The sequence below is a fragment of the Phycicoccus sp. Soil748 genome (assembly GCF_001428025.1).
In the GTDB taxonomy this organism is placed as follows: Bacteria; Actinomycetota; Actinomycetes; order Actinomycetales; family Dermatophilaceae; genus Pedococcus.
The window spans coordinates 680,968-796,310 of sequence record NZ_LMSC01000007.1; the positions used below are offsets into that span (position 1 = coordinate 680,968).

Sequence of the window (115,343 nt, forward strand, 5' to 3'; positions counted from 1 at the left end):
CCACTGAACGCGCGGCTGGAGCACCGAGCCATACCCTGCACCACCCCCGTACGACGAAGGGGCACCTCCCGGCCCGGAGGTGCCCCTTCGTGCGCTCCGGGTGGGTGGGGTCCGGAGGCGGGGCGGGGAGGTGCGAGGTCGTCCGCCTGACGTAGGGGAGGACTCCCGCTTTTTACGACTTTGGGCGGAAGTTCAGGCGCCGCGCCGGTGCGAATCTGGAAGGCACAGCGAGTGGTTCATCGCCCGCCCCACCCAGGCGGGGGTGAAGGGGGACCATCATGGGACGCGGTGACGACGAAGCCATCCTGGTGACCGGCGCGGCCGGCTTCATCGGGAGCCACCTCTGCGAGGCGCTCCTCAGGCGGGGGTACCGGGTCCGCGGCCTGGACGCCCTCACCGACTTCTACGACCCGGCGCGCAAGCGCCTCAACCTGGTCCCCCTGCTGGCCTGCCCCGGGTTCGACCTCGTCGAGGAGGACCTGCTCACCGCCGACCTGGCGCCGGCGCTCGAGGGAGTGGGCGCGATCGTCCACCTGGCCGGCGAACCGGGGGTGTCCGCGTCCTGGGGGCCGTCCTTCGCCCGGTACGTCGACCGCAACCTCCTGGCCACACAGCGGCTCCTGGAGGTGGCGTGCGGCCACCCGGTGCGGCGCTTCGTCTACGCCTCCAGCTCCTCGGTGTACGGGGCCGATGCCGGTGCCCCGCAGGGCCGGTCCGAGCCCCGGCCCTTCAGCCCGTACGGCGTGAGCAAGCTGGCCGCCGAGGCGCTCGTCGGTGCGTACGCGGTGGCGTACGGGGTGCCCACGGTGTCGCTGCGGTACTTCTCGGTCTACGGCCCCCGCCAACGGCCCGACATGGCAGCCCACCGGTTCATCGAGGCGCTGCTCGACGGCGTGCCGCTCACCGTCTTCGGCGACGGCAGCCAGGCGCGGGACTTCACCTACGTCGGGGACATCGTGGCCGCGACGGTGCGAGCGCTGACGGCGGACCTGCCGCCGGCCACCGTCCTGGACGTGGCCAACGGCAACCCGGTCACGGTGGCCGGCCTCATCGAGTGCCTCCACGAGCTGCTCGGTGTCGCGGGCGCGTCCCTGCACCACCGTGAGGAGCGGCGCGGTGACGTCCCACGCACCATGGGCGACACCGCCACCACGCGTTCCCTCCTGGGCTGGGGCGCGACCACCGACCTGCCCACGGGCCTGCGCCGACAGCTCCAGTGGCACCTCGCCCTCCGACAGCAACCCACGGCGTCCACCTCCGGGCTGCGCCCCAGCGTCAGTGCCTGACCATGGGACACGACGACGGGCCCAGGCTGCTGATCTACTCCCAGGACGGGCTCGGCCTCGGTCACCAGCGCCGGACCACGCTCCTGGCCCGGCAGTTCCTCGCCGCCGAACCCGACGCGAGCGTCCTCACCATCTGTGACTCCCCACTGGGGCACTTCTTCGTCACCGGGGCCGGCCACGAGCACCTGAAGCTGCCGTCGGTCGTGAAGGTGGGGCCCGGGAGCTGGCGGCCCGTGTCGCTGACGATGTCGTTCGCCGAGGTGCTGGCCCTGCGCAAGGAGGTCATCAAGAGCACGGCCATCGGCTTCTCGCCCGACGTCCTGCTCGTCGACCACATGCCCCACGGCGCCATGGGAGAGCTGGTGCCGGCCCTCGAGGCGGTCGAGCGTCGAGACGTGCGGACGGTCCTGGGCCTGCGGGACATCCTCGACGCGCCGGCCACCACCCGGCAGCGGTGGCACCTGGAGGGCGCCTTCGACGCCGTGGAGCGCTTCTACGACGACGTGCTGGTGTACGGGTCGAACGACGTCTTCGACGTCGCGGCGCAGTACGACTGGCCGGCGGAGCTGGAGCCGCGACTGCGCTACTGCGGCTACGTCTGCGCGCCTGCGCCGAGGGCAGTCGGCCGGACCGTGCGCAACCGGCTGCTCCGCGACCGCCCGGGTGCAGCGCTCGTCGTGGCGATGGCGGGCGGCGGGGCGGACGGCTACCCGCTCTTCGAGACGGTCCTGCGAGCCCTGCCGCGCCTCGACGCCGGGCGCGAGTGCGTGGTGGTGGTCATCACGGGACCCTTCCTGCGGGCGGCGCAGCGCAACCGGCTGAAGGCACTGGCGGCGGGCCTGCCGGTGGTGCTGCGCGCGAGCGTGGGGAACTCCCTCGACTACCTCGGTGCGGCGGACCTGGTCGTGGCGATGGCGGGGTACAACACCTCCGCCGAGATCCTGAGCCTGCGCGCGAAGGCGCTGCTCGTCCCGAGGTCGGGTCCGAGCGCGGAGCAGCGGCTTCGCGCCAAGGCGTTCGCCGAGCGGGGGTGGGTCCACTGGCTGGAGCCCGAGCACCTCGAGCCCCGCCGGCTCGCCGAGGCGATGGAACGCGCCCTGGCCGCCCCCGCGCCCGGGGGCGTGTGCCCCCCGGACCTGGGGGGCAGGGAGCGAGCCGTCGCGCACATCCTCGCGGGCCGGGCCACGACGGCGACCCCCGCCGAGGAGGTGCAGGCGGGCCCCGAGGAGGCGCTCCCCGCACCCGTACCCCTCGCGAGCGAGGCCTAGCCGTGCTGGCCGTACACCCAACCCAACCAGCGCCGTCCCACCTGGACGAGGTGCTGTCGGGCGCGCGAGGTGAGGAGCCGGTACGGCGCCTGGTCCTGGACCCCTGGCGGCACGGGTTCGCCGACGCCCTGGGGGACGTGACGCCCGGTCGTCCGTCCGGGAGGCTCGAGGTGCTGCGCAGCACGTTCAAGCCGGGACGCAGGCTGAGCGCCTACTACCTCCTCGGCACGGACCGGGGGCCGATCCACGTGGCGGCGACGTGGCGCCCCACGACGGCCGACGGACATGACGGGCCCCCGGTCTCCGTGCTCGTGTCCCCGGCCGACCCCGCCATGCCGCAGCTGGCGAGGCTGGCGGACGCCGACCACCTGGCCCGCGCGGTCGCCGAGGTGGGCGGACCCCTCCACGAACCGCGCAGGGACGGGCTGCGCCTCCACACCATCCGCTACCGCCCGGGGGAGCGGCACGTCCTGGGCCTGACCTCCGTCGGCGGCAGGCCCGGGGTCGTCGTCAAGACCGACCGGGACCACTCCGGCGAGCGCGCCGTGGTGGTGGCACGCGCAGCGGGGGCGCTGCTGCGGTTCAGGTGCCCGCGCGTCGGCGCCGCGGTGCCTCTCGGCTGGGTCCCCTCGGACGCCGCTTCGCTGTGGGCGCTGGCGCCCGGCTCGCTCCTGTCGCGGGGCCTGGCGCGGCGCAGTCCGGAGAGCACCGCGCAGGTCTCCCTGCTGGGGCAGGCGCTACGGCTGCTGCACGACGACACGGCGACGGCCGAGCACCTCCAGGCATGCGGCGCCCTCCTGTCCTCACCGGACGTCGCCGCCGAGGTCGCTGCGACCCGGCGCGCGGCCCAGCACGTCAGCGTGCTGCTCCCCGCGGTCGGGCAGCTCGTGGACGCGCTGCTGTCGGCCGTCGCCACCGCCCTCACGAGCGCACCACCGGGCACCCCGACCCTGGTGCACGGCGACCTCAAGGCGGACAACGTCCTCACCGGCGACGTCCTGCGCGTCCTCGACCTGGACCGTGCCGGACTCGGCGACCCGGCAGCCGACCTGGCGAAGCTCGTCGCCGACCTGCACTGGTGGTGCCCGGGCCGGTTGGGCGGCGCGGCGGGCCTGCTCACCGCCTTCCGCGACGGCTACGGGCCGGGCGCCGAGGACCGCTGGTCGCGCGCAGCCGCCCTGGTCCCGCTCTACCAGCTGAGGTTCGCGGCTCGCCGGTGCGTGCTGCACGAGCGCGACTGGTCCGCGCGGGTGGAGGCCCAGGTGGCCTCTGCCGCGGCCTCGGCCGGGACGGTGCCGTGGTGACCTCCGTCGTGACCGTGGGCGACCTCCCCGTGCGCCGGCTGGTGGGCCTCGACCCCGCTCTCCGGCACCTGGAGACGGCGCTGGACCACGTCGCCCGGGCCCGCGGCGAGCTCGACGACGCCTCTTGGACCCCCGGTGTGGGCGCTCGGCTCGCCTACCGGGCACAGGAGTCGCAGGGCACGTACACCTACAGGGACGTGACCGTCTCCACCGAGGGCTGGTCCGAGCGGGACTTCCGTGAGGACCCGTCGATGCCGGGGCTGGCCGGAGCGAGCGACCCGTCGGTGGTTGCCGAGCGGCTGGCGGACGTCCTGGGTCCGGCGACCTGGTCGGTCGACCCGGTGCGCTACCGGGCCGGCTCTCGGTGCGTGCTGCGCTACGGCGCCGAGACGCGGAGCGGTCCGGTACGCGTGTACGCCAAGGTGTTCTCGTCCCGGGACTTCTCGAGGGCGGCCAGGACGACGGTCACCGTCTCGCGGGCACGGGAGCTGGCGGGGGCGGTGCCCCACGTGATGGGGGTGTGGTCCGACCTCGGGGCGGTCCTGGTGACCGCAGCCCCCGGCAGGTCGGCCTCGGCGGTGCTGGGTGACCCGGACCTCGACGCCGCCGTGGCGGCAGCCCTGGGCCGCGAGCTCGGCGTGCTGCTGGCCCGGTTCCACCGCCAGGGCCACCCCATGGCCCCGAGCGCGACGCCGACCGACCGGCTCGGGCTGGTGGAGGAGGAGCTGACGGCCATGCGCTGCGCGGCTCCCGGCCTCGCCGAGCGGTGCGACGTCGTCGTGCAGGGGCTGCGCCACCACCTCCCCTCGAGCCCCGTGAGGAGACTGGCCCACGGCGCCTTCCGCGCGGGACAGGTCGTCGTCGGCGACGACGGCCGCCTCACCCTCCTGGACGTGGAGGGGGCCTGCTGCTGCGACCCTGCACGGGACCTCGGCACCATGCTGGCGCACCTCACGTGGGCGGGCCTGCATGGCCCTGGACGCCGTCCGGCCCTGGTCGAGGCGAGCGCCTCCTTCCTGGCGGGGTACGAGGACGCGGCAGGCCCGGTCGACCCCGAGTCCCTGCGCTGGTGGTGTGCCCTCGCGCTGCTCCAGTGCGCAGCCCGCCGGTTCCGCCGGCTCGAGACCTCGTGGTGGCCGTCGACCGCCGGGCTGGTCGAGGCGGCCGAGGGCCTGCGACGTGTCCCCTCCGGACCTGCGCCCGCCGATGGTGCCCCCGGCGCCGATGGTGCCCCCGGCGCCGACGGTGTCCGCGGTGCCGATGGTGTCCGCGGCGCTGGAGGTCTCCTCGGTGCCACCGACCTCCTCGACGCACCTGGGATGGCCCGTCTGCTGGAGGAGGTCGTCCTGCGCCGTGGCTCCTCCGCCGGTGCGCGGCTGTCGGTCGAGTCCGCCGAGCAGCTGTCCGTCGTGGCCGGTCGTCGTGCCGTCGCCCGCTACACCGTCCGTGGGCTCGAGCGGTCGCGGCCCACCACGGTCGTGGCCAAGGCGTTCGCCGAACCCCACCGGGCGCGGCTGCTCCACGAGCACCTGAGCATCCTGTCCCAAGGGCCCTTCGCCACTGACGGCCTCAGGGTGCCGGAGCCACTCGGCCTGGTGCCCGAGCGGGGGCTCGTGGTGTACCGGGCGGCACCGGGCACACCCCTGGACCGGCTGCGGGACCGGGCGGAGGTGCTGCGCGGCCTGCGCGGCGCCGCGCTCTGGCTCGCCCGCCTGCACACCTGCGACGTGGTGCTGCCCCGGGGCTGGTCGCTGTCCCGGGAGCGGGCGAACAGCCGTGTGTGGTCGGACGTCGTCGGAGCGGCGTACCCACCGCTGGCCGAGGCGGCGGCCCGTGTCGCCAGGGGGTGGTCGGAAGTGGCGCCCACCACCGGTCCGGATGCCCCGCTGCACAAGGACTTCCACCCCGGGCACGTCCTCGTCGAGGACGCCACCACCACGGTCATCGACCTCGACGAGGCGCGCCAGGGCGACCCGGCCATGGACGTCGCGCACTTCTGCGCCTACCTCGAGGCCTTCGGGCCGGACCGTCGTGACGTGCGGCTGCCACAGGCCTTCGTCGCGGAGTACGCGCAGGCCTCCGGCTGGTCCCCGGGTGAGTCGCTGGCCGGCTACGCGGCGTACGCCTGGTTGAAGATCGCACGGCAGTGGGCGCTCGGCAGCGGGCCGTGCCGCGGTGCCACTGAGGACGAGCGTCGAGCCGGCGCGGCCCGGGCCGTGACGCGGGGGCTGGCATGGCTGGGCGAGTGATCTACATCGTGCGCAGCTGGCCGAGGCTCTCGCAGACCTTCGTGGTCAACGAGGTCCTGGCCCTGGAGCGGCTGGGGGTGGGCCTCAGCGTCTACAGCCTGGCGCGCTCGGGGGAGTCGCTGGTGCAGCCGGAGGTCGCGAAGGTGCGCGCGGACGTCGTCCACCTGCGCGGCACGGGCCGACGCCACGCAGCTGCCAACGCGCGAGATGCGTTGTCGCTGTTGAGGCGTCACCCGCGCACGTACCTCGGCACCGCGTGGTTCGCGCTTCGTCACCCGGGGCTCGCCGCGGGGTACGGCGACTGCTCAACGCTCGCGTGCTTCGCCCACGCGAGCGAGGTCGCCGCCCACGTCGTGCGGGCCCAGGGCCCCCAAGGACGGGCGTCGCACGTGCACGCGCACTTCGCCCACGACCCCGCGCTCGTCGGGCTGCTGGTCGCCCGCCTCACCGGCCTCGGGTTCACCTTCACCGCGCACGCCAGGGACCTCTACCAGATCCCGCCGAGCAGCCTGGCCACCCGCGCCCGGGCGGCCCGTGCCGTGGTGACCTGCTGCGAGGCGAACGCTCGCCACATCCGGCACTCGGTCGCGGCGTCGGACCTGCCACCGCTGCTGGTGGTGCACCACGGCGTGGAGCTCGACCGGTTCAGGGCAGGCCCGCCGCGACCCCCCGCACCCGAGGTGCCGACCGTCGTGTCCGTCGGACGGCTGGTGGAGAAGAAGGGGTTCGAGGACCTGCTGCGGGCGATCGCCCTGCTCGGTCACCGAGGGGTGCGCCTGTGCCTGCGCCTTTATGGCGACGGGCCGCTGCGTGCACGGCTCCTGGAGCTGCGGGAGTCACTCGGGCTGGCCGGCGTCGTCACCCTGATGGGTGCGCGCACCAGCGACGAGGTGGCCGCCGCGCTGGCAGCCGCGGACGCGTTCGTCCTCACCCCGCGGGTGACCGACGACGGCGACCGGGACGGCATACCCAACGTCCTCGTGGAGGCGATGGCCTGCGGGCTGCCCGTCGTCACCACTGCCGTGGGCGGGATCCCCGAGCTGGTGACGGACGGCGCCAACGGCCTGCTCGTCGGGGCGAAAGATGTTGCGGGAGTGGCTGACTCGCTCGAACGACTGGTGGTGGAACCTTCGCTCCGTGCCCGGCTGGGGTGCGCTGCACGGATCACCGTCGAGGAGTCGTACGACGTGGATGAGGCGGCCCTCCGGCTGCGCGAGGTCTTCGCCGGGGACGTCGGGTGGCAGGGGGAGGCGGGTCCATGAGCGCCACGGACCTTGGCCGGCCACGCCAGGACCGGGCTGCCACCCTTGACCGGTTCGCCACCCTCGACGGGCCAGTCCCCGACCGGTCGGCTCTCGAACGCCCACTGCTCGACCGGTTCTCGGAGGCGCTGTCCGCCACGACCATGGGCCCACGGCTGGCGACGGTCGGCCTCGGTGGTCCGTGCCACGTCCTCGACGCCAAGCTCGAGCCCGGGGTGCGAGCGGTCGTCCTGTACGAGTGCGGTGGGCGGCTGGTCCGTGGCGACCTGCTCGGCGTGGGTGCTGCCACGCCGTCGGCCGGGCTCGTCGTCGAGCCCGGCGTCAGCCTCTCGCCCTTCCCCCTCGACCCGGACCTGCCGTCCCTTCCCCGCGTCACCGACCCCCGCCACCTCGGCCCGGAGCTCGCCTCGGTGCTCGGCGGGACCGGCCGGCCCCGGCTGGGCCATCCGGAGCGGCTGGCCATCGACATCCTGCGCTACCGCCCGGGGAAGCGGCTGACGGCGCGTCTTCGCCACCCCGGCCTCGACGGCCCGCTCGTCGCCAAGGCGTACCACGACGACGCCAAGGCGACGGCCGTGGCGACGGAGGCGGTGCAGGTCACGGCTGCCAGCCAGGCGTCGTGCCGGGGCGGCCGCGGCGCAGGACTCCTGGCGTTCGCCCCGCCCGTCGGGTCAGCACCCTGCCTCGGCGTGGTGTTCCAGGAGGCGGTGAGGGGGCTCGCCCTCGACGACCTGCTGGGAAGCCGGCACCCCGTCACCGCGACGACCGTCACGGGGGCCGCGCGCGCCGGGGCCGCCCTCGCCGAGCTGCACGACCTGTCCCTGCCCACGGGCCGGCAGCGGCCCGTCGAGGCGGAGCTCCTGCGCTTCGCGCAGCGGTCGGAGCGGGTCGCCGCGGTGCGGCCGCAGCTGGGGGAGTCGATGGGCGCGCTGGCCGACCGGCTCGTCGAGGTGCTCCGCACACTGGCTCCACCGCGTACGGGTCCGGTCCACGGTGACTTCAAGCCCGGCCAGCTCCTGCTCCGGGGCGACCGTGTGGTCCTCCTCGACCTCGACCACCTCGGGACCGCCGACCAGGCGGTGGACGCCGGCACCTTCATCGCGTCGCTCCGGCAGCAGGCGGTCAGGTCACGCCTGGCGGGTCGTCCGCCCCAGGACGAGGAGATGGAGGCCCTCTCGAGGGCGTTGCTCGAGGGCTACCTGCGGGCCGGCGGTCCCGTGGACCAGCTGCCCCGGATCCGGTGGCACGTCGCGGTCGCCCTCGAGCGCAAGGCGCTGCGGGCCTTTGCCCGGTCTCCCCGGTCGCCGTTCCCCGCGCTCCTGGTCGACGAGGCCCAGCGTTGCCTGCGAGCCCTGGACGGGGAACGGCCGTGAGGGCCGTCGACAGGGGAGCCGGCGCGAACCCCACGGCGGCGCGCAGGCAACGCTCGCAGGCCAGCGACCTCCGGCGCACGGTGCGGCTCTTCCGGCGCTTCAGTGGCAGCCGCCGGGTCTACGTGCTCGGCTTCGTGCTGCTCGCCCTCGAGGCCGGCACCGCCGTCGTCGAGCCGTACCCCATCGCCTACCTCATCGACTTCCTCCAGGGCGCGCGCCCGGAGCTGCACTACCTGGGGGCACAGGCGGTGCTGGGGTCGGTCCGCAACGACACCATCTTCCTGCTGACCTCCGCCGTCATCCTCATCGCGGCCGTCAACAGCGCCGCCGACTCCTTCACCGAGATCTGCATGGCCCGCGGCGGCCGTTCGCTGGGCTACAGCCTGCGCGTGACGATGTACGCGCACCTGCAGCGGCTGCCCCTCGGCTACCACGACAAGCGGCGCACCGGCGACGTCATCACCCGCGTGACCGGCGACGTCCTCGTCATCGAGGACTTCGTCGTGAAGTCCCTGAGCAACATCCTCGGCAGCCTCATGGTCCTGGTCGGGAGCTTCGTGTTCCTGCTCCTGCAGTCGTGGAGCGTCGCGCTGGTCGCCCTGGTCGTCGTCCCGTTCCTCGTCCTCGCGTCCAACCACTACTCGCGGCGGATCAAGTCCGCCGCCCGGACCCAGCGCGACCGCGAGGGCGACCTCGCGTCGACCGCCCAGGAGATGCTGTCGTCCATCCGCCTCGTGCAGAGCCACGGCCGCGGCACCGTCGACCTCGACACGTTCTCCGCGCAGACCGGGCAGAGCATGTTCGCCTCGCTCAGGGCAGCGAACATCCAGGCGGAGTTCAGCTTCGTCATCGCACTCATCGAGGCCGTCGCGATCGTCAGCGTCATCTGGATGGGCCTGTGGCTGGTGGACAACGGCCTCATCACGATCGGCACGCTGGTGCTCTTCATCCTGTTGCTGCAGAACATGTTCAAGCCCGCCCGCAAGATCGTCAGCGAGTGGTACAAGATCGGCAACGTCTTCGCCAGCGTGGAACGCGTCGACGACCTGCTCGACCGCGAGGTCACCGTCACCGACCGGCCGGACGCCGTCGCCGCGCCGCCGCTGCAGGGCAGGCTGAGCCTGCGGCACGTCAGCTTCACGTACCCCGCGGAGCACTCCGACGGGTCGGCCGCCACCGCGCGACCCCCGGTCCTGCGCGACGTGGACGTCGACGTCGAGCCGGGCGAGGTGGTCGCCCTGGTCGGCTCCAGCGGGGCCGGCAAGAGCACCATCGCCCAGCTCGTGCCGCGCCTCTACGACCCCGACTCCGGGGCCGTGCTCGTCGACGGGCTCGACGTGCGCAGCCTCACCCTCGCCTCCCTGCGCCAGCAGGTGAGCCTCGTGCTCCAGGACACGATCCTGCTCAGCGGGACCGTGGCGGAGAACATCGGGTACGGCGTGGACTCACCCAGCCGGGAGGACGTCGAGGCAGCCGCGCGCATGGCCAACGCCCACGACTTCATCATGGCGCTGCCGGACGGCTACGAGACGGCGCTGGGCGAGCGGGGCTCGACCCTGTCCGGCGGGCAGCGCCAGCGCATCGCCATCGCCAGGGCCTTCATGCGACGGGCCCCGATCCTCATCCTCGACGAGCCGACCACCGGGCTCGACACGGAGTCCGCGCAGACCGTCATCGACGCCCTGCGCCACCTCATTCGGGGCACGACCACCATCGTGATCTCCCACGACCCCGACCTGGTCAGGTGCGCCGACCGCGTCCTGGTCGTGTCCGACGGCCGGCTGGTGGAGTCGGGCGCCGCGGGGGCACCGGCGACGACGACCTCGGTCCGCCCTCCCGCCCGTCGTCCTGCGCTGCCCCCTGGCCCTGCCAACAGCGAGCTGGGGGAGGAGCTCGCGTCTCGGCTGCCGGGGCTGCACCTCGCGCTCGACGAGGACCTGGTGGCGCAGCGGGTCGGCGAGTCGCTGGTCGGCAGCACCCACCGCACGTGCAGCGTCTCCGCCGGGTCGTTCTGGCTGCGCGAGGACGGCAGCTGCTCCCTGAGGTACGCCGTCCGGGTCGCCGACGCCGCCGGCGTGGTGTCCGACCACGTGCTCCTCGCCCGCGTGCACGACGACGCGGCGGCGTCGCGGGCCTACCTCGACGGGCAGGTGCGTCCCCTGCTGGGGCGACGTGCCGCGGACTCCCCGTGGTCCGTCCCTGCAGCGGTGCTCCCCGAGGCGGCGCTCACGCTGCACGGCTTCCCCAGCGACCCCGACCTGCCAACGCTCCGGCAGGCGATGAGCCCGCGGACGGTCGCCACGCTCGCGGGGAGCCACCCCGGTGAGGCGGCGCCGAGCGTCGAGGTGGTGCACCACCCCCGCACCGGACCGTGCGTCCTGCGCTACGGCATCCCGGGCGGCACGAACGGCCGGGACTGCACGGACGCCGCGGACCGCAGGGAGGTCGTGGACGGCACGGGCCGGACCCTCTACGGCAAGGTCTACCCGGACCCGCGCCGCGGCGAGGCGGTCGAGGGCCTCCTGCGAGCGCTCGGCGAGAGCCCGGCGGGCCGGGACGGACGCTTCCCCCGGCCGACCCTGTACGCGCCCCGGCTGAGGCTGCTGGTCACGCAGGCGCTCGGGGGTGAGCCCGCCATCCCGGCTCTGCTCGCCTCGGTCCTGTCCACCCCCCTGACGGCCGACCACTGGCGGGACACCGAGGCGCTGCGCACAGCGGTACGGGCTGCGGGGGAGGCCCTCGCGGTGCTGCACGGCAGTGACGTCGCCACCGCGCCCGTGCACACGGCCCGCGCCGAGCAGGAGGTGCTGCGCCGCGACCTCGAGCTCGTGGCCGGCTGCTGGCCCGGGACCGCGCACCGGGTCCTGGCGAGCAGCGCGGCACTGCTGGTGGAACCACCGGAGTCCCCTGCCGTGGTGCTGTCGCACGGTGACTTCACCCCCGCGCAGGTGCTGCTCGACGGAGGCGCCGCCGCCCTGGTCGACCTGGACACGGTGTGCTGGGCCGACGCTGCGCTGGACCTGGGTCGGTTCACCGCGCACCTCGAGCTCCTCGCGTCACGGTACGGCGGTCAGGCCGGCCGTGCGCTGGTGCGCGACCTGGTTCGTTCCTTCCTCGACGCGTACGGTGCCGTGGACCGCCGGACCGCGACGGCTGCCGCGGCGTCGGAGCGAATCGCCTTCTACCGCAGCGCTTCGCTGACACGCAGCGCCCTCAATGCCTGCCGTCAGCTCAAGGAGCACCGCCTCGCGCTGGCCCTGTCGCTGCTCGAGTCGAGCCCTGGTGGGAGGGCGGACCTGTGACCGTCGTCCCCGACCGCGAGCGCGTCGTCGCACCACTGGAGGCGTTCTCCACGCTGCCCGACTGGCTGGCTGCCGCGATGGACGGCGAGCGCGTGGCCGCGAGCCTGCAGCACCACGCCCCGGTGCTGCGCGCCGACCACGGCGTGGTGCTCGCGTGGGTGACCGCGTGTCGCCCGGAGCGGTTGCGCGCCAAGGACGGCACCTGGGTCGCGCGGTACCGGGTGACGGTCCGGGCGGGGGAGGCCGAGCGGGACGTCGTGCTCGTCGGTGAGCTCGTCCCGCCGCCGCACCAGCCCACCGGGCCGGAAGTCGGCGACGGTGCCTTCGTCTCTGACGGTGACCGTCACACGCACACCGACGTCGACCGTGACAGGCACACCGACGGCGACCCTGACGGCGCGGCCGGGGAGTGGTCGTGCTGGTTGCCCGACCTGCGACTGCGGCTGCGCAGCGAGGCCGGCGACCCCGCGCTGCCCGCGCTGCCCGTGCTCACCCACGCGCCGGACACCACTCGTCTGCTCCAACTCGTCCTGCGCCGGGCCGGCCACCCGGACGCCGTCATCGCCTCGTGCGACCCCGTGGTGGTGCGGTACAAGCCCGGCAGCCGCTGCACCGTGGTCGTCGGTGTGACGTACGCGGACACCGTGGCCTCGGCGCCCCCGACCACGGTGGTCCTCAAGACCCACCAGGGCGACAAGGGACAGACCGCCTGGGCGGCCATGACCGCGCTGTGGGCGCGGCAGGAGGCGTGGAGGGGAGTCGTCGAGATGGCCGAGCCGCTGGCGTTCCTGCCCGAGGAGCGGATCCTCGTGCAGGGTCCGGTGCCCGAGGACCTCACCCTCAAGGAGCTGGCCCGCCGCGCCTTCGCCGGCGGGGACCAGGACACGCTGGCGAGCCTGCGCGTGGCGCTCGCCGCGACCGGGCGCGGCCTGGCCGCCCTGCACCGGTCCGGCGCGGAGTACGGGCGCACGGCCACGCTGGCCGACGAGGTCGCGGAGATCCGGGAGGTGGTGGGCAGGCTGTCCGTCACGGTGCCCGGGCTCGGCGGTGCGGCCGAGCCGCTGCTGTCGCGCGTGGAGCAGCTCGCCGGTGACCCGCAGCCCGGCCCGGCCGTGGTGCCGTCCCACCACGACTTCAGGCCGGCGCAGGTGCTCTTGCACGAGGGCTCGGTGGGGTTCATCGACTTCGACGGCGCCGCGATGGCCGAACCCGCCCTCGACCTCGGCCGGTTCACCGCCAAGCTGAGGGACATCGGGATCAGCTCGATGGCGTTCACGGGTCAGCGGCTGTCGGGTCCGGTGCTGCGGTCGCACCTCGCCCTCGTCGACAGCCTGTGCGAGGACTTCGTGGGTGGCTACGCAGCCGAGTCGGGGGTGTCGCGGGAGCGGGTCCTGCTCTGGGAGACCTGTGACCTGCTCACCGGGCTGCTGCACGCGTGGACCAAGGTGCGGCTCGCGCGCGTGGGGCCGCGGCTCACCCTGCTGCAGCACCGGGTCCGCGCCCTGACCGACGGGGCGCCGTCCACCGGCTGAGGCGGTGGCACCCGCACTGCGATGACCCGGACTCAGCGGGGCTCGACCCCGGTCGACGAGCTGGTGGTCGTCACGTCGTGGTCGTGGGGTCTGGCGTGGTCGTCGTGGGATCCGACGTCGTGGTGGTCGGGTCAGGTGTGGTGGTGGTCGGGTCCGACGTCGTGGTGGTCGGGTCCGGTGTCGTCGTCGTGGGATCCGGCGTGGTCGTCGTCGGGTCCGGCGTCGTCGTCGTGGGATCCGGTGTGGTGGTGGTCGGATCGGGCGTCGTGGTCGTGGGATCGGGCGTCGTGGTCGTGGGGTCCGGAGTAGTGGTGGTCGGGTCCGGCGTGGTCGTCGTGGGGTCCGGAGTGGTCGTGGTCGGGTCAGGTGTGGTCGTCGTGGGATCGGGCGTCGTGGTGGTCGGGTCCGGTGTCGTGGTGGTCGGCTGGGGGGACGTCGAGGGGCTGGTCGTCGGCCCGGGCGGCCTGCTGGTGCTCGGGCGCGGAGCAGGCGTCCTCGTCCCCGGCAGGATCGCCGGCGGCGGTGGTGGCGGGGCCACCGGGAGGGTCGCGGCCTTGGCGACGGCCCGCGTGACGACCTCCGGGGTCACCGTCGCCGGCTCGGACTTCGTCGGGGCCGTAGGGCCGTGGCTGAGGACGGGGGCCGAGACCGGGCCGATGGCGACCAGGCCGTGCTTGTCGAAGTAGTCGATCCAGTCGAGCACCGCCAGCAGGTAGGGCCCGGAGTGGTTGTAGGACACGATCGCGGCGGCGAGCTCGGTCGGCTGTGCCAGGTCGCGCCCACCGGCACAGAGGTAGAGCGAGGCCGACACGACCGAGTCGTAGACGTTCTGCGGGTCGGCCTTGCCGTCGCCGTCGCCGTCGGTCCCGAAGTCGGCCCAGGCGCTGGGGACGAACTGCATCGGCCCCACGGCGCGGTCCCACTGCGTGTTGCCGTCGAGGAGCCCACCGTCGGTGTCAGGCACCCGGGCGAGCCGCCCACCCGACAGCAGCGGCCCGTACACGCCCGGGACGACGCGGTGGCCGCTCAGGGACTGCCCACCCGCGGACCCGGACTCGACCTGGGCGATGGCCGCCAGGACCTCGGCACGCAGCCGGCACGCCGGCGGTGCGCCACGGACGGCACCGAGGTACGCGTCGACGAGGGCGACCTGGACCGGCCCCGGCCCCGGTGCGCCGAGGGTGGCGCCGAGCGCCGGCGGGTGGGCGATCTGGCCGGCCACGGACACGTTGACGCTGCGTCCCTCGGTGCTCAGCGCGCCCGAGCTGAGGTCGTCGAACGCCGCCCGGCCGTCGTCGACCGACGTCCCCAGCGGGTGCACGGGCTGCGGGGAGCCCTGCGGCTCGTCCGGACCGGACGCGCCGCAGGCCGCCACCACAGCCGTGGCCGCGGCGATGACGAGGAAGGTGGGAAGTCGCATGGCCCGTCCAGCCTCGCCCCCGAGGACAGCCAGACCTACCGCCGAAAGACGTAGGCGCCGGGGTCCGCGTGACGTAGCCGCGTCCAGAGGACGGTCAGGTCCGGGTGCCCGCGGTCATCCCTTGTCGGCGCGGCGCTCCTGCCAGCGGTCCCACGGGCCCCGTACGGTGCGCACGAGCTGCTCACGCCGCTCACGCCACTCGAGCAGGCCCTCGCTGGGCCACCACGCAGCCCTGAGCCGGTCCTTGCGGCGACGCACGCCGGCGACCGCCCTGACCACGCGGTGGGTGTCCGGCCGGACGTCGGTCACCGTGGTGCCGGGGGGTGCGTAGCGCGACCGCTCCACGCCGTCGACGACCCGGATCAAGGCCTGGGACTCCTCGCCCTCGAGGTAGGCCTCGCGCTGGAAGAAGCGGCCGGCCTGGCGGGGCGTGCTGCCGCGGGGTGGGATGACACCGAGGTCGCCGAGCCGTTCGACCATCGACTGCCACTCCACCTCCACGCGGGTCGCCTCGTCCGGGGCGTCGCGCAGCCGGCGGCGCAACCGGGTCCTGGCCGCCAGCGGCACGGCCAGCGAACCCAGCACGCCGGCGACGAGGCCGATGAGCACCCAGAGCAGCGCGGTACGGGCCTGGGGGCCGAGGAACGACGAGTCGCCCGCCGAGGTGCCGGACGTGGTCGTCGGGTCGTTGGCGCCCGGGTCGTTGGCGCCGTCGGGCCGGGTGTTGGTCGGGCGCGCGGTCGCGGAGGGAGCGCTCGTGGACGGGTCGGAGGAGTCGGGCGTCGTCGGGGCGAGGGAGTAGGGCGGCGCCACCGTGTTCTGCGCCCCGGACGGCGTGGGCTCGAAGCGCAGCCACCCGACCCCGTCGAAGTAGAGCTCGGGCCACGCGTGCGCGTCGGAGGCGTGCACGGTGTAGGTGCCGCGGTCGGCGCTGCCGGGCAGGAAGCCGATGGCCATGCGGGCGGGGATGCCGCTCTCGCGCGCCATCATCACCATGGCCGTCGCGAACTGGACGCAGTAGCCGACCTTGGACCGCAGGAACAGCGAGATGGCGTCGGGCCGCTCGGACTGCCCGAAGTCGTTGGTCACCGTCTCGGGGAGCTGCAGCGAGTAGGAGAAGCCGCCGGTCTGCCGCAGGTAGTTCTGGATGGCCCTGGCGGCCTCGATGCGGCTGGCGCCCTCAGGGACGACCTCGGCGACGAGCTGGCGCACCAACGGCTCGGAGGCGGGGTCGACCTGCAGCTCAGGGGGGAGCAGGGCGCCCGTGGCCTGCTCGACCGGCTGGTCCAGCGCGCCGGACGGCGGGTTGAGCGCGAGGTAGTTGAAGCTGTAGGACCGCGCCGACCGGTTGACCGAGGCCACCGACGTCTGGCGGTCCAGGCCCCAGGCCACGCCGTCGAGGTCGCCGGAGACGAGCGGGGTGGGGGCGGCGATCTGTGGCGCCTCGATCCGCGACTCGTCCACGGACAGCCGGTAGGTCTCGCGGGGGATGCTGTCGTCGAGCTCGCGCGGCAGGTCGACCTGGGGCCGCTTGCTGTACCTCACGTCGGGGTTGTCCGGCCGCCACTGGTCGTTGGCGTAGCTCTCCAGCACCCCGACCCGCAGCGGCGTGAGCACCGGCGCGTTCGTCGTGTAGGTGAGCACCGGTGCCTTGGACGGGTTGTTGAGGCTGCGGGTGAGGTCGAGGGTCGACTTGAGGCCGATCTGCCCGTCGCTGAACCCGGTGGCGTCGGCCGAGCGGCCGAGCCCGTCGATGAGGTAGCGGGTCGGCAGGTGGGGGATGACGATGGGCAGCGCCACCGCCGTGACCAGGCCGGCGACCGCGAGCGTGCGGCCCACCGCGGCATACCCGTAGGCGCCGTCACGGTCCTCGGACGAGCGGCGGCCGCTGGTGCTCAGGGGGACCGTGGTGCTCCAGCGGCGCAGCGAGGAGATGCCCTGGCGTCCGAGCATGAGCAGCCACACGCCGCCGGCCGCCACGAAGTACATGGGGTTGAGGGCGTCACCGGAGTTGGAGGCGGAGATGAGGAACGCGGTGAGCAGCGGCAGTCCCGCCATGGCCGGGGAGCGGCGCATCACGGCGAGGTGGTCGACGATGATCGCGGCGATGGCGATGGCCAGCCCGATGCCGAGGATGATCCCGCGGTTGGTGGGCGCCGGTGCCGCGTAGTTCTGGACGGTCAGCCGTGCGTCGACCAGCAGCCGGTTGAACGTCAGCACCATGTCGAGGGTGGGCAGGCCGTGCCACAGGTGGCCGCGGCCGTAGAGCCAGCCGGAGACGAGGACCACCCCGGCGAGCTGGCCGAGCATGACGAGCACCCACGAGGTGGTGGCCATGCGCACGAGGATGCCGACCACGACGACGACGGCGATGACGGCCAGCGTCGGCCGGATCCAGGTGTTCGGGGTGAACAGGGTCGACAGCGGCCAGGCGACCACGGCCGACGCGGCGCCGGCGAGCAGCGACTCGGGGACGCGACCGCGGCTCATGCCACACCCACCCGGGCGGTGCCACCGGACAGGACGCCCCACACGGAGGCGAGCTCGTCACCCGACCCGACGACGGCCACGCTCCACCCGGCTCCGCGCAGGACCGGTACGCAGGCCATCTCCGACGGCGCGCCGGTGCGCCGTCGGCGGGCGGCGCCGAACCCGTCCGGGTCGAGCACGACCGCGAGCGCGGTGCCCCCGGGCTGGCGCAGTGACGCGACCCGGCGGGCCAGCTCCTCGTCGAGCTCGGTGACGACGGCCAGGACCAGGCCGCCCGAGGCCGTGACGGGGTGGGCGGCCTGCAGGACGTCGGCGAACTGGTCGTCGGAGCCGGGCTCGGCCATGGCGAGCACGTCGAGCAGCGGGTCGACCTCGATCGAGGCGGAGGCGCGGCTGTCCTCCGCGGTCTCGTCGGTGACCAGGTGCACGGCATACCCCTGGTCGAGCAGGTGCACCCCCACCGAGGCGCACGCGGTCACGGCCCACTCGAACGAGCCGGAGCTCCCCGAGCCGTGGTGGCCGCGCGCCCGGGAGTCCAGGACGATCGCTGCACGGCGGCGGGCGGGGCGGTCCTCCTGGCGGACCATGAGCTCACCGGTCTTCGCCGTGGCGGGCCAGTGGATCCGGCGCAGGTCGTCGCCGTCGCGGTAGGACCGGATGGAGACGTCGTCCTCGCCGTGCAGGGCGACCATGTGCGGGATGACCCCCTCGGCGCCGACGCCGCTGCCCGGCGGCTGCCCGCCGCCCAGCGGCAGGATGCGGGGGAGCACGAGGATGTCGCTGGACCCTGAGATGGCCGCGACCCGGGTGCTCAGCCCGAACGGGTCACGCAGGCGCACCCCGAGGGGGCCGAGGCGGTGGCGGCCACGCACGTGGGAGCGCACCGTGTAGTGGACCTCCTGCCGCTCGCCGCGCCGCAGCCGGGGCACGACGAACCGGGGACGGTCACCGAGTGCGTAGTCGAGCTGCTCCTCGGCCATGAGCAGCGGGCTCGCCGCGCCGCCGGCGTTCTCGATGGCCAGCGTGACCACCGACTGCTCGTCGACCTGGATGCGGCCGGGCACGGCAGTGCGCTCGAGGGCGAACCGCAGGTCGTGCCGTCGCATGAGCAGGCCGCTGAGCAGGGGGAGGGCCACCAGGAGGACGCCGATGCGGGTGAGGTCGGTGAACCCCAGCCCGACACCGCACAGCACCAGGGTGGTCCCGGCGGCGACGAACGCCCGGCCGCGGGTGGTGAGGAGGTCGCGGAGCCTGCGCACGGCGCCTCAGCGCCCGGCGGCCGGGACCGGCACCCGCCGCATGAGGTCCTGCAGGACCTCGGCGGTGCTGCGCCGGGCGAGCTGGGTCTCCCCGGTGGGGATGACGCGGTGGGCGAGGACGTTGACGACGATGGCCTGGACGTCGTCGGGCAGCACGTGGTCGCGGCCCTCGAGCGCTGCGTGGGCCCGGGACGCCCGCAGCATGTGGAGGGTCGCGCGCGGTGACGCCCCGAGCCGCAGTGCGGAGCTGGACCGGGTGGCCGCCGAGAGGTCGACGACGTACTGCTTGATGGCGTCGCTGGTGAACACCGAACGCACCGCGCGCACCATGGCCGAGACGGTCGCCGCGTCGGTGACGGCGGTCAGGGTCTCCAGCGGCGACACCTGTCCGTGCGTGTCGAGCATGGCGACCTCGGCGCGCGAGGAGGGGTAACCGAGGGAGATGCGGGCCATGAACCGGTCGCGCTGGGCCTCGGGCAGCGGGTAGGTGCCCTCCATCTCGATGGGGTTCTGGGTCGCCATGACGATGAACGGCTTGGGCAGGTCGTAGGTCTGTCCGTCGACCGTGACCTGGCCCTCCTCCATCGACTCCAGCAGCGCGGACTGCGTCTTGGGCGAGGCGCGGTTGATCTCGTCGCCGACCACCACGTTGGCGAAGATCGCGCCCGGGCGGAACTCGAAGTCGCGCACGTCCTGGTTGAAGACGCTGACACCGGTGATGTCGCTGGGCAGCAGGTCGGGGGTGAACTGGACCCGGCGGACCGAGCAGTCGATCGACCTGGCCAGGGTCTTGGCGAGCATCGTCTTGCCCACGCCGGGGACGTCCTCGAGCAGCAGGTGGCCCTCGGCGAGCAGCACGGTGATGGCGGTGTGCACCACGTCGGGCTTGCCCTCGATCACCGAGTTCATGGCCCGGGCGAGGCGTCCGGCGACCTCGGTCACCTGGCTCAGCGAGGCGGGGGAGCCGGCAGGGAGCGAGAGCAGGCTCTCGGGTCCGGCCGGTGCGCCCGGCGCCGTGCTCGCTGCGCCCACCGGGCCGTTGGTCTGGTCCTCGTACCTACCTTGCACCGGCTGTCCCTTCGTCGGGTCCCCTGCGGCGGGTCCCATCGTCGGGGGTGCCTCGCTGCGCCCCCGCGGATGTTCCTGATCTTTCCCCACAACGCCCCACCGGGACAGCAGGTATGCCGTCTCGTGACCTGGGATCGCTGCTCCGGGCAACGGCCGAGCCCCTCCAGAGGTGCCCGCGAGCGTGGTGGGAGCGCCCGCGCGGTGGGCGCGACCGGGTCGTCGGCCGTCGAGGCGCCGACCGAGCTCAGCGATCCACCACTTTGCACCACCACTGTGACCTGCAAAAACAGCCAAACAGATGACCTCAAACGCCGGAATGGGGTGCCTGTGGGGGTCGTGGTGGAGTAAAGTGGTGGAATCCAGAGGGCCGTGGGGCCCGAGCACCGGCGGCAGGGGAGGTGGGCACCGTGTTCCTCGGGACGCACAGCCCCCGACTCGACGACAAGGGCCGCCTGTTCCTCCCCGCCAAGTTCCGCGAGCGCATGGCCGGCGGCCTGGTGGTCACCCGTGGCCAGGAGCGCTGCCTCTACGTCTTCCCGATGCAGGAGTTCGTCCGCGTGACCGAGCAGATGCAGTCGGCGCCCACGACGAGCAAGGCCGTCCGCGACTTCACCCGTGTCTTCCTCTCCGGCGCCTCCGACGAGGTCCCCGACAAGCAGGGCCGCGTGACCATCCCGGCCAACCTGCGCGCCTACGCCGGGCTGACCCGCGACTGCACCGTCATCGGCGCCGGCTCGCGCGTCGAGGTCTGGGACACCGACGCCTGGAACGCCTACCTCGAGAGCACCGAGCAGGGCTTCGCCGACCAGTCCGAGGAGGTCATCCCCGGACTGCTCTGAACCACCGGACCGGAGACGCCCCTGTGGCCAGGTCTCCAGCCGCTTCGCTTCCCGGGACGACTTCCCCCGTCCCGGGCCGCACACCAGGAGCGGATGGGGACCTGACCGCAGGGTCACCCGGACCGCACGACCCCGTAGCACCCCGCAGCGCAGCACCACCGCACAGCAGCACTCGAAGCACCCGCACCACTACTTCGCACCACCCAGCACCGAGCACCACAGGAGTACGTCGATGAACTCACGAGGAATGGCCGCCGACCGGCACGTTCCCGTGCTCCGCGACCGCATCGTCGAGCTGCTGGCGCCCGCCCTCACCGAGCCCGGCGCGGTCTACCTCGACGGCACGCTCGGCATGGGCGGCCACGCCGAGGCCGTCCTCGAGGCCTGCCCGCAGGCGCGCGTCGTCGGCATCGACCGCGACCAGGAGGCCCTCGCGCTCGCGGCCGAGCGGCTCGCCCCGTACGCGGCCCGCACCACCTTCGTCCACGCCGTCTACGACGAGGTGCCCCGGGCGCTCGCCGAGGCCGGTGTCGACCACGTCGACGCCAGCCTCTACGACCTCGGCGTCTCCTCCCTGCAGCTCGACGAGGCCGACCGCGGCTTCTCCTACAGCCAGGACGCACCGCTGGACATGCGCATGGACCAGACCACCGGGGTCACGGCCGCCGACGTGCTCAACACCTACGGTGCGGCCGAGCTCGAGACGATCCTGCGCGAGTACGGCGAGGAGCGGTTCGCCCGCAAGATCGCCGCTGCCGTCGTGCGCGAGCGGGAGAGCGAGCCGTTCACCACCTCGGCCCGGCTCGTGGAGCTGCTCAAGAAGGTCGTCCCGGCCGCCTCGCAGAAGAGCGGCGGCCACCCCGGCAAGCGGACGTTCCAGGCGCTGCGCATCGAGGTCAACTCCGAGCTGTCCGTCTGGGCGCAGGCGCTGCCGCGCGTCATCGACGCGCTCGGCGTCGGTGGCCGCGTCGCCGTCCTGTCCTACCACTCGCTCGAGGACCGCATCACCAAGCGCGTCTTCGCCCAGGGCGCCAAGGGCAGCAGCCCCGAGGGCCTGCCCGTGGAGCTGCCCGAGCACGCGCCGTACCTGCGCCTGCTCACCCGCGGGGCCGAGGAGGCCTCCGCGCAGGAGCAGTCCGCCAACCCCCGATCTGCCTCGGTGCGCCTGCGCGCCGCCGAGCGCACCCGACTTTCCACAGCAACGAAGGGACAGCACCGATGAGCCAGCAGACTGCGACGGCGAGGGTCGCATCTCGGGCCCCCCTCCGGCGGCAGGCACCGCCCCAGCCCCTGCGCGTCGTGCCGGCCGCTCTCGGCCAGCCGGGCAACGGCCTGTTCGCCGCCCTGTGCATGACCATGCTCGTGGCGGGGCTCGTCGGCCTGCTCATGCTGAACACCGCGATGGCGGAGGGCTCGTTCACGCTCCACCGGCTCCAGGCCACCTCGGGCGAGCTCACCGACACCCAGCAGGCCCTGACCCAGGCCATCGACGCCCAGCGCAGCCCGGCCAACCTCGCTGCCCGCGCCGCCAAGATGGGGATGGTGCCGGCCGACTCGGCGGCGTTCCTGCGGCTGTCCGACGGCAAGGTCCTCGGCGTGGCGAGCCCGGCGAAGAAGCAGCCCGGCTTTACCGTGGTGACCGCTCCGCAGGCCTCGTCCTCGAAGGCTGCGAAGGCCAAGGACACCGCGCCGAAGGCGTCGGTCACCACCAAGGGGGACGTGACGACCACCACCGAGAAGGTCACCAAGCCCGACGGCTCGGTCGTCACCACGGTGACCAGCGTCGACGCCCGCACCAAGGCCACCACCAGCACGACCACGACCACCCCGGCAACGACGTCGGGGGCCGGGGCGGCCCAGCCGTCGGCCGGGACGCCGGCGGACGCCGCCACGCCCAAGCCCTGACGCACGACAGCACGCAGCACCACCCGACCCAGACACGAGGTACCCAGTGACGCAGACCCGAGGCACCGGCCCGGGAGCCCCACGCCCTCGTGCCGGCACGGGGGCGCCCACGGGTACGGCGCCGCGTCGCCGCCCGGCGCCGGGTGCAGCCAGGGGCGCGACGCAGCGTGCGGCCCAGGGCAAGGAGCGGGCCGCGGCGGCCAGGGCCGGTCGCCCCTCGGGTCGACCCGCCCCCGCAGGCGCCCGTCCCACGGGTGCCGGGGCACCGCGACGCACCGGACCCAGGCCACCGGCGGCACCGCCGCGTCGCCCGGTCGGGCGCAAGGTCAGCCTCGACGGCTCCAACCCGCGTCGCCGCATGCGGACGATGACCGTGGCCGTGCTCTTCGTGTTCAGCATCTTCGGCGCGCAGCTGCTGCGGCTGCAGGGCTTCGACGCCTCGGCGGTCTCCAAGGACGCCCAGACCAACCGCACCACCACGGTGCCGCTGCTGGCCATGCGCGGCTCCATCCTCGACCGCAACGGCACGATCCTCGCCTCCAGCATCGAGCGGCGCACGGTGACCGTCGACCAGACGGCCGTGCCGGAGTACGTCAAGAGCGTCGACGGGGTCCGCACCAAGGTGGGCGTCGCCGGGGCCGCCGAGGACCTCTCGCCGCTGCTGAACATCCCCGTCGACCAGCTCACGCAGGACCTCACCGGGACGGCCAAGTACCGCGTCCTCGCGCGGAACATCACCCCGCTCAACTGGCGCAAGATCTCCGAGCTCGGCGTCAACGGCGTCTACTCCGAGGCCACGTCCGACCGCAACTACCCGACCTCCACGGCCGCCGCCTCGCTCGTCGGGTTCCTGCGCTCGGACGGCACGGCCGGCGGTGGCCTCGAGGTCCTCGAGGACGGCGTCCTCAAGGGCAGGGCCGGAAAGACGATCTTCGAGCACTCCCAGGACGGCCGGGCCATCCCCAACGCGCGTCAGGAGACGATCCCGCCGGTCGAGGGCAAGGACGTCAAGCTGACCCTCGACTCCGACCTGCAGTGGTTCGCCCAGAACGCCGTGGCGCAGAAGGTCAACGAGACCAAGGCGTTGTCGGGCACGGTGGTCGTCACGAACGTCAAGACCGGTGAGCTGCTCGCCGTCGCGTCGTACCCGACGTTCGACCCCAACCAGCCGGGGCAGGCCAGCGAGAACTGGACCAACAAGGCGTTCAACGACGTCTACGAGCCGGGCTCGACGGGCAAGGTCATCACGGCGTCGGCGGCCATCGAGGAGGGCGCCGTCACGCCGTCCACCGTGGTCGAGGTGCCCAACCGCATCCACCGCTCGGGCACCGAGTTCAAGGACAGCCACGACCACGCCACCGAGTACCTCACCTTCGCGGGCGTCCTCGCGCAGTCCAGCAACATCGGCACGATCCTGGCCGGCGAGAAGGTCAAGGCGTCGACGATGTACAGCTACTTCAAGAAGTTCGGCCTCGGCGCCACGTCGGGGATGGGCTTCCCGGGTGAGGGCCCGGGCCTGCTGACCAACGTCAAGGACTGGAACGGCTCGCAGCGCTACACCGTGCTCTTCGGGCAGGGCCTGTCGGTCAACGCCCTGCAGGCGGCCGGGGTCTTCCAGACGATCGCCAACGACGGCGTGCGGATCCCGCCGCGCATCGTGGCCGCCACCAGCGACGGCCACGGCGGGTTCACCCCGGCGCCCAAGGCCCAGGGCATCCGGGTGGTCTCGGCCACGACCGCCAAGAAGGTCCGCGACATGCTCGAGGGAGTCGTCGGCAAGGAGGGCACCGCGCCCGAGGCCAAGATCCCGGGCTACCGCGTGGCCGGCAAGACCGGCACCGCCGACCGCTACGACGCCAAGGTGGGCGGCTACTCCGGCAAGACCGCGAGCTTCATCGGGTTCGCCCCCGCCGACGACCCCGAGATCGTCGTCGCGGTGACGCTCCAGCGCCCCATCAAGGGCTACTTCGGTGGCGCCGTCGCCGGGCCTGTCTTCAAGGACGTCATGACCTACGCCCTGCAGGAGCTGCAGGTCCCGCCGACCGGCACGAAGTCCCCGGTGGTCCAGGTGAAGGCAGCTGAGACCCCGGCCAAGGACGACCCGTCGGTGCTGCGCGACCACCAGTCGGGCACGTCCGGCCTGCGGCGCTGACGGTAGGCTCGCTGTCCGTGCCTTCCCCCCGACCGGCGTCCCCGCACGCCATCGCGCTCTCCGCCGTGGCGTCCCTCGTGGACGGCACCGGCTCGGGTGCAGACGTCGAGGTGACGGGGGTCACCCTCAGCTCCCAGGACGTCGTCCCGGGTGACCTCTACGCCGCCCTTCCCGGTGCGAACACCCACGGCGCCCGGTATGCCGCCGGCGCCCTCGCCGCCGGCGCGGTCGCGGTCCTCACCGACCACGCAGGGGAGCAGGTGCTCGCCGAGGAGGGTGTCGACGTCCCGCGGGTCGTGGTCCAGGACCCGCGCGGTGTCGTGGGCGCCGTCGCGCGGGAGGTCTACGGCACCGCCGACCCCGCCCTGCGCCTCGTGGGGGTGACCGGCACGAACGGCAAGACCACCACGGCCTACCTCGTGAACTCCGCCCTGACCGCGCTGGGGCACACCACCGGCCTCATCGGCACAGTCGAGACACGCATCGGGGACGAGCGGGTCAAGAGCATGCGCACCACCCCCGAGGCGACCGTCCTGCACGCGCTGCTGGCCGTCATGGTCGAGCGGAGTGTCGACTTCTGCGTGATGGAGGTCTCGAGCCACGCCCTCAGCCAGCACCGTGTCGACGGGGTCGTCTACGACGTCGCGCTCTTCACGAACCTGTCGCAGGACCACCTCGACTTCCACCCCACGATGCGCGACTACTTCGAGGCCAAGGCGTCGCTGTTCACGCCGGAGCGGTCGCGCCGCGGCATCGTCTGCGTCGACGACGAGTGGGGCCGCGAGCTCGCCGGCACCGCCGGCGTGCCGGTCACGAGGCTGACGTCGCGCGCCGACGTCGACGCCGACTGGCGGCTCGTGGCGGGGGAGGACCCGGCCGGCTTCACGCTGTCCGACGGCACGACCACCCTACGACTGCGATCGGCCCTGCCCGGCGACTTCAACCGGGTCAACACCGCGATGGCAGCCCTGGCGCTCATGGCCTCCGGCATCACCGCCGAGGACACCGAGCGGGCGTTGCTCGTCGACCCGCACGTCCCGGGGCGCATGGAGCGGGTGGCGCCGACCCGCGTGGCCGCCGACCCCTCCCTGCCGTTGGTCGTCGTCGACTACGCCCACACACCCGACGCCGTCGCCGCTGCCCTCGCGGCGCTCCGACCGGCCACCACCGGGGCGCTGGTCGTCGTCCTCGGTGCCGGCGGTGACCGCGACCGGGGCAAGCGTGCCGCCATGGGCCGCGCCGCTGCGTCCGGGGCCGACGTCGTCGTCGTGACCGACGACAACCCCCGGTCCGAGGACCCCGCGGCGATCCGCCGTGCAGTCCTTCAGGGGGCCCGGGACGCGGGCACGGACGCCGAGCTGCACGACGTGCAGGGGCGCGCCGCCGCCATCGCCGCCGCCGTGCGTGCCGCCCACCGTCACGGTCCGGGGAGCGTGGTCGCCGTGGTCGGCAAGGGTCACGAGACCGGCCAGGAGGTCGCCGGCACGGTGCACCCCTTCGACGACCGCGTCGAGGCCGCCAAGGCCTTGGACGCCATCAGCCTCGAGCGCGGAGGAGTCGCGTGATCCCGTTGTCCCTGCAGGAGATTGCCACCATCACCGGTGGGAGGCTGCACGGCATACCGGAGGACGCGGCCGACCGGCTCGTCGTCGACGGCCCCGTCGTCACCGACTCCCGTGAGGCCGGCCCCGGCGGTCTCTACATCGCCCGCGTGGGCGAGCAGCAGGACGGCCACCGGTTCGTCCCCGCCGCAGCAGGGCTCGGCGCGGTCGCAGCGCTGACCACCCGCGAGGTCGACGACCTCCCGTGCGTCGTCGTCGACGACGTGCAGGCCGGTATGGCGTCCCTCGCCAGGGCGGTCGTCGACCGCCACCCTCAGCTCACCGTCATCGGCATCACCGGCTCCTCCGGCAAGACCTCCACCAAGGACCTGCTCGCGGCGGTCCTGTCGACCGACGCACCGACGGTGGCCCCGGTCGGCTCGCTCAACTCCGAGGTCGGGGTGCCGCTGACCGTCTTCCGCGTCACGCCGCAGACCCGCTACCTCGTCGTGGAGATGGGTGCGCGCGGCATCGGGCACATCCACTACCTCACGACCATCGCCCCCCCGCGGATCGGGATCGAGCTCAACGTCGGCTCCGCCCACGTCGGCGAGTTCGGGTCGCGCGAGGCGATCGCCGTCGCCAAGGCCGAGCTCGTGGCCGCCCTGCCCGAGGACGGCCTCGCGGTCCTCAACGCCGACGACCCCGCCGTGCGGGCCATGGCCACCCGGACCCCCGCCCGCGTCCAGCTGGTCGGCACCGCCACGGACGCGGTGGTCCGGGCCACCGACATCACGCTCGACGCCGCCGGCCGGCCGTCCTTCACCGTGCTCACCCCCGTGGGGGAGGCGGCCGCCACGCTGCCCCTGCACGGCGAGCACCACGTGGGCAACGCCCTCGCCGTCGTCGCCACGGCGCTGGAGTGCGGGCTCGACCTCGACCCCGTCGTCGCGGCGCTCGCCACGGCGACGCCGGCCTCCCGGTGGCGCATGGAGGTCGTCGAGCGGGCCGACGGGGTCACCGTCGTCAACGACGCCTACAACGCCAACCCCGACTCGATGCGCGCCGCCCTCAAGGCGCTCGCCGCCATGGGTGGGGAGGGGCGCCGCACCTGGGCGGTCCTGGGCTCCATGCTCGAGCTCGGTGACGAGTCGACCGCCGAGCACGACGCCATCGGGCGGCTCGCCGTGCGGCTCAACATCTCCCGGCTCGTCGTGGTCGGCGACCTCGCGCGGCCCATGGCCAGCGGGGCCCAGCACGAGGGGTCGTGGGGCGAGGAGGCCGTCTGGGTGCCCGACGCCGACGCCGCACACGACCTGCTCGTCGAGAATCTGCGTCCCGGTGACGTCGTGTTGTTCAAGTCCAGCCGCGACGCCGGGCTACGGTGGCTCGGAGACCGGGTGGCCGCGCAAGCCGGTCCCGACAGCGAGGAGGACGCGACGTGAAGGCGGTCCTGATCGCTGCCGTCGTCTCCCTGGTGGGCGCGCTGTTCGGCACCCCGATGTTCATCAAGTTCCTGGTCAAGCAGGGCTACGGGCAGTTCATCCGCGACGACGGCCCCACGTCGCACCACACCAAGCGCGGCACGCCCACCATGGGTGGCGCGGTCATCATCGGCAGCAGCCTCGCCGCCTACGCGCTCGCGCACGTCGTCACCGGCACACCGCTCACGTGGAGCGGTGTCCTGGTGCTGTTCCTCATGACCGGCCTCGGCCTGGTGGGGTTCCTCGACGACTACATCAAGATCTCCAAGCAGCGCAGCCTCGGCCTGCGGTCGGGGGAGAAGCTCGCCGGGCAGACCCTGGTCGCGGTGGTGTTCGCGGTGCTCGCGCTGCAGTTCCCCAACGCCAAGCACCGCACCCCGGCGTCGACCTACGTCTCGTTCGTCCGCGACACCCCGGTCAACCTCGCCTTCGCGGGCAGCCTGGTGGGGCTGATCCTGTTCGTCATCTGGGCCAACATCATGATCGCGGGAACGTCCAACGGCGTGAACCTCACCGACGGCCTCGACGGCCTGGCCACCGGCGCCTCGGTGATGGTGTTCGCCGCCTACGTCCTCATCGGCATCTGGCAGGGCAACCAGAACTGCCAGATCACGCCGGGCCTGAAGTGCTACGAGGTCAGGGACTCCCGCGACCTCGCGGTCGTCGCGGCCGCGGCCATGGGCGCCTGCTTCGGTTTCCTGTGGTGGAACGCCTCGCCGGCCAAGATCTTCATGGGGGACACCGGTTCCCTCGCCCTCGGCGGCGCGCTGGCGGGCCTGGCGATCACCACCCGGACCGAGCTCCTCGTGGTCATCCTCGGTGGCTTGTTCGTCACCATCACCCTCTCGGTCATCATCCAGGTCGGCTCGTTCAAGATGACCGGCAAACGGGTGTTCAGGATGGCGCCGCTGCAGCACCACTTCGAGCTGCTGGGGTGGAACGAGGTCACCATCGTCATCAGGTTCTGGATCATCGCGGGGCTGTTCGTCGCGCTGGGGCTGGGACTCTTCTACGCCGAGTGGGTCGTCGGGGCGCAGTAGCCCCGGACAACCGGTCCCACCCGGACACGCAGTGGCACGAGCAGTGAGGAAGCAGCAGCAGTGAGCAGCACACCGGTCGGCGGACGGCTCGACGGGCTGACGGACGGCGGCGCGGACTGGAGCGGCCTGCGGGTCGTCGTCGCGGGCCTCGGCGTCAGCGGGTTCGCCGCCGCCGACGCCCTCCACGAGCGCGGCGCCCACGTCGTGGCGGTGGACGGGGGCGACCCCGAGGCCAACACCGGCCTGGGGGAGCGCGCCCGCATCCTCGACATCCTCGGGGTCGACGTGCGCCTCGGGCCCGACCACGTCGCCGCCCTCCCGGCCGACGTCGTCCCCGACCTCGTCGTGACCTCCCCGGGCTGGCGCCCCACCCAGCCCCTGCTCGCGCAGGCCGCTGCTGCGGGCATCCCGGTGTGGGGGGAGGTGGAGCTCGCCTGGCGCATGCGGGCCGCCGTCGGCCCGGCCCCCTGGCTGACCATCACCGGCACCAACGGCAAGACCACGACCGTCACCATGCTCGCGGAGATGCTGCGCGCCGCGGGCCTGCGCGCGACCGCGGCCGGCAACGTCGGCACCCCGATCCTCGAGGCGGTCCTGCACCCCGACCCCTACGACGTCATCGCCGTGGAGCTGTCCAGCTACCAGCTGCACTGGTCCGACAGCCTGGCGCCGCACGCCTCGGCCTGCCTCAACGTCGCCCCCGACCACCTCGACTGGCACGGCTCGTTCGAGGAGTACGCCGCGGCCAAGGGCAAGGTCTACGCCAACACCAAGGTCGCGTGCGTCTACAACGTGCAGGACGCCACGACCGAGCGGCTCGTCATGGAGGCCGAGGTGCAGGAGGGTTGCCGGGCGATCGGCTTCACCCTCGGCACGCCCGGCCCGTCGATGGTGGGCGTCGTCGACGACATCCTCGCCGACCGCGCGTTCGTCGAGCAGCGCAAGACCTCGGCGGCCGAGCTGGCCACCCTCGACGACGTGCGCGGCTCGGCCGCCACGCTCGCGCCGCACAACCTCGCCAACGCCCTCGCCGCCGCGGCCCTCGCACGTGCCTACGGCGTCCCGCCGGTGGCCGTCCGCGACGGCCTGCGCGCGTTCCGCCCCGAGCCGCACCGCATCGCCGACTGCGGCGAGGTCGACGAGGTCCGCTACGTCGACGACTCCAAGGCCACCAACCCGCACGCCGCGCTGGCGTCGCTGCAGTCGTTCGAGCACATCGTCTGGGTCGCGGGCGGGCTGCTCAAGGGCGCGGAGGTGGACGACCTCGTCCGCGAGGCGGCCCCGCGCCTGCGGGCCGTGGTGCTGCTCGGCGCCGACCGGGAGCGCCTCGCCGAGGCACTCGCCCGACACGCGCCGGATGTGCCGGTCGTCGACGTGCCCAGCACGGACACTGGTGCCATGGATGTCGTCGTCGCGCAGGCCGCCGGGCTGGCCCAGCCCGGCGACACGGTGCTCCTCGCCCCGGCCGCCGCGTCGATGGACATGTTCACCGACTACGGCGCCCGTGGCGACGCGTTCGCCGCCGCGGTGGACCGTCGCCGCACGTCCGGCGGCCGGTCGACCGGGCCGCAGGGGGAGTAGCCGTGAGCGCCACCGCCACGTCGTCCGGGGCCAGGCCCGCGGCGCGTCGCGAGGAGTCCGGCCGCGTCGGCAGCTGGCTCCAGCGGCTCGACTCGCCCGTGACCAGCTACTACGTCCTGCTCTCGGTCGCGGTCGTCCTCGTCGTCATCGGGCTGATCATGGTGCTGTCCGCGTCCTCGGTGATGTCGTTGGTCCAGACCAACAACGGCACGCCATACCTCTACTTCCGCAAGCAGCTGCAGTTCGCCCTCATGGGGGCCGTGGCCATGGGCATCGCGGCCCACGTCCCGGTCCGGACCTGGAAGGCGCTGTCCGTCCCGATCCTGCTCGTGGCCCTGTTCATGCAGCTCCTCGTCTTCACCCCCCTCGGCATCTCGGTCAACGGCAACCGCAACTGGCTCGCTGCCGGGCCGGTCACCGTGCAGCCGTCGGAGTTCGCCAAGGTCGGCCTCGTCCTCGTGGGCGCTGCCGTCCTGTCCGCCAAGCGCCGCTCGCTCGGCAAGCTCGGCCACGTCGTGGTGCCGTTCCTGTTCCCCGCGTCGGTGGCCACGATCGGGCTGGTTCTCGCCGGCCACGACCTCGGGACGGTCATGGTCATGGGCGGTGTCGTCGCCGCCGTGCTGTTCGCCGCCGGGGTGCCGCGCCGGCTGTTCGTCTGGGGTGCCGCGTCCTTCACCACGCTCGCGGTCCTCATGGTCGTCACCAGCCCCAACCGGCTGGCCCGCTTCGACGTGTGGCTGGGCAAGGACACCGACCCGTACGGCGCCGCGCGCCAGCCGCTGCACGGCCGCTACGCCCTCGCTGACGGAGGGTGGTGGGGCGTCGGCCTCGGCGCCTCGCGCGAGAAGTGGTCCTGGCTGCCGGAGGCCCACAACGACTTCATCTTCGCCATCCTCGGCGAGGAGCTCGGGCTCCCGGGCACCCTGGTCATGCTCGGCCTGTTCTGCGCGCTGGCCCTGGTCTGCTACCGCATCGTGCTGCGCACCAAGGACACCTTCGTCCGCATCGCCACCGCCGGGGTCATGGCGTGGATCGTGTGCCAGGCGATCATCAACATCGGCGCGGTGATCGGCCTGCTCCCGGTCATCGGCGTGCCGCTGCCCCTGGTCTCCTACGGCGGGTCGTCCCTCATGACCTCGATGTTCGCCCTGGGCATGCTCCTGTCGTTCGCACGCCAGGAACCCGGCTGCCAGGAAGCCCTCTCGGCCAAGCCCTCGGTGGTGCGCCGGTCGCTGGCCGTGCTGCCCGGACGACGGGGACGCTGATGACGACGACGACACCCGCCTCGGTCCTGCTGGCCGGTGGGGGGACGGCGGGGCACGTCTCACCGCTGCTCGCCCTGGCCGACTGCCTGCGCCGGCGCGACCCCGACATCCGGGTCACCGCCCTCGGCACCGAGACCGGCCTCGAGAGCCGGCTCGTCCCCGAGCGCGGCTACCCCCTCGTGGTGGTGCCCAAGGTGCCGCTGCCCCGCAAGCCCTCGGCCGACCTGCTGCGCCTGCCGCACAGCCTCCGTGCGGCGGTCGACGCGGCCGCGCGTGCCATCGACGAGGCGGGAGCCGAGGTCGTCGTGGGCTTCGGCGGCTACGTCTCGACGCCGGCCTACCTCGCCGCCCGGCGGCGCGGCATACCCATCGTGGTCCACGAGCAGAACGCCCGCCCGGGCCTGGCCAACCGGGTCGGGGCGCGGCTGACCCACCACGTCGCCACGACGTTCGCCAGCACCTCGCTGCCCCACGCGACCGTGGTCGGCATGCCCCTGCGCCAGGAGATCAGCCGGCTCGACCGGGCCGCCAGCCGCGCGGAGGGCCTGGCCCACTTCGGCCTCGAGGAGCACTGGCCGACCGTCCTCGTCACCGGTGGTTCGCTCGGCGCACAGCGGCTCAACACCGCGTTCGAGAGCCGGGCCGCGTCGCTCAGCGGCGCCGGTGTGCAGGTCCTGCACCTCACCGGCGCGGGCAAGGAGTTCACGCCGCAGCGGGCCGAGACCGGGCCGCCGTACGTCGCCCTGCCCTACACCGACCGGATGGACCTCGCGTACGCCGCCGCCGACCTCGTCGTCGCGCGCGCGGGGGCCAACACGGTGTGCGAGCTCACCGCCGTCGGCCTGCCCGCCGTCTACGTCCCGCTGCCCATCGGCAACGGCGAGCAGCGCTACAACGCCGCCGACGTCGTGGCCGCGGGCGGTGGCATCCTCGTCGCCGACGCCGACCTCACCCCCGGGTGGGTCGACCTCACCCTCGCCCCGCTCGTGGTGGACCACCCGCGGCTGGAGACCATGGCGGCCGCCGCCGCCGGCGTCGGCACCCGCGGTGCCGACGAGGCGCTGGCCGACCTGGTCGTCCGGGCCTGGTCCGAAGGCACGTCCGGGGGCTCGTCGGGGTGCTCGTCAGGGGGCTCGTCAGGGGCCGGCCGACGATGAACGGCGAGAACCAGCGGTTCACGTTCACCGACCCCGTGCCACCCCTCGGCGAGCTCGGGGCGGTGCACTTCATCGCGATCGGCGGTGCCGGGATGTCCGGTGTCGCCCGCGTCATGCTGGCCCGCGGGTGCCGCGTCTCCGGGTCCGACGCCAAGGAGTCGCCCGTGCTCGCCGCGCTGGCGGCCGAGGGTGCCACCGTGCACGTCGGTCACGACGTCTCCCACCTCGACGGCGTCGACACGGTGGTCATCTCCTCCGCCATCCGCGAGTCCAACGTCGAGCTGGCCGAGGCCCGCCGTCGGGGGCTGCGGGTGCTGCACCGCTCCCAGGCCCTCGCCAGCACGATGGCCGGCTCCCGCCGGGTCGCGGTCGCAGGGGCCAACGGCAAGACCACGACCACCTCGATGCTCACCGTCGCCCTGCAGCACTGCGGCGTCGACCCCTCCTTCGCGGCGGGCGGCGAGCTGGCCAAGCACGGCACCAACGCCCACTGGGGCACCGGCGACGTCTTCGTCGCCGAGGCCGACGAGAGCGACGGCTCGTTCCTCGTCTACCGCCCCGACGTCGCGGTCGTCACCAACGTGCAGGCCGACCACCTCGACTTCTACGGCACGTTCGCCAACGTCCAGCAGGCCTACGCGCAGTTCGTCGCGTCAGTGAAGCCGGGCGGCCTCCTCGTGGCCTGCCACGACGACGCCGGCTCGCTGGAGCTGGCCACCGCTGCCCGGGCCGCGGGCACCCGGGTGCTGACCTATGGGTGGTCACCCGAGGCCGACGTCGTCCTGCGCGACGAGGTGTCGCGCGGCCTGATGAGCCGGGTCACCGTGGCCGGTCCGGACGGCGAGGACCGCGCGCTGCGCATCAACATCCCCGGACGCCACAACCTGCTCAACGCCGCCGCGGCCTACACCGTCGCCGTCGAGGGCCTGGAGCAGGAGCCGACCCGGGTGCTCGACGGGCTGTTCGGGTTCACCGGCACCCGGCGCCGGTTCGAGCCCAAGGGCACGGCCGCCGGCGTCACGGTCGTCGACGACTACGCGCACAACCCCGGCAAGGTGTCGGCCGTCGTGTCGACCGCGGCCGAGCTGGTGGGAGAGCAGGGCCGGCTGCTCGTCGTGTTCCAGCCCCACCTCTACTCGCGCACCCGCGACTTCGCCGCCGAGTTCGCGCGGGCCCTGGCGCCTGCGGACGTCGTCCTGCTCATGGAGGTCTACGGCGCGCGCGAGGACCCGGTCCCCGGTGTCTCCTCCGAGCTCGTCGCCGACGCGCTGCGCGAGGTCCGTGCCAACGCCGACGTCACGGTGGTGCCGTCCTGGTCCGCCGTGGCCGGCGAGGTCGCGAGCCGAGCCAGGGCGGGCGACCTCGTCCTCACCGTCGGCGCCGGTGACGTCACCATGGTGGGGCCGGAGATCCTGCGGGCCCTGGGGGAGTCGTGAGCCGCCCGCCCTCGTCCACCCGTGCCACCTCGTCGGCCCGGGTCGCCGCCTCCTCCTCCTCCTCCCGATCGACCACCTCCAGCCGACCCACCTCCTCGACCCGACCCACCGCCGGCCGTCCGCAGGAGCGGCCGTCCGGCCGGACGACCGGCCTGGCCTCCTCCGCGGCCCGCTTCCAGCGCCGCGCCCAGGAGGTGCGGCGCCGCCCCGTGCGGCTCGGGGCGTACGCCGCGGGCCTGCTCGTCGTCATCGGCTTCCTGGTGTGGGTGGTGGCGTTCAGCCCGGTCCTGGCGGTGCGCACGGTCGACGTCGTCGGCGTCCCTGCCTCCGAGGTGGGACCGATCAGGGACCTCGCCGCGGTGCGGCTGGGGGAGCCCCTCGCCCGGGTCGACCAGGACCTCGTCGCGGCGCGGGTCGCCGAGCGGGCCACCGTCGCCGACGTCTCGATCGAGCGCTCGTGGCCGAGCACCCTGGTCATCCACGCCAGCCCGCGGGTGCCCTTCCTCGTGGTCAAAAACCCTCAAGGTCAACTAAAGGTTGTGGATGAGGAGGGCGTCGCGTACGCCCAGGTGAGCACGGCGCCCAAGGGCGTCCCGGTCGTCGACGCCGCCAGCGACTCCGCCCTGTCGAAGGACGCCCTGGCCGCCGCCGTCAGCGTCGTGCGGGTGCTGCCGGCGAGCATGCAGCACCGCGTCGGCAAGGTCACCGTGAGCAGCGCCAACCTCGTGACGCTGACCATCGGGCGCACCACCGTGGTGTGGGGCGGCGTGCAGGAGCCGGAGCGCAAGCTGGCCATCATGACGGCACTGCTCAAGGGGTCTCCCAAGGTGGTCGACGTGAGCGCGCCGGACACCCCGGTCACCCGCTGACGGACCCTCGTCGCACCGTGCGGGCCGGCTCTGCGAGAGTGGTGCCAGTGGGGCTGTTGTGACCGGTGTTGCGACAGTCCTGGCAGCCCCGTCGAGAAACCCGGAAATCGGGCCAATCCGTGCTGCGACACGCGGCATGCCTCGTTGCCTGCCTCCCACCCAACGCATAGCGTCGGCGGCACCGGAAAGTTGACATAAGTCTAACCCTCGACTTGACGTCTAGACCCCAGCACCGCATTCAGGAGAGGCCCACCGCCGTGGCAGCACCGCAGAACTACTTGGCCGTCATCAAGGTCGTCGGCATCGGCGGAGGTGGCGTCAACGCCATCAACCGCATGATCGAGGTCGGCCTCAAGGGCGTGGAGTTCATCGCCATCAACACCGACGCGCAGGCGTTGCTCATGAGCGACGCCGACGTGAAGCTCGACGTCGGTCGCGAGCTGACCCGCGGGCTGGGCGCCGGAGCCGACCCCGAGGTCGGCAAGAAGGCTGCCGAGGACCACGCCGAGGAGATCGAGGAGGTCCTCAAGGGGGCCGACATGGTCTTCGTCACCGCCGGCGAGGGTGGCGGCACCGGCACCGGTGGCGCCCCGGTCGTCGCCAAGATCGCTAAGGGCCTCGGCGCCCTGACCATCGGTGTCGTGACGCGCCCGTTCACCTTCGAGGGCCGTCGCCGCGCCAACCAGGCCGAGACCGGCATCGGCAACCTCCGCGAGGAGGTCGACACCCTCATCGTCATCCCCAACGACCGGCTGCTGTCGATCAGCGACCGCGCCGTGTCGATGCTCGACGCGTTCCGGTCCGCCGACCAGGTGCTGCTCTCCGGTGTCCAGGGCATCACCGACCTCATCACCACCCCCGGCCTGATCAACCTCGACTTCGCCGACGTGAAGTCGGTGATGCAGGGTGCGGGCTCGGCCCTGATGGGTATCGGGTCCTCCCGCGGCGACGACCGCGCGGTCCAGGCCGCCGAGCTCGCCATCTCCAGCCCACTGCTCGAGGCCAGCATCGACGGCGCCCACGGTGTGCTGCTGTCCATCCAGGGTGGCAGCGACCTCGGCCTGTTCGAGATCAACGAGGCGGCCCGCCTCGTCCAGGAGGCCGCCCACCCCGAGGCCAACATCATCTTCGGTGCCGTCATCGACGACGCCCTCGGTGACGAGGTGCGGGTGACCGTGATCGCCGCCGGGTTCGACGGAGGGGCGCCCCTCAAGCGCGACAACGACCGGGCCATCGGGCAGATCCAGGGCTCGTCCCGTCCGGCGCAGCAGCAGCCCGCTGCCGCTCCCGCCGGCCAGGCCCAGCCACAGCAGGTCCGCCAGCAGCCCAACCCGATGTTCCAGCCGTCGCAGCCGGCGCCCGCCCAGGCACCGGCGCAGGCACCGGCCCAGACGCAGGCTCCTGCCCAGGCGCCTGCACAGGAGCCGACTGCTCCGCGCGAGCCGGCCGGCCGCCCGCCGCGGACGGTGACGTTCGACGAGGGCGACGACCTCGACGTGCCGGACTTCCTCAAGTAGCCAGCACCGACTCGTGCCGAAGGGCGCCGGATCCCCCTGGGGTCCGGCGCCCTTCGCCTGCCCGGGCGCAACCGTCCTCGGGGGCGGACTAGGTTGGGTCCGTGTTCTTCGCGCGTGGTCAGTCGGGACCGGTCCACTGGGGGTTCACCGACCGTGAGGGTGGTGTGAGCGCTGGGGAGTTCGGGTCGCTCAACCTCGGTGGCCACGTGGGTGACGACCCGCAGGCGGTGGAGACCAACCGCACCCGGGTCGCCGGGGCCATGGGAGTCGACCGGGACCACCTGCTGTTCCTCCAGCAGTGCCACGGCAACGAGGTCGTCGTCGTGGACGGGCCGTGGGACGGCGCCGGCGCGCCGTCTGCCGACGGGGTCGTCACGGCGACCCCGGGGGTCGCGCTGGCGGCGCTGGTGGCCGACTGCACCCCGGTGCTCCTCGCCGACCCCGCTGCAGGTGTGGTCGGCGCCGTGCACGCAGGCAGGCCGGGCATGACCTCGCACATCGTCGACATCGCGGTCGCGCGCATGCGGGAGCTGGGCGCCCAGGAGATCGCTGCCGTGGTGGGCCCCTCGGTGTGCGGTCGCTGCTACGAGGTCCCGCCGCAGATGCGTGACGCGGCTGCGGCGGTCTCGCCCGAGTCGGCGGCGGTGTCGTGGACGGGCACGGCGGCGGTGGACGTCGCCTCCGGGGTGGTGGCACAGCTGCACGCGAACGACGTTGCGGTGCAATGGGTCCCGGGCTGTGCACGCGAGGACGAGCGCCTGTACTCCTACCGTCGCGACGGCCGCACCGGCAGGTTCGCCGGTGTCGTGGTCCTGGCGGCCTCGTGAGCGACCAGGAGCGGCGTACCGAGCTCGAGCGCAACCTGGCGGCAGTCCGTGACCGCATCGCCCGGGCCTGCGAGGGGGCCGGTCGCGACCCCGGCGAGCTGACCCTCGTCGCGGTGACGAAGTTCTTCCCGGCCGCCGACGTCGACCTCCTGGCAGACCTCGGCATCACCGACATCGGCGAGAACCGCGACCAGGAGGTGTCGGCCAAGCTGCGCGACGTCGCCCGGCGGGACGACCTGCGGGTCCACTTCATCGGCCAGCTGCAGTCGAAGAAGGCCGCGTCGGTCGTGCGCTACGCCGACGTCGTGCAGTCCGTCGACCGCCCGAAGCTCGTGCACGCCCTGGAGTCGGCCGCGGCCTCGGCAGGACGAGCCCTCGACGTGCTGGTGCAGGTCAACCTCGACGAGGCGAGGGGGCGCGGGGGAGTGGCGCCCGAGGGTGCGGTCGAGCTCGCCGGCCTGGTCGCTGACAGCGGGCACCTGCGCCTGCGGGGGGTCATGGCCGTCGCGCCGCTGGGGGCCGACCCGGCACCCGCCTTCGCGCAGCTGCGCGAGGTGGCCGGCGCCGTACGTGACAGGCAGCCGGACGCCACGTGGGTCTCGGCCGGGATGAGCGGCGACCTCGAGGCGGCCATCACCCACGGAGCGACACACCTGCGTGTCGGGAGCGCAATCCTCGGAACTCGACAGCCACACCGGTAACTTCGGTCCCGAGCACGGACACGGCAGGACCCGCACGTGTCACCACACACTTTCTGGACACCAAGGGAGCTCTCAATGGCTGGGGCGCTGCGCAAGACGATGGTCTACCTCGGGCTTGCCGAGGAGGACGAGCGCTACGAGGGGTACGACGAGTACGACTACGACGAGCCCCAGCAGCGCCAGGAGCGCCACGAGGCCCCCGTCGAGCGTTCCGCCGCCGTGACGCCCCTGCCGCAGCGGACCCCGGTCGCCCGTGTCGTCCGCGACGTCGAGGTCGGCGCCCTCAACCGGATCACCACGATCCACCCGCGCACCTACAACGAGGCCAAGAACATCGGCGAGAGCTTCCGTGACGGCACCCCCGTCATCATGAACCTCTCCGACATGGACGACGCCGACGCCAAGCGGCTCGTGGACTTCGCCGCTGGACTGGTCTTCGGCCTGCACGGCCAGATCGAGCGCGTCACCTCCAAGGTGTTCCTGCTCTCGCCCGCCCACGTCGAGGTCTCGGCCGAGGAGGGCGCCCCGGCGCCTTCCACGCGCGGCCTGTTCAACCAGAGCTGACCCCGTCAGGGTCGGGCCGAGCCCCCCGGCCCGCCCTCATCCGGCCCCTGGTCCCGCTCCGCGTCCCCGTCATGGCAGGGTGACCCCATGATCCTGGGGACCAGCATCGTCGCCGACGTCATCCGCTTCGTGGTGTTCGTCTTCTTCGTCGTGCTCATCGGGCGGCTGGTGCTCGACTGGGTCCAGGTGTTCGCCCGCGACTGGCGGCCCAAGGGCGTCATCCTCGTCATCGCCGAGGCGATCTACACGGTCACCGACCCGCCGCTCAAGGCCCTGCGCCGGCTCATCCCGCCGCTCCAGCTGGGCGCGCTGAGGCTCGACCTGGCCTTCCTGATCCTCTTCTTCGGCACCAGCATCCTGATGGGCATCCTGTAGCCCGCTCCCCATCCTGCGGGCCCGGCGCCATCCTCTAGGCTGGCACCGACCCAGTCTCTGGGATGCTTGACCTGCTCTGCTCATGCCTGCCAACCGAGGTGACTACATGACGCTCACGCCTGAGGACGTCCTCAACAAGAACTTCACTCCCACGCAGTTCCGTCGTGGCTACGACGAGCGCGAGGTGGACGACTTCCTCGACGAGGTCGTCGCCGAGATGCGCCGTATCGTCAAGGAGTCCGACGACCTGCGGGACCAGCTCAACGAGTGCCGTCAGAGCAAGGGCATGCCGGTCGTCGCCAAGAGCGACGCGGACGCCAAGTCGTCCCAGGAGGCCGAGGCCAAGGCGCTCGAGGACGCGCAGGCCAAGGTGCAGGAGCGCATCAAGGCGATCGAGGCGAAGGCAGCCGAGGCCGAGCAGGCGGCCGAGGCCAGGATCGCCGAGGCGAACGCCAAGGCCGAGGAGGCCGAGCAGGTCGCCCAGGCCCGGGCCGCGGAGGCGGAGCAGGCCGCGCAGGCGCGCATCGGCGACGCCCAGCAGCAGGTCGAGACCCACGCCGGTGCGGAGCAGGCCCGAGCGCAGGAGGTCGAGCAGGCCCTCGCCGAGGCGCAGCGGCAGGCCGACGAGGCTCGCGCCCGCGCCGAGGAGGCCGAGGCCCGCGCCCTTGAGGTGCAGGAGCAGGCCCAGCGGGAGGTGGAGGAGGCGCGGCGCCAGGCGCAGGAGCAGGCGACCGTCGTCCGCGGCGAGGCCCAGCAGGGCGAGCCGGCGCAGGGCGCTGCGGTCCCCGTGGCCGCCGCAGCCGTCGGTGGTGGCGGCAGCGCCGCGGCCCTGCTCGAGATGGCGCAGCGACTGCACGACGAGCACGTCGGCCAGGGCGAGTCCACCCGCGACCGGCTCATCTCCGAGGCCCAGAGCCGGCACGACGACCTCGTCACCGAAGGCCAGAGCCGCCACGACGAGCTGGTCTCCACCGGCCAGAGCCGCCACGACGAGCTGCTGTCCACCGGCCAGACCCGCCACGACGACCTCATCGCCGAGGCCACCTCGCGGCACGAGCAGCTCATCACCGAGGCGCGCGAGCGCTCGACCGGCATGGTCCACGAGGCGCAGCAGAAGAAGGCGCAGATCCTCGAGGAGCTCGGCCGCGAGCGCAGCCTGCTGGAGAAGAAGATCGACGAGCTGCGGACCTTCGAGCGCGACTACCGTGCGCGCCTGAAGAACTACATCGAGGAGCAGCTCGCCGACCTCGACCAGACCGGCCTGGCGCCGGAGGGCTCCACCCTCGAGGACGCCGACGGTGCCGAAGGTGACCGGGGTGACCAGGGCGAGCAGGAGCAGCACGGCGAGCAGGAGCAGGAGCAGGGCGAGCAGTAGGCAGCTCGGTCCCACCGTCCGGAGGGCGCCCACCGCATCGCGGTGGGCGCCCTCCGGCGTTCCCCCTGCGCCCGCGGCGGGGGGGCCGTGGTGTGTTGGCGTTGAGTAGTCGCCGTCCAGCGCTTATCCTCGCGGCACCTGACCGCGCCCCCCCGGGGCGCCCTGCGACCGAGGGGCCTGGCACACCATGGTTCAAAAGGCGAGAGCCACCGCGTCGAAGTCCGCCACGACCAAGGCCACCACCAAAGCCACGACCAAGGCCGCCCCTGCCACGAAGGCCGCGTCGGCGAAGAAGGCTGCGCCCGCTGCCAAGTCCTCTGTCACGAAGGCTGCGCCCGCGAAGAAGGCTGCGCCTGCCGCCAAGCCTTCTGCCACCAAGGCCGCCCCGGCGAAGAAGGCTGCGCCCGCGAAGGCTGCGCCCACTAAGGCTGCGCCCGCGAAGAAGGCCGCGCCTGCCGCCAAGCCTTCTGCCACCAAGGCCGCCCCAGCGAAGGCTGCTGCGGTGAAGAAGGCCGCGCCCGCGAAGAAGGCCACTGCCACGAAGACGGCTCCGGCGACCAAGGCCGCGCCCGCGAAGAAGGCCACTGCCACGAAGACGGCTCCGGCGACCAAGGCCGCGCCGGCCAGGAAGACCGCTGCGACGAAGAAGGCGAGCCCCGCCTCGCTGGTCGTGCGCGACGACGAGTCGCCGTGGACCGCCAAGGAGCTGCGCGAGGTGCGGTCGGAGATCCAGGCCGACATCGCCCACCTGCGCCAGGAGATCACCGTCGCCGAGGCCGACCTCGTGGGCCTGATGCGCGATGCGGGTGACGGCGCAGGCGACGACCAGGCCGACGCCGGGGCCAAGACCTACGAGCGTGAGCAGGAGATCTCGCTGGCCAACAACGCCCGCGACATGCTCGACCAGAACCTGCACGCCCTCGAGCGCCTCGACAACGGCACCTACGGCATCTGCGAGTCGTGCGGCAACCCCATCGGCAAACTTCGCCTTCAGGCCGCTCCTCGTGCGACCCTATGCGTGACATGCAAGACGAAGCAGGAGCGCCGCTGACCGCGGCCGACGCGTCCACCCCCACTCACGACACCACTCCCGGTACGGCCACGGGGACCACAACCGACGACGGAGCCGGCGCCCCGCGCGACCGGCGCGCGCTGTTCCTCCTCCTGGCCACGGTCGCCGTGGTCGCCTACGTGGCCGACCAGGTCACCAAGGTGCTGGCCCTGGACCGGCTCACACCGGGGGAGCCGGTCAACGTCGTCGGTGAGTTCATCCGCCTCAACCTCATCCGCAACGCCGGCGCCGCGTTCTCCATCGCCGACGGCGCCACGTGGGTGCTGACGCTCATCGCGTTCGGCGTGCTGGTGTTCATCATCCGCACCGCGCGGCGGATCGGCAGCCGAGGCTGGGCCTGGGCGCTGGGCATGCTGCTCGGCGGCTCGCTCGGCAACCTCACCGACCGCATGCTGCGCGAGCCGGCCCCCGGCCGCGGGCACGTCGTCGACTTCATCGACTACTTCGGCCTGTTCATCGGCAACGTCGCCGACATCGCCATCGTGTCGGCGGCCGTCCTCATCGGCCTGCTGGCCCTGCGCGGCGTGGGCGTCGACGGCAAGCGGGCCGCCCACCACGGCCGCCACGAGGGTGGAGCCTCCACCACGGGCGGTGGGACCCGTGGCTGACGCCCGCACCCTGTACGTGCCCGACGGCCTCGAGGGCGAGCGCGTCGACGCGGCGCTGGCGCGCCTCTTCGGCGTCTCGCGCACGAAGGCGGCCGACCTCGCGAAGGCCGGCGACGTCCAGCTCAACCACGCCTCCGTCGGCAAGTCCGACCGGGTCAGCGCGGGCGACCTGCTCGAGGTGCTGCTGCCCGGCGTCGAGGACAGCCCCACCCTCAAGGTCATCGCCGAGCCCGTCCCGGGCATGGGGATCATCCACGACGACGACGACATCGTCGTGGTCGACAAGCCGGTCGGCGTGGCCGCCCACCCGAGCGTCGGCTGGACCGGGCCGACGGTGGTCGGTGGCCTCGCCGCGGCCGGGTACCGCATCGCCACGAGTGGGGCGAGCGAGCGCCAGGGCATCGTGTCCCGTCTCGACGTGGGCACCAGCGGGCTCATGGTCGTCGCCAAGTCCGAGTACGCCTACAGCGTCCTCAAGCAGGCCTTCCGCAGCCGCACCGTCGACAAGACCTACCACGCCCTCGTGCAGGGTCTGCCGGACCCGGTCGTCGGCACGATCGACGCCCCCATCGGCCGGCACCCCGGTCACGACTACAAGTTCGCGGTCATGGACAAGGGCAAGCCGAGCGTGACCCACTACGAGGTGATCGAGGCGTTCCGGGCGGCGTCCCTGCTCGACATCCACCTCGAGACCGGCCGCACCCACCAGATCCGGGTGCACTTCGCGGCGATGCGCCACCCGTGCGCGGGCGACCTGACCTACGGCGCCGACCCCACCCTGGCCGCCCGGCTGGGGCTGGAGCGGCAGTGGCTGCACGCGGTGGGCCTGGGCTTCGAGCACCCCGGTACGGGGAAGTACGTCACCTTCGAGAGCCCGTACCCCGAGGACCTCCAGCGGGCGCTCGACCGGCTCTGAGGCCCACCCCACCGGTCGTCGGGGAACCGTTGCGGCGGCCCCGCGCGACACGGCTCGGCGACACGCCGAAGGGCGTCGGTGGGCGGGCTTAGGATCATCTCGATGTCCCCGCAGCCCGCCCCCCAGAGCCCCTCGAACAGCACCGACTCGTTCGTCCACCTCCACGTCCACACCGAGTACTCCATGCTCGACGGGGCAGCGAGGATCGGTGACCTGTTCACCCGGGCCGCGGAGATGGGGATGCCCGCGCTGGCGACCACGGACCACGGCTACGTCTTCGGGGCCTACGAGTTCTGGAAGAAGGCGCAGGGCACGGGCGTCAAGCCCATCATCGGCGTCGAGGCCTACGTCACACCGGGCACCCACCGCACCGACAAGACCCGCGTGAAGTGGGGCGACGAGTCCCAGTCGGGCGACGACGTGTCGGGCTCGGGCGCCTACACGCACATGACGCTGCTGGCCAAGAACAACAACGGCCTGCACAACCTCTTCCGGCTCGACTCCCTCGCCAGCCTCGACCAGGTCTACGCCAAGTGGCCCCGGATGGACCGCGAGCTGCTCAGCACCTACGGCCAGGGGCTCATCGCCACCACCGGCTGCCCGTCCGGGGAGATCCAGACCCGCCTGCGCCTGGGCCAGTACCGCGAGGCGATGCAGGCGGCCAGCGACTTCCGCGACATCTTCGGCGCCGAGAACTACTTCTGCGAGCTCATGGACCACGGCCTCGACATCGAGCGCCGCGTCCAGAAGGACCTCCTGCGCCTCGCCCGCGAGCTCGGGCTGCCGCTGGTCGCCACCAACGACCTGCACTACTCCAGCCCGGAGGACGCCAAGGCCCACTCGGCGCTGCTGTGCGTGCAGTCCGGCTCGACGATGATGGACCCGGGTCGCTTCAAGTTCGACGCCGACGACTTCTACCTCAAGAGCCCGGCCGAGATGCGCCACACCTGGCGCGAGCTGCCCGAGGCCTGCGACAACACCCTGCTCATCGCCGAGATGTGCGACATCTCCTTCACCGAGGGCGAGGGGCGCTTCATGCCCCGCTTCCCCTGCCCGCCGGGGGAGAACGAGGAGAGCTGGTTCGTCAAGGAGGTCCAGAGCGGCCTGATGGAGCGGTTCCCGGGTGGGGTGCCCGACTACGCCACCAAGCAGGCCGCGTTCGAGACCGACGTCATCGTCTCCAAGGGCTACGCCGGCTACTTCCTCGTCGTCGCCGACTTCATCAACTGGGCCAAGAAGAACGGCATCCGCGTGGGCCCGGGCCGTGGCTCGGGTGCGGGGTCCATGTGCGCCTACGCCATGAAGATCACCGACCTCGACCCGGTCCCGCACGGCCTGATCTTCGAGCGGTTCCTCAACCCCGAGCGCATGTCGATGCCCGACTTCGACGTCGACTTCGACGAGCGCCGGCGCGGTGAGGTCATCAAGTACGTCACCGAGAAGTACGGCGCCGACCGCGTCGCGCAGATCGTCACCTACGGCACCATCAAGGCCAAGCAGGCAGTCAAGGACGCCGCCCGCGTCATGGGCCACCCCTTCGTCGTCGGCGAGCAGCTCACCAAGGCGATGCCGCCGGACGTCATGGGCAAGGGCGTGCCCCTGTCCGAGATCTACAACAAGGAGCACAAGCGCTACAACGAGGGCGTCGACTTCCGGGCCCTCGTCGAGTCCGAGCCGCACCTGCAGGAGATCGTCGAGACGGCCAAGGGCCTCGAGGGGCTCAAGCGGCAGTGGGGCGTCCACGCGGCCGGCGTCATCATGTCGAGCGAGCCGCTGATCGACGTCATCCCGATCATGCGGCGGCTGCAGGACGGCCAGGTCATCACCCAGTTCGACTACCCGAGCTGCGAGTCGCTCGGCCTGGTCAAGATGGACTTCCTCGGCCTGCGCAACCTCACGATCCTCGACGACGCCATCGAGAACATCAAGGCCAACCGCGACGAGGACATCGACCTCGACGCGCTGTCCAAGGACATGACCGACAAGGCGACGTTCGACCTGCTCTCGCGCGGTGACACCCTCGGCGTCTTCCAGCTCGACGGCGGCGGCATGCGCACGCTGCTCAAGCTGATGCAGCCCGACAACTTCGAGGACATCTCGGCGGCGCTGGCGCTCTACCGGCCCGGTCCGATGGGCGTCAACGCCCACACCAACTTCGCGCTGCGCAAGAACGGCAAGCAGGCGCTCACGCCCCTCGACCCCCAGCTCGAGGGCAAGCTGCAGCAGGAGATGATCGACGCCCTCGGCCCGATCCTCGGCACGACCTACGGCCTGGTGATCTACCAGGAGCAGGTCATGGAGATCGCCCAGAAGCTCGCGGGCTACACCCTCGGCAACGCCGACCTGCTGCGCCGAGCGATGGGCAAGAAGAAGAAGGAGGTGCTCGACGCCGAGTACGTCCCCTTCTCCGAGGGCATGAAGGCCAAGGGGTTCAACGAGGCCTCCATCGCCGCCCTGTGGGGCGTCCTGGTCCCGTTCTCCGACTACGCGTTCAACAAGGCGCACACCGCCGCCTACGGCCTGGTGTCGTACTGGACGGGCTACCTCAAGGCCAACTACCCGGCCGAGTACATGGCCGCGCTGCTCACCAGCGTCGGCGACGACAAGGACAAGTCGGCCCTCTACCTCGGCGAGTGCCGGCGCATGGGCATCAAGGTCCTGCCGCCGGACGTCAACGACTCGGTGGGCCGGTTCGCCGCCGTCGGCACGGACATCCGCTTCGGCCTCCAGGCGATCCGCAACGTCGGCCACAACGTCGTCGAGGCGATCATCGCCGCCCGTGAGGAGAAGGGCCGGTTCACGTCCTTCAAGGACTTCCTGTCCAAGTGCCCGATCGTCGTGTGCAACAAGCGCACCATCGAGTCGCTCATCAAGGCCGGGGCGTTCGACGGCCTGCAGGAGTCGCGCCAGGGCCTCCTGCGCGTCCACGAGGACTACGTCGACAACTTCGTCGACATCAAGCGCCAGGAGGCCATCGGCCAGGACTCGCTCTTCGGGTCCTTCGGTGGCGACGCGGGCGCGGGGGAGTCGGTCGACTTCTCGGTGCTGCCACCCATCCCGGGCGTGGAGTGGGACAAGAAGACGCTGCTGCAGTTCGAGCGCGAGATGCTCGGCCTCTACGTCTCCGACCACCCGCTGTTCGGCATCGAGCACGTGCTGGCCTCGCACGCCGACACCTCGATCGCGAGCCTCACCGGTGAGGACGGCAAGCCCGAGGGCGCCAACGTCACCATCGCCGGCCTCATCACCGGCCTGCAGGTCAAGCGCACCAAGAAGGGCGACCTCTGGGCCATCGTGACCGTCGAGGACCTCGAGGGCGCCATCGAGTGCCTGTTCTTCCCCTCGGCCTACCTCACCGTCCAGCACGCCCTGACCCACGACGCCGTCGTCGTGGTCAAGGGCCGGGTCAACCGGCGCGACGACACCCCGTCGATCTACGCCTCCGACCTGACCCTGCCGGACATCTCCGAGGGGCCGCGCGGCCCGGTTGTCGTGACCATGGACACCAACCGGGCGACCCAGGCCAAGGTCGAGGAGCTGAAGTCGGTGCTGTCGTCCCACCCGGGCCAGACCGAGGTGCACGTCCGCCTCAGTCAGCCGGGGCGGTCGGTGCTCATGAAGCTCGAGGACGCCTACCGGGTCAACGCCACGGAGGCGCTGTTCGGCGACCTCAAGGTCATCCTCGGCCCGCGCTGCCTCGCCGGCTGAGCGCACCGCATAGGGTGCCAGCGTGAGCACGCCTGCAGTGACGCCGCCGACTCCTCCGACCCCGCCGTCCGGCACGTCGCCGACGCCACCGCGTGCGGCGCGGCGCGACACCTCGCGCGAGCACCACGGCGACGTGGTGGTCGACCCCTACGAGTGGCTGCGCGACAAGGCTGACCCGGCGGTCGTCAGCCACCTCGAGGCCGAGAACGCCTACGCCGAGGCGGTCACGGCCGACCTCCAGCCGCTGCGCGACGCGATCTTCGAGGAGATCCGCTCGCGCACGCAGGAGACCGACCTGTCGGTGCCGGTGGCGAGCGGGCCGTGGTGGTACTACTCGCGCAGCTACGAGGGCTCGCAGTACTCCGTGGAGTGCCGGTGCCCGCGCGTGGAGGGCGCACCCCGCCCGATGCCCGAGGCGCAGGCTCAGGTCGAGGGCGAGCAGGTGCTGCTCGACGGCAACCTCGAGGCCCGCGGCCACGACTTCTTCGCCCTCGGCGCCCTGTCCGTCAGCCCCGACCACCGCCTGCTCGCGTATGCCGTGGACACCGAGGGCGACGAGCGCTTCGCCCTGCGCGTCAAGGACCTCACCACCGGGGACGTCGTCGACACCGCGGTGCGCGAGGTCGGGTACGGCTGCGTGTTCTCCCTCGACGGCCGCTACCTGTTCTACACGCGGGTCGACGAGACCTGGCGCCCGCACCAGGTGTGGCGGCACGAGGTCGGCGGCCCCACGGAGGCCGACGTGCTGGTGCACCAGGAGGACGACGAGCGCTTCTGGATGGGCCTGGGGTCCTCCCGCGACGACCGCTGGATCATGGTCGGCCTGGGGTCCAAGACGACCTCGGAGGTCATGCTGCTCGACGCCGCCGACCCCACGGGCACACCGAGGGTGGTGGCGCCGCGCCGGGAGGGCGTCGAGTACGACGTCGAGCCGGGCCCGGACCGCCTGCTCATCGTCCACAACGCCGACCACGTCGACTCCGACCTCGCCTGGGCCCCGCTGGACGCCACGTCCGCCGACCAGTGGCAGCCGCTCATGGCCTCGGCGCCGGGGGAGCGGTTCCAGGGCGTGGAGGCGTTCGACGACGTCGCCGTCCTGTCGCTGCGCCGCGACGGCCTGACCGCCCTGCGCGTGCTCGACCGCGACCCCTCGAGCGGGTCCGGCTACGGCGCGAGCCACGACCTGTTCTTCGACGAGCCGGTCTACTCGGTCGGCCTCGGCGAGAACCCCGAGAGCGCCACCACCGCCCTGCAGGTCGTCTTCGAGTCGATGGTCACCCCGCGCACCGTCATGGACTACGACGTCCGCACCCGCGAGTACACCGTGCTCAAGCGGCAACCCGTCCTCGGGGGCTACGACCCGTCGCAGTACGAGCAGCGGCGCGAGTGGGCCACGGCGGCCGACGGCACCCGCGTGCCGGTCTCCATCGTCCACCCCGCCGGCGCGACCCCCGACGGCACCCGGCCGGGCATGCTGGCGGCGTACGGGTCCTACGAGCTCTCCTCGGACCCCTACTTCTCCGTCGCCCGGCTGTCGCTGCTGCAGCGCGGCTTCGTCTACGCCATCGCGCACGTGCGCGGCGGCGGGGAGCTCGGGCGCCGCTGGTACGACGACGGCAAGCTGCTGCAGAAGAAGAACACCTTCACCGACTTCGTCGACTGCGCGAACCACCTGGTCGAGGCCGGCTGGGTCCACCCGAACCGGCTGGTCGCCGAGGGCGGCTCGGCCGGTGGCCTGCTCATCGGGGCCGCCGTCAACCTCGCCCCCGAGCGGTTCCGCGCGGTCCACGCGGCCGTGCCGTTCGTCGACGCGCTGACGACCATCCTCGACCCGAGCCTGCCGCTGACCGTCGTGGAGTGGGAGGAGTGGGGCGACCCCCTGCACGACCCCGACGTCTACGCGTACATGAAGTCCTACTCGCCCTACGAGAACGTGCGGGACGCGGCCTACCCGGCGGTGCTGGCGACCACGTCGCTCAACGACACGCGTGTCTACTTCACCGAGCCGGCCAAGTGGGTGGCCCGGCTGCGCGAGCACACCACGAGCGACCCGGTGGAGCGCCCGGTGCTGCTGCGCACCGAGATGGTCGCGGGCCACGGCGGCAAGAGCGGCCGCTACGACTCCTGGCGGCAGGTGGCGTGGGAGTGGGCGTTCCTCATCAGCCAGGTCGGGGCAACCGAGGTGGAAGCCGCACCGGTGCAGGACTCCACCCAAATTGCCCGCTGACCAGCGGTCACCTCGCGGGTACCGGGCCCTACCCTGTGTGGTGGCGGAAGGCGGAGTGCGTTGAGTGAGGGCAAGGCGCGTGGTGCGCGTCGTTTCGCTGCCCTCCTGGACTGGTCCGGCACCACCATCGGGGCTCCCGACCAGTGGCCGACGGCGCTGCAGGTGACGTGGGACCTCGCCCTGGCGTGCCCACTGCCCATGGCGCTGTTCGTCGGTGACGACCACGTCCTGCTCTACAACGACGCCTTCGCCGAGCAGCTCGGCGACCGGCACCCCCACGCGTTCGGCCGGCCGGCGTCGGAGGTGGTCCCCGAGGTGTGGGGCGGCTCGCACCTGGGCGCCCTGTTCGACGCGACGATGGCTGACGACCGCTCGTTCCTCGACGAGGGCACCGAGCTCCGGGCGTCGGGTGACCTCGCCGACGACACCCCGATCCTCGGGCACTTCCTGCGCACCGGCTCACCGGTGCACGACGAGGACGGGCGCGTCATCGCCCTGCTGCACATCGCGGTCGAGACGTCCTCCTCGCTCGACCGGGCCCGCACCGTCACGGGGCTGGCCACGGCGCTGGCAGTGGCGGTCACCGTCGACGACGTGTGCAAGGTGGTGCTGCGCGAGTCGGTCTCGGCGTTCGGTGCCCTGTCGGTGGGCATCTGCCTGCCGTCGCCCGGACCGGGCGGTTGGCGGATGGCGCGCCGGCACCGCATCGAGGACCTGTCGCCGGACGAGGAGAGGCTGCCGCTGATCTGGTCCGAGGTGCCCGAGGACCTCGCCGACGTCGTCTCCCGCTCCCTGGACCACGGGGAGCCGTACGTGTCCGACGGCGCCGAGCTCGTCGCCGTACCGCTGCGTGCGCGCAGCACGGACGCGGCAGTCGTCGTCTTCAGGGAGTCCACGCCGCTGCCACGGGACGTCGTGGCGGTCCTGTCGGCGTTCACCGACCTCGTCGGCGAGGCGCTCGGCCGCGCGGTGGCCTACGACGCCGAGCGCTCGACCGCAGAGCTGCTCCAGCGCACCCTCCTGCCGCCGAGCCTGCCGCAGTCCGACGAGATCTCGATCGCCGCACGCTACGAGCCGGTGTCGGAGGGCACGGTCGCCGGCGGCGACTTCTACGACTCGTTCTTCCTGCCCGACGGGCGGCTCGCCCTGGTGATCGGCGACGTCGTCGGCCGGGGGGTCATGGCCGCCACGGTCATGGGCCAGGTGCGCGCCGCCGTCCGCGGTGCCGCCATGACCGACCCGCGGCCCGAGTCGGTCATGACCTCGCTCGACCGCGTCGTGTGGGACCTCGACGCCCTGTGGCCGGCGTCGATGCCGCTCGGGTCCACCCGTGCGCGCCCCGGGATGGCGTTCGGGGGCGAGCTGTTCGTGACCATGCTCTACGGCACGGTGTCGCCGGAGACGGGCGTCGTCGAGGTCGCGAGCGCCGGTCACCCGGTGCCGGTCCTGCTCTCCGGACGCGCGGCGCGCGACGACGGCCACCCCCGGGTCCGCCTGGTCGACATGGCGGTCGGGCCGCCGCTGGGCCTCTCGGGGCACCGGCCCACCCACCGCCAGCTCCTCGAGGTGGGGGACATGCTGGTGATCTACACCGACGGGCTCATCGAGCGTCGCGACGAGACCCTCGACGCGGGGGAGGAGCGGCTGCTCGCTGCGCTCGCCGACGTGCCGCCGAGCAGCCCCCGCAGCGTCGCCCAGCTGGTCATGGAGGCGATGGTCCCCGAATCCGGCCAGGAGGACGACTGCGCCGTCCTCACCGTCGGCCGGTCACCGGTGGGGCACCGCCGGGCCGCCATCGTGGTCCCGCCCATGCCGGAGTCGGTCAAGGCGGCCCGGGACTGGGCCCGGGAGCAGCTCGACCTCTGGACCGTCGACGAGGCCGACCAGTACACCATCGTCACCGGCATCTCCGAGCTCATCACCAACGCCGTCCTGCACGCCGGCACCGAGTCGCACCTGACCCTCGACCTCGACACCGGGGTCGTCGCGGTCACGGTGGCCGACAGCGGCAACCGCGGTGAGCCGTTGCTGACCGGGGGCGAGACGATGGCGGTGCGCGGGCGCGGGCTGTCCCTCGTGCGCGCCGTCAGCGACGCCTTCGGGGCCCATCGCACGTCGGCGGGGACGACGGTGTGGTTCGAGGTGGAGGTGGCCCTCGCCGACGCGGGGGTCGACGCGGGGATCGGCGTCGGCGACCGCCACTGACGCCCGCCGGCGACCGTCACCGACCCCGGCGTGCGCCGAGGTCAGCGGGCCCCGACGTAGGCGGTGTCAAGCGGCCAGCCGCTGCGCCCGACCTGGGTGCCGGAGCCCGAGAGCCAACCCCCCTTGCCGTTGCCGTAGTAGGCCGTCCACGTGCCGGAGGTGGTCAGGGCGAGCACGTCGGAGAACCCGTCACGGTTGAGGTCGCCGGCGCCGGTGAGGGTGACGAACGGCTGCCAGCCGGTGCCGACCTGCCTGCTGTAGACCGACCAGCCGCCCTTGCCGTTGCCGGCGTACAGCCACAGGGTGCCGTCGCTGCGGCGGCGGGCAAGGAGGTCCGGCCGGCCGTCGCCGGTGAGGTCGCCGGGTGAGAACACCTGGTCGAAAACCTGCCAGCCGGTGGCGACGCGGGTCTCCGTGGCGGCGAGCCCCGACGAGGTGCCGCGGTAGAGCCAGAGCGTGCCGTCGCTGCGGCGGCGGGCCAGGACGTCGGGTCTGCCGTCGCCGGTGAAGTCGCCGGGGGAGACCACGGCGTCGAAGATGCCCCAGCCGGAGCCGATGCGCGTGGGGGCGCCGAAGGTGGCGTTGCCGGTGCCGCGCAGGAGGTAGAGGTCGCCTCCCGCGGTGCGGGTGACGACGTCGGCGACGGCGTCGCCGGTGAAGTCACCGGGGGTGACGACGTCCGCCACGCTGGCCCAGCTCCCGGCCAGGCTGCGCCCGGTGACGTCGGCCGGGCTGTCGTGGAGCACGACCCCCTGCGTCGCCGACAGGGAGACCAGGTCGGAGTCGATGGTGGCGTCGAGCCCGAGGGCGACCGGCGGCGCGGCATACGAGCGGATGAGGGCTCGCCACGTCGCGGCATCGGTGACCCCGCTCCCGGTGACGCCCTGACGCTTCTGCCAGGCGACGAGAGCTGCCTGCATGGTCGAGGTGAAGGACCCGGACGCCGTCGTGCCGATGGCGCTCTGCACGGCCTGGACCGCGGGGCCCGTGCTGCCCGAGCGCAGGTACATGCCCGAGAACGACACCAGCTGCTTGCCGAGGCTGCTCGCCGAGGGCACCGCCTTGACCGCCGGGGGCACCTGGCAGCGCGTCAGGTTGGCGCTGCTGCGCGGCGAGGCCCAGCTGAGGGCCCACGAGCGGCACGGGCCCCACTCCGGCGGCGCGACCTGCTTGGACCAGTAGGAGCTGCGCTGCATGGCGCCCGACCAGGACAGGGAGATGTGCACGTGGTTGCGGTGGCAGGCGGTGTCGTAGGACGTGGCCGCCTTTGCCGTGGACAGGCACCCCTGGTACTCCACCCAGCCGTCTGCCGGACGGTAGGCCGACCAGGTCCTGTTGTTCCAGATCAGGTACATGACGCCGAGCCGGCGCGCCATGGCGTAGGTGTTGCCGGCCCGGTCGGTCGCGAGCATCCAGCCGAGGGCGGCGTTGGCCTGCGCCTTCTGGGTGGTGTTGCGGACACTGGCGATCCAGTCGACCGCGCGCCCGTCGTAGTGCTCGGAGGTGGCCAGGGAGTCCGAGCCGCAGGCCCGTGCCGACCCGTACGTCGTGCCCGGGTAGGTGCGAACCAGCAACGCCCCCAGGGCGGCGGTGCCCGGCTTCGCCCTGGCGTCGCAGGAGTTCGCCCCGACGTAGGAGGACAGGGCCTCGATCCCGGTGGGCAGCCCCGTCGGCGTGGGTGGCACCGATGTCGCGGCGGAGGCGCTCGGGCCCGTGGCCGCCACCGTGGCGACGAGGGCCAGCACGAGCATGGCGGTGCTCGCGACCCTGCGCGGCAGGAGGGTGCGGAGGCGGCGGGAGGTGGTCATGGGGCAGCTCCGGGACGGCTCAGGCGGCTGGTCGCGCTGTTCCTCGCGGGGAGGACCTGGGGAGGACCTCGGGAGGACCCGGAGAGGACCTCTGGAGGACCCGGGGAGGATCGCGGTCGCAGCAGTGTGGGGGAGTGTCCAGTTTGTGGCATCTGTACCCGGATGGGCCCACGCGTTCCCGGATGCCACCCGTTTGCGGTTGCGAGGCATCATACGAATGGGTGACGATGTCAGCAGAATGGATGAGTGGACGCGTCACAGCGTGCGTCCCGGACGCCGAGCCGCCCATCCTCGACTCTGTGCCCCTGGTTGGGCACGCGTCCGGAGGTGGGTCACGTGAGAAAGGTCGGTGCGGCGATGTGGCAGCTGTTCCTGGAGCGCTTCGTTCCCCTCGTGGACGACGACGTGTCGGCTCTCGACCGGCTCGACGGTGTCGGGGCCTCGGCCTCCCGTCGCACCCCCGCCCGTGACGTCGCCGGCCCGGCGGTCGCCCAGGGCGGTGACTCCTCGCTGCTCCCGCTCCCCTGAGCGGCGCGGCCGCTGACCGCGACGGCCGCGGCACCGCCACCACGTCGTAGGGCCCCCGACCACTGGTCGGGGGCCCTACGACGTCCTCAGTCGGTGCAGAGGCAGAACGGGTGCCCGGCGGGGTCGAGGAACACCCGGAAGGAGGTGCCGGGCTGGTGCTCGTGCCGGGTCGCGCCGAGCCTGACGACCTCGGCCTCCGCCTCGTCGAGGTCGTCGACCACCACGTCGAGGTGCATCTGCTGGGGCGCCTCCTGGGAGGGCCACCGAGGAGGCGTGTAGTCGTCCACCTGCTGGAAGCAGATGCACTGGCCGTAGTCGGCGCGCACCTCCCCCCAGCCGGGGGAGATGTCGACCTTCCAGTCGAGCATCGCGCCGTAGAACGTCGCGAGGGCGCCGGCGTCGGGGCAGTCGAGGACGATGCTGGGGAACCGTGCGATGGCCATGGCGGCACGGTACGCCCGGTTGCGGACGCTCGGCGTCCGCAACGTCCCGGGGTCACGTCCGGCTCACGTCGCGGACCACGTGGAGGCGCTCGCGTGGCCGAAACTACACTCTCGCACCGTGTCGTGGTCGCTCTGGTTCACCCTGCTGGCTGCCGCGGTCCTCATCTCGCTGACCCCCGGCGCCGGTGCCATCAACACGATGTCCAACTCCATCGGCTGGGGCTGGGCCCGCTCGATCTGGGGCATCCTCGGGCAGCAGCTCGCCCTCCTCGTGCACATCGCGGTCGTGGCGGCCGGGGTGGGGGTCCTGGTCGCCGGATCTCCGTTGCTGTTCAACGTGATCCGCTATGCCGGCGCCGCCTACCTCGTGCTCCTCGGGGTGCGGCAGCTGCGCGGGAGACCGGCGCCCGTCGACGACGAGGCGCCGGCAGGCGGCGGCTCACGGTGGTCGATGATGCGCCAGGGCGTGCTGGTCAACCTGACCAACCCCAAGGCCGTCGTGTTCTTCCTCGCCTTCACGCCGCAGTTCATCCGGCCCGACCGGCCGCTGGCCACGCAGTACGCGGTGCTCGCGGCGACGGTCGTGCTCGTCGACGTCCTCGTCATGTGGTTCGTCTTCGCGGTGGCGGCCCGGGGGCTGCGCCGGCTGACGCGCAGCGAGGGCGGCCAGCGGCGCCTCAACAAGATCTTCGGAGGACTCTTCGTCGGGGTCGGTGCACTCCTCGCGACCATCCACTGACGGTCGGGGTCCCGCTCAGCCGGAGCCGCCCCCGGGGCGCGTCGGCAGGACGACGACGGTCCGCGGCTGGGCGACGTCCGGACCGTCGAGGTAGACCTCCCACGCGTCGCCGGCCGGGACCAGGCCGTGCTGCGCGGCATATCCGTGCAGCGCCTCGTGGGCGTCGCGGCTGCGCGCGTAGTCGCCGCGGTGGGTCGTGCGCAGGGCCGGGCCACCGGGCAGGTGCGACGCCTTGACGTCGCCCTGCCCCAGCACCATCCCGCTGACGGGGAAGCCCGCCTCGAGCTCGAAGGCGCCGTCCGCGTCGGGCCGCAGGCGGACGAAGGGCGGCCCTGACACGTGCATGCCGTCCTGCCCCGCCACCTCGGCGACGCGTGCGAACGCCGCACCGACGAACGGCCCGATCCCCGCCTCGTCGACGGTGTCACGGACCACGAGCGTGGGCTGGTCGTGCAGTGTGACCTGCTCGACCTCGTACGCCACGCCGCTCCCGCGGTCCTGCGCGGTGTCCATGGACGTCACCAGGGTGGCCGCGGCCACGCCGCCGAGCGGCGACGCTCCTCGCCGTGCGGGTGCAGCCGCCGCAGGTGACGGCGCCGCCTGAGCTCCTGGGTGATGCGCGCCTGGTCGTGCAGGACGGCCTCGCGCTCGGGCGAGCCGGCGCGGACCGACCCGGCCGCGCCGGGGGACCGCAAGGCCTCCTCGCAGGCGGCGAGCCGCTGCAGGAGGTCGCGCAGGGTGAGGTGGGTGAGGTGCTCCGTCAGGGCGCTCTGCTCGGTGCGGGGCGCTTCAGACGTCGTCGGCTGCATGCCTTCTCCCTTGTTCCGGTGTGGACGTTCACACACCTGGTCAGTCCAGTGAACGCCGCGAGGCCACGTCCACGTCAGGGACCTAGGTCCCGGGTCGGCCGGCGGTGACGTCGGAACCTCAGGAGGAGGAGGGCGCGGATGAGGGCGTGGGAGGTCACGGGCGAGGCGGGCACCCTCGGGCGCGTGCGGCTGGGCGAACGGCCGGTCCCGGTCGCCGGGCCGGGAGAGGTGCTGGTCAGGGTCGAGGCCTGCGGGGTGTGCCGCACCGACCTGCACGTCGCCGACGGGGACCTGCCGATGCGTCGCCGGCGGGTCGTGCCGGGCCACGAGGTCGTCGGCACCGTGGTCGAGGGTGTGGCCCAGGGAAGGTTCGCGGTGGGCGACCGCGTGGGCGTCGCCTGGCTGCGCCACACGTGCGGGGAGTGCCGCTGGTGCCGCCGCGGCGCCGAGAACCTCTGCACCCGTGCGCAGTTCACGGGGTGGGACCACGACGGTGGCTACGCGGAGCACGTCGTGGTGCCCTCCGCCTACGCCTACCGGGTGCCCGGCGACCTCTCTCCCGAGCAGGCGGCCCCGCTGCTGTGCGCCGGCATCATCGGGTACCGGGCGCTGCGGCGGACCGGGCTGCCACCGGGCGGCCGGCTCGGCCTGTACGGCTTCGGGGCGAGTGCGCACCTCACGGCCCAGCTCGCCATCGCCCAGGGCAGCGAGGTGCACGTCCTGACCCGCGGCGCGGGTGCACGCGAGCTCGCCCTCGAGCTGGGCGCGGCGTCGGCCGGTGACGCGTACGACGCGCCGCCGGTGCCGCTGGACGCGGCGATCGTCTTCGCGCCGGTCGGCGACCTGGTGCCGGTGGCCCTCGAGGCCCTGGACCGCAGCGGGACGCTGGTGCTCGCCGGGATCCACCTCAGCGACGTGCCGCCCCTGGACTACCAGCGGCACCTGTTCCTGGAGAAGCGGCTGACCTCGGTGACAGCGAACACCCGCGCCGACGGGGAGGAGCTGCTGCGCCTGGCGTCCGCCCTGTCGGTGCGCGCAGCCGTGACGACGTACCCGTTCGAGGCGGCCGACGTCGCTCTGGAGGACCTGTCCAGCGGCCGGCTGACCGGGGTGGCGGTCCTGTCGGGGTGGTCCGCGGGCGGCTGAGCCGACAGGCGCTGAGCCGGCAGGCTCAGTCGGGCTCGGGCCGGACCACCATCACCGGGCAGTGCGCGTGGTGCAGGACGCCCTGGCTGACCGACCCCAGCAGCAGCCCGCGGAACCCGCCGCGGCCGCGGCTGCCGACGACGACCAGCTCCGCCTCGCGCGACAGCTCGGCGAGCGCCTCCACGGGGTGGGCGTTGAGCACGCGCACCCGCACGTCGACGTCCGGGAACTTCTGGGACCAGTCGGCCACCGCCTGGGCGGTGAGGTCGCTGGCCTGACGAACCATCCTGTCCTGCAACGCTTCTGCGTCCACGAGTGGGAAGTTGCTGTCGTCGTAGTCGAGCAGCCACGTGTGCACCACGGTGGGGGGTGCCTGCCGGGCGTGGGCCTCGTCGAAGGCCTCACCGATCGCGGTGGTGCTCAGCGGCGAGCCGTCCGACCCGACCACCACCCCCGACGCCGGCGACGACGTCGTGGGGAGCTCGCGGACCACGACCACCGGGCAGTGGGCCCGGGCCGCCACGTCGACCGAGGAGGACCCCAGGAAGGCGCTCGACACCGTACCCCGCCCGCGCGCCCCGACGACGACGAGGCCGGCCCCGGTGGAGGCGTCGACGAGCAGGGCGCCGGGGCTGCCGATGCCGGTGGCCGTGCTCACGGGGGTCGACGGCGAGACGCTGTGGATGCGTTGCTCCGCCTCGTGCAGCACCCGCTTGGCTACCTCGTCGGAGGCGGCCATCAGGGGCTCGATGTGGGGGCCCTGGACGGGGACGCTACGGCCGTGGACGAGCTTGATGGCGCAACGACGCCGGACGGCCTCGTCGATGGCCCAGTCGAGGGCGTTGCGGGTGTGGGGGCGGCCGTCGACGCCGACGACGACCGGTCGGGTGGTGGCTCGCAGGTCGGTGGTGCTCACGGGTGCTCCTCGCGGTGGTCGGTGCGGTTGCTGGGTGGGGTGCTGCGGGAGTCAGGCGTGCCGGTTGTGGCGGCGCAGGCGCTCCATCTCGGCCTCGACCTGGTCCGGGCGCGGCTCGGGCCGCAGGACGTCCCAGGCGTGGAAGACCAGCCCAATGCCCCAGCCGAAGAGGGGGAAGAGCGGCCAGAAGAAGTGGTGACCGGTCGCATACCAGACCGCCACCAGCAGGAGGTTGACCATCACGTAGGACAGCACGTGGGCCATCAGGCCGCGCTTGTCCTTCAACCGCTTGAGGGCCTGCTCGCGCAGCTCGCCCAAGTCCTCGGTGGGGCCGGCGCCAGTGGGGGTGCGTACGTCGTCTGACATCCGGACCATCTCCCTTCCCGTCCCAGCATCGGTCTGCTGGGCGCACGGACGGCGGGTCGTTGGTCCCGCATCCGGCCTGACCGCAGCGAGGGCGACCGGCACCGAGGGGGACCATGGACCCGAGGAGGGCGGGGCAGCCGGTGCGAGTCTGGCTCCATGGCTGAGGTCATGGAGGCCGCAGGCTGGGGCGCCGAGGTCCGGGAGACCCACTCGGCCGTCGTCCTGCTCATGGGGGACCGGGCCTACAAGGTGAAGAAGCCGGTCGACCTCGGGTTCCTCGACTTCACCACCCGCGCCGCGCGCGAGGCGGCCATCCGTCGCGAGCTCGTCCTCAACCGGCGGCTGACACCGGACGTCTACCTGGGGGTGCTCGAGGTCCGCGACCCGGACGGAGGGCCGTGCGAGCACCTGCTGGCGATGCGCCGCATGCCGGAGGACCGCCGGTTGTCCACGCTGGTCCGCGCGGGGGCGGACGTCGGGCACGACCTGCGCCGGCTGGCCAAGGACCTGGCCGCCTTCCATGCCACGGCGCGCACGGGCGACGACATCGCACGCTGCGGCTCCGCCGAGGCGCTGCGGAAGCGGTGGGAGGACAACGTGCAGGGGCTGCGCGACCACCCGGTGACGACGGTCGGCGCCGAGCTGGCGGACCGGGTGGAGGAACTGGCCCTCGAGTTCGTCGACGGGCGCACGCCGCTGCTGCAGAGCCGGGTGGAGGCGGGGCTGGTGCGGGACGGCCACGGCGACCTGCTCGCCGACGACATCTTCTGCGTGCCCGAGGGCCCGCGGGCGCTGGACTGCCTCGACTTCTCCGACGAGCTGCGCTGGATGGACGTGCTCGACGACGCCGCCAGCCTCGCCACCGACCTGGAACGGCTCGGCAGCCCGCGATTGGGCGAGCAGTTCCTGCACGACTACGCGGAGTTCTCCGGGACCCGCCAGCCGCCGTCGCTGCGGCACCACTACGCCGCCTACCGCGCGGTGATGCGCGCCAAGGTCGCCGCCATCCGGGCGGCCGGGCACCACACGCGCACCGGTGCCGACGCCGACGAGGCGGGGCTGCTCTGTGACATCGGGCTGTCCCACCTGCGTCGGGGGCGGGTGCGGCTGGTGCTCGTCGGCGGTCCGCCTGGGTCCGGCAAGACGACCCTGTCGGCTGCTCTCGCCGACCGGCTGGGGGCGGTGCTGCTGGCCAGCGACGTGGAGCGCAAGAGCCTCGCCGGTATGGCGCCGTCGGTGCACGCGCCCGCGGCCCTGGGGGAGGGCATCTACACCGCAGGCATGACGGTGCGGACCTACACCTCGCTCGCCGCTCGCGCCGCGCTGCTGCTCGGCATGGGGGAGACGGTCGTCGTCGACGCGTCCTTCTCGGCAGCCGACCTGCGCGAGCAGTTCCGGTCGCTGGCCAGGACCGCCAGCACCCCCGTGGTCGAGCTCGTCTGCTCCGCACCCGGACGGGTCGTCGAGGACCGGCTGCGCTCGCGGGCGAGCCGACCCGACGCGCTGAGCGACGCCGACTGGTCGGTCGGCCGCCGGGTGGCGGCCCTGGCCGAACCCTGGCCCGAGGCGTCGGTGGTGCACACCGGCACGTCCCGCGAGGCGGCCCTCACCCACGCCCTGCACCACCTCGGGACAGGGGCGGCGGACCCCTCGTGAGGGTGGGTGAGGATGCGGCAGGGTGCATGCCACCCGGGACCGACGCCTGCTGCGACGTCACTAGGGACCATGGTCCCTAGTGGGGTGGCCCGGTCCCGGCGACGCTGTCGAGCGGGGCCGGTGCCGCGGTGTGGGGCCGTAGGCGTCGTGGCCGCCCGCTCTCCCGCGAGGGGCGCCGGGGAGAGCGAGGCGGTCAGGGGGTGGCCGGCGCCTCCTGTGGCCCGAGCCACGCGAGGGCCGCCACCACGAGCGCTGCGGTCCCGGTGTCGAGCGTCGGCTGCATCACGGGTGCGAAGGCAGCGGAGTGGTTGACAGGGATGTCCTGTGCGACGCGGCCCGCCTGTTCGGCCGCGCGGTACGCGTCAGGGGCGCTTCCACCGATACCCCAGTAGGAGTAGGGGATCCCCAGTGCCTTCGGGATGTCGCTGAAGTCCTCGCTCGCGCTCTGCAGGGGCAGGGTCCCCGCGCGCGAGCCGAAGTACGCGCTGAACGCGTCGCGCACCCGCGCCGTCGTGTCCTCGTCGTTGGTCGTGGCCGGGAAGCGGTCGAACAGCTCGAAGTCCGGTTCGCGTGGGCTGGCGGAGGCCTGGCACTCGGCGACCACGATGCGGCGGATGGCGTCGAGCACCGTCGTGCGGGTCTGCTCGTCGTAGGTGCGGACGTTCAGCTCCAGGACCGCGCTGTCGCCGATCACGTTGCTCTTGGTGCCGGCATGGATGCTGCCGACGGTCACCACCGCGGTCTCGGTGGGGGCCACCTCGCGGGAGACGACCGTCTGCAGGCGCACGACGACCATGGCTGCCAGCACCACCGGGTCGACGGACGCCTGGGGCATCGACCCGTGGGCGCCGCGCCCGTACACGGTGACCCGCAGGCTGTCGGCTGCGGAGAGCACCGGCCCCGTCCGCGTGCCGACGGTCCCCGCCGGCATCGGGAGGACGTGCTGGGCGAGGGCGACGTCCACGTCGCCGACCTTCGTCGCGAGGGAGTCCTCGACCATCCGGCGGGCACCGTCACCGAGCTCCTCAGCCGGCTGGAAGAGGGCGACCAGCGTCCCGGCCCACTCGTCGCGGTGCAACGCGAGCAGGGTGGCAGCGCCGAGCAGGCACGTCACGTGGACGTCGTGGCCACAGGCGTGCATCACCGGGACGTGGGTTCCGGTGGCGTCCGTGGCGCTGTCGGTGCTGGCGTAGGGGAGCCCGGTCGCCTCCAGGACGGGGAGCGCGTCCATGTCGGCACGCAGGAGGACCGTCTTCCCTTCGCCGTTGCGCAAGGTCGCGACCACCCCGGTGCCGCCCACGTGCTCGACCACCTCGTACCCGGAGTCGCGCAGCCGGGCAGCCACGGCGCCGGCCGCGCGGTGCTCCTGGTGGGAGAGCTCGGGGTGCTGGTGCAGGTCCCGGTAGAAGTCCTCCTGCCACGGGCGCACCGTGGGCAGGTCGGCGAGCACTGCACCGGCAGGGCGGGTGTCGTTCATGGTGCCTCCGGGGTGTTGGGCGACGGGGTGTGGTCCTCGACCGGGGAGCGGCGGGGGCCTCAGGCGTCGGGGGCCGGCTTCGGGGGGTGGCCGGAACGACGGCGCCGGCCGTCCTTGGACCGCAGGCGTGGATGGCGTCGTACGACGCGCGCCGGCGACCAGGCGTCGGCGGACGGCAGGATCCAGCCGCGCCACCGGGCGGCGAGGCACAACCCCGCGCCGGAGAGCAGGCCCACCACCGAGCCGGCCGTGGGGTGGCCGGTCTCGCTCAGCCAGGCGAGGGCGCCGGCTCCCACCAGGGCGGCGGTGGCGTAGAGGGTGTTGCCGCCCAGGATGCCGGGGACCCTGCGGAGCACGAGGTCCCGCACCGCACCTCCACCGACGGCGGTGACCGTGCCGAGCAGGATCGCGGGCAGCCAGCCCAGCCCCGCCCCGAGCGTCTTCTGGGCTCCTGCCGTCGCCCAGCAGCCGAGGGCCACGGCGTCGACCACCGGCCACAGCCGGTCCCAGGCCCGGCCGCGGACCCGGAGCAGGAAGGTCACCGCCGCGCCGAGAAGGGCGGTGAGGAGGTAGGCGTAGTCGGTCAGGGCCACGGGCGGCCCGTGCTGGAGCAGGACGTCGCGGATGATCCCGCCGCCCAGCCCCGAGAGGACCGCCAGGGTCGCGAAGCCGATCGGGTCCAGCCGCTCCTGCCGGGCGATCAGCCCGCCGAGGAGGGCGTTGCCGAGGACGCCGGTGAGGTCGAGGACACGGAAGACCTCACCCACACCAGCACTCTGCACCCACCCAGCATCCACGCCGAGGCCCACCGGCGCGACCGCGGTCACCTGGTCGGTCAGGACTGGAGGGTCGTGGAGGGTGACTGGCCGAACCGGTGCCGGTAGTCGGCGGCGAACCTGCCCGTGTGGCTCAGACCCCACCGGACGGCCACCTCGGTCACCGTGGTGGCGTCCTGTGCGTGCACGAGGTCGTGGTGGGCCCGGTCCAGGCGCACCTCGTGCAGGTACTGGAAGGGGCTGCGCCCCACGTACTCCCGGAACCCCTGCTGCAGCCGGCGCACGCTGACACCGGCGAGCTCAGCCAGCTCGGACGGGGTCCACGGTCGGGCGGGGTCGTCCTCGATCGCGGCGACGACGCGGCGCACGATCCGGGGTCGGGTGCCCCGGGCTTCCGCGGGCTCCTCCGGCGCGCCGGTGAGCAGCAGCCCCGTCACCAGCAGCTCTCCGAGCTGTCGCTGCATCCGAGGGTCGGCCAACAGCCCCGGTGAACCGGACGTCACCCGGTCGAGGGCGCTCGTGAGCCATGCCAGCCAGTCGCGGCCCGCCGCGGAGCGCAGGTCGAGCTGCAGGGGGAGGGGACGTGGCCGGCGGGCGAGGACCCGCTCGTACTCGCGCCGCAGGAACTCCTCGTCGACCCGGAAACCCACCAGCGTGCAGGACGGGTCCCACGACGGGAGCTGCATCGCCGTGTCCGGGGGGCAGACGGTGGCTCGCTCGGAGTCGGACACCAGGGCCACGCCGGCGACGCGGTGCTCGAGCCGACCGGACGCGGCGATGTTCACCGCCCACGCCCCCGGGTGGTCGGTGTGCACGCGGACGGTCGCCCCGAGGGTCATGCGCGTGACCCGGCACGGCCCGAGGTCGACGACGCCCACCTCGGACAGGCCGGCCGGGCCCCGCGACAGGGGGCGCATGGAGTGCGGGAAGTACGCCTGGGCAACGGCGTCGTGGACGCCCTCCCAGTCGTCGAACGTGGGAGCCGAGGTGAAGACGTGGCTCAACGGGGACCTCCTCGTCCCATGGTCGTGCGCCATTGTCGCCGAGCGGGGGGACCGGGCTCAACAGCCGTCCGCGACGGCGTCCCCCGACCGCACCGGGCCGCTGCGCCCAGCGGATGGGGGCTGCGTCCAGCGGATCGTGCCGTGGCGTGGACGCGGCTAGCGTCCGCAGCCTCGACGGCGAGAGGAGGTCAGCGTGGGCGCATCAGCCCAGGAAGTCGCCCACCAGGCGCGTGAACTCCTCGGCGTGCTCGATCTGCACCCAGTGGCCGCAGCGGCCGAAGACGTGCAGCTGGGCGTCGTCGATGAGCTCGAGCAGCCGCAGCGAGTTCGACAGGGGGATCACCTGGTCGTCCCGGCCGTGCACGACGAGGGTGGGCACCGCGATCGAGCGAATGAGGTCCTCGTCGACGGTCATGGCGTCGACGCTGTGCTGGCGCGGCGCGGGGAACATCGAGCTGAAAGCCTCCTGGACCCCGGGCCGGGTGGCGGCCTCCAGGCGCGAGCGGGCCAGGTCGTCGGTCAGCAGCGACCGGTCGTGGGCGAACACACCCATGAGGTCGCGCATGGCCTCCAGGGACGGCTCGAAACCCCACACTGCGTCCAGCCCCGGGGTGATCTCGAACGGCACACCGACACTCCCCATGAGCACCAGCCTGTCGACGCGCTCCGGTGCCCGGGTGGCCATGCTCAGGGCGAGCGCACCCCCGAAGCTGTTGCCCACCAACGAGACCCGCTCGAGGCCGAGGGCGTCGAGGAAGCCGAGCAGGTGGTCGGTCCAGGCCTGCATGCCGTACGCGACGCCGTCGGGGCGCTCGGTGTAGCCGAAGCCGAGGACGTCCGGGGCGAGGACCCGGTGCTGCCTGGCCAGCTCGGGCAGCGTGAGGCGCCAGTTCGCCCAGGCGGTCACCCCGGGCCCGGAGCCGTGGATGAGGACGACCGGCGAGCCCTCGCCGACGTCGTGGTAGTTGGTCGCGATGCCGTCGACGTCGACGGTCAGGGCGATCTCGGGGCTGGTCCGGGTGGTCACGGCGCTCACGGTGTCTCCTCCAGGGCGGGTCGCGGTCGGCGGGCGAGGTTCGGTCGGCACGCGGGGTTCGCGACCAGTGAGCCACGACCTCGCGCCGGACGGCCGGCGCGTTCCGGCGTGAGGAACGACGGTGGTCGCAGCCGTGGACCGGCGCGACTCTCGTTGACGAGCGGCACCCGCCTCTCACCACTGAACGCAAGGGAGCGGCAGTGCCGACCGTGACGATCCACCCCACGGGCGAGGTGATCTACCTCCAGCCCGGCCAGACGGTGCTCAGCGGCCTCTACCAGGCGGGGTTCGCCTACACCGTGGGGTGCCGCCGCGGAGGGTGCGCGATCTGCAAGGTCGACTGCCGGGCGGGCGACTTCACCTACTGCCGTCCCGTGGCCGACACCGTCATCTCCGACGCCGAGCAGGCAGACGGCACCTGCCTGACCTGCCGAGCCGTCCCCGAGGGCGACATCACCATCGAGCTGCGCGGCGAGGACGTCCGTCTCGTCAACCGGTTCCTCCACCAGATCAACGACAAGGCCCGGCAGCGCGCCGAGGCGCACGCCGCCGCGAACAGCGCGGCCGGCACCCCCGAGAAGGAGCAGTCATGGGAGTCATGAGGTTGGGCTACGCCCACATCCGCGTCACGGACCTGGCCGAGGCCAAGGACCACTACGCCAACACGATGGGCCTGTACGAGACCCACGCCGAGGGCAACAAGGTCTACTACAAGGCCTGGGACGAGTGGGACCACCACTCGGTCGTCCTCGAGGAGGGCGGCGTCGGCGTCGTCAAGTACGGCTGGAAGGTCCAGCACTCCACCGACCTCGACGACATCGAGGCGAAGGCGACCGCGTTCGGTGTCACGGTCGACCGGATGAGCAAGGGCGACAACCCGGAGATCGGTGACGGCATCCGGTTCACGACCCCCTCGGACCACGTCTTCGAGGTCTACCACGAGGCCACCCTGGTGGGCACCGAGGTCGGCGTGCACAACCCCGACGCGTTCCCCCGCCACCTGGTGGGCGTGGGCGTGCCTGCCCTGGACCACTCGCTCATCACCGCCGAGGACCCGGGCCAGATGGACCGCTTTCTCTCGGAGGTGTTCGGGTTCTACGCGACCGAGCGGGTGCAGACCAGCCTCGACGACGACGCCGACATCATCGCCACGTGGATGACGAGCAGCAACCAGATCCACCAGCTCGCGGTCCTCTCCGGACCGCAGGGCAAGCTGCACCACTTCGCGTTTCGCCTGAACGACTGGAACGAGGTCGGCCGTGCCGCCGACCTGTTCTCGATGGATGACGTCCCGATCGACGTCGGCCCGACCCGCCACGGCATCACGCGCGGGCAGACCGTCTACTTCTTCGACCCCTCGGGCAACCGCAACGAGGTCTTCTCCGGCGGCTACCTCGCCTACCCGGACCGGCCGACGAACGTGTGGACCCCCGAGGCACTCGGCAAGGGTGTGTTCTACCACTCGCGCGAGCTCAACGACGCCTTCACGTCGGTCCTGACCTGACGAGCCGGGGAGCCGAACCATGTTGCTGCGCAACGAGCTCACCCTCACCTACGACGGTGCGCGCCTCGCTCTCGACGCCGCGGTGCGCCGGGCCCAGGCCCTGGGCGTCGCGGTGAACGTGGCCGTCGCCGACACGGGTGGTGGGCTGCTGGCCTTTGCCCGGATGGACGGGGCGTTCGCCGTGTCCGGGGCCATCGCCCAGGACAAGGCGTGGACCGTGGCCGGCTTCGGCGGGGTCGCCACCGACGACTTCTACGACGCCATCGCGGGTGAGGACCCCGTCCGCGAGGGCATCGGCCAGCGCGGGCGGGTCGCGGCCTTCGGCGGGGGGGTCCCGATCGTGCTCGGCGGGGGTGCCGTCGGTGCCGTCGGCGTCTCGGGCGGGTCCGCCGCCCAGGACAAGGACATCGCCTCCACCGGCGCCGCTGCGGTGGTCGCCGGCGTCACCGGGGTGAGCCCCACCTTCTTCTGCCACCGCGACGTCACCGAGAGGACGCACCATGACCCCGTTCATGCAGCGAGTAGCTGAGCTCGTCGGCACCCCCGAGGACGACCTCGTGGCCCTGGGCGCGATGTCGCCCCCACCGGTGACCCGGCTCAGCCGGCGCATCGCCACGGGCACCGGCGCCGACCGGCAGGTGATGATCCGCTCGCTCGCCGAGCAGCTCGTCAGCGAGGCCAACGCGGTCCTCGGCGCGGCCGACGACCGGCTGGAGCTCGTCGACGAGACCCTGCCGACCGAGCTCGCCTTCCGGGTCGTCCACCGCGGCCGCGCGGCCCGCGTCTCGACGACGTTCGAGGACGGCACGGCGTACGGCCGGCTGGTCGGCGACGGCATCGAGTCCGAGGAGCCCGTCGAGCTCGAGGACGCCGACGCCCTGCCCGACCTGCTGGTCCGCCTGCTCGTCGAGTCGGGTGTCACCCACCACCACGTCGCCTGAGGAGGCACGCCATGCAGTATGAGCTCCGCACGCAGGTCATCGAACCGCAACGCAAGACCTTCACCCACCTGGTGAAGCGCTACGGCGACCGCCCCGCCTCCCGCTACGAGGAGGGGACGATCGACGTCCAGGCCAAGGAGAACTTCCACTACCGACCGCTGTGGGACCCGCAGCACGAGCTCTACGACGAGACGCTCAGTGCCTTCCGGCTCACCGACCCGTACTCGTTCACCGACCCACGGCAGTACTACTACGCGCCGTACGTCAGCTCGCGGGCCGCCATGGCGGAGGCGATGGCGGCGACGCTGGACTACCTCGACTCCCGCGACCTGCTGTCGCGGCTCCCCGAGGGGTGGGCCACGCTCGTCGGCGAGCTGCTCGTGCCGTTGCGGCACTACGAGTCGGGCGCGCAGATGGTGTGCAGCGACGTCACGCGTTTCGGGTTCGGCACGACGATCACCCAGTGCGCCGGCTACGCCGCGTTCGACCGCATCGGCAACGCCCAGTCGTTGAGCCGCCTGGGCATCGCCCTGGGCGGTGGGACGGCAGAGCTGCTCACCCAGGCGAAGACCCGGTGGGTCGAGGACGCACCACTGCAGGGCCTGCGCCGCTTCGTCGAGGAGCTCTTCCTCGAGAAGGACTGGGGCCGTGCGCTCGTCCGACTCGACGTCACCGACCGCCTCGTCTACGCGCTCTTCCACGGCCACCTCGACGACGCCGCCATCGAGTCCGGGGCCGGGGCGTACAGCCTCGTGGCTCAGCACTTCGCCACGTGGTTCAAGGACCAGCGCAAGTGGCTCGACGGCCTCTACAAGGCGTGGGCTGCGGACCCGTCGACCGGGTCGGCCAACGCCGCCCTGCTCGCGAGCACCACGACCGAGGCCCTCGAGGAGGCGCTGCGCGCTGTCCGCCCGGTCGCCCTGCGCGTCGACGAGCTCGTCGCCTCCGGTGCGGTCGCCGCGCTCGAGGCCACCGCCGACGGCATCCGCGAAGCCGTCCGCGCCGCCGGCCCCGACACGGCCGCGGCCCCCGCGGCCCCCACGGCCTGACCAGGAGGAGACGACATGACTGCCACACCCGCCGCCACCCGCACCGTGGGCGTCGACATCCAGGAGAGCGAGGCGAACCGCTCCGTCGTCGAGGCCATCGAGGCGACGAACGACGGCTGCACCGTCAAGCACATGCCCGGCCTCGTCCGGATCTCCGCCCCGGGCCGACTGGTCGTCACCCGGGAGGCGGTCGAGGAGCGCCTCGGCCGCGAGTGGGAGACGCACGAGTTCCAGCTGGCCATCGTCAGCTACTTCGGGCACATCAAGGAATGGGATGACGACGAGATCGTCATCGCCTGGGACCACTGAGAAAGGTTGCGAGACATGACCATCGCCCCCAAGGGCCCCCGCAAGCTGACCATGAAGCAGCGCTACGAGGCGCTGACCCGGGACCTCGACTGGGAGCCGAGCTACGTCGACAAGCGCGACGTGTTCCCCCACACCGAGTTCGAGGGCATCAAGATCCACGACTGGGGCAAGTGGGAGGACCCCTTCCGCCTCACCGTCGACGCCTACGCGAAGTACCAGGCCGAGAAGGACAAGCGCCTCTACGCCGTGCTCGACGGGTTCGCCCAGAGCCAGGGGCACCTCAGCCTCACCGACGCGTCGTACCTCAACGCGATGAAGGTGTTCCTCCAGGGCGTCACGCCGCTGGAGTACACGGCGCACCGGAACTTCGCCTACCTGGCCCGGCACCTCAACGGCCCGGGACCGCGCTTCGCCGCCCTCTGCCAGTCGATCGACGAGCTGCGCCACACGCAGACCGAGATCCACACGCTCAGCAACTACAACAAGTACTACGGCGGCTTCCACAACTACCTCGAGCAGCACGACCGGGTCTGGTACCTCTCGGTGCCGAAGTCGTTCTTCGACGACGCGCTGTCCGCCGGGCCGTTCGAGTTCCTCATCGCCATCGGGTTCTCCTTCGAGTACCTCCTGACCAACCTGCTGTTCGTGCCGTTCATGTCAGGCGCGTCGTTCAACGGCGACCTGCCGACGATGACCTTCGGCTTCTCGGCGCAGTCCGACGAGTCGCGCCACATGACCCTCGGGCTCGAGGCGATCAAGTTCATCCTCGAGCAGGACGAGGGCAACGTCCCGATCGTCCAGGCGTGGATCGACAAGTGGTTCTGGCGCGGGTACCGCGTCACGGCGCTGGTCGCGCAGATGCTCGACTACATGTTGCCGCGCAAGGTGATGAGCTGGAAGGAGTCCTTCGAGCTGTACTTCGAGGAGCAGATGCTCGGGGGCCTGTTCGCCGACCTCGCCTTCTACGGCATCACGCCGCCGAAGCACGTCGACGACGCCATCGCCGAGAAGGAGACCCTGTCACACCAGGTGTACTGGACCCTCTACCAGTTCTCGCACGCGGCGGCCTTCACGACCTCGGTCCCCGACGCCGAGCACCAGCAGTGGCTGCGGGACAACTACCCCGACACCTTCGAGCAGCTCTACCAGCCGCTGTGGGCCAAGGAGGAGAAGAACATCGAGGCCGGTGGCCGGCACTTCTGGCGCGGCCTGCCCCAGCTCTGCCAGGTCTGCCAGGTGCCGATGCTCTTCACCGAGCCGGGCGACCCGACGACGATCTGCCAGCGCGAGTCGGTGTACGACGGCGAGACGTTCCAGACCTGCTCGAACGGCTGCCAGTGGATCTTCGAGCGCGAGCCGGAGAAGTACGTCCAGGCGTGGCTGCCCGTGCACCAGATCTACCAGGGGAGCTGCGGCGGGCCGACCCTGCCGGACGTCCTGCAGTGGTACGGCCTCGAGGAGGGTGACAGCGGCGAGTACAAGGGCTCCGTCGACGAGAAGAACTGGAACACCTGGCACGACGACCACGCACCGACCGGAACGGAGGGCTGAAGGATGACCGTCAAGAGCATCGGCGCGTACGAGTTCCCGTCGCGCTCACGCCAGGAGCTGTACGGGGACGACCAGCTCGTCCACGTGTGGTTCACCGACACCCTGTGGTTCGCCGCCGCTGCCTGCTTCCGGGCGCCGAGGGCGATGACCTGGGCCGACTTCTGGAACGGCGTCGTGGTCCCCTTCGCCGAGGAGGACCCCGACTTCGACGCGGCCGCACCGCGGGTGTGGACCCTGCACGGCGCGCAGTTCCAGCCGCGCGACGACCAGACGCTCGCCGAGCTGGGCGTGGGGCACAAGGACGTCATCGGCACGCGTGTGGCGGCCTGAAGCGGACCACCCGGAGGAGAGACATGGACACCCACACCATCACCGTCGAGCCCCTCGGCCGCGAGGTCGAGTGCCGCGAGGACCAGACGATCCTCGACGCCTGCCTGCGCAGCGGGGTCTGGCTCCCGCACAGCTGCACCCACGGCACCTGCGCGACCTGCAAGGCCGAGGTGCTCGACGGTGAGGTGGACCACGGGGCGGCCAGCTCGTTCGCGCTGATGGACTACGAGCGCGACGAGGGCAAGGTCCTCCCGTGCGTCGCCTGCCCGCGGTCGGACGTCGTGATCGAGGCCGACGTCGACGTCGACGACTCCGTGGAGGTCTTCCCGGTCGAGGACTACACGGGCACCGTCGTCGAGCTCGAGGAGATCGCGCTCCAGACGCGACGGCTCGTCATCGAGCTCGACCGTGAGATCGGTTTCAACGCAGGGCAGTACCTCAAGTTCCAGGTGCCGGCGCGGGACGGGATGCCGGCGGTGGACCGCACCTGGTCCATCGCCTCGCCACCCAGCGAGTCGCGGAGGCTGGAGTTCCACATCCGCAACGTCGAGGGCGGCCGGGGGACCGACGGCTGGGTCTTCGGCGGCCTCATGGTGGGCGACCGCGTCTCGGTGTCGGGACCCTACGGCCGCTTCGTGCTCCGCACGGGGGACGACCGGCACGCCATCCTGGTGGGTGGCGGGACAGGGCTCGCGCCCTTGAAGTCGATGCTGCGCCACGCGCTCGAGGACGACGCGTACGAGGGGCGGCTGACCCTGTACCAGGGAGCCCGCACGCGGGAGTGGCTCTACGACGTGGAGTACTTCCGTGGGCTCGCCGCGCGGTACCCCGACCGGTTCACCTACCGGCCGTGCCTCTCTGACGAGGCTCCCGAGGACTGCGGCGCCGACGCCGCTGACTACGGCTTCGGCCTCGTCACCGACGTGATCGCCGCCGACCACGCCAGCCTCAGCGGGAGCGCCGGCTACCTGTGCGGCCCACCGCCGATGGTCGACGCGGCCCTGAAGACCCTCATGGGCAGACGGCTCTTCCCGCGGGACATCCACCGGGAGGACTTCTTCAACGAGGGCGACAAGGCGACGGGGGGTGTGCGGTCGCCGCTCATCAAGCGCTAGAGGCCCGAGGCGCGCAGGGTCCGGCTGAGGGTGAAGGCGGCGGTCCGCACGGCGGGCCCGAGGGTGACCGGGTCGATCGACCCGGTCACGCCGGTCACCGACAGCCCTGCGCGGATCTTGTGGTCGGCGCCGAAGACCGGTGCCGCCACGCAGGAGATGCCCAGGTGCGACTCCTCGAGGTCGAGCGCCATCCCCACCGAGCGGATCTTGCGCAGCTCACGGGTGAGGCCTCCGGGCGTCGCGATGGTCCGCGGCGTCATCCGGGGGAGCCCGGCGTCCACCCGGGCGCGGACCGTGGCGGCAGGGCTGTAGGCCAGCAGGACCTTGCCGACACCGGTGGCGTGCGCCGGCAACCGGCCACCGGTGCGGGAGGCGATGTCGTGCCGCCCCGTGCCGAGGATCTCGACGTAGACGACGTCCACCCCGTCGAGGACCGCGAGGTGGATGCGCTGGCGGGTGGCTTCACGCAGGTCCTCCATCACCGGGAGGGCCGCGTCGGACAGCGACCGGTGCACCGGGACGAGCTCGCCCCGTTCGAAGAACCACATGCCGAGCCGGTAGCCGTCCACCGTGGCGTCGTCTGGGCGCTCGAGGACGCGCAGCGACACCAGCTCGCTCGCGATGCGGTGCACGGTCGACTTCGGCAGTCCCGTACGGCGCGCGAGGTCGGCGAGCCCCAGGACGGGGTGGCTGTCGTCGAACGCCTCGAGGACCGCGGTCGCGCGGGAGAGGAGGCTGACCGGCGGACCGTTCCGCTCAGTGGAACGCATTCGTTGATCGAAGCACGCGGCGGCAGGCATTGTCAGCCCATCACCGGAAGGGCAAAGGAGCCAGGCCATGACAACCCTCGCGCAGGAGCAGGTGTGGTGCTCCAGCACCCCGAAGCGGAGCCACGGCGACGACACGGCAGGGGTCAAGTCGGTCGGCAGCGCCCTCGACGTGCTCGAGTGCTTCGCCACGGACGGCGAGCTGGGGGTCTCCGACATCGCACGACGGCTCGGGGTCGCGAAGTCCACGGCCCACCGGTTGCTCCAGACGCTGACGAGCCGCGGGTTCGTCGAGCAGCGCCCGGACACCGGCCTGTACCGCCTGGGCATCCACCTCTACGAGCTGGGCGAGCTGGCCCTGGCCCGCAACGCCCTTCGCCACCACGCCCTCCCGCACCTGCGCCAGGTCGTCGCAACCACCGGCCTCACGACGAACCTGTCGGTCAGCGACGGCCCGGACATCGTCTTCATCGAGCGCATCGAGAACAGTGACGGCGTGCGGATGCTCGGCAACTTCGGGCGCCGGCTGCCCGCGCACACCACGAGCAGCGGCAAGGCGATCGCGGCCTTCGACCCCGCAGCCGACCTGGCGCGCCGTCGTGCCGGCTTCCCGCCCCGCGTGAGCCGGACCGTCCGGACTGAGGCGGACTGGGTGCGCTGTCTCGAGGGCGTGCGACGGGTCGGCTTCGCCTCGTCGACGAGCGAGTCGTTCGACGGTGCGTCCTCGGTGGCGGTGCCCGTCGTCGTCCACCGGCGCGCCGTCGCCGCCATCTCGGTGTTCGGGCCCACCGAGGTCATCGCCCCCCGCGTCGACCGCCTGGTGCCGGTGCTCACCGCCGCCGCCCGGCGGATCTCCCTCGCCCACGCAGGCTGACCAGCGGGTCCCGTTCCCGGGAGCGGAACGGGGGCGGCGCGCGGGGCCGCGGGTCCGTACCGTCGACAGTGTCGGCGGGACGAGCCGCCCGACCGCAGCACCGCACCGAGGAAGGTCAGCCACGTGGACGATCTCACCCGCGCCGCCGCCGCCGAGCAGCTCCTCGCTGCCTACGCCACGCGCACGCCCGTCGAGCCGCTGACGGCCACGTACGAGGACATGACCCTCGAGGACGCCTACGCCATCCAGCTGCTGCAGGTCGAGCGCCGTCGGGACGAGGGCCGGGTCGTCCGGGGTCACAAGGTGGGCCTGACGAGCGTCGCGATGCAGAAGCTCCTCGGGGTGACCGAGCCCGACTACGGCCACCTGCTCGACGACTTCTTCCACCTCGAGCACGCTCCGGTCCCGGTCAGCTCCTTCCTCCAGCCACGGGTGGAGCCGGAGGTCGCCTTCGTCCTCAAGCGACCGCTCAAGGGCCCGGGCGTCACGGTCCACGAGGCGTTGCGGGCTGTCGACTTCGTCCTGCCCGCCCTGGAGATCGTCGACAGCCGCATCCGCGACTGGAGGATCGGGCTCCTGGACACCATCGCCGACAACGCGAGCAGCGGGGCGGTCGTCCTGGGCTCGACACCGACCGACGTGGGCGCGGTCGACCTGCGCCTCGCCGGCGCGACCTTCCACCGCAACGGCCAGGTCGTGGGCACCGGCGCCGGTGGCGCCGTCCTCGGCTCGCCCGTCAACTCCCTCGTCTGGCTCGCCAACACCGTCGGAGCCCGCGGGATCACGCTCGAGGAGGGCGACGTCGTCCTGCCGGGTGCCGTGTGCGCCATGGTGCCGGTCGCCGCCGGCGACACCTTCACCGCGACGTTCGCCGGGCTCGGCAGCGTCACCGCCCGATTCGCCTGACCCACACCCAGAACCCCCGATCAACCGAGGAGCGACATGTCCACCCCGACGTCCACCCCGACCCGGACCACGGGCACCGCCGCCATCGTCGGCCCGGGCAACATCGGCACCGACCTGATGTTCAAGCTCCTGCGGCGCAGCGACGTGCTCGAGCCGCGCTACATGGTCGGGGTCGACCCGGCCTCAGACGGCCTCAGGCGCGCCCGATCGGTCGGACTCCGGGCGAGCCACGAGGGCGTCGACTGGCTGCTGGCCCAGGACGACCTGCCCGACGTCGTCTTCGAGTGCACGTCCGCGAAGGCCCACGAGGCCAACGCTCCCCGGTACGCGGAGGCCGGCATCCTCGCCGTCGACCTCACGCCCGCTGCCGTCGGGCCGTACCTCTGCCCGCCGGTCAACCTCGACTTCAACCTCGACGCGATGAACGTCAACATGATCACCTGCGGGGGACAGGCCACGACCCCGATGGTCAAGGCGGTCTCCTCCGTCGTGTCCGTGCCCTACGCGGAGATCGTCGCGTCGATCTCCAGCCGGTCGGCCGGTCCGGGGACGCGTGCCAACATCGACGAGTTCACCGAGACCACGTCCGAGGCGCTCCAGGTGGTCGGCGGTGCCGAGCGAGGCAAGGCCATCATCATCCTCAACCCCGTCGAGCCGCCCCTCATGATGCGCAACTCGGTCTTCTGCGCCATACCCGCGGAGGCGGGGGAGCCCGGCGCGCTGCAGGACCGCATCCTCGAGTCCATCCACGAGATGGTCGCCCGGGTGCAGGACTACGTGCCCGGCTACCACCTCCGCGCCGACCCGCAGTTCGACCCGGCCCGCGACCTGTGGCGGGGTATGGCGCAGGTGTTCGTCCCCATCGAGGTCAAGGGACGCGGCGACTACCTGCCCGACTACGCCGGCAACCTCGACATCATCACGGCGGCCGCAGCCCGCGTGGGCGACATCATGGTCGCCCACCGCCTGGGGGTCGCCTCCACCTGGAAGTCCTCGAGCGAGCTCGGCGACGTCCCCGACCCGCTGGTCGGCGCAGGCGCCGGCGCACAGCAGGCAGGAGCCTGATCCCCATGGGAGACATGACCATCCGCCCCGAGGACGCGCCCGTCGTCACGAGCGAGGTGACCGAGTCCGAGGTCCTCGCCCACACCCCCAGCGGTGGCGGTCAGCGTGACCTGCGCATCACCGACTCGACCCTGCGCGACGGCTCCCACGCCATGCAGCACCAGTTCACCGAGGAGCAGGTGCGTGGCGTCGTGCACGCCCTCGACCGCGCCGGCGTGGAGGTCATCGAGGTCTCGCACGGTGACGGGCTCGGGGGCTCGAGCTTCAACTACGGCTTCTCCGCGGTCGACGAGATGAAGCTGATCGCCGCGGCCGTCGACGAGGCCACCCGGGCGAAGATCGCGGTGCTGATGCTCCCGGGGCTGGGTACGGTGCACCACCTCAAGCAGGCGCACGCGGCCGGGGCCTCGGTCGCCCGGATCGCCACGCACTGCACCGAGGCCGACGTCTCGGTCCAGCACTTCGGCGCGGCCCGGGCCCTCGGCATGGAGACGGTCGGCTTCCTCATGCTGAGCCACAAGGCCACGCCCGAGAAGCTCGCCCAGCAGGCGCGGACCATGGTCGATGCCGGTGCCCAGTGCGTCTACGTCGTCGACTCCGCGGGCGCCCTCGTGCTCTCGGACGCGCAGCAGCGGATCGCCGCCGTCATCGACGAGATCGGCGCCGAGGCGCAGGTGGGCTTCCACGGCCACCAGAACCTCAGCCTCGGCATCGCCAACTCCGTCCTCGCCCACCAGGCAGGGGCCCTGCAGATCGACGGGGCGCTGTGCGCGCTCGGCGCCGGCGCGGGCAACAGCCCCACGGAGGTGCTGGCGGCGACGTTCGAGCGCCTCGGGGTCCGCACCGGCATCGATCTGGGGGAGGTGCTCTCGGCGGCCGAGGACGTCGTCCGGCCGTTCATCCCGCGCCTGCCGTGGATGGACCGGGCGTCCATCACCCAGGGCTACGCGGGGGTCTACAGCTCGTTCCTGCTGCACGCCGAGCGTGCCGCCGAGCGGTACGACGTGCCGGCGCACGCCATCCTGCAGAAGGTGGGGGAGCACGGGTACGTCGGCGGCCAGGAGGACATGATCATCGACATCGCCCTCCAGCTCGCCGAGGAGCGGGCCCAGCTCGTCGAGCTCGGGGACCTCGCCGGGGCGGGGGTCCGCTGATGTCCGCGCAGCCCGGCACCGCACCGGCAGGCGGCTGGGACGTCGACTCCGTCGCCGCCGAGCTCCTGCGGTGCGAGGACGAGCGTCGCAAGCGGCCCCCCTTCACCGACGAGTGGCCGGGGCTCGACCTCGACACCGGCTACGAGGTCCAGGACCTGAACCTCGCCAAGCGGCTCGCGCGCGGGGAGAAGCTCGTGGGCGTCAAGCTCGGCCTGACCAGCCGCGCCAAGCAGCAGCGGATGGGGGTCCACTTCCCGTTCGTGGCCTGGCTCACCGACGCGATGGTGCTTCCGGTCGGCGACCCGGTCCCGCAGTCGCGCCTGATCCACCCGCGGATAGAGCCCGAGATCGTCTTCGTCATGGGGGAGCGCCTCGAGGGCCCCGGCGTCACCTGCGCGCAGGCCATGTCCGCGGTCGAGTCGGTGTGGGGCGGCGCCGAGGTCATCGACAGCCGCTACCAGGACTTCCGGTTCACCGCCGGTGACGTCGCCGCCGACAACGCCTCGTCGGGGGCCTTCGTCACGGGACCGGTCGGGCTGCCCCCGGCCGAGCTGGACCTCGCCCTGGAGGCCGTCCTCGTCGAGGTCGGCGGCGTGGTCGTCGACTCGGCCACGGGTGCGGCCGTGCAGGGACACCCCGGGGAGGCGCTCGCCCTCGCCGCCAACGACCTCGCCCGACGGGGCCACGCCATCGAGGCGGGGTGGATCGTCCTCACCGGCGGCATGACCGATGCGGTCTTCGCGCCACCCGGGTCGAGCACCGCGTGCCACTTCACCCACCTCGGGTCGGTCTTCCTCAACGGTGGGGAGGGCTGAGGACCGTGCCACTCGTCGAGGTGACCATGGTGGAGGGCCGCACGCCCGAGCAGGTGCGCGCCCTCGTCTCCGCACTGACCCGGGCCGTCGTCGAGACCGTCGACGCGCCCCTCGAGAACGTCAGGGTCGTCGTCCGCGAGGTGCCGGCGACCCACTGGGCGGCAGGCGACGTCACCATCGCCGAGCGCCGTGCCGCCTCGGCCCATGACACCTCACCGGACCTCGGGAAGGAGGCGCCATGAGTGACATCCAGTTCTTCGGCCACATCATCGACGGCGAGGAGGTGGAGTCCCTCGACGGGGCTCGCTTCGACGTCTGGAACCCGTGGACTCAGGAGGTCTTCGCGCAGGCGGCGGAGGCGGGTGCCGCCGACGCGGCACGCGCGGTGGAGAGCTCGCGCCGGGCGTTCGAGGAGGGCCCGTGGCCGCGGATGGGCCGCGCCGAGCGCGCCGCCGCGATCCACCGGCTCGCCGACCTGATGGAGGAGCGCGCCGACGACCTGGCGCGCCTCGACTCCACCAACATGGGCAAGCCGTTCGCCCAGGCGAAGCACGACGTCGGTCGGTCCGTGTGGAACTTCCGCTTCTTCGCCGACCACCAGCGCGACCACGTCGGGGAGGTGTACCCGATGGACTCGGGCCACCACTCGTACAGCGAGTTCGGCCCCGCGGGTGTCGTGGCAGCCATCTCGCCGTGGAACTTCCCGCTCATGATGGCCACGTGGAAGATCGCCCCCGCGATCGCCTGGGGCAACACCTGCATCATCAAGCCGAGCGAGGACACCCCCGCGTCGGTCACGCTGTTGGGTCGCCTCGCCATCGAGGCAGGCTTCCCCCCGGGCGTCCTCAACGTCCTCAACGGCCACGGCGCGCCTGCTGGTGCAGCACTCACCGCCGACGAGCGCGTCGACCGGGTGACCTTCACGGGGTCGTCGACCACCGGCAAGGCGGTCATGGCCTCCGCCGCGACCCACCTCGCGCCGGTCTCGCTGGAGCTCGGCGGGAAGGGCGCGAACCTCGTCTTCGACGACGCCGACCTCGACAACGCCGTGCACTGGGCCGTGGAGGCGATCTTCCGCAACTCCGGCCAGATCTGCCTCGCGGGGTCGCGGCTGTTCGTGCAGTCCGGTGTGCACGACGAGTTCATGGACCGCTTCAGGGCAGCAGCCGAGGCCCTCGTCATCGGCGATCCCTTCGACCCCGCCACGAGGTTCTCGGTCCTCGCCAGCAGGCGCCACTTCGAGAAGGTGCGCGGCTACGTCGAGTCCGTGGAGGAGCAGGGCGGCAAGGTCCTCACCGGCGGGGTCGACGAGGACGGCGCCTGGCTCGTGCGGCCGACCATCGTCACCGACCTGCCGCTGACGGCCCCTCAGTACTGCGAGGAGATCTTCGGCCCGGTGTGCGTGGTCAACCGCTTCGAGACCGAGGACGACGTCGTCGCCCTGGCCAACGACACGCGTTACGGCCTCAACGCGATGGTCTTCACCGAGAACCTGTCCCGGGCGCACCGCGTCTCGTCGAGGCTTCGGGCCGGCACGGTCTGGGTCAACTGCTTCTTCATCCGCGACCTGCGCACGCCCTTCGGCGGCGTCGGTGACTCGGGGGTCGGGCGCGAGGGGGGCAACTTCTCGCGCGAGTTCTTCACCGAGCCCAAGGCCGTCGTCATGCAGATCGACCGCGGCTGAGAGCCCTCGACCGCACACACGCGAAGACCCCCTCCGGAACCCGGAGGGGGTCTTCGCGTGTGTCCGCGGTCAGGCCGTCCTGCTCCCGGAGGCGAAGGAGTGGGCCTCGGTGACGACCGCGGTCACGGTCTCGAGCTCGTCCTCGGTCCGGGGGCCGAACAGCATGACGAACCCGGCCGCCAGGCGGGTGCCCGCCCACGGGTGCGGGACGCCCCAGCCGTGGGCGACGAGGTCCGCGGCGTACGCCGCCGGGAGGGCCAGGTGGAGCGAGCCGTCGTGGGCCGGGTGGAGGTGGGCGAACTCGCGCACGCCCGGTACGAGGTAGCACTCGTCGGGACCGGCGCCGCCCGGCAGGGTGAAGGCGCGCGCGCCGGGGACGGAGATATGCGACGGGCCGCCCTGCACGCCGGTGAGGGCGCTGACGCGCTCGAAGAGCCTCTCCTGCAACGGTTGCGGGGCGTTCTGCGACTGTTGCTGCTGCGGGATGTCCCAGTGGACCTCGGGCGACGGGCCGGCCCGGTGGGGGAGCCGGCCGCCCTCGATGCTGTGCCAGACCACGTCCCGCTGCGGACCCACCGGAGCGGCTCCCTCGACGGAGACGTGGGTGAGGCGTTCGGCGGCCCACGCCGCCAGCCGGCGCACGGTGGCCTGCGTGAGTCCGTGGCCGCTGGCGTCGCGTCGTCCGACGGTGGGTGCCCCGGACTCGGTGTGCAGCCAGGCCCAGGTGCGGTCGAGGAGCTCGCGCGGGATGACGTGGTCGGACTCGCCCTGGGCCACGAACACCGGCAGGTTGGCCAGCCGGCTGCGGTCGAGCGGGACGCCGGCGTCGAAGGGCAGCGTGCCGTAGAGGATCGCGGCGCCCGCGAACCGCGACGGGTCCGCGAGCACGAGCCCGCCGGCGAAGGCGGCGCCGCCGCTGAAGCCGATGAGCACGACGGGTCGGCCGGCGGGGGCGACCGAGTCCAGCCACGCCCGGAACCAGGCCATGGTGGCCTCGAGGGAGGAGGCCACGGGACGGCCGATGCCGCGGTTGGCGAACCACGCGAACCCGCCACCCTCCGCGATCGGCGCCCGCACGGCGGCGTACTCGACGCCCTGCGGCAGGTGGGAGGCGAGTCCGAGGATCTCCTGCTCGGTGGACCCACGTCCGTGGAGCAGGACGACCAGGGGAGCATTCGGGTCACCGGCGCCGTGGGTCGCGACGACCGGGGCGGCGAAGGTGGCCGTGCCCGTGGCGGTGGTCATCGTGCGTCCAGCGGTACGAGCTCGGCGGCGGTGCGGACACCCGACCAGCGCGTCGTCTCGGCGGCGAGGTCGAGTCGCTCGACCGGTGCGGAGTGCTCGAACTCGCCCCACGACTCGCGCGGCAGCATCCACATGACCTCGAACTCGTTGCCGTCGGGGTCCTGGCCGTAGATGCTCTTGGTGGCGCCGTGGCTCGACTCGCCCCCGAGGGCGCCGAGGCGCAGCAGGGTGCTGCGGGCCTCGACCAGCTCGTCGATGGTGTCGACCTGCCAGGCGAGGTGGTAGAGCCCGAGGGCGCCTCGCGGGCGTGGCGGCTGGGCGCCGACCCCGAAGAGGCCGAGGTCGTGGTGGTTGGCCGAGCGGGGCAGTCGCAGGAACGCGGCCTGGGCACGGGGCTCCTGCGCCACGACCTCCATCCCGAAGGCCTGCTGGTAGAACTCCAGGCTGCGGTCGAGGTCGCTGACGAAGAGCACGGCGTGGTTGAGGCGCACGGCGTTGACGGTCATGGTGCGGAATCCGTTCTGCTGATGGGGATCTGGGTCAGGCGATGACGCCGAAGCCGCCGGTCCACGAGATCTTCTCGCCGGCGGCGAGGGTGATCTGGAGGAAGCCGAGGGCCTCGAGCTCCCGGGCTCGGCGCAGGGACCCGGCATCGATGGCCTTGAGACCGCCGGCCGCGACGATGCCGGCCAGGGTGGTCTTCGCGTCGGCGTCGTCGCCGGCGATGAGGACGGTCGTGGTGAGGGCACCGACGGTCCCGGCGGCCAGGGTGCCCGCGAAGTTGGTGTTGAACGCCTTGAGGACGCGGGACTCGGGGAGCGCAGCGGCCAGCTCGGCGGCAGCGGAGCCGTCGGCGGCGACGGTGAGGGAGTCGAACGTCGCGAAGTCGACCGGGTTGGTGATGTCGACGACGATCCGGCCCGCGAGCTCGGCACCACGGCTGGCGACGATGTCGGCGAGGGCCGGGTAGGGGACGGCCAGGACCACCACGTCGCCGAGACGGGCGTCGGCGTCGTCCTTGCCGATGAGGGTGACGGTGTGGCCGCCGCGGCCGGCGACGGCAGCGATCGCCTGGCCCATGTTGCCGGTTCCGATGATCGAGATGTGCGCCATGGTGTGCCTCCGAGTGGTGAGTGCTTGGTTGTTGATACAAGTAACACCGTACACCCAAAAGTTGTTCCTTCAACCAATGTCCTATGCTGTGGAGCATGAGCACGAGATGGTTGGACCCCGAGGAGCGCGCGGCGTGGCTGCGGTTCGCCGCCGTGATGGAGCTCCTGCCCGGGGCCCTCGACGCCCAGCTGCGCCGCGACGCCGGGCTCAGCCACTTCGACTACTTCGTCCTGGCGATGCTGTCCGAGGCGCCGGAGCACACGTTGCGGATGACCGCGCTGGCACAGAAGACCAACGCCACGCTGCCCCGGCTGTCGCACGTGGTGAACAAGCTCGAGGGCCGCGGCCTCGTCGAGCGGTTCCCGTGCCCCGAGGACGGCCGCGCCACCAACGCGCGCCTGACCGACCGTGGCTGGGACCTCGTCGTCGAGACCGCCCCGGGGCACGTCGAGACCGTGCGGCACCTCGTCCTCGACGGACTCTCCCGCACGCAGGTGCGCCAGCTGGCACGGATCAGTGATGCCATGCTCGCGCGCCTCGACCCCGAGGGCCGGATGCAGGCCCTGATCAACCCCGACGCCTCGCCCTCGGTGGACTGAGCTCGGCCCCTCAAGAGGGCGCCTGCGGAGGGCGCGTGCCTGCGTGGCCCCTCACCCGTTCGGGTCAGGTCGTCCGGATCGCCGCGCGCGTCGGTGCGCGCGGCGGCTACGTTGCGGGCGACCCGGATCGACGCAGGAGGACGTGTGCAGCGGTTCACCGTGACCTTCGACCAGACCGGCGTCGGGGCGTCCCCCTCCCAGGCGACGGTCGGCGACCCCGACGCCTTCGTCCTCGAGATGCCCCGTGGCAGCGCGGCAGTCGGGGTCGTGGTCCCCCTCCTGGGCGCCGCCTTCGGCGCCTTCGTCGCCGTCGTCGCCCTCGTCCACCTGTCCGTCGTCGGCTTCCTCATCGGCGGCCCGGTAGCCGGTGGAGCAGGGCTTGCGGCACGGCAGGGCCTGCGCGCAGCGTCGGTCCCGTTGCTGGCAGCCGGACCTGGCGGCCTCTACCTCAGCGGCCTCGGCCTGGCGCCCGGCGACCAGCGCGCCCAGGTCCTTCCCTGGGCGCAGCTGCGTCGCCTGGTGGTGTGCTGTGCGCTGGAGCCGTCGGCTCAGGTGGGCCGGCCCGCCTTCGGGCAGCCGGCGCTGGCCGTGGTGACGGTGGACCCGGCGCCGGGCACCGCTGCGCCCGGGGCCGCACAGCTGCCGCAGGTCCAGGGCATGGTCCCCTACGAGCCGGGCGCCGTGGACGTGTCGTCGGTGGACCCGGTTGCCCTGGCCGAGCTGCGGAAGTCGCGCCCCGACCTGTCGGCGATGCTCGAGCGCGACCGCACCGGGAGCGCGTCGCCCAGGTTGCCCTACCAGTCCCTGGCCAACGGGCTCGATGCAGCGCAGCGCGCCGCGCTCACGGAGGCGGTCCACCGGTACGCCCCGCACGTGCAGGTCGTGGACGGCCCGGACCTCGACACCCGCGGCCCGACGGTCTGGCTCGGGCCCCCCGCCGGTACCCACTGACCGAGCCCGGCTCCGTACGGGGCACAGCGAAGCCCCCGACGGGGGGTCGGGGGCTTGCTGTGTCCGCGGGTGCTGGCCTGTGTCAACCGACAGCGGGAGCAGGAGCGGCGGCACGGCCGGCTCCGATGCGGACCTCCTCCTCGACCGGCACGGTGCGACGGTGCCAGATCCCGAGGAAGCTGAGCAGGAACATCAGGCCCGAGCCGATGAAGGCTGCGATCGCGCCCCACCAGGCGATGACGCCCATGGTGCCGAAGGCGTACGCGTTGAGGAGCAGCCCGCGAAGGGTGTTGCCCATGAACAGGGTCTGGCGCAGCTGGCCGAGCTCGGCAACGGCGGCGGGGTCGGCGGTCTTGTCCTGCGACATCGCGATGAACTGGCCGCTGACCTCTTCGTAGGTCTTGCCACCGCTGGCCTTGTTCATGTGGACGAGGATGTAGTGGTCGGCGTACGCCTTGGCCTGCGCGCCGGTGGTCAGCTCCTGGCCGGCGTACTGCGACAGGTAGGGCTTGATCGCCGGGTCCTCGATCGCCTTGCCGGACGGCATCGTGATCTTCTGGTCGGCGAGCTGGCTGTGCACGTTGTCCGTCACGAAGTTGTTGGCCCAGGTCAGCAGTCCGCCTGCGACCAGGAGGACCGTGGCCACGATGAAGCCGGCGGCCGTGAGGAGGGTGTCGAGGGTTCTGCGTCGCATGGTTCTCATCTCCCGCTGTTCGGGGTTCGCGGCCCCGGTGGTGTTGCCCTGGTTGGGCATTCCCAGCATCGAGCCCGCGCGCACCTGCGTGGTGGGACCATCGTCCCCACCGCGCTGTGGTCAGTGTCACAGCGGCCCGCGCATGCGGACCCGGTGGTCGGCACCCGCCTCCGATCAGCGGAATTCGTTGCGGCGCAACGGGGTTCGTATCGCGGGCGCCCACTCGGGTGCCGTGAGGGCGTACCCGTAGGTGTCCAGCCACCGGCCGGTCCGGTGCAGGGCGTCGGCCCGGGCATGCAGCTCGCGCCGGAGTCCCACCCTGTCCATGAGGCGCCAGGAGGGCTCGTTGTCGGCGAAGCAGGTGGCGACCACCCGGTGGAGGCGCAGGTCCTCGAAGGACACGCGCAGCAGCTCTCGCACGGCCTCGGTGGCGTAGCCCCGCCCGCTGTGGGCAGGGTCGAGGACCCAGGCAAGCTCTGCCTGCAGCCCCCGGCCGTGCGGTGCGGCCTCCGCCTGCGTCCAGGCGTCCTCGACGCGGAGCATGAGGTCGCCGACGACCCGGTCGCCATGCTCGATGACGAGGGTCGTGGCGAGGCGCTGCGGGTCCGCGAAGGTCCTGCGGTACCGAGCGGGGTCCGACGGCAGCTCGGTCAGCCAGCGCCCGACCTCCTCCCGGCGCCGGAAGGCGAACGTCGCGTCGGCATCTGCGCGAACCGCTCGCCGGATGGTGAGGCGGTCCGTGGCGCGCGGCCAGGCCACACGGCCCAGAGGGTCGGGTGGGGCGGTGGCTGCCGCGCCGCGGCTCTCGACGGAGAGAGTGCCGCGGCTCTCGACGGAGCGAGTGCCGGGGCTGTCGACCGAGAGGAGGGGCGCGGCCAGGTCCCTGAGGCCGTTGAGGACACCATGGAGCTGCGACTGGTCGGCGATGGGTCCGGTCAGGGTGGTGGTGCCGTCCGGGTGGTGCCTGATGACGAGGCCCGCCAGCCGGGCTGACCAGTGGGCGTCGAGGTGCCCGTCGACGCGGACCTCGTAGGTGGGGCTCATGGCTGGGTCCCGAGGAGGGCCGGGGCCGGCGTGCGACGGCTGGTCTGGGCGGGGCTGCGCCGGATGGACCACTCGGCGATGGTGAGGTTGATGACCCAGGCCGCCCCTCGGGAGGCGTCGAGGGCCAGGGCGCCGTGGCCGAGGAGGGCTCCCCCCACCCCTTCGGTGAACGCCTGGGTCCCTGCCGCGAGGGCGATGGCATAGCTGCGCGTCATCCACGCGCGGTGCGCGGCGACGTCACCCCGCCGGATGGCGGCGACGCCGAGGGCGAGGCCGGTGACCATGGCGGGGGCGAACGCCAGCCGGAGCACGAACAGCAGCGGTCCTGAACCCGGCTGGGGCGGGAGGAACACGGCCAGCCAGAGTGCCGAGCCCGCCACCGCGGCACCGGCGACGACCGCGACCCGTCCTGCGCTGCGGTGCCAGCGGGGGTGTCGCCGGCGGACGGCGGGCGCGAACTGGACGGCGCCGAGGAGGGCGTACACGGCTGCGCCGCAGATGTGGACGACGACGGGCAGCGGGGAGGCGGTGAACCTCGCGTCGGCCGGGATCAGCTGTGGGCCACCGGCGAGCTCGACCAGCCTCGCCGTGCCTGCGAGGAGCGGTATGGCCGACAGTGCCACGAGTGCGACCGGGACGCGCCACCCCGGCTGCCGGCTCGTCATCGCACCGGCACCGCAGGCCGTGCCGGCGCCGTACGGGTGGTGCTGGCCGGGTGGGCGGCTGCACCGCGCTGGTCGCGCCACAGGGACAGGCCGAGGCCGATCAGGGCGAGGCCGGTGGGGACGGCCAGGGGACGGTTGAAGGACTGGGGGAGGAAGGCGAGGGCGGCGGTGGCGACGTTGCCCACGGCGAGGAGCGCGGCGGCCCAGCGGTTGAGGACGCCGGCACGGAAGGTCGCGACACCGAACAGCAGGCCGCCGAGCACGTAGAAGGCGCCGGTGACGGCGAAGACGGTGGTGAGGGCGCCGATGTCGCCGCCGGCGCTGCCCTTGAAGGCGGCCGCGATGACGTCGCCGGTCCAGGCCGGGTCGGTGCGGGCGGTGGTGGGGAGGGCGAACGCAGCCATGAAGGTGGCGGCGAACATCATCAGGAAGCCGGCGGAGAGGGCGAGGTACCCGACGAGGGCGACGATGCCTGCCTTGGCCTGCTGGCGCAGGTACATGCCGGTGAGGCCGACCAGGACGAGGGCGGACATGACGGTCTTGGCGGTGTTGCGGACGACCCAGTCGGCGGTCGTGGCCGACTCGACGGTCATGGCGGGGTGCTTCACCTGGACGGCGATGTAGATGGCTCCAGCGGCGGCGGCGGCGATGCCGGCGCCCTGGCCGAGACGGGCGGTCGAGACGTTCATGGCGGGTTCCTTCGGTCAGGTGGTCGGCGGTGGTGCCGACTGGTCCGAAGGTAGGAACAGCAGGGGTGAGGGCGAATCACCATCGGTGGTGACCCGGGTGGTGATCCGCGGACGGGCGGCGACCCGGATTCTGGTCCCCGGCTGGTCAGAGGTGGCCGAGCTCGCGGGCGCGTTCGACCGCGGCGCGGCGGGTGTTGACGTCGAGCTTGGTGAAGATGTGCTTGGTGTGCGTACGGAGCGTGTTCACCGACACGTAGAGCTCACGGGCGATGTCCGGCCCGGTGAGGGTCGTGGCGAGCAGGCGCAGGACGTCGAGCTCTCGTTCGCTCAGCGCGTCCGCGACGCCGGTGTCGGCGGTGGCCGCGCCCGGGAGGTACGTGGCGTGCCTCAGCGTGCGGGCGTGTGCGGCGGCTGCCGGGTGCCGTTCCGCCGCGGCCAGGAGCTGCTCGAGTGGCTCGCCCTCGTCGAGGAACAGCCGGACGAACCCGTGCGGGACACCCAGGTCGAGGGCCCTGGCGAGCTCGCCCAGTGCGGCTGCGTGCTGGCCGCGAGCATCGTGCAGGAGGGAGCGCAGCAGGTGGACCTCGACCACGGTGGCCCCCCGACCGCCCGCCCCGGCGCCCGCAGCGATGGCGGTGAGGCGCGACTCGGCCTCGCCGAGACGGTCGGCCGCGGCCCCGGGGTCGGGGTCGGCGCGCTGCTCGGCGATGAGCAGTCGGACGTACGTGAGCTGGTTGAACTCCTCCAGGTAGCCGCCCGCGACCTGCTGGTCGACACCGGCCGTGGTGGCCCACTCGCGGGCGTCGTCCAGGAGTCCTCGAGCGATGTGGAGGCGGGCCCGCTGCGCGGCGAGGGGGCGGATGTCGGGGAAGAAGCCGGGGACATACCGGTCAGCGGAGTGCTGCAGCAGGCGCAGGGCTGCGTCGAGGTCTCCCTGCGCGCGGTGCAGGCGAGCGGCGGTCATGGTCAGCCGGTACCGGTTCTCCAGCAGGGACGCGGTGTCACCGAGCGCCGAGGCGGCCCTCAGGTGCTCGCCGGCGAGGTCGAGGTGCCCCTGCTCGACCAGGACGTCCGCCAGGCCGACGTGGAGGTCGCCGAGGGTGGCGAGTGCGGCACCGGGGTGGTCCTGGGCGCCTGCGAGGGCGCGCTCGAACAGGCGTCGTGCCTCGTCCGGGCGCCCGCGGGCGACCCACATGCTGCCCAGCGGGACGGTGCCCCCGAACTCGTCGGCGACGTCCCCGGCCGCCGCGAGGCTGCGCACCGCCGTGGTGAACGTCGTCACCGCCTCACCGAGGTCTCCTTCGGCCCAGGCGGCCATCCCGAGGAACCCGGCCGCGCCACCCCGGGCCATGTGGTCGTCCGGGCCGGCCAGGTCCAGCGCGCGGTGGGCGTGCCGCTTCGAGGCGTCCGTGTCGCCCCGTGCCTGGGCGGCGGAGGCGCGGAAGATGGCGATCGTCGCCGGCAGGGTGCGCAGCTCCTCGCGCGTTGCCGCTGAGGCCTGCGGAGCCGGGACGGGCGGGTGTGCCTCGTAGGCACTCTCCGCGTCCGCCAACCAGGCGTCGACGCCGTCGAGGTCGCCCTCCACGAGGCGGGTCCACGCGCGGTACGTCGCCAGCAGGGCCCGGTCCCGGACGGCGTCGTCGGGCAGCGCGGTCAACCACTGGCGCAGCAGGCCGTCCCGACGTTCGCGCCGCAGGTCCGGCAACGCCCACTCGACGAGGCCAGCCGCGTGGGCCGGCTCGGCCGCAGCGAAGGCGTGGCGCACCGCGTCCAGCGGGCGGTCGCGCGCGGCGTACCAGACGCTCGCAGCGTGGTGGAGCAGTGGGACCCGGTCGGGGTGGTCGGAGAGGAGGCGGGCCCGGAGCGCTTCGACGAACAGGTGGTGGTACCGGTACCAGGTGCGTTGGTCGTCGAGCGGGACGACGAACAGGTTGCCCCGGTCCAGCGCCTCCAGGACGGCTCCGCCGTCGCTGCGGCCGGTCAGTGCGTCGGTGAGGGAGCCCGTGAGCTCGTGCAGGACGGAGGTGTCGAGGAGGAACCGGCGGACGTCGGCGGGCTGGTGCGCGAGCACCTCGTCGACGAGGTAGTCGAGGACGAAGCGGTTGGTCCCGGTGAAGTCGTGCACGAAGCCGGTGCTGTCCTGCACCCCTTGCAGTGAGAGGCCGGCGAGCTGGAGCCCGGCGACCCACCCCTCGGTCCGGTCGGCGAGCGCTCTGACGTCGGCCGGTGGGAGCTCCAGCCCCATGACCCGGTCGAGGAACGAGGAGGTCTCGTCCTGGGTGAACCGGAGGTCGGCGGCCCGCAGCTCGAGCAGCTCTCCTCGGGCCCGGAGGCGGGGGAGTGGCAGCATCGGGTCCGCCCGGGTGGCGATGGCGAGGGTCAGCTGCGGTGGCGCGTGCTCGAGCAGGAACGCCGTGACGGCCTGGGCCTCCGGCGACTCGACGACGTGGTAGTCGTCCAGGGCCAGGACCGTGCTGCCGGCGTGGAGGTCGAGGTCGTTGACGACGCTGGTCAGGACGGCCAGTGCGGGTGGGTCAGCGTCGTCGGCCATGAGGCGCGAGGCGTCCGGCAGGTCACGCACGGATGCCAGGGCGGCCACCACGTGCTCCAGGAGCCGGGCCGGGTCGTTGTCCGCCTCGTCGAGCGACACCCAGGCGACACGGCGGTCCGGGTCGTCCGAGTCGCGCAGCCACTGGGCGAGCAGCGTCGTCTTGCCGAACCCGGCGGGTGCGGAGACCAGCACGACCCGGGGCAGCGCGGTGGCGAGGCGGTCGGTGAGCCGACGGCGCGGGACCAGGTTCGGGCGCGCGACAGGCAGGCGCAGTTTCGTCCCGAGCACGGCCACTCGTTGAGTCTAGGAGCCGGGATGCGGCACCCGGTGCGGAGACTTACCTGGTCGCGGCGAACCGTGGCGGTGGCCCGCGTCGCTACTTCACCTCCGAGCGCAGCACCGTGACCACGCCGACCACCAGCGGGGCCACCAGCCACGCGGCTGAGGTCACGGCGAGCTGGGTCCACTGCTGTGCGCCGAACCCGCCGTGGAACAAGGCGCCCTGGCTGTAGGTGGGGTCGACCCACGGTTGCGCCTTCCGGAACCAGTCCTGGCCCATGGCCAGGAGCGTGAGCAGGGTCGGCGCGACGAAGGCGTAGACGAAGTAGGCGACGATGGCGCCGGCGGACGCGCGGACGAGGACACCGAGCATGAAGCCGACGGCCACCAGGAGCGTGTTCGCGAGGGCGTAGTAGGCGAGGTCGGCCGCGGTCTGGTCCCAGACGGGGTCCACGCCGTGGATGGTGGTGCCGGCGAGGTTTCCGATGGCGCCGAGCGGGAACGCGAGCACCATGGCGACGACGCCGACCAGGAGCATGGCGATGCCCTTGGCGACGATGACGCGGCCGCGGTGCGGGACGAGGGTGAACGTGGTCAGCCCGCTGCGCTGGGTCCACTCCGCGGTGACGGACAGGAGCGCGATGAGCGGCAGCAGGATGCTCATGGGCTTGCCGATGGCCAGGGTGAAGGTGCCGTAGCTGAGCTGGTCGGCCGGGGCGAAGGCGATGACGAGGACGGTTGCCGCGACAGCAGCCAGTCCGGTGCCGACGAGCAGCCAGAACCCGGAGCGGGTGTCGAAGGACTTGCGCAGCTCGACGGCGACGAGTCGGCGCACCGGGATGCGTGTCGGTGCGCTGGCTGCGGTCGGTGTGGGGGTCGGCGTGCTGGTCGACGTGGTGGTCGACGCGGTGGTCGACGCGGCCGGTTCGGACTGGACGGTGGTGGTCATGCCACGTCTCCTTCGCGTTGGGTCTGGGCGGTGATCTCGAGGAACATCTCCTCCAGGCCGGCGCCCTCGGCGGGGCGCAGGTCCAGGAGGGCGAGGCCGGCACGCGCGGCATGCTGGCCGACGTGTTCGGGGTCGGCATCGACGCGCAGCGTGGTGATCCCGGCGGCGCTGCGGACCCCGTGGTCGGTGTAGCTGGTGCCGACGGCAGCCAGGGCCTCGGCCAGCGCCTTCCCGTTGCGGGTCTGCACGAGGGTGCCGGTGGTGGCGAGCAGGTCGGCCTTGGTGCCCTGGGCGGCGATGCGGCCGTGGCCGATGACGACGAGGTCGTCGGCGATGACCTCGATCTCGTGCAGCAGGTGGGAGGACAGCAGGACGGTGCCGCCGCGGTCGGCATGGCCGCGAAGGAGGTCGCGCATCCAGCGGATGCCGGCCGGGTCGAGCCCGTTGGCGGGTTCGTCGAGGATGAGGACCTGTGGGTCGCCGATGAGTGCGGTGGCGATGCCGAGGCGTTGGCGCATGCCCAGGGAGTAGTCCCGCACCCGCCTCCGGGCCTCGGTGTCGGTGAGGCTGACCCGGGCGAGCATCTCCTGGACCCGGCTCCCCGGCAGTCCCATGGTCTGGGCGGCGAGGGTGAGGACCTCGCGCCCGGTGCGTCCGGCGTGCTGGGCGGACGCGTCGAGCAGGACGCCGACCTCCCTGCCCGGGTTGGGCAGGTCGGTGAACCGGCGCCCGAGGACGGTGGCGGTGCCGGCTGTCGGCTTGGTCAGGCCGACCATCATCCGCATGGTCGTGGACTTGCCTGCGCCGTTGGGACCGAGGAACCCGGTGACCCGTCCTGGGCGGGCGGTGAAGGTGATGTCGTCGACGGCGACGGCGGAGCCGTAGCGTTTGGTGAGTCGTTCCACGGTGAGCATGAGCGGGTCCTCTCGGAGGCAAGGGCGGCAGGGTGCTGCCTACGACTGGGGTGGGGTGGTGGTCAGGGCGTTGTACTTGAAGCCCTTGACGACGAGGTAGATGCCGAAGCCGAGCTCCCAGAAGAACTCCGGGGCAGCGGACAGGCTCTGGACCGCGCCGCCGGGCTCGATGAGGTGCAGTACGGCGGCGGAGCCAGAGGCGACGATGAGAGGCCCGCCGATGAGGCCGAGGACGGCGAGCCGGCGCGGCACCAGGCCGGTCCGGAACATCATCCAGCCGAGGATGCAGCCGTTGCCGACACCGACGACGAACTGCGGGCCGAGGTTGAAGGTCCAGTGCTGCATGGCGAGGAACGCGTCCCCGACGGTGGCCAGGCCGGCGGTGGCCTGCTCGTTCGCGGCCGCGTAGTCCTGACGCAGGGTGACGACCGTGAGGACGGCGAGGATGCCTACACCGATGAAGACGCTCTCCATGATGCGGGCGGCGATGAAGCTGAGGCCGAGGTTGGGGTAACGGTGCTTGACGACCGTGTAGAGCGCGGTCGCGCTGCCGATGTTGGCGATGATGAGGATCGCCTCAGCGAACGCGCCCCAGAGGACGCGGGAGTCCGCTCCGGGCCCGGTGACGTAGTTCCCGTCGAACAGCGGCGGGTAGAACCAGACCTTGGCCGAGATCGAGGTCACGTAGGTGAGGACGAACATCCAGCCGACGATGGTGGCGGAGCGGCGCCCCGGGTCCGCAACGGGCTGGTGGTCGACGGTGAAGGCCTGCTGGGTGGTGGCCATGTCAGTCTCCTTGTTCGGTTGCTGGGGTGGTTGAGGTGGCGGGGTCGTGCTGGTGTACGGAAAGCAGGGTGATGCCGATGTCGCCGAGCTGACGGAGCAGCCCGTGCAGGGCCGCCTGGTCGGCGACGGGGCCGTGCAGGACGGTGGTGCCGTCCTCGAGGGCGGTCAGGGTCATGCCGTCGAAGCGGGTGGCCCAGTGGGTGCCGAGCTGTCCCTGGAGGCGTATCTCGTACCAGGCTCGGTCGCGCCCGGTGGGGGCTGGCTGGTGCGTCATGGCTCTCCCTGGGGACTGGCGCCTGGTGGGCGCTGGCGGCGGTGGTTCGGTTCGGTACGCCGCAAGCTAGGAGCGCATGTGGTGAGCAGCCATCACCGCTTCTGGTGAACATGGAGGGGACCCTGATGGGTCTGGTGCCGGGCGCGGCCGCTGCCTACCGTGGAACGGCGGTCCCGCCCCGGCTGGCCGCCTTCGCCCGGGGAGGCCGCACATGCAGGACCCGTCCACCGCAACGGCTCCCGGGTCCGTTCCGAGGGACCACGTCGGCTGGGGCTTCGTGGTCCTGTACACGCTGTCCTACCTGGGCACGTGCCTGCTGTTCATCGCACCGCTCGCGGTGACCCTGGCCCTGAAGGTGAACGACCTGGTGGGCAAGGATGCCGCTCCAGCCAGCCTTGCGCTGGTCGCCGGCGCCGGGTCCGCGGTGTCGCTGGTCGGCAACCCGTTGTTCGGCCGCCTGAGCGACCGGACGGCGTCGCGGTGGGGCATGCGCCGCCCGTGGATGGTCGGCGGCCTGGTGGTGGGCACGGCCGGCATCGTGGTCGTCGCGACCGCGACGAGCGTCGCCACGGTGGTGCTCGGGTGGTGCGTCGCCCAGCTGTTCTTCAACGCCGTCCTCGCGGTCCATGTGGCCGTCCTGCCCGACCAGGTCCCCACGTCGCAGCGCGGCATGGTCTCGGGTGTCCTCGGCGTGTGCCTGCCCGTCGCCTCCATCGGTGCGACCTTCGTCGTGAAGCTCTTCTCCGGACACGAGCTGGCCATGTTCCTGCTGCCGTGCGCAGTCGGCGGCGTGCTCATCCTGGTGTTCGCCGCGAACCTGGACGACCGACGGCTCGCGGCCGAGGTCAGGCCGGCATGGACGCTGCGGGACGTCGTGGACACGTTCATCGTCAACCCGCGCCGCCACCCGGACTTCGCCTGGGCGTTCCTCAGCCGGTTCCTGCTCGTCATGGCGTACGCGTTCCTCACGACGTACCAGGTGTACTTCCTGCTGGACCGCCTGCACCGCGCCGAGGCGGACATCCCCGGCCTGGTGTTCCTCGGGACGCTTGCGCAGTCGTCCGCGGTCGTCCTGGCGTCGCTGGTCGGCGGGCGCATCTCCGACTGGGTCGGGCGGCGGAAGGTGTTCGTGTGCGCTGCCGCGCTCGTGTACGCCGTCGCGATGGTCCTGCTCAGCCTCGCCACCACGTTCGCCATGTACATGGTGGCGGTCGCCGTCAGCGGGGTGGGGTTCGGGCTGTACTTCGCCGTCGACCTCGCGCTGGTCACCGAGGTCCTGCCCGACCCGGACAACGCCGCCAAGGACCTCGGCGTCTTCAACTACGCCGGCGCGCTCCCGTTCACGATCGCGCCCGCGTTGGCGCCGGGCATCCTCTCCCTGGGGGCGGGCAGCTACAGCGTCCTGTTCGCAGCAGCAGCGGCGTGTGCTGCTGCGGGAGCGTTCGCCGTGCTCCCGGTGAAGGCGCTGCGCTGAGGGTCCGCGGCCTCCGGCGACCATGCACCGGTCGTCACGGTCAGTCGCGGTCAGTTCGCGGTCAGCTCGGCGTCAGATCTCGTTGCGGTTGAGCAGGTCCAGCTCCCGGGCGCGGCTGACGGCGGCGCGCCGGCCGCTCACGCCGAGCTTGGTGTACACGTTCCGCGTGTGGGTCCGGACCGTGTTGAGGGACACGACGAGGTGGCGTGCCAGCTCGGGCCCGCTGAGGTCGCTGGCCAGCAGGCGCAGGACCTCCAGCTCGCGTTCGCTGAGTGGGTCGACGAGGGGCTGGCGTGGTCGGCGGCCCTCGGCCCGTGCGGGTGGGGCTCCTGCGGGCACGCAGGCCGCGAGCAGCGTGCTCACCCATGGCGTCCGCTGCTCCTGCTCGCTGAGCAGGCCGACGAGATGGGGCACGTCGACGGCGTGGTCGGTGAACGGGCGGACGAGACCTTCCGGACTGCCCACCCTGACGGCGGACCGCAGGTGGTGCGCGGCTTCGTCGTGGTCACCGGCGGCGCGGGCGGCGCAGGCCTGGAGCACCGCGATCTCGAGGAGGCTCCCGTGACGACCGGCCGCCTCAGCCGCGGTGCGCAGCCGCGACAGGAGTGAACGCACCTCCTCGAGACCCGCTCGCCCCCTCGCGCGGTTCTCGGCCAGCAGGAGCGTGGCCAAGGTGATGTGCTCGTACTCGCGCAGGTAGGTCGGCTCGTCGTCCGGCTGCACCTGGTGGATGGCCGACCACATGCGGGCGTCGGCGAGGCGCCCTTGTGCGATGAGCAGTCGTGCACGGGTGGCGTGCACGGGACGGAAGTCCGGTTTGAAGTCGGGCACGTAGAGCCGTTCGGCCTCGTCCAGCAGGGAAAGTGCCTCGTCCACGTCACCTCGAGCCGCGCGTGTGCGGGCCATGGTGACCCGGACCTGCGAGGCGTGTTGCGGCAGGCCGGCGCCTTCGCCCAGCTGCTGGGCTCGGCGCAGGTGGGTCTCGGCCTCGTCGAGCTGACCGCGCTCGAGGGCGACGCCCGCCAGGCCGGTGTGCATGTCTGCTGTGCCTCGGGGCACCCCTGAGGTCTTCGTGGTCAGGGCCAGGGCCTCCTGGAGGGTGCGTTCGGCGTCGCTGAGGCGGCCCTGGGTGATGCGGACGTCGGCGAGCGTCGTGGTGCAGCCCAGCACGTCCGAGAGGTGACCTGCCTCGAGCAGCTCGTCGACGCACCTGGAGTAGCAGAGGTGGGTGGCTTCGATGTCGCCGGTGCGCCAGTGGGCGAGCCCGGACAGGCCCCAGGCTCCCGCGCGGGTGGGGTGGTCGTCGGGGTCTGCGAGGCTCGTGGCGAGGGCAACGTGTCGATGGGTGCCCTCGAGGTCCTCGGTGACCAGGGCATGGGCCGCCCGGTAGAGGTGGATCTTTCCGGGCAGCCGGCCCAGCTCCGTGGGGTCCTCCACCACCACGTCGGGCTCGGAGGCCGAGGTGTGGACCAGCCCGGCGATGACGTCCTCGAGGTCGTCGAGACGTCGCGGGACCGAGCTGGTCTCGGTGTTGGACATGAGCCCGGCGATGAAGCCCATGGCGAGAGCAGGCCGTGAGGTGACGACGTGCTCGGGCAGGGCGTCGACCCAGCCGACGATGGTGCCTTCTTCGCGATGTCGCAGGAGGTCGGGGATGGCCGCCTCCATGAGCGCGGCTGCGCGTGCGTGGTCTCCGGCTGCCAGGGCGTGCCTGACCGCCGGGACGGGCTGTCCCTCGAGGTGGTACCAGGAACTGGCTCGCGCGTGCAGCTCTGCCAGCGGAGCACCCGACTGGTCCGAGGCGGCGTGGGCGCGCAGGACGTCCGCGAACAGGTGGTGGTAGCGGTACCACCGGCGTCGTGCGTCGAGCGGGATGACGAACAGGTTCTGCCGTTCGAGCTGTTGGAGGGTGTCGTCACCGCCGGTGTGGCCGGTCACGGCGTCGCAGAGCGGACCGGTGAGGCGCTCGAGGACGGACGTGCGGAGCAGGAACTCGCGAACGTGCGGCGGTTGGCGGCCGAGGACCTCCTCGACGAGGTAGTCGACGATGAACCGGTCGTCGCCGGCGAAGTCGGCGAGGAAGGTGCTGGTGTCTGCTCGGCCCTGCAGGGACAGGACGGCCAGCTGGAGGGCGGCCGCCCAACCCTCGGTCCGGTTCTCGACGATGGCGGCCCCGGAGGGGTCGAGGTCCACCCCGGCGCCGTGCAGGTAGCTCGAGGTCTCCGCGTCGGTGAACCGCAGGTCGGCGGCGCGGACCTCGACGAGCTCCCCCTGGGAGCGCAGACGGCTCAGCGGCAGGCTCGGGTCGGTGCGGGTGCTGAGGATGAGGTGTGCTCGGGGCGGCAGGTGGCTGACGAGGAACGCGACCCCGTCGGCGATGGCGGGGCTGTCGACCAGGTGGTAGTCGTCCAGGACGAGGACGACGTCGTGGTCCAGCTCCGCGAGCCGGTTCAGAAGCTCGGTGAGCGCAGCCTGTGCGGTCGTTCCCGGGCCGTCGAGCAACGGCAGGACGCCGGCGCCGAGGTCGGGGTCGGCGGTGGACAGTGCCGTGACGGCGTAGGTCCAGAACGTCGACGGGTGGGCGTCGCCCGGGTCGAGGGAGACCCAGGCGACGACGCCGGGACCGGTCCGTTGGTGGATCCAGCTGGCGATGGCCGTCGTCTTGCCGAACCCTGCCTGGGCGGAGACGAGGGTCAGCCTGGTCGCGGCCCCTTGGTCGAGCAGGTCGCTGACCCGGGTGCGGACGAGGGTGCCGGCCTTGGGGCGCGGGATGAACAGCTTGGTGGTGAGCAGGGGACGTGACATGCCTGCTCCGTTCGCGACACCCAGCCGGCTGCCTGCAGCGTAGAACACCCAGGACCGGCGCCCAAGGGCCTCGGACGCGCTAGCGGTGGTCGCCTCGCAGGACCAGTCGGGCGCGGGCCTTGTGCAGCTGCGGCATGAGCCCGTAGATGACGACGGGCACGGCGATCGTGGCCAGGACGAAGGTGCGCAACACGGGGTTCATCGGGCGCAGCCAGCCGCCGAGGGTGAGGTTGATGACGGTCAGCGTGGGGAACACGCAGAGCCAGATCATGAGGGCCAATTGGTGCTTCGTGGGGGGTGCCGTGCGCGGCGGTGCGGCGGTCGTGGTGGGCGCGGGCGTGCTGGGGTTGGGCATGGTGGATCTCCTGGGGTGGTGGGTGGGGTCGTGGGTGAGGTGGGTGCGACGCGTGCCGTGGTGGCGCGGGTCCGGGTCAGGGAACGAAGCCCCGGGTCAGGGAACGAAGCCCCGGTTGAAGAGGTCGACGGCGGTGCGGATGTCTGCGTCGACGAGGTCGTTGTTGATGGCGATGGCGGCGGCGGACCCTTCGCCGGCGGCGGTGATGACCTGGGCGCGCGGGTTGGCGACGTTGCCGGCGACCCACAGGCCGGGGACGGTGGTGGCGCCGTTGGCGCCGGTCGTCACCCAGCCGTGGTCGTCGAGCTCGCAGCCCACGCCGGCCAGGAGGTCGCAGTGCGGGACGAACCGCGGCGGGACGAACAGCGCGCGACGCGGGATGACACGCCCGCCGGCCAGGGCGACGCCGTGCAGTGCGTCGTCCTCGATGACGAGGCGGTCGATGTCGCCCTCCACCACACCGATCGCGCGCGCGACGAGCTGTGCCCGGTCCTGCGCGGTGAGGACGCCGTCGGGGGCGAAGAGGACGAGGTCGTGGGTCCACTGCCGCACGATGTGGGCGTACCGGACGGTGTCGGGCCCGTGCCACAGGACACCCAGTGGCTGGTCACGGACCTCCCACCCGTGGCAGTAGGGGCAGTGCAGGACGTCCTTGGCCCAGCGGTCGGTGAGTCCGGGGACGTCGGGCAGCTCGTCGTGCAGCCCGGTGGTGACGAGGACGCGTCGTGCCCTGAGGCGCTGACCGTCGTCCAGCAGCGCCTGGAAGCCCGACCCGTTGCAGCGGACCAGCTCGCGCACGGTGCCGTCCACGATGGTGGCGCCGTACCCGGTCACCTCGCGTCGGCCGGTCGCGAGGAGGTCGGCCGGCGGCATGCCGTCGCGGGACAGGAACCCCTGCATGTGCGCGGCGGGGGCGTTGCGCGGGTTGCCGGCGTCGACGACGACGACGTCGCGGCGGGCGCGGCCGAGGACGAGGGCGGCGGAGAGACCGGCGGCCCCGCCACCGACAACCAGGACGTCATAGCTGTTCATGCGGATCACTGTGGAGCTGCCGCATCGAGCCGCGCCAGCTTCGTTGCCGTTTCCGGGAACGGTGTCCGCTTTCTCCCCTGCGGGGTTGGCAACGGCCGTTGCCAGCACCGCAACGGATGGCCACGATGTGCAGATGGAGGACTCGTCGGCAGCCATCGCGAAGGCCCTCGAACAGGTCGGCCCCCGGCTCAAGCAGCTGCGGGCCCAGCGTGGTGTGACGTTGACGGCACTGGCCGAGTCGACCGGCATCTCCAAGAGCACCCTGTCGCGGTTGGAGACCGGTCAGCGCAGGGCCAGCCTGGAGCTCCTGCTTCCGTTGGCGCAGGCGTATCGCGTGCCCCTTGACGACCTGGTGGGCGCGCCCGAGGTCGGTGACCCGCGGGTGCGCCTCAAGGCGAGCAGGCGAAGCGGGCGCACGGTGATACCGCTGACCCGCCAACCGGGTGGCGTGCAGGCGTGGAAGATCATCGTGCCGACCGGCAACAGCACCCCACAGCCGCGAACCCACGAAGGGTTCGAGTGGCTCTACGTCCTGTCCGGTCGCATGCGCCTCGTCCTCGGTGACGGGGACCTCGTCCTCGAGCCGGGGGAGGTGGCCGAGTTCGACACCCACGTCCCGCACTGGTTCGGCAGCGACGGCACACGGCCGGCTGAGGTGCTGAGCCTCTTCGGTCCGCAAGGGGAGCGCATCCACGCACGCGCTCGCACGTCGGCGGGCCAGCCGTACTGACCGGGCAGTCGGCACGAAGCTCCCTTGGTGCACCGCCCCGCACCGGGCGGAGGCTCGCATCCACGATTCACCACATGTGGTGACGACAGGCACGGCTCTCGCTTCCTACCTTCGTCCTTGTCCCCATCGACAACAGGACTCGTGTGGAGGAGGGAACGTGAAGGGCACCAGAGCATCCCGCAGCACGAAGGGTGAGCGCCCGCTCCACCATGGCGCCCTGGATCAGGAGGCGGACGGGCGCACTACTCCCGCAACACGTTCCGGGCACCGGTCGGGCCACGCTCCGGCCACCATGCGGGCCGTGGTCCAGAACGGGTACGGGCCCCCGGAGGTCCTCGTCCTCTCCGCCTCCGAACTCGCCCGCCTGCTCGACAGGAACGTGTTCGGGCGCAAGGGCCCGAGAGTCCGCACACGGGGCACCGACTTCGTGGGGACGGTCGAGGCGGTCGGTGGCAACGTGGGCGTCTGGCGTCCCGGCGACGAGGTCTTCGGGGAGGCGGACGCCACATGGGCCGAGTACGTCGTCGTCGCTGCGGACCGGATCGCCGAGGTTCCAACCCGGTTGGCGTCCCAGGAGGCAGCGGCGCTCCCGTTGGCCGGCACGACGGCCCTCGCGTGCCTCGAACCCGTCGGTGCCGACCCGGGTGCGAAGGTCCTCATCAACGGGGCCTCCGGTGGGGTGGGGACGCTGGCCATCCAGATCGCCCGGTCACGGGGCTGTCACGTCACGGCAGTGTGCAGCCGCCGGAACCATGACCAGGCACGCCGCCTCGGCGCCGACCAGGTCGTGGACTACCGCGTCGACGACTTCTGCGCGACCGAAGACCGTTACGACGTGGTGCTCGACCTGGTCGGCAACCGTTCGTTGAGGGCGCTGCGAAGGCTGGTGCGCCCGTCGGGAACCCTGGTCCTGTCAGGGGGTGGCACGCCCGGCAGCGGCCGCGTTGTCGGCGCGCTCGGCCTGCTCGTCAGGGCTCAGCTGGTGGCGCGCACTCCTGGTCCACGCATCCTCGTCCCGGTGGCGAAGCCGAACACCCAGCGCCTGCAAGAGCTGCGGTCCCTGGTGGAGGCCGGACGGCTGTCACCCGTCGTCGACCGCGTGTACGACCTGGACCGGTCCCACGACGCCGTGGGGTACGTGGAGCGCGAGCATCCGCGCGGAAAGGTCCTCATCGCCGTGCCCGGGAAAGGGGCGCCCGCGTAGCCGCGCCGACGGCCCGACCGGCGAGCCGCTCAGGGCAGGCGGCGAGCCGCTCACCGCCGGCCGGCCGGGACGTCGTCAGCCGCGGTGGCCACAGGGACGATGACCACCTTGCCGCGGACCTTCCCCTCCTCGAGCAGCCTCATGGCGTCCTTGGCCTGGTCGAGCCGGTAGCTGTCGGCGAGGGCGGGGACGACCCGTCCCGCCTCGAGGAGAGCGGTGAGCTCTTCGAGGTCGCTGGCGCGCTCCTTGGCCATGAGGAGGGCAAGGCGCTCGCGGACGACCAGGGACAGCACCACGCCGCGCAGCTGGCGCCCCATGCCGAGGATGTTGCCGGTGTCCTCGCTGCCGACGAAGACCACGGTGCCGCGAGGTCTCAGTGCCCGGCGCAGCCTCTTCAGCGAAGCGCCGCCGCCGATGTCGAGGACGAGGTCGTAGCGACGGGTGCCGTCGGCGAAGTCGTCGTGGGCGTAGTCGAGGACCTCGTCGGCCCCGAGGCTCCTGACGAAGTCGGCCTTGGCCGCGCTGGCCACCCCCGTGACGTGGGCGCCGAGGACCTTGGCGAGCTGGACCGCGTAGCTGCCGACGCCTCCCGAGGCGCCGATGACGAGCACCTTCTGCCCGGTCCGGACCTTGCCCACGTCGCGGAGCGCCTGCAGCGCGGTGCCGGCGGAGATGGGCACGACAGCGGCCTGGGCGAAGCTGAGGTTGGCCGGCTTGTGGGCGAGCTTGTCCTCGGGGCCGACCGCGTACTCGGCGAACGAACCGGGGGCCACGCCGTACACCTCGTCCCCGGGGGCGAAGCGGGTGACGGCCGAGCCGACCGTCACGACGGTGCCGGCCACGTCCCGCCCGGAGATCCTCTTCTTGGGGCGTCGGATCCCGGTCCCCAGCCGCATGGCGTACGGCTTGCCGGTCATGAGGTGCTCGGTGCCGCGGTCGAGACCGGCGGCGTGCACCTTGACGAGGACCTCCCGGTCGCCGGGTTCGGGGACGGGGACGTCGCCGACGTGGAGGACCTCGGAGGTGCCGTACCTGTCCTGGATGACTGCCTTCATGGTGGCTCCCTGTCCGAGGGTGGTCGTGGTGTTCATGGTGGTCCTGTCTCTCGCTGGTGGGTAGGGGCGGTGAGGGTGGTGGGTGCTGCGCCGGCTTCAGTGCCGGGTGCGGGCGATCGAGGTTCCGAGGGCTGCGGTGGCCAGGGCGACTGCGGCTGCTGCGGTGAACGCGGCGGAGAACCCGGAGGCGCCGAGGGTGTCGCCGAGGTGGCCGCCGGCGGAGATGCCGATGGCGGTGAACGCGGCGGTGCCGAGGGCCGCGCCGACCTGGGTGGCTGACCCGGCCAGGCCGGAGGCGAGGCCGGTGTGCGTGTCGGGGACCGCGCCGGCGATGACCATGGTCGTGGGCGTGAAGCTGAGGGCGACTCCGACGGCCACGAGGAGCAGACCGGGCAGGACGGCGGTGGCGTAACCGCTCGCGGTGGGGGCGTTGGCGAGCCAGAGGTGCCCGGCCGCGAGGACCACGAGCCCGGTGACCAGGCTCCGCTGCGGTCCGATGACCCGCACGATGCGCGGCAGGAGGGTGAGGGAGAACGCGAACCCCGTCAGGGAGGTCGGGACCATGGCCAGCCCGGCCTCCCGGGGCGCCATGGCGAGGGCCTGCTGGAGGTACAGGGCCACGAGGACGAACGTGGAGGCGCGGGCGGCGCCGCCGAGCACGGCGAGGCCGACGCCGGTGCCGAGGGTGCGGGAGCGGAACAGCTCGAGGGGGAGCAGGGGCGCGGCGGCGCGACGTTCGACGGTGACGAACACGGCCAGCAGCGCAGCCGACGCGACCAGGGCGGCGACGACGGTGGGGGAGGTCCAACCCCGGTCGGCGATGCCGAGGGCGCCGTGGACCAGGGCGACGACCGCGCCGGTGATGGCGGCGGCTCCGGGCCAGTCGAACCGGCGGCGGGTGCCGCCCATGCCTTCGGGCAGGACACGACCGGCCAGGACGACGGCGGCCGCAGAGACGGGGACGGTGACGAGGAAGACCGAGGACCACCCGAAGGTCCCGACGAGCAGGCCGCCGGTCATGACACCGGCTGCCCCACCGAGCGCGGAGGCGGCACCCCAGATGCTCATGGCACGTGCCCGCGCCGGGCCGGGGAACGTCAGCAGGAGCAGCGACATGGCGGCGGGACTGAGGGCGGCGGCGCCGATGCCCTGGACGACCCGGCCGCCGACGAGCTGGGCGGCGGTGTCTGCGGATGCGGCAAGGAGGGTGCCGACGGCGAAGAGGACGGAGCCGCCGACGAACATGCGGCGCCGGCCGAGCAGGTCGGCGGCCCGTCCGGACAGCAGCAGCAGGCCACCGAACGCCAGGACGTACGCGTTGACGACCCAGGTGATGGCGGTGGGGCGCAGGCCGAGGTCGGCCTGGATGGACGGCAGGGCCACGTTGACGATGGACGTGTCGAGCATGACGACGAACTGAGCCGACACCAGGAGGGCCAGGGCGGCCCCGCGGCGAGCGGCGGTGTCCACCGTGCCGGTGCCGGTGCCGGTGCTGGTGCCGGTGTCGGTGGTCGAGGTGAGGGTGGTGGTCACGGTCGGCTCCTTCGATGGTCCTGGTGGTCTGCGTGTTCCACGGTCGTGGAGCGGGCGGCTGCTCGCCCCGGCGCAATGGCCGGGATCGACCTGGCGGCGGCCGCGGTGGCCCGACCGTCGTGGCGACGGGTGGTGCCGCGCGTGGCGTGCGGTGCCTGGTGGTCAGCGGGTGGGCACTGCCGTGTGGGTGCGGGCGGCGGTGACGACGTCCTCGATGGCGGTCACGGACTGCGCCGCACCGACGGGGTCGTGCAGGAACCCGACGTGGTCCATGTCGGCGACGGTGTGCCGGGTGTTGGTGGACAGGGCGGCCATCTGGTCCTGGGCGGTGGCCCACCCTGGCTTGGAGTCGACGTTGGCCTTGGCGGTGAGGACGACCAGGGGCCGGTTCCCGAGGGTGGTCAGGGCCTGCGCCTGGGCGAACGTGGTGGGCAGGCCTGCCTGCTCGGCCCGCATGCCGGCAAGACCGCGAGGGCTGTCGGCGAATGCTGCCGTCTGTCGTCCTGCGTTCCCCGGCAGGCCAGGGGTGCCGATGGCCTTCAGGACCTGGCCGACGCCGAACCGGTACACGGTGGGCCCTGCAGCGAGGGCGCGTCGCATGACCTGGTACTCGCCGTCGAACGTGGTGACGACCTCGACCTGGCGCGGGCTGGCGCTGTCGAGGAGGACGACACCGGCGACCTGCGAGGGGTACAGGTGCGTGTAGGTCAGGGCGTGCACGCCGCCGGAGGAGTGGCCGGCGAGGACGAACGGGCCCGTCTCGCCCGCGGCGGCGAGGAGCTTGTGGAGGTCGGTGGCCGCGGTGGTGGCGTCGGCAGGGTTGGGGGAGTCGTCGCTCCAGCCCTGCCCGGCGCGGTCGTAGGCGCACACCCGGGCGGTGGTGGCCACCTGCGGCCGGATCCGCGCCCACTGCGGGGACGTCTCACCGAGGCCGTTGAGCAGGACTACCGTGGGGGCGCCGGTGCCGGTGCAGTGCAGGTGGAGCCGGTACCCGCCGACGTCGACGAGCCGGCCGGGCGCCGGACCTGCGGCGGTCCTCGGGTCGCCGCTCGCGGCCTGGAGGAGCCCACCGACGCCGGCGGCGACCATGACGGCGGCGACCGGGTGGACGAGGAGCCGGGCGCGGCGGCGCGGCAGGTCGCGACGGGTGCGCCATCCGCTCCAGACGCCGAGGGCGACGAGGGCGGGTGCCCAGACCCATGGCAGTCGGCTCATGGCCGGCTCACCCGGGTCGGCCAGGGTCAGGAGGATGCCGCTGGCGGCGAGAGCCGCTGCCGGGACGTACGCCCACTTCTGGGGGCGGTTCGTGTACCGGGTGGTGAGCCGGGCGAGCACGGCCCACCCGGCCGCGAACGCCAGGAGGGCGGCGCCGACGACGCGGGCCTCCGACGCGGACGGCAGCACGGCGAACGTGGTGACTGCGGCGGCAAGGGTGCCGGCGGCCATCGACGAGACCGTGATGCGCCCGAACGGGCCCCTCGCGGTGTCGGCCGCCGTGGTCGTGCGTGAGCCGGCGGTGGCTGGGCCGGCGGTGGCTGGTGTGGTGCTCATGGCGCTCTTCCTTCCTGGCCGTCCGGGGCGGTCGGCCCACACGCACCACGGTCGCGGTAGGCACTGGTCGCTCGCCCCGGTCACTTGGCCGGGATCGCCCGCCTCGTTCGTGGTGTGGCCGGACCCGGCCACATGACCGGGGCGAACCGCCCCCACCCAGCGGCACAGTCGAGGTCCTGACCCGCGCCGCACGGGCGCGGGCACCGGACCCACCCGGAGGACCGCATGAGCTCCGCAACGACCGTCGGAACCATCGACTGGAGCCGCCGCACCGGCGGTCGGCTCGAAGCCCGTGAGCAGCGACAGATGGTCGCTGACCTGGCCCGCGTGCAAGCGTCCAACGCCGTCGGCCGGCTGCGGCTGGCCGTGCACCTGCACCCGGGCCGGAACGCGTACATCCCACCCGGCCGCCTACAGGCGCCGGACTCACCCCTGACCCGCGCCGCCGCCCAGGCAGCCGCCCGCATCCTTCCCCCGGTCCTGCTCGGCCACAGCCAGCGTGCCTACGTGTTCGGGCGCGCGCTGGGTGAGCTGGACGGTGTCGACGTCGACACCGAGCTGCTGTACGCGGCCGCCCTGCTGCACGACACCGGGCTGGTCCTGAGTGCTGGTCGCGACGACTTCACCCTGACGTCCTGCCGGGTGGCGTGGGACGTCGCCGAGCAGGTCGGGCTCTCCACGAGCGCCACCGAGATACTGCAGACGGCCATCACCATGCACCACAGCCCGCGGGTCACCCTCGATGCCGGACCGGTCGCGTACCTGCTGGCTGCCGGCGCCGGTGTCGACGTCGTCGGCCTGCGCTCGTGGGAGCTGCCGGACAGCGTCCTCGAGCGCGCGGTCGCCGAACACCCCAGGCAGGGGTTCAAGGGGTACTTCACCCGTGCCTGGGCTGACGAGGCTGCGCGAGTGCCCGGAGGCCGGGCTCGCCTGCTGCGCCGCTACGGGGCGTTCAGTGCCGCCATCCGTCTGGCCCCGTTCGAGGAGTGACCCACATGACCACCATCGACACCACCGCCCACACCGCGCGTCCGCCCTCGGTCACTGAGCCACGCGGCTCCTCGCGCCCCCGGCGCGTCGCGGAAGCCATCGGTTTCGTGGCCGTGTGGATGTCGGCCGGCTTCCTGCTGCACCTGCCCAGCAACGGCTACCTGCTGCTCGGCATCCCGTTGACCGCTGCCTTCCAGCTGCTCGTGCGGCGTCGACCCGTGCGCGAGCTGTTCGCCGCCGGCACCGCCCGGTTCGCGCTGACCCGCCAGGGCATCGTCATCGCGACCGTCCTGGCCCTCACTCCCGCCGTCTGCGCGACCACGGCGATGTCGAGCGGCGACTGGGTGACCGCCGGGTGGTACCTCGCTGCCGTGGGCGGTGCTGTCGCTGCCGGCTTCGCCATGCGCGCGCAGACGCTCGCCACCACGCTGCGTGACGCGGCGCGCCCCATCGCCCTGGGCGCCGGCGCCATGGCGACCGTGTACGGCGTCGTGCACCTGGCGACGGGGACACCACTGCCCGCGGCCGCGGCCCTGGCGGCCGTCGTCAAGTACACCGCCCTGTACCTCCCGGCGACCTTCCTGATGGAGGAGGTCGCGTTCCGCGGGGCCATCGACGCGCACGTCCACCACGACGGTGAAGGACGGGGCTGGCAGTCGGCGGTCCTCGTGTCCGCCCTGTGGGGCCTGTGGCACCTGCCGGTGTCCTCGGGCTTCGCCGTGCCGGTCCTGGTGGCCGAGCTGGTCGTCGTCCACATCGGGTTGGGTGTCTGGCTGTCGTTCGCCTGGCGTCGCACCGGCAACCTCGCCGCGCCAGCCCTGGCGCACGCGGTGATCGACGCGGTCCGCAACGGCACCGTGCTCGGGCTCTGAAGCAGCTCGACACCGCGGGTGCGGCGGCGGTCAGCGGGGCCCTGGCTGGAGCAGCGTCTCCACGGCGTCGGCGAGCTCCGCGACAGAGAGCCGGCCGTCGAGCTCGCTCGTCGCGCCCCGGCGGATGAGCGGTTCGACCTCCTGCACGTACTGCGCGATGTCCGCCTGTTGCGAAGGCGCCCGCCCGTAGGGGTTGTTCTGCCGCGAGGTCACGCGCGCCAGCAGCACCTCGAGTGGCGCGTGGAGGTAGACGACGTGCTCGAAGCGGTCGTAGAACCGGCCCTGGTTCTGCGCGGTCCCCGAGACCACCAGCGTCGGGTGGGCCGCGAGGAGCGTGCTCATCCGCGGCTCGTCCCACACGGCTCCGGGCAGCTCCCAGCCGTCGTAGTCGGTGTCGACGGTGAGGTGCCCGCGCGCGCTGAGGGCCTCGAGCAGCGTGCTCTTCCCCGCGCCGGACATACCGGTGACCAGCACCCGTGCCATGCCCAGACCCTATGGTGCGGCGTCCAGCTCAGGGGCGCCCGGGCTGGGGGAAAGCCGGCCCAGGCGGCGGACGGTGGCACTACCGTGACGTCGTGGACAACGCAGTCGTGCTCGTGGCCGCCGGAGGTCTCGCGCTGGAGACCGCCGAGGCTGCCCGGGCAGGGGGACTGTCCGTCGAGGGTTGCGTCGATGACGACGAGGGCCGGTGGGGGACCCTGGCCGGTGGCTGGCTCGAGGTGCTGGGCGGCCTCGACCTCCTCGCAGTGCGCCCGGACTCGCCCGTCGTCGTCTGCGCCGGCCACGGGCGTGTCCGTGAACGGCTGGTCCGACGGCTCCGCGCGCTGGGCGTCGGGCCCGAGCGCTACACGTCGGTCGTGCACCCGTCGGTCGACGTCCCGCAGTCCTGTTCGGTCGGGCCCGGTTCGGTGCTGCTCGCGGGAGTGGTGCTCACCGCTTCCGTCACGGTGGGCCGGCACGTGGTCGTGATGCCGCACGTGACGCTGACCCACGACGACGTCGTCGACGACTTCGCGACGCTGTGCGCCGGGGTGCGTCTCGGGGGAGGCGTCCACGTGGGCCGTGGTGCCTACCTCGGCATGGCCTCGAGCGTCCGCGAGAAGTCGACGGTCGGTGAGGGAGCCACCCTGGGGATGGGCGGGGCGCTGCTCACCGACCTGCCCGCGGACGAGGTGTGGGGCGGGGTGCCCGCCAGGCCTCTCACGGGGACGCCACGTCATCCCTGACCCGTCGGGGAGCGGGCGCACGAGCGGGCGGACCGCTCCACCATAGAAGTGACGAACCTACGCACACTGGGGTAGCAGACCGTCCAGAGAAGCATCAGTTTGGTGCTGGAGGTCACGAAAAGCCCTGCGACATAACCTCATCGCGACACGCGCACGTCCCACCGGGACCTGTCGTGCGTCCGATGGTCTGGGCTGCGTCCGAGCCCTTGAGTGCTGCGGGGGATGGTCATGGCGAGGACTGCGGGAGCGGGGCGACATGGTGTCGCGATGTCGGGGTGCGCCGTCGCGGCCACGCAGGGCCAGGGCCTGTCCGCACGTGGCGACACCCTCGCGCACGCCCGGGGCGGGGCGTTCCGATGACCGTTCGCGTGGGCGTCATCGGGGCGGGGTACTGGGGCCCGAACCTCGTCCGGAGCTTCCGCAACAGCGACTCCTGGGATCTCGTGGCTGTCTGCGACCTCGACGCCACGCGGGCGGGGCGGGTCGTCGGCGGACGCAGCACCGTCGAGGTGGAGACCTCCGTGGAGCAGCTGCTCGCACGCCCGGACGTCGACGCCGTCGCGGTCGCGACCCCGGCACGGACCCACTGCGGCCTGGCGCTGGCGGCGCTGGAGGCAGGCAAGCACGTGCTCGTGGAGAAGCCGCTCGCCTCGAGCCGCGCCGACGCCGTGCGGATGGTGCAGCGGGCCGAGGAGCTCGGGCTCGTCCTCATGTGCGACCACACCTACTGCTACACGCCGCCGGTCCAGCACCTGCGCGCGCTCGTCCAGAGCGGTGAGCTCGGCGACATCCTCTTCGTGGACTCCGTGCGGATCAACCTCGGCCTGGTGCAGCCGGATGTCGACGTCTTCTGGGACCTTGCCCCGCACGACCTGTCCATCCTCGACTTCATCCTCCCGGGTGGGTTGGCCCCGCTCGAGGTCTCGGCGCGCGGTGCGGACCCGATCGGCACCGGGAAGTCGTGCCTGGGCTACCTCACGATGCCGTTGCCGGGCAACGCGATCGCCAACGTCCACGTCAACTGGCTCAGCCCCACGAAGATCCGTCACATGGTCGTCGGCGGCAGCCGCAAGACCGTGGTCTGGGACGACCTGAACCCCCAGCAGCGGTTGTCCGTCTACGACCGCGGCATCGACCTGGAGGCCACGACGGAGGACGAGGCGCTCGCCCAGAAGCGAGCCGTCAACGTCAGCTACCGGCTGGGTGACATGCACGCACCGGTCCTGCCCGAACGAGAGGCGCTCGCCGTCATGGTGGAGGAGTACGCGTCGGCCATCACCGACGGCCGCCCTGCGGTGACGGACGGGCGGTCGGGACTGCGGGTCCTCGCCGTCCTGGAGGCTGCCAGCGAGAGCCAGCGTCGGGTGGGCGCGATGGCACCCGTCGCCATGCCCCCGGACCTCCAGCTCGCGCAGTCCGTCGGCGCCGGACGAAGGGGTGCCTGGTGACCGACCTGCGAGGCGCTACCGTCCTCGTCACCGGCGGCGCGGGGACCATCGGCTCGACCATCGTCGACCAGCTCCTCGAGGCCGGCGTGGAGCACGTCGACGTCCTGGACAACCTCGTGCGCGGCCGCCGGGAGAACCTCGAGGACGCGCTCGAGTCCGGCCGGGTGACCCTCGTCGAGGGCGACCTGCGTGACCGGGACCTGGTCCACGACGTGGTAGGGGGCAAGGACCTGGTGTTCCACCAGGCCGCCATCCGCATCACCCAGTGCGTCGAGGAGCCGCGCCTGGCGCTCGAGGTGCTCGTGGACGGCACCTTCACCGTCCTCGAGGCCGCTGCCCAGCACGCCGTGGACAAGGTCGTGTTCGCGTCGTCCGCGTCGGTGTACGGCCTGGCCGAGGAGTTCCCCACCACCGAACGGCACCACCACCACAACAACGACACGATCTACGGGGCGGCGAAGTCCTTCAACGAGGGGCTGGCCCGCAGCTTCCGTGCCATGTACGGGCTCGACCACGTCGGGCTGCGCTACTTCAACGTCTACGGGCCCCGCATGGACGTGCACGGCCTCTACACCGAGGTGCTCGTGAGGTGGATGGAGCGGATCGCCGACGGCAGGCCGCCGCTCATCTTCGGCGACGGCCGACAGACGATGGACTTCGTCTTCACCCGCGACATCGCCCGCAGCAACCTGCTGGCCGCGACGAGCGACGTGCGCGAGGGCGTCTACAACATCGCGAGCGGGGTCGAGACGAGCCTGCTGGGACTGGCCGAGGCGCTCCTGCGGGCCATGGACTCGGACCTCGAGGTGGAGCACGGGCCCGAGCGGGCGGTCAACGGGGTCACCCGACGCCTGGCGGACACCTCGGCCGCGGAGCGGGACCTGTCGTTCACGGCCACGGTCGGCCTGGAGGAAGGACTGCGCGAGCTGGTCGCGTGGTGGAGGCCCCAGCGAGAGGCGATCGCCACCGGGGCGAGGGACCGCCCCCGCGCAGGCGATCCGGGGAGCTCGACGGCATCACGGCTGAGCGCTCCGAGTGGCCGGTGAGCCGGATGTCCTTGCGGGACCACGAAGACGTCACCCCTCCTGGGCGGGACGAGCGGACCGGGGCACGGCCCGAGCCGCACCCGGCACCCGGACCCGGGGACGGCGCACCACCGTCGCGGGGGAGTGGGACGTCGTCGGTGACCGTCGTCATCCCCTGCTACAACTACGGCCGGTTCCTCGGGGAGGCGGTGGGGAGCGCCCTCACCGACCAGCCCGGGGTCGACGTCAGGGTGCTCGTGATCGATGACGCGTCGCCCGACGGCAGCGCCGAGACCGCCCGCGCGCTCGCAGCGTCCGACGATCGCGTCGAGGTGGTCGTCCACCGCCGCAACCAAGGGCACATCGCGACGTACAACGAAGGCCTGTCAGCCGCGACGACCACCTATGTCGTGCTGCTCTCCGCGGACGACAAGCTGGCACCGGGGGCCCTGACGCGCGCGACGGCGCTGCTCGACGCCCATCCGTCGGTGGGGCTGGTGTACGGGCGTCCGCGCAGCTTCTGGGACGGGGCAGCGCCTGCGGCCGCGGCCCGCCGGGCGAGGTGGCGGGTGTGGCAGGGACAGGACTGGATCGCCGCACAGGCGCGGCGGGGCCAGAGCTGCATCTACTCGCCGGAAGCGGTGGTGCGCACGGAGGTGCAGAGGCGCGTGGGTGGGTACAACGCGCTGCTGCCCCACACGGCGGACCTGGAGATGTGGCTGCGGATCGCCGCGGTGGCGGACGTCGGACACATCGACGGACCCGACCAGGCGTTCCGGCGCATGCATGCGAGCAGCATGATGCAGACCTCATACGCGAACGAGCTCGTGGACCTGCAGCACAGGAGGGAGGCGTTCGAGAGCTTCTTCGGCAGCCTCCCGGACGGGCACCCGGCCGGCGCCCATGCGGGCACGGCCCGGCGGCGACTGGCGGAAGAGGCCCTGGAGGACGCCTCGGGGCTCCTCGTCAAGGACGCCGCTGCCGCGGGCGACATCGACGGGTACGTCGAGTTCGCTGCGGCAGCCGACGCGGGCGTGACCTCGACGTGGCAGTGGCGCGAGCTCGAGGCGTGGCGGCGCTGGCGAGCAGCATCGGCTCCGACCGCCTACGCCGTCGCCAGCGCACTGACCTCGAGACGTCGCATCGAGCACCGCGTCCGGCGGTACCGGTGGCATCGGCGCGGCGTGTGAGCGCCTGCGACGACCGGACGGGCTCGGCGAGGGTGCGGTGTGAGGCCCTGTTCGAGGACGCGATGGGCCACCGCTCCTTCGCCAGGTCGATCCAGGCCTCGCTCGCCTCCGACCCGCTGATCGCCATCGACTGGCACCCGGTGGCCCACGAGGCCCCGGCGGGGGTTCCGCGCCACAGGAAGCTCTTCCCGTTGCACGTCGCCTGGAACGCTCGCACCGTCCTGTCGACGCTGGACCTCTCCGCTGTCGACTGCCTGCTCCTGCACACCCACTGGGTGGCGGTGGGGGCGATGACCAGGCGCCTGCCGGGATACGTGGTCTGCACCGACGCGACACCGCGCGCCTATGCGTCAGCGGACTCACGGGTGCCGCCCCGCAGTCGCCCCTCGTTGCGGAGCCGCCCGCTCCAGCTGGCGGTCGACCGTGCCATGTCCGGCGCGCGACGGGTGGTCGCACTCTCCGAGTGGACGGCCCAGCACCTGATGGACGACGAGGGCGTCCCCGGTGAGCGCCTGCGCGTCGTGCCTCCCGGAGTCGACACCGACCTGTTCTTCCCTCGCCAGCGTGACGGCGACGTCGTGAGGATCGCCTTCGTCGGTTACGACTTCGACCGCAAGGGTGGGCAGCTGCTGCTGGACTGGGCGCGGACGACGAGGACCACGGGATGGGAGCTGCACCTCGTCTCGCCGCAGGCGCCGGTGGACCTGCCGGCTCGAGTCATCGGCCACCGGGACGTCCGCGACGTCGCGGCGGTCGCGGACCTGCTCGGCCGCAGCGACATCTTCGTCCTCCCGACCGGGCAGGACATCGTCCCGGTCGCGGTCATCGAGGCGCTGGCCTCCGGCTGTGCCGTCGTAGCGACCTCGGTGGGAGCCATACCCGAGCTCCTGGACGGTGGTCGTGCCGGCGCCCTGTTCCGCGCCGGGTCGGCGCCGGAGCTGGGTCGCACCCTCGATGAGCTGGTGAACGACGCCGACCGGCGCCACCACCTGGCCGACGCCGGACGAGACCGTGCGGTGCTGTGCTACGACATCGCCAGGACGTCGCTCGTCATGCGCTCGACGCTGCTGGAGGCCGCGTCGTGAAGCCCCCCGCCTCTCGCCCTCTCGTGCGTGCCCGTCGTCCCGGCGCCGGCACGCTCCGTGGCGCGGCGGCGGCGGCGCCACAGGTTGACCTCGGAGCTCGACGGAGGACTGCATGATCCCGGTGATGAAGCCCTGGCTGGACGACCGGGAGGCGGAGGCGGCGGCGGAGACCGTGGCCTCCGGCTGGCTCGCGCAGGGCCCTCGGGTGGCTGAGTTCGAGTCGGCCTTCGCGGCCCACGTCGGCGCGGCGCACGGCGTGGCCGTCTCCTCCTGCACGACGGCCCTGCACCTTGCGCTGCACCTGCTCGGCATCGGGCCCGGCGACGAGGTCGTGGTCCCTTCGTTCTCCTTCATCGCCACGGCGAACTGCGTCGTGTACGTAGGTGGCACGCCGGTCTTCGCCGATGTCGAGGCCGACAGCGGGAACCTCAGCGTGCGCACGGTGGAGCCGGTGCTGACTGCACGCACGCGGGCCGTCGTGGTCGTGGACCAGGGCGGCGTGCCCGCGGACGTCGAGCCGCTGCGGCGGCTGTGCGACGGCCGCGGTGTCGCGCTCGTCGAGGACTCCGCCTGCGCAGCCGGCTCGCAGTACCGCGGCGCCCCCGTCGGTGCGGGTGCCTTCATGGCGGCCTGGTCGTTCCACCCGCGCAAGCTGCTCACCACCGGCGAGGGCGGGATGCTGACGACGTCGGACGAACAGGTGGCCGAGCGGGCGCGGCGGCAGCGAGAGCACGGCATGAGCGTCAGCGCCGCCGCACGGCACCAGAGCCGGCAGCCGGTCATCGAGAGCTACCTGGAGGTCGGCTTCAACTTCAGGATGACCGACATCCAGGCGGCGGTCGGCCTCGTACAGCTCGGCAAGCTGTCGGAGATGGTGCGCCGTCGCCGGGTCCTTGCCGCCGGCTACCAGGCGATGCTCGCGGACGTCCCGGGGCTGCGCACCGTCCAGGACCCCGAGTGGGGCCAGTCGAACTTCCAGTCGTTCTGGGTCGAGCTCGACAGCGGGTTCCCGCTGTCGCGCAACGAGATGCTGGCCGCCCTCGCCGACGAGGGTGTCTCGGCCCGTTCCGGGATCATGGCGGCGCACCGGCAACCTGCGTACGCGGGCCACCCGCACGGCGACCTCTCGACGACCGAGCGGCTGACCGACACCACCCTCATCCTCCCGCTCTTCCACACCATGACCGAGTCCGAGCAGACGGTCGTGGTCGATGTCATCCGCCGTGCCGCAGGACTGAAGGCGGCGTGATGCTCCCGCGACGTGCTCCCACCACCGCCCAGGAGGCGTGCCCCGTGAACACCATCCCGCTCGTCGACCTGTCCCTGCAGCATGCCCAGATCGCCGCCGAGGTCGAGGCAGGCTTCGCCGACGTCCTGGCTGCCGCTGACTACATCGGCGGCAAGTCCGTGGCGGCGTTCGAGCAGGAGTACGCGGAGTACACCGGCGGAGGCTTCTGCGTCGGGGTGGCCAACGGCACCGAGGCGCTCGAGCTCGCCCTGCGGGCCCTCGACGTCGGCCCGGGCGACGAGGTGGTGGTGCCGGCCAACACCTTCATCGCGACCGCGGAAGCCGTGGTCCGGGCGGGGGCCACCCCCGTCCTGGTGGACGTCGACGACGACGCCCTGCTGATCGACCCCGGTCAGGTGGAGGGCGTGCTGACGGAGCGCACCCGAGCGGTGATCCCGGTCGACCTCTACGGCCAGGTCGCGCCGTTCGAAGAGCTGGTGCCGATGCTCCGACAGCGCGGCGTCGCCGTCGTCGAGGACGGAGCCCAGTCCCAGGGGGCGACCCGCGAGGGGCGCTCGGCCGGGACGTTCGGCGACGTCGCTGCCACGAGCTTCTACCCGGGCAAGAACCTCGGTGCCTACGGCGACGCGGGAGGCGTCACGACGTCCAGCGCGGAGCTGGCGGGCCGGGTGCGTCTGCTCGGAGCGCACGGCAGCCCGGCGAAGTACGAGCACACGGTGGTGGGGTTCAACTCACGGCTCGACACGCTCCAGGCCGTGGTGCTCCGGGCGAAGCTGCGCCGACTCGACGCCTGGAACGCCGAGCGCCGTGCAGCAGCAACGAGGTACGCGGAGCTGCTCGAGTCGGTCGAGGAGGTTCGCACGCCCACCACGCTGCCCGGGAACGACCACGTCTGGCACCTGTACGTCGTGCGGGTCGCCGAGCGCGACCGCGTCCTGCGAGAGCTCCAGGAGAACGGCATCGGGGCCGCCATCCACTACCCCGTCCCGGTCCACCTCACGCCGGCGATGGCACACCTCGGTGGCGCGGTGGGTCAGTTCCCGGTCGCCGAGCGCGCAGCCGGACAGATCCTGTCGCTGCCGATGTTCCCGGGCATCAGCCCGGGGCAGCAGGAGCGGGTGGTGGACGTGCTGCTCCGCGTCGTGCGCGGACGCCGCTGAACGGCGGACCCTTGGGCGTTCAGCAGGAGACCCCGCACGAGGAGCAGCTCGGCCGTCGCGCGGCGTCCGGGATGCTGTGGCTCGCCGCCCAGAAGTGGGCTGTCCGTGTCAGCGGCTTCGTCACCCTGGTCGTGCTGACGCGGCACGTCTCCCCGCTCGAGTTCGGTGTGGTCGCCGCCGCCATGACGGTGATCCCTCTCCTGTACCTGCTCGCCGACCTCGGCTTCTCCACCTTCCTGCTCCAGTCCGATGAGGTCGACCGCCGCAGCCTCAGCACGGCCTTCTGGGCCTCCGCCGCGGCCGGGGTGGTGCTCGCCGGTGCGTTGTGGCTCGCCGCCCCTGTGGTGGCAACGGGTTTCCGCAACCCGGACCTGCGCCAGGTCCTGAGGTCACTGGTCCTGGCCGTCGTGCCGACCGTCCTGACGTCGGTGCCGCTCGCGCTCCTGCGTCGGTCGATGCGCTTCCGCTCGTTGGCGCTGCAGAGCCTGGTCGCGGCCCTGCTTGCCCAAGGGGTCGCTGTGGTGCTGGCGCTGCGCGGCGGTGGCGTGTGGGCGCTTGTCGGCCAGGTCGTGACGACCCAGTGGGTGATCGCGGTGCTGGCGTGGCGCAGTGCGCGGTGGGTGCCCTCCTTCCAGCTGTCTCCACGCCTGTTCCGTGAGATGGCCGCCTTCGGCGTGCGGGTGTCTAGCGTCGATGTCGTTGGGGCCGTAAGGATGTGGGTCGAGAGCTGGATCATCACGGTGACGCTCGGACCGGCAGCGTTGGGCCTGCTCAACGTCGGTCAGCGGCTCGTCGTGACGGCGCAGGAGCTGACCGCCGTGTCGCTGACGCCGGTGTCGACCGTCGTCTTCGCCAAGGTGCGCGCCTCCGCCGACCGCCTCCGCTCGTCCTACCTCAAGGCCCTCGGCGTGGCCTACGCCGTCGTGGCGCCGGTGATGGTGCTCATCGTGGTCACTGCTCCGGGGCTGGTGCCGGCGCTGTTCGGGTCGCAGTGGCAGGAGAGCGTCAGACCGGCGCAGGCGCTCGCCGTCGCAGGCATGGTGACCATCGGGGCCATGCTCGACCACGGGTTGTCCTACGGGGTGGGCCGACCCGGGACATGGCTCGCGTACGCCCTCGCCGTCGATGCCGCCACCGTCGCGGTCACCGCGGTCGGGGTGCGCTGGGGCCTCGTCGGCGTGACCGTCGGGTTCGTGGGCGTGGCACTCGTGGCCACCGTCGCGAGGTGGGTCCTCGTGGCGCACTTCGTCGACGCATCCGTCTCAGCAGTGGCGCGGCCATTCGCCACGGTGCTGCTGCCGTCCGTGTTCGCCACGGGTGTCGGGCTGCTGCTCCACCCGGTGGTAGGAGGCGGCGTTGGTGACTGGATTCCGTTGGGGCTCAACGGAGTTGGGACCGTGCTGCTCACGGTGATCCTTCTACGCCTGACCGCTGGGTCGGTGCTGCGAGACGTAGTCGGTCTGATGCCGTTGCCGTATCGCTGCACCCGGGGCATTAGTCGTTTGTTGCGGTTGGGTCCTGTGTCGTCGGCATGAGGAAGACGAATCCGCGCCGCCCTTTTGACTTCCACCATTAGGGCGAGGGTCGTTGAGCGTTCCGGACGAACCGTCGCATCCCCGTGGCAGCGAATATGAACCGCAGGAACCGGGCGCTGCCCACTCCTCCCCGGCGCACGGGCAGTGCAGGGCTGAGGCTCTCGACTTGGAGGTACGAGCATGAAGGTCGCAGTGTTCGGACTGGGCTACGTGGGGACGGTCACCGCCGCCGGCCTGGCTTCGCGGGGGCACCACGTGGTGGGCGTCGATGTCGACCCCATGAAGGTGGACGCGATCTCTCGTGGGCAGAGCCCGGTCGTCGAGCCCGGCATCGGCGACCTGGTGCGCCGCTCCGTCGCATCGGGGCGGTTGGAGGCGACGACCGAGGCACGGCACGCGCTCGAGTGCGCGGACGTATCCCTCCTGTGCGTCGGCACACCGTCGTCGGCGCGGGGCGACAGCGACCTCACCTACCTCCGGCGCGCCGTCGAGGACCTGCGTGACAGCATGCGGGAAGCGACGCCTCCCGAGGGCGGTGTCCACACGGTGGTGGTCCGCTCCACGGTCCCCCCGGGCACGTGTGCGAAGGTGCTCGGGCCGCTCGTGACCGGTGAGCTGCCGCAGGGTTGGTCGGTCGCCATCGCGATGTGCCCCGAGTTCCTGCGCGAGGGAAGCGGCGTCGAGGACTTCTTCGCCCCGCCCTTCGTGGTCGTCGGCACCGACGACGCCAGGGCGCAGGTGGCGCTGCGTGAGCTGTTCGCGTTCCTCAGCCACGACATCCACTACGTCGACCTCGGGACCGCCGAGTCGCTCAAGTACGCCTGCAACGCCTTCCACGCGGTGAAGGTCACGTTCGCCAACGAGATGGGGCGGGTGTTCGCCGCGTTCGGCGTCGACTCCCGTCGGGTCATGGACATCTTCATCCAGGACACCAAGCTCAATGTCTCCCACGCCTACCTGCGCCCGGGATTCGCCTTCGGCGGCTCGTGCCTGCCCAAGGACCTGCGGGCGCTGCAGAGCATGGCACGCTCGCACGACGTCGAGATCCCCATGGTCGGCTCAGCCCTCAGCAGCAACGAGATGCTCGTCCGCTCGGTCGTCGACCGGGTCCTGCAGACCGAGTACC

Annotated in this window: 103 protein-coding genes (1 of these 103 running past the window's edge); 68 read left to right on the plus strand and 35 right to left on the minus strand. The window is 72.6% G+C overall.

The features are described 5' to 3' along the window. The first annotated feature begins 278 nt into the window (after positions 1-278). The 8 genes from ASG70_RS10935 to ASG70_RS10970 are packed head-to-tail and all read left to right on the plus strand — an operon-like array spanning position 279 to position 13,576. A complete protein-coding gene (locus ASG70_RS10935; protein ID WP_082590492.1) occupies positions 279-1,286 on the plus strand; it encodes an NAD-dependent epimerase/dehydratase family protein in 1,008 nt (335 codons plus the stop codon). 2 nt (positions 1,287-1,288) lie between these two features. Next, a complete protein-coding gene (locus ASG70_RS10940; protein WP_056883811.1) occupies positions 1,289-2,554 on the plus strand; it encodes a glycosyltransferase family protein in 1,266 nt (421 codons plus the stop codon). 2 nt (positions 2,555-2,556) lie between these two features. Beyond that, positions 2,557-3,858, plus strand: coding sequence for a phosphotransferase family protein (locus ASG70_RS19515; RefSeq protein ID WP_162253904.1), 1,302 nt, complete (start codon positions 2,557-2,559; stop codon positions 3,856-3,858). Then, the gene (locus ASG70_RS10950) at positions 3,855-6,107 is read left to right on the plus strand and encodes a phosphotransferase (protein WP_162253905.1); all 2,253 of its coding nucleotides are present in this window, start codon (positions 3,855-3,857) and stop codon (positions 6,105-6,107) included. Before ASG70_RS19515 ends, ASG70_RS10950 begins: the two co-directional genes overlap by 4 nt. Next, positions 6,092-7,369, plus strand: a complete 1,278-nt coding sequence (locus tag ASG70_RS10955; protein WP_156399939.1) for a glycosyltransferase — start codon at positions 6,092-6,094, stop codon at positions 7,367-7,369. Before ASG70_RS10950 ends, ASG70_RS10955 begins: the two co-directional genes overlap by 16 nt. Beyond that, entirely contained in the window at positions 7,366-8,742 is a 1,377-nt protein-coding gene (locus tag ASG70_RS19520) for a phosphotransferase family protein (RefSeq protein WP_056883815.1), read from the plus strand. Before ASG70_RS10955 ends, ASG70_RS19520 begins: the two co-directional genes overlap by 4 nt. Next, entirely contained in the window at positions 8,739-12,044 is a 3,306-nt protein-coding gene (locus tag ASG70_RS10965; protein ID WP_056883816.1) for an ABC transporter transmembrane domain-containing protein, read from the plus strand. Before ASG70_RS19520 ends, ASG70_RS10965 begins: the two co-directional genes overlap by 4 nt. Next, positions 12,041-13,576, plus strand: coding sequence for a phosphotransferase family protein (locus ASG70_RS10970; RefSeq protein ID WP_056883817.1), 1,536 nt, complete (start codon positions 12,041-12,043; stop codon positions 13,574-13,576). Before ASG70_RS10965 ends, ASG70_RS10970 begins: the two co-directional genes overlap by 4 nt. A 70-nt stretch (positions 13,577-13,646) precedes the next feature. Here the strand turns inward: ASG70_RS10970 and ASG70_RS10975 are convergent, their stop codons facing one another. The 4 genes from ASG70_RS10975 to ASG70_RS10990 form a co-directional block, all read right to left on the minus strand. After that, the gene (locus ASG70_RS10975; protein WP_056883818.1) at positions 13,647-14,996 is read right to left on the minus strand and encodes a lytic murein transglycosylase; all 1,350 of its coding nucleotides are present in this window, start codon (positions 14,994-14,996) and stop codon (positions 13,647-13,649) included. 114 nt (positions 14,997-15,110) lie between these two features. Beyond that, positions 15,111-17,486, minus strand: coding sequence for a DUF3488 and transglutaminase-like domain-containing protein (locus tag ASG70_RS10980; protein ID WP_056883819.1), 2,376 nt, complete (start codon positions 17,484-17,486; stop codon positions 15,111-15,113). Next, the gene (locus tag ASG70_RS10985; RefSeq protein WP_056883820.1) at positions 17,483-18,745 is read right to left on the minus strand and encodes a DUF58 domain-containing protein; all 1,263 of its coding nucleotides are present in this window, start codon (positions 18,743-18,745) and stop codon (positions 17,483-17,485) included. Before ASG70_RS10985 ends, ASG70_RS10980 begins: the two co-directional genes overlap by 4 nt. A 6-nt stretch (positions 18,746-18,751) precedes the next feature. Further along, positions 18,752-19,813 (minus strand): AAA family ATPase, encoded by a 1,062-nt coding sequence (locus tag ASG70_RS10990; protein WP_369818898.1) that lies wholly within the window; start codon positions 19,811-19,813, stop codon positions 18,752-18,754. A gap of 407 nt (positions 19,814-20,220) precedes the next feature. Between ASG70_RS10990 and mraZ the strand changes: the two genes are divergently transcribed. From mraZ to ASG70_RS20210, 18 genes are all read left to right on the plus strand, one after another. Continuing rightward, positions 20,221-20,652 carry a division/cell wall cluster transcriptional repressor MraZ gene (gene mraZ, locus ASG70_RS10995; RefSeq protein ID WP_056884158.1) on the plus strand — a complete coding sequence of 144 codons (432 nt, stop codon included), beginning with the start codon at positions 20,221-20,223 and terminating at the stop codon, positions 20,650-20,652. 232 nt (positions 20,653-20,884) lie between these two features. Next, positions 20,885-21,874 carry a 16S rRNA (cytosine(1402)-N(4))-methyltransferase RsmH gene (gene rsmH / locus ASG70_RS11000; RefSeq protein WP_056883821.1) on the plus strand — a complete coding sequence of 330 codons (990 nt, stop codon included), beginning with the start codon at positions 20,885-20,887 and terminating at the stop codon, positions 21,872-21,874. Further along, on the plus strand, positions 21,871-22,557 hold the full coding sequence (locus tag ASG70_RS11005; RefSeq protein ID WP_082590499.1) for a hypothetical protein: 687 nt from the start codon (positions 21,871-21,873) through the stop codon (positions 22,555-22,557). Before rsmH ends, ASG70_RS11005 begins: the two co-directional genes overlap by 4 nt. A 358-nt stretch (positions 22,558-22,915) precedes the next feature. Continuing rightward, positions 22,916-24,709: a penicillin-binding protein 2 gene (locus ASG70_RS11010; protein WP_056883822.1), complete on the plus strand. Its 1,794-nt coding sequence runs from the start codon at positions 22,916-22,918 to the stop codon at positions 24,707-24,709. A 17-nt stretch (positions 24,710-24,726) separates the two neighbouring features. Further along, the gene (locus ASG70_RS11015) at positions 24,727-26,274 is read left to right on the plus strand and encodes a UDP-N-acetylmuramoyl-L-alanyl-D-glutamate--2,6-diaminopimelate ligase (RefSeq protein WP_056883823.1); all 1,548 of its coding nucleotides are present in this window, start codon (positions 24,727-24,729) and stop codon (positions 26,272-26,274) included. Continuing rightward, on the plus strand, positions 26,271-27,695 hold the full coding sequence (gene murF / locus ASG70_RS11020) for a UDP-N-acetylmuramoyl-tripeptide--D-alanyl-D-alanine ligase (RefSeq protein ID WP_056883824.1): 1,425 nt from the start codon (positions 26,271-26,273) through the stop codon (positions 27,693-27,695). The genes ASG70_RS11015 and murF overlap by 4 nt, the downstream gene beginning before the upstream one ends. Further along, the gene (gene mraY / locus ASG70_RS11025; protein ID WP_056883825.1) at positions 27,692-28,774 is read left to right on the plus strand and encodes a phospho-N-acetylmuramoyl-pentapeptide-transferase; all 1,083 of its coding nucleotides are present in this window, start codon (positions 27,692-27,694) and stop codon (positions 28,772-28,774) included. Before murF ends, mraY begins: the two co-directional genes overlap by 4 nt. 60 nt (positions 28,775-28,834) lie before the next feature. After that, positions 28,835-30,355 (plus strand): UDP-N-acetylmuramoyl-L-alanine--D-glutamate ligase, encoded by a 1,521-nt coding sequence (gene murD / locus ASG70_RS11030; protein ID WP_056883826.1) that lies wholly within the window; start codon positions 28,835-28,837, stop codon positions 30,353-30,355. A 2-nt stretch (positions 30,356-30,357) separates the two neighbouring features. After that, positions 30,358-31,620 (plus strand): putative lipid II flippase FtsW, encoded by a 1,263-nt coding sequence (gene ftsW / locus ASG70_RS11035; RefSeq protein WP_056883827.1) that lies wholly within the window; start codon positions 30,358-30,360, stop codon positions 31,618-31,620. Further along, positions 31,620-32,777 carry an undecaprenyldiphospho-muramoylpentapeptide beta-N-acetylglucosaminyltransferase gene (gene murG, locus ASG70_RS11040; RefSeq protein WP_056883828.1) on the plus strand — a complete coding sequence of 386 codons (1,158 nt, stop codon included), beginning with the start codon at positions 31,620-31,622 and terminating at the stop codon, positions 32,775-32,777. The genes ftsW and murG overlap by 1 nt, the downstream gene beginning before the upstream one ends. Then, positions 32,774-34,213, plus strand: coding sequence for a UDP-N-acetylmuramate--L-alanine ligase (gene murC / locus ASG70_RS11045; protein WP_056884159.1), 1,440 nt, complete (start codon positions 32,774-32,776; stop codon positions 34,211-34,213). Before murG ends, murC begins: the two co-directional genes overlap by 4 nt. Next, entirely contained in the window at positions 34,210-35,082 is an 873-nt protein-coding gene (locus ASG70_RS11050; protein WP_056883829.1) for a cell division protein FtsQ/DivIB, read from the plus strand. Before murC ends, ASG70_RS11050 begins: the two co-directional genes overlap by 4 nt. A gap of 257 nt (positions 35,083-35,339) precedes the next feature. Beyond that, on the plus strand, positions 35,340-36,599 hold the full coding sequence (ftsZ, locus tag ASG70_RS11055; protein ID WP_056883830.1) for a cell division protein FtsZ: 1,260 nt from the start codon (positions 35,340-35,342) through the stop codon (positions 36,597-36,599). A 101-nt stretch (positions 36,600-36,700) separates the two neighbouring features. Then, the gene (pgeF, locus tag ASG70_RS11060) at positions 36,701-37,426 is read left to right on the plus strand and encodes a peptidoglycan editing factor PgeF (RefSeq protein ID WP_056883831.1); all 726 of its coding nucleotides are present in this window, start codon (positions 36,701-36,703) and stop codon (positions 37,424-37,426) included. Beyond that, positions 37,423-38,127, plus strand: a complete 705-nt coding sequence (locus ASG70_RS11065; protein WP_056883832.1) for a YggS family pyridoxal phosphate-dependent enzyme — start codon at positions 37,423-37,425, stop codon at positions 38,125-38,127. Before pgeF ends, ASG70_RS11065 begins: the two co-directional genes overlap by 4 nt. Before the next feature lie 75 nt (positions 38,128-38,202). Further along, positions 38,203-38,691, plus strand: coding sequence for a cell division protein SepF (locus tag ASG70_RS11070; protein WP_056883833.1), 489 nt, complete (start codon positions 38,203-38,205; stop codon positions 38,689-38,691). Between the two features lie 87 nt (positions 38,692-38,778). After that, positions 38,779-39,066 carry a YggT family protein gene (locus tag ASG70_RS11075; RefSeq protein WP_056883834.1) on the plus strand — a complete coding sequence of 96 codons (288 nt, stop codon included), beginning with the start codon at positions 38,779-38,781 and terminating at the stop codon, positions 39,064-39,066. A gap of 106 nt (positions 39,067-39,172) precedes the next feature. After that, a complete protein-coding gene (locus tag ASG70_RS20210; protein ID WP_056883835.1) occupies positions 39,173-40,441 on the plus strand; it encodes a DivIVA domain-containing protein in 1,269 nt (422 codons plus the stop codon). 192 nt (positions 40,442-40,633) lie between these two features. Here ASG70_RS20210 and ASG70_RS19985 read toward each other — a convergent pair whose 3' ends face one another. Next, positions 40,634-40,981 carry a hypothetical protein gene (locus tag ASG70_RS19985; protein WP_235531448.1) on the minus strand — a complete coding sequence of 116 codons (348 nt, stop codon included), beginning with the start codon at positions 40,979-40,981 and terminating at the stop codon, positions 40,634-40,636. Here ASG70_RS19985 and ASG70_RS19990 point away from each other — a divergent pair. The 6 genes from ASG70_RS19990 (at position 40,944) to ASG70_RS11115 (ending at position 51,177) form a co-directional block, all read left to right on the plus strand. Next, positions 40,944-41,492, plus strand: coding sequence for a TraR/DksA C4-type zinc finger protein (locus ASG70_RS19990; protein WP_235531449.1), 549 nt, complete (start codon positions 40,944-40,946; stop codon positions 41,490-41,492). The genes ASG70_RS19985 and ASG70_RS19990 overlap by 38 nt on opposite strands. Next, positions 41,465-42,121, plus strand: coding sequence for a signal peptidase II (gene lspA / locus ASG70_RS11095; protein ID WP_056883837.1), 657 nt, complete (start codon positions 41,465-41,467; stop codon positions 42,119-42,121). Before ASG70_RS19990 ends, lspA begins: the two co-directional genes overlap by 28 nt. After that, positions 42,114-43,037, plus strand: coding sequence for an RluA family pseudouridine synthase (locus ASG70_RS11100; protein WP_056884161.1), 924 nt, complete (start codon positions 42,114-42,116; stop codon positions 43,035-43,037). Before lspA ends, ASG70_RS11100 begins: the two co-directional genes overlap by 8 nt. Positions 43,038-43,139: 102 nt before the next feature. Then, positions 43,140-46,745, plus strand: coding sequence for a DNA polymerase III subunit alpha (dnaE, locus tag ASG70_RS11105; protein ID WP_056883838.1), 3,606 nt, complete (start codon positions 43,140-43,142; stop codon positions 46,743-46,745). A 22-nt stretch (positions 46,746-46,767) separates the two neighbouring features. After that, entirely contained in the window at positions 46,768-48,972 is a 2,205-nt protein-coding gene (locus tag ASG70_RS11110; RefSeq protein ID WP_082590502.1) for a S9 family peptidase, read from the plus strand. A gap of 60 nt (positions 48,973-49,032) precedes the next feature. After that, positions 49,033-51,177 (plus strand): SpoIIE family protein phosphatase, encoded by a 2,145-nt coding sequence (locus ASG70_RS11115; protein ID WP_056883840.1) that lies wholly within the window; start codon positions 49,033-49,035, stop codon positions 51,175-51,177. Positions 51,178-51,218: 41 nt separating this feature from the next. Here ASG70_RS11115 and ASG70_RS11120 read toward each other — a convergent pair whose 3' ends face one another. Next, positions 51,219-52,985: an FG-GAP-like repeat-containing protein gene (locus ASG70_RS11120; protein ID WP_056883841.1), complete on the minus strand. Its 1,767-nt coding sequence runs from the start codon at positions 52,983-52,985 to the stop codon at positions 51,219-51,221. 336 nt (positions 52,986-53,321) lie between these two features. Between ASG70_RS11120 and ASG70_RS19305 the strand changes: the two genes are divergently transcribed. After that, the gene (locus ASG70_RS19305) at positions 53,322-53,513 is read left to right on the plus strand and encodes a hypothetical protein (RefSeq protein WP_156399942.1); all 192 of its coding nucleotides are present in this window, start codon (positions 53,322-53,324) and stop codon (positions 53,511-53,513) included. An 86-nt stretch (positions 53,514-53,599) separates the two neighbouring features. Here the strand turns inward: ASG70_RS19305 and ASG70_RS11125 are convergent, their stop codons facing one another. After that, positions 53,600-53,956: a VOC family protein gene (locus tag ASG70_RS11125; protein ID WP_056883842.1), complete on the minus strand. Its 357-nt coding sequence runs from the start codon at positions 53,954-53,956 to the stop codon at positions 53,600-53,602. Positions 53,957-54,074: 118 nt separating this feature from the next. Between ASG70_RS11125 and ASG70_RS11130 the strand changes: the two genes are divergently transcribed. Then, positions 54,075-54,695, plus strand: a complete 621-nt coding sequence (locus ASG70_RS11130) for a LysE family transporter (protein WP_056883843.1) — start codon at positions 54,075-54,077, stop codon at positions 54,693-54,695. 15 nt (positions 54,696-54,710) lie between these two features. On the opposite strand, the gene ASG70_RS11135 is transcribed toward ASG70_RS11130, so the two are convergent. Both ASG70_RS11135 and ASG70_RS11140 read right to left on the minus strand, forming a co-directional pair. Then, positions 54,711-55,208, minus strand: coding sequence for a GyrI-like domain-containing protein (locus ASG70_RS11135; protein WP_056884162.1), 498 nt, complete (start codon positions 55,206-55,208; stop codon positions 54,711-54,713). Between the two features lie 5 nt (positions 55,209-55,213). After that, positions 55,214-55,504, minus strand: coding sequence for a hypothetical protein (locus ASG70_RS11140; protein WP_056883844.1), 291 nt, complete (start codon positions 55,502-55,504; stop codon positions 55,214-55,216). Positions 55,505-55,642: 138 nt separating this feature from the next. Here ASG70_RS11140 and ASG70_RS11145 point away from each other — a divergent pair, with 138 nt between their 5' ends. Continuing rightward, positions 55,643-56,650, plus strand: a complete 1,008-nt coding sequence (locus tag ASG70_RS11145) for a zinc-dependent alcohol dehydrogenase family protein (RefSeq protein WP_056883845.1) — start codon at positions 55,643-55,645, stop codon at positions 56,648-56,650. A 25-nt stretch (positions 56,651-56,675) separates the two neighbouring features. On the opposite strand, the gene ASG70_RS11150 is transcribed toward ASG70_RS11145, so the two are convergent. Continuing rightward, the gene (locus tag ASG70_RS11150; protein ID WP_056883846.1) at positions 56,676-57,566 is read right to left on the minus strand and encodes a universal stress protein; all 891 of its coding nucleotides are present in this window, start codon (positions 57,564-57,566) and stop codon (positions 56,676-56,678) included. A 51-nt stretch (positions 57,567-57,617) separates the two neighbouring features. Further along, positions 57,618-57,932 (minus strand): 2TM domain-containing protein, encoded by a 315-nt coding sequence (locus ASG70_RS11155; RefSeq protein ID WP_200949245.1) that lies wholly within the window; start codon positions 57,930-57,932, stop codon positions 57,618-57,620. Between the two features lie 156 nt (positions 57,933-58,088). Here ASG70_RS11155 and ASG70_RS11160 point away from each other — a divergent pair, with 156 nt between their 5' ends. Continuing rightward, positions 58,089-59,588, plus strand: a complete 1,500-nt coding sequence (locus tag ASG70_RS11160) for an AAA family ATPase (protein WP_200949246.1) — start codon at positions 58,089-58,091, stop codon at positions 59,586-59,588. Positions 59,589-59,781: 193 nt separating this feature from the next. On the opposite strand, the gene ASG70_RS11165 is transcribed toward ASG70_RS11160, so the two are convergent. The 4 genes from ASG70_RS11165 to ASG70_RS11180 form a co-directional block, all read right to left on the minus strand. Then, positions 59,782-61,065, minus strand: coding sequence for an amidohydrolase (locus ASG70_RS11165; protein WP_200949247.1), 1,284 nt, complete (start codon positions 61,063-61,065; stop codon positions 59,782-59,784). Between the two features lie 59 nt (positions 61,066-61,124). Further along, positions 61,125-61,832, minus strand: coding sequence for a trimeric intracellular cation channel family protein (locus ASG70_RS11170; protein ID WP_235531450.1), 708 nt, complete (start codon positions 61,830-61,832; stop codon positions 61,125-61,127). Between the two features lie 68 nt (positions 61,833-61,900). Then, a complete protein-coding gene (locus tag ASG70_RS11175; protein WP_200949248.1) occupies positions 61,901-62,845 on the minus strand; it encodes an AraC family transcriptional regulator in 945 nt (314 codons plus the stop codon). A 202-nt stretch (positions 62,846-63,047) separates the two neighbouring features. Continuing rightward, positions 63,048-63,881 carry an alpha/beta fold hydrolase gene (locus ASG70_RS11180; protein ID WP_056883848.1) on the minus strand — a complete coding sequence of 278 codons (834 nt, stop codon included), beginning with the start codon at positions 63,879-63,881 and terminating at the stop codon, positions 63,048-63,050. Positions 63,882-64,081: 200 nt separating this feature from the next. On the opposite strand from ASG70_RS11180, the gene ASG70_RS11185 reads away from it, so the two are divergent. Genes ASG70_RS11185 through ASG70_RS11225 form a run of 9 tightly spaced genes read left to right on the plus strand, consistent with a single transcriptional unit; the run spans position 64,082 to position 70,680 of the window. Beyond that, positions 64,082-64,483 (plus strand): 2Fe-2S iron-sulfur cluster-binding protein, encoded by a 402-nt coding sequence (locus tag ASG70_RS11185; RefSeq protein ID WP_056883849.1) that lies wholly within the window; start codon positions 64,082-64,084, stop codon positions 64,481-64,483. Continuing rightward, a complete protein-coding gene (locus tag ASG70_RS11190; RefSeq protein ID WP_056883850.1) occupies positions 64,471-65,385 on the plus strand; it encodes a catechol 2,3-dioxygenase in 915 nt (304 codons plus the stop codon). The genes ASG70_RS11185 and ASG70_RS11190 overlap by 13 nt, the downstream gene beginning before the upstream one ends. Before the next feature lie 19 nt (positions 65,386-65,404). After that, positions 65,405-65,914: a heme-binding protein gene (locus ASG70_RS11195; RefSeq protein ID WP_082590503.1), complete on the plus strand. Its 510-nt coding sequence runs from the start codon at positions 65,405-65,407 to the stop codon at positions 65,912-65,914. Further along, positions 65,898-66,326, plus strand: coding sequence for a hypothetical protein (locus ASG70_RS11200; RefSeq protein WP_156399943.1), 429 nt, complete (start codon positions 65,898-65,900; stop codon positions 66,324-66,326). Before ASG70_RS11195 ends, ASG70_RS11200 begins: the two co-directional genes overlap by 17 nt. An 11-nt stretch (positions 66,327-66,337) precedes the next feature. After that, positions 66,338-67,375, plus strand: coding sequence for a phenol 2-monooxygenase (locus ASG70_RS11205; RefSeq protein ID WP_056883852.1), 1,038 nt, complete (start codon positions 66,338-66,340; stop codon positions 67,373-67,375). Positions 67,376-67,390: 15 nt separating this feature from the next. Continuing rightward, positions 67,391-67,684, plus strand: a complete 294-nt coding sequence (locus tag ASG70_RS11210) for an MmoB/DmpM family protein (RefSeq protein WP_056883853.1) — start codon at positions 67,391-67,393, stop codon at positions 67,682-67,684. A gap of 15 nt (positions 67,685-67,699) precedes the next feature. Continuing rightward, positions 67,700-69,235: a YHS domain-containing protein gene (locus tag ASG70_RS11215; RefSeq protein ID WP_056883854.1), complete on the plus strand. Its 1,536-nt coding sequence runs from the start codon at positions 67,700-67,702 to the stop codon at positions 69,233-69,235. A gap of 3 nt (positions 69,236-69,238) precedes the next feature. Next, positions 69,239-69,565 carry a phenol hydroxylase subunit P4 gene (locus ASG70_RS11220; RefSeq protein WP_056883855.1) on the plus strand — a complete coding sequence of 109 codons (327 nt, stop codon included), beginning with the start codon at positions 69,239-69,241 and terminating at the stop codon, positions 69,563-69,565. Positions 69,566-69,588: 23 nt separating this feature from the next. Beyond that, entirely contained in the window at positions 69,589-70,680 is a 1,092-nt protein-coding gene (locus ASG70_RS11225; RefSeq protein WP_056883856.1) for an NADH:ubiquinone reductase (Na(+)-transporting) subunit F, read from the plus strand. Here ASG70_RS11225 and ASG70_RS11230 read toward each other — a convergent pair. Beyond that, positions 70,677-71,450: an IclR family transcriptional regulator gene (locus ASG70_RS11230; protein ID WP_056883857.1), complete on the minus strand. Its 774-nt coding sequence runs from the start codon at positions 71,448-71,450 to the stop codon at positions 70,677-70,679. The two genes, ASG70_RS11225 and ASG70_RS11230, sit on opposite strands and share 4 nt — an antisense overlap. Before the next feature lie 67 nt (positions 71,451-71,517). On the opposite strand from ASG70_RS11230, the gene ASG70_RS11235 reads away from it, so the two are divergent. The 7 genes from ASG70_RS11235 (at position 71,518) to ASG70_RS11265 (ending at position 77,945) form a co-directional block, all read left to right on the plus strand. After that, the gene (locus ASG70_RS11235) at positions 71,518-72,321 is read left to right on the plus strand and encodes an IclR family transcriptional regulator (RefSeq protein WP_082590504.1); all 804 of its coding nucleotides are present in this window, start codon (positions 71,518-71,520) and stop codon (positions 72,319-72,321) included. Between the two features lie 123 nt (positions 72,322-72,444). Beyond that, on the plus strand, positions 72,445-73,227 hold the full coding sequence (locus tag ASG70_RS11240; RefSeq protein ID WP_056883858.1) for a 2-keto-4-pentenoate hydratase: 783 nt from the start codon (positions 72,445-72,447) through the stop codon (positions 73,225-73,227). Positions 73,228-73,263: 36 nt separating this feature from the next. Beyond that, positions 73,264-74,292, plus strand: coding sequence for an acetaldehyde dehydrogenase (acetylating) (locus ASG70_RS11245; RefSeq protein WP_056883859.1), 1,029 nt, complete (start codon positions 73,264-73,266; stop codon positions 74,290-74,292). A gap of 5 nt (positions 74,293-74,297) precedes the next feature. After that, positions 74,298-75,446: a 4-hydroxy-2-oxovalerate aldolase gene (gene dmpG / locus ASG70_RS11250; RefSeq protein WP_082590505.1), complete on the plus strand. Its 1,149-nt coding sequence runs from the start codon at positions 74,298-74,300 to the stop codon at positions 75,444-75,446. Continuing rightward, complete coding sequence (locus ASG70_RS11255) at positions 75,446-76,261, plus strand: 2-keto-4-pentenoate hydratase (protein ID WP_056883860.1); 816 nt, start codon at positions 75,446-75,448, stop codon at positions 76,259-76,261. The genes dmpG and ASG70_RS11255 overlap by 1 nt, the downstream gene beginning before the upstream one ends. A 5-nt stretch (positions 76,262-76,266) precedes the next feature. After that, the gene (locus tag ASG70_RS11260) at positions 76,267-76,503 is read left to right on the plus strand and encodes a 2-hydroxymuconate tautomerase (protein WP_056883861.1); all 237 of its coding nucleotides are present in this window, start codon (positions 76,267-76,269) and stop codon (positions 76,501-76,503) included. Next, positions 76,500-77,945, plus strand: coding sequence for an aldehyde dehydrogenase (locus tag ASG70_RS11265; RefSeq protein WP_056883862.1), 1,446 nt, complete (start codon positions 76,500-76,502; stop codon positions 77,943-77,945). Before ASG70_RS11260 ends, ASG70_RS11265 begins: the two co-directional genes overlap by 4 nt. 69 nt (positions 77,946-78,014) lie before the next feature. On the opposite strand, the gene ASG70_RS11270 is transcribed toward ASG70_RS11265, so the two are convergent. From ASG70_RS11270 to ASG70_RS11280, 3 genes are read right to left on the minus strand one after another with little or no spacing between them, the layout of a single operon-like run. Continuing rightward, the gene (locus ASG70_RS11270) at positions 78,015-79,190 is read right to left on the minus strand and encodes a luciferase family protein (protein WP_056883863.1); all 1,176 of its coding nucleotides are present in this window, start codon (positions 79,188-79,190) and stop codon (positions 78,015-78,017) included. After that, positions 79,187-79,696 (minus strand): VOC family protein, encoded by a 510-nt coding sequence (locus ASG70_RS11275; RefSeq protein WP_056883864.1) that lies wholly within the window; start codon positions 79,694-79,696, stop codon positions 79,187-79,189. The genes ASG70_RS11270 and ASG70_RS11275 overlap by 4 nt, the downstream gene beginning before the upstream one ends. A 34-nt stretch (positions 79,697-79,730) precedes the next feature. Beyond that, positions 79,731-80,303 (minus strand): NADPH-dependent F420 reductase, encoded by a 573-nt coding sequence (locus tag ASG70_RS11280; RefSeq protein WP_056883865.1) that lies wholly within the window; start codon positions 80,301-80,303, stop codon positions 79,731-79,733. A 95-nt stretch (positions 80,304-80,398) separates the two neighbouring features. On the opposite strand from ASG70_RS11280, the gene ASG70_RS11285 reads away from it, so the two are divergent. Both ASG70_RS11285 and ASG70_RS11290 read left to right on the plus strand, forming a co-directional pair. Next, positions 80,399-80,902, plus strand: coding sequence for a MarR family winged helix-turn-helix transcriptional regulator (locus ASG70_RS11285; RefSeq protein WP_056884169.1), 504 nt, complete (start codon positions 80,399-80,401; stop codon positions 80,900-80,902). Positions 80,903-81,046: 144 nt separating this feature from the next. Next, complete coding sequence (locus tag ASG70_RS11290; protein ID WP_056883866.1) at positions 81,047-81,853, plus strand: hypothetical protein; 807 nt, start codon at positions 81,047-81,049, stop codon at positions 81,851-81,853. 82 nt (positions 81,854-81,935) lie between these two features. Here the strand turns inward: ASG70_RS11290 and ASG70_RS11295 are convergent, their stop codons facing one another. The 9 genes from ASG70_RS11295 to ASG70_RS11335 all read right to left on the minus strand — a co-directional run bounded on the left by ASG70_RS11295 (position 81,936) and on the right by ASG70_RS11335 (position 90,698). Continuing rightward, the gene (locus tag ASG70_RS11295) at positions 81,936-82,547 is read right to left on the minus strand and encodes a hypothetical protein (RefSeq protein ID WP_056884170.1); all 612 of its coding nucleotides are present in this window, start codon (positions 82,545-82,547) and stop codon (positions 81,936-81,938) included. 174 nt (positions 82,548-82,721) lie between these two features. Next, positions 82,722-83,591 (minus strand): GNAT family N-acetyltransferase, encoded by an 870-nt coding sequence (locus tag ASG70_RS11300; RefSeq protein WP_082590506.1) that lies wholly within the window; start codon positions 83,589-83,591, stop codon positions 82,722-82,724. Continuing rightward, positions 83,588-84,256, minus strand: a complete 669-nt coding sequence (locus ASG70_RS11305; RefSeq protein WP_056883867.1) for a DUF2306 domain-containing protein — start codon at positions 84,254-84,256, stop codon at positions 83,588-83,590. The genes ASG70_RS11300 and ASG70_RS11305 overlap by 4 nt, the downstream gene beginning before the upstream one ends. Continuing rightward, positions 84,253-84,945 carry a hypothetical protein gene (locus ASG70_RS11310; RefSeq protein ID WP_056883868.1) on the minus strand — a complete coding sequence of 231 codons (693 nt, stop codon included), beginning with the start codon at positions 84,943-84,945 and terminating at the stop codon, positions 84,253-84,255. The genes ASG70_RS11305 and ASG70_RS11310 overlap by 4 nt, the downstream gene beginning before the upstream one ends. A gap of 145 nt (positions 84,946-85,090) precedes the next feature. Further along, positions 85,091-87,790: a LuxR C-terminal-related transcriptional regulator gene (locus tag ASG70_RS11315; RefSeq protein ID WP_056883869.1), complete on the minus strand. Its 2,700-nt coding sequence runs from the start codon at positions 87,788-87,790 to the stop codon at positions 85,091-85,093. Positions 87,791-87,872: 82 nt separating this feature from the next. Beyond that, positions 87,873-88,724, minus strand: a complete 852-nt coding sequence (locus ASG70_RS11320; RefSeq protein ID WP_056883870.1) for an ABC transporter permease — start codon at positions 88,722-88,724, stop codon at positions 87,873-87,875. Beyond that, positions 88,721-89,638, minus strand: a complete 918-nt coding sequence (locus ASG70_RS11325; RefSeq protein ID WP_056883871.1) for an ABC transporter ATP-binding protein — start codon at positions 89,636-89,638, stop codon at positions 88,721-88,723. The genes ASG70_RS11320 and ASG70_RS11325 overlap by 4 nt, the downstream gene beginning before the upstream one ends. A gap of 39 nt (positions 89,639-89,677) precedes the next feature. Next, positions 89,678-90,424, minus strand: a complete 747-nt coding sequence (locus tag ASG70_RS11330) for a DUF4386 domain-containing protein (protein WP_056883872.1) — start codon at positions 90,422-90,424, stop codon at positions 89,678-89,680. A gap of 1 nt (position 90,425) precedes the next feature. Next, positions 90,426-90,698: a hypothetical protein gene (locus ASG70_RS11335; protein WP_056883873.1), complete on the minus strand. Its 273-nt coding sequence runs from the start codon at positions 90,696-90,698 to the stop codon at positions 90,426-90,428. Between the two features lie 211 nt (positions 90,699-90,909). Here ASG70_RS11335 and ASG70_RS11340 point away from each other — a divergent pair, with 211 nt between their 5' ends. Next, the gene (locus tag ASG70_RS11340) at positions 90,910-92,172 is read left to right on the plus strand and encodes an MFS transporter (RefSeq protein ID WP_056883874.1); all 1,263 of its coding nucleotides are present in this window, start codon (positions 90,910-90,912) and stop codon (positions 92,170-92,172) included. Between the two features lie 72 nt (positions 92,173-92,244). On the opposite strand, the gene ASG70_RS11345 is transcribed toward ASG70_RS11340, so the two are convergent. The 3 genes from ASG70_RS11345 to ASG70_RS11355 all read right to left on the minus strand — a co-directional run bounded on the left by ASG70_RS11345 (position 92,245) and on the right by ASG70_RS11355 (position 96,364). After that, positions 92,245-94,977 carry a LuxR C-terminal-related transcriptional regulator gene (locus ASG70_RS11345; protein WP_056883875.1) on the minus strand — a complete coding sequence of 911 codons (2,733 nt, stop codon included), beginning with the start codon at positions 94,975-94,977 and terminating at the stop codon, positions 92,245-92,247. 79 nt (positions 94,978-95,056) lie between these two features. Then, on the minus strand, positions 95,057-95,332 hold the full coding sequence (locus tag ASG70_RS11350; RefSeq protein ID WP_056883876.1) for a hypothetical protein: 276 nt from the start codon (positions 95,330-95,332) through the stop codon (positions 95,057-95,059). 96 nt (positions 95,333-95,428) lie between these two features. Continuing rightward, complete coding sequence (locus ASG70_RS11355; RefSeq protein ID WP_056884172.1) at positions 95,429-96,364, minus strand: NAD(P)/FAD-dependent oxidoreductase; 936 nt, start codon at positions 96,362-96,364, stop codon at positions 95,429-95,431. 133 nt (positions 96,365-96,497) lie between these two features. Here ASG70_RS11355 and ASG70_RS11360 point away from each other — a divergent pair, with 133 nt between their 5' ends. Next, positions 96,498-97,094 (plus strand): helix-turn-helix domain-containing protein, encoded by a 597-nt coding sequence (locus tag ASG70_RS11360; RefSeq protein ID WP_056883877.1) that lies wholly within the window; start codon positions 96,498-96,500, stop codon positions 97,092-97,094. Positions 97,095-97,395: 301 nt separating this feature from the next. Next, positions 97,396-98,298 carry an NAD(P)-dependent alcohol dehydrogenase gene (locus ASG70_RS11365; protein ID WP_200949249.1) on the plus strand — a complete coding sequence of 301 codons (903 nt, stop codon included), beginning with the start codon at positions 97,396-97,398 and terminating at the stop codon, positions 98,296-98,298. 50 nt (positions 98,299-98,348) lie between these two features. Here the strand turns inward: ASG70_RS11365 and ASG70_RS11370 are convergent, their stop codons facing one another. The 3 genes from ASG70_RS11370 to ASG70_RS11380 form a co-directional block, all read right to left on the minus strand. Next, entirely contained in the window at positions 98,349-99,389 is a 1,041-nt protein-coding gene (locus ASG70_RS11370) for an NAD(P)-dependent alcohol dehydrogenase (RefSeq protein ID WP_056883879.1), read from the minus strand. Positions 99,390-99,449: 60 nt separating this feature from the next. Then, positions 99,450-100,886: an MFS transporter gene (locus tag ASG70_RS11375; RefSeq protein ID WP_056883880.1), complete on the minus strand. Its 1,437-nt coding sequence runs from the start codon at positions 100,884-100,886 to the stop codon at positions 99,450-99,452. A 162-nt stretch (positions 100,887-101,048) separates the two neighbouring features. Beyond that, complete coding sequence (locus tag ASG70_RS11380) at positions 101,049-102,437, minus strand: alpha/beta fold hydrolase (protein WP_056883881.1); 1,389 nt, start codon at positions 102,435-102,437, stop codon at positions 101,049-101,051. 225 nt (positions 102,438-102,662) lie between these two features. Here ASG70_RS11380 and ASG70_RS11385 point away from each other — a divergent pair, with 225 nt between their 5' ends. Both ASG70_RS11385 and ASG70_RS11390 read left to right on the plus strand, forming a co-directional pair. After that, positions 102,663-103,427, plus strand: coding sequence for an HD domain-containing protein (locus ASG70_RS11385; RefSeq protein ID WP_056883882.1), 765 nt, complete (start codon positions 102,663-102,665; stop codon positions 103,425-103,427). Positions 103,428-103,432: 5 nt separating this feature from the next. Further along, complete coding sequence (locus ASG70_RS11390) at positions 103,433-104,299, plus strand: CPBP family intramembrane glutamic endopeptidase (protein WP_056883883.1); 867 nt, start codon at positions 103,433-103,435, stop codon at positions 104,297-104,299. Between the two features lie 30 nt (positions 104,300-104,329). Here ASG70_RS11390 and ASG70_RS11395 read toward each other — a convergent pair whose 3' ends face one another. Further along, on the minus strand, positions 104,330-104,782 hold the full coding sequence (locus ASG70_RS11395; RefSeq protein ID WP_056883884.1) for an AAA family ATPase: 453 nt from the start codon (positions 104,780-104,782) through the stop codon (positions 104,330-104,332). Positions 104,783-104,874: 92 nt separating this feature from the next. Between ASG70_RS11395 and ASG70_RS11400 the strand changes: the two genes are divergently transcribed. From ASG70_RS11400 to ASG70_RS11440, 9 genes are all read left to right on the plus strand, one after another. Then, entirely contained in the window at positions 104,875-105,525 is a 651-nt protein-coding gene (locus ASG70_RS11400) for an acetyltransferase (RefSeq protein WP_056883885.1), read from the plus strand. 356 nt (positions 105,526-105,881) lie between these two features. Then, positions 105,882-106,973 (plus strand): Gfo/Idh/MocA family protein, encoded by a 1,092-nt coding sequence (locus ASG70_RS11405; protein WP_056883886.1) that lies wholly within the window; start codon positions 105,882-105,884, stop codon positions 106,971-106,973. Then, positions 106,970-108,019: an NAD-dependent epimerase/dehydratase family protein gene (locus tag ASG70_RS11410; protein ID WP_082590551.1), complete on the plus strand. Its 1,050-nt coding sequence runs from the start codon at positions 106,970-106,972 to the stop codon at positions 108,017-108,019. Before ASG70_RS11405 ends, ASG70_RS11410 begins: the two co-directional genes overlap by 4 nt. 137 nt (positions 108,020-108,156) lie before the next feature. After that, entirely contained in the window at positions 108,157-109,188 is a 1,032-nt protein-coding gene (locus ASG70_RS11415) for a glycosyltransferase family 2 protein (RefSeq protein WP_056883887.1), read from the plus strand. A 32-nt stretch (positions 109,189-109,220) separates the two neighbouring features. Further along, positions 109,221-110,273 carry a glycosyltransferase family 4 protein gene (locus tag ASG70_RS11420; RefSeq protein ID WP_156399945.1) on the plus strand — a complete coding sequence of 351 codons (1,053 nt, stop codon included), beginning with the start codon at positions 109,221-109,223 and terminating at the stop codon, positions 110,271-110,273. 124 nt (positions 110,274-110,397) lie between these two features. Next, positions 110,398-111,522 carry a DegT/DnrJ/EryC1/StrS aminotransferase family protein gene (locus ASG70_RS11425; protein WP_200949250.1) on the plus strand — a complete coding sequence of 375 codons (1,125 nt, stop codon included), beginning with the start codon at positions 110,398-110,400 and terminating at the stop codon, positions 111,520-111,522. A gap of 44 nt (positions 111,523-111,566) precedes the next feature. Beyond that, positions 111,567-112,682, plus strand: a complete 1,116-nt coding sequence (locus ASG70_RS11430) for a DegT/DnrJ/EryC1/StrS aminotransferase family protein (RefSeq protein ID WP_235531451.1) — start codon at positions 111,567-111,569, stop codon at positions 112,680-112,682. A gap of 11 nt (positions 112,683-112,693) precedes the next feature. After that, positions 112,694-114,217 (plus strand): lipopolysaccharide biosynthesis protein, encoded by a 1,524-nt coding sequence (locus tag ASG70_RS11435; protein ID WP_156399946.1) that lies wholly within the window; start codon positions 112,694-112,696, stop codon positions 114,215-114,217. Between the two features lie 180 nt (positions 114,218-114,397). Next, positions 114,398-115,343: the 5' portion of a nucleotide sugar dehydrogenase gene (locus tag ASG70_RS11440; protein ID WP_056883891.1), read on the plus strand. The gene runs 374 nt beyond the window's last position; the window shows 946 of its 1,320 coding nt (coding positions 1-946); the start codon lies at positions 114,398-114,400; the stop codon falls past the right edge of the window.

Bases quoted from the DNA above. Each gene is read 5' to 3' on its own strand.
- murC (WP_056884159.1), top strand. From the start codon at position 32,774: ATGAACGGCGAGAACCAGCGGTTCACGTTCACCGACCCCGTGCCACCC.
- ASG70_RS11195 (WP_082590503.1), top strand. From the start codon at position 65,405: ATGTTGCTGCGCAACGAGCTCACCCTCACCTACGACGGTGCGCGCCTC.
- ASG70_RS11360 (WP_056883877.1), top strand. From the start codon at position 96,498: ATGGAGGACTCGTCGGCAGCCATCGCGAAGGCCCTCGAACAGGTCGGC.
- ASG70_RS11155 (WP_200949245.1), bottom strand. From the start codon at position 57,932: ATGTCAGACGACGTACGCACCCCCACTGGCGCCGGCCCCACCGAGGAC.
- ASG70_RS11165 (WP_200949247.1), bottom strand. From the start codon at position 61,065: ATGAACGACACCCGCCCTGCCGGTGCAGTGCTCGCCGACCTGCCCACG.
- ASG70_RS11345 (WP_056883875.1), bottom strand. From the start codon at position 94,977: ATGTCACGTCCCCTGCTCACCACCAAGCTGTTCATCCCGCGCCCCAAG.
- dnaE (WP_056883838.1), top strand. From the start codon at position 43,140: ATGTCCCCGCAGCCCGCCCCCCAGAGCCCCTCGAACAGCACCGACTCG.
- ASG70_RS11010 (WP_056883822.1), top strand. From the start codon at position 22,916: ATGCGGACGATGACCGTGGCCGTGCTCTTCGTGTTCAGCATCTTCGGC.
- ASG70_RS11005 (WP_082590499.1), top strand. From the start codon at position 21,871: ATGAGCCAGCAGACTGCGACGGCGAGGGTCGCATCTCGGGCCCCCCTC.
- ASG70_RS11280 (WP_056883865.1), bottom strand. From the start codon at position 80,303: ATGGCGCACATCTCGATCATCGGAACCGGCAACATGGGCCAGGCGATC.
- lspA (WP_056883837.1), top strand. From the start codon at position 41,465: ATGCAAGACGAAGCAGGAGCGCCGCTGACCGCGGCCGACGCGTCCACC.
- ASG70_RS10975 (WP_056883818.1), bottom strand. From the start codon at position 14,996: ATGCGACTTCCCACCTTCCTCGTCATCGCCGCGGCCACGGCTGTGGTG.
- ASG70_RS11300 (WP_082590506.1), bottom strand. From the start codon at position 83,591: ATGAGCCCCACCTACGAGGTCCGCGTCGACGGGCACCTCGACGCCCAC.
- ASG70_RS11070 (WP_056883833.1), top strand. From the start codon at position 38,203: ATGGCTGGGGCGCTGCGCAAGACGATGGTCTACCTCGGGCTTGCCGAG.
- ASG70_RS11370 (WP_056883879.1), bottom strand. From the start codon at position 99,389: ATGAACACCACGACCACCCTCGGACAGGGAGCCACCATGAAGGCAGTC.
- ASG70_RS10940 (WP_056883811.1), top strand. From the start codon at position 1,289: ATGGGACACGACGACGGGCCCAGGCTGCTGATCTACTCCCAGGACGGG.
- ASG70_RS11215 (WP_056883854.1), top strand. From the start codon at position 67,700: ATGACCATCGCCCCCAAGGGCCCCCGCAAGCTGACCATGAAGCAGCGC.
- ASG70_RS11305 (WP_056883867.1), bottom strand. From the start codon at position 84,256: ATGACGAGCCGGCAGCCGGGGTGGCGCGTCCCGGTCGCACTCGTGGCA.
- ASG70_RS11395 (WP_056883884.1), bottom strand. From the start codon at position 104,782: ATGGCACGGGTGCTGGTCACCGGTATGTCCGGCGCGGGGAAGAGCACG.
- ASG70_RS11235 (WP_082590504.1), top strand. From the start codon at position 71,518: ATGACAACCCTCGCGCAGGAGCAGGTGTGGTGCTCCAGCACCCCGAAG.
- murG (WP_056883828.1), top strand. From the start codon at position 31,620: ATGACGACGACGACACCCGCCTCGGTCCTGCTGGCCGGTGGGGGGACG.
- ASG70_RS11390 (WP_056883883.1), top strand. From the start codon at position 103,433: ATGACCACCATCGACACCACCGCCCACACCGCGCGTCCGCCCTCGGTC.
- ASG70_RS11075 (WP_056883834.1), top strand. From the start codon at position 38,779: ATGATCCTGGGGACCAGCATCGTCGCCGACGTCATCCGCTTCGTGGTG.
- dmpG (WP_082590505.1), top strand. From the start codon at position 74,298: ATGGGAGACATGACCATCCGCCCCGAGGACGCGCCCGTCGTCACGAGC.
- ASG70_RS11285 (WP_056884169.1), top strand. From the start codon at position 80,399: ATGAGCACGAGATGGTTGGACCCCGAGGAGCGCGCGGCGTGGCTGCGG.
- ASG70_RS11325 (WP_056883871.1), bottom strand. From the start codon at position 89,638: ATGCTCACCGTGGAACGACTCACCAAACGCTACGGCTCCGCCGTCGCC.
- ASG70_RS11160 (WP_200949246.1), top strand. From the start codon at position 58,089: ATGGCTGAGGTCATGGAGGCCGCAGGCTGGGGCGCCGAGGTCCGGGAG.
- ASG70_RS11140 (WP_056883844.1), bottom strand. From the start codon at position 55,504: ATGCAGCCGACGACGTCTGAAGCGCCCCGCACCGAGCAGAGCGCCCTG.
- ASG70_RS11405 (WP_056883886.1), top strand. From the start codon at position 105,882: ATGACCGTTCGCGTGGGCGTCATCGGGGCGGGGTACTGGGGCCCGAAC.
- ASG70_RS11145 (WP_056883845.1), top strand. From the start codon at position 55,643: ATGAGGGCGTGGGAGGTCACGGGCGAGGCGGGCACCCTCGGGCGCGTG.
- ASG70_RS10980 (WP_056883819.1), bottom strand. From the start codon at position 17,486: ATGAGCCGCGGTCGCGTCCCCGAGTCGCTGCTCGCCGGCGCCGCGTCG.
- ASG70_RS11205 (WP_056883852.1), top strand. From the start codon at position 66,338: ATGCAGTATGAGCTCCGCACGCAGGTCATCGAACCGCAACGCAAGACC.
- ASG70_RS11210 (WP_056883853.1), top strand. From the start codon at position 67,391: ATGACTGCCACACCCGCCGCCACCCGCACCGTGGGCGTCGACATCCAG.
- ASG70_RS11220 (WP_056883855.1), top strand. From the start codon at position 69,239: ATGACCGTCAAGAGCATCGGCGCGTACGAGTTCCCGTCGCGCTCACGC.
- ASG70_RS10935 (WP_082590492.1), top strand. From the start codon at position 279: ATGGGACGCGGTGACGACGAAGCCATCCTGGTGACCGGCGCGGCCGGC.
- ASG70_RS11255 (WP_056883860.1), top strand. From the start codon at position 75,446: ATGTCCGCGCAGCCCGGCACCGCACCGGCAGGCGGCTGGGACGTCGAC.
- ASG70_RS10955 (WP_156399939.1), top strand. From the start codon at position 6,092: ATGGCTGGGCGAGTGATCTACATCGTGCGCAGCTGGCCGAGGCTCTCG.
- ASG70_RS19520 (WP_056883815.1), top strand. From the start codon at position 7,366: ATGAGCGCCACGGACCTTGGCCGGCCACGCCAGGACCGGGCTGCCACC.
- ASG70_RS11380 (WP_056883881.1), bottom strand. From the start codon at position 102,437: ATGAGCACCACACCAGCCACCGCCGGCCCAGCCACCGCCGGCTCACGC.
- ASG70_RS11135 (WP_056884162.1), bottom strand. From the start codon at position 55,208: ATGGACACCGCGCAGGACCGCGGGAGCGGCGTGGCGTACGAGGTCGAG.
- ASG70_RS11125 (WP_056883842.1), bottom strand. From the start codon at position 53,956: ATGGCCATCGCACGGTTCCCCAGCATCGTCCTCGACTGCCCCGACGCC.
- ASG70_RS11245 (WP_056883859.1), top strand. From the start codon at position 73,264: ATGTCCACCCCGACGTCCACCCCGACCCGGACCACGGGCACCGCCGCC.
- ASG70_RS11320 (WP_056883870.1), bottom strand. From the start codon at position 88,724: ATGACCACCACCGTCCAGTCCGAACCGGCCGCGTCGACCACCGCGTCG.
- ASG70_RS11200 (WP_156399943.1), top strand. From the start codon at position 65,898: ATGCAGCGAGTAGCTGAGCTCGTCGGCACCCCCGAGGACGACCTCGTG.
- ASG70_RS11330 (WP_056883872.1), bottom strand. From the start codon at position 90,424: ATGGCCACCACCCAGCAGGCCTTCACCGTCGACCACCAGCCCGTTGCG.
- ASG70_RS11425 (WP_200949250.1), top strand. From the start codon at position 110,398: ATGAAGCCCTGGCTGGACGACCGGGAGGCGGAGGCGGCGGCGGAGACC.
- ASG70_RS11295 (WP_056884170.1), bottom strand. From the start codon at position 82,547: ATGCGACGCAGAACCCTCGACACCCTCCTCACGGCCGCCGGCTTCATC.
- ASG70_RS11270 (WP_056883863.1), bottom strand. From the start codon at position 79,190: ATGACCACCGCCACGGGCACGGCCACCTTCGCCGCCCCGGTCGTCGCG.
- ASG70_RS20210 (WP_056883835.1), top strand. From the start codon at position 39,173: ATGACGCTCACGCCTGAGGACGTCCTCAACAAGAACTTCACTCCCACG.
- ASG70_RS11385 (WP_056883882.1), top strand. From the start codon at position 102,663: ATGAGCTCCGCAACGACCGTCGGAACCATCGACTGGAGCCGCCGCACC.
- ASG70_RS11310 (WP_056883868.1), bottom strand. From the start codon at position 84,945: ATGAACGTCTCGACCGCCCGTCTCGGCCAGGGCGCCGGCATCGCCGCC.
- ASG70_RS11340 (WP_056883874.1), top strand. From the start codon at position 90,910: ATGCAGGACCCGTCCACCGCAACGGCTCCCGGGTCCGTTCCGAGGGAC.
- ASG70_RS11355 (WP_056884172.1), bottom strand. From the start codon at position 96,364: ATGAACAGCTATGACGTCCTGGTTGTCGGTGGCGGGGCCGCCGGTCTC.
- ASG70_RS11275 (WP_056883864.1), bottom strand. From the start codon at position 79,696: ATGACCGTCAACGCCGTGCGCCTCAACCACGCCGTGCTCTTCGTCAGC.
- ASG70_RS11335 (WP_056883873.1), bottom strand. From the start codon at position 90,698: ATGACGCACCAGCCAGCCCCCACCGGGCGCGACCGAGCCTGGTACGAG.
- ASG70_RS11350 (WP_056883876.1), bottom strand. From the start codon at position 95,332: ATGCCCAACCCCAGCACGCCCGCGCCCACCACGACCGCCGCACCGCCG.
- ASG70_RS11190 (WP_056883850.1), top strand. From the start codon at position 64,471: ATGGGAGTCATGAGGTTGGGCTACGCCCACATCCGCGTCACGGACCTG.
- ASG70_RS11230 (WP_056883857.1), bottom strand. From the start codon at position 71,450: ATGCGTTCCACTGAGCGGAACGGTCCGCCGGTCAGCCTCCTCTCCCGC.
- ASG70_RS11225 (WP_056883856.1), top strand. From the start codon at position 69,589: ATGGACACCCACACCATCACCGTCGAGCCCCTCGGCCGCGAGGTCGAG.
- ASG70_RS11120 (WP_056883841.1), bottom strand. From the start codon at position 52,985: ATGACCACCTCCCGCCGCCTCCGCACCCTCCTGCCGCGCAGGGTCGCG.
- ASG70_RS11265 (WP_056883862.1), top strand. From the start codon at position 76,500: ATGAGTGACATCCAGTTCTTCGGCCACATCATCGACGGCGAGGAGGTG.
- rsmH (WP_056883821.1), top strand. From the start codon at position 20,885: ATGAACTCACGAGGAATGGCCGCCGACCGGCACGTTCCCGTGCTCCGC.